Here is a 106132-nt window from a genome sequence, read left to right as displayed (position 1 = left end):
ATCCGGTCGCCAGCAATCTATCCATGATGCCGAGATCCTGGGGCCGCTGCGCGGCCCTTTCGCGACGCAAGGCCGCTCCCACATTGACCGCGTACAACCTTGAGCCTGTACCAACCATTCATCCCCCCCGGTTGAAATCCTTCCCCCCACCCCCATATGAGTCTGCATCAGGCACTTTCGCCCCGCTGCGTGGAGACTCTCCCCTTGACCACCATCGTTTCTGTCCGCCGTAACGGCAAAGTCGTCATGGGCGGCGACGGCCAGGTATCTCTCGGCAACACCGTGATGAAAGGCAACGCCAAGAAAGTCCGCCGCCTGTACCACGGCCAGGTCATCGCAGGCTTTGCCGGTGCCACCGCCGACGCCTTCACCCTGTTCGAGCGCTTTGAAGGCCAGCTTGAGAAACACCAGGGCCACCTGGTCCGCGCCGCCGTCGAGCTGGCCAAGGAATGGCGTACCGACCGTTCCCTGAGCCGCCTGGAAGCCATGCTGGCTGTGGCCAACAAAGACGCATCGCTGATCATCACCGGCAACGGTGACGTGGTCGAACCTGAAGACGGCCTGATCGCCATGGGTTCCGGTGGCGCCTATGCCCAGGCCGCAGCCCGTGCCCTGCTGAACAAGACCGACCTCTCGGCCCGTGAAATCGCCGAAACCGCCCTGAACATCGCCGGCGACATCTGCGTGTTCACCAACCACAACCTGACCATCGAGGAGCAGGACCTGGCCGACTGATTCAGCTGTTCTGGCGCCCCATCCCGGTGACGGGGCTTTTCCACGCTGACTCACCTGCCCAAGGACCATTTTCATCATGTCCATGACCCCCCGCGAGATTGTCCACGAACTCAACCGCCACATCATCGGCCAGGACGACGCCAAGCGCGCCGTGGCCATTGCCCTGCGCAACCGCTGGCGGCGCATGCAGCTGCCTGCCGAGCTGCGTGCCGAAGTCACCCCGAAGAACATCCTGATGATCGGCCCTACCGGTGTCGGCAAGACTGAAATCGCCCGCCGCCTGGCCAAGCTGGCCAACGCGCCGTTCCTCAAGGTCGAAGCCACCAAGTTCACCGAAGTGGGCTACGTTGGCCGTGACGTCGAGTCGATCATCCGTGACCTGGCCGATGCCGCACTGAAGATGCTGCGCGAGCAGGAGATCATCCGCGTGCGCCACCGCGCCGAAGACGCTGCCGAAGACCGCATCCTCGACGCCTTGCTGCCGCAGGCCCGCGTCACCAGCTTCAGCGAAGAAGCCGCGCAGACCAGCAGCGACTCCAACACCCGCCAGCTGTTCCGCAAGCGCCTGCGCGAAGGCCAGCTGGACGACAAGGAAATCGAGATTGAAGTGGCCGATGCCGTAGGTGTGGAAATTGCCGCACCGCCAGGCATGGAAGAAATGACCAACCAGCTGCAAAGCCTGTTTGCCAACATGGGCAAAGGCAAGCGCAAGGCGCGCAAGCTGAAGGTGAAAGAAGCGCTGAAGATGGTTCGTGATGAAGAAGCAAGCCGCCTGGTCAACGAGGAAGAGCTCAAGGCCAAGGCCCTGGAAGCGGTCGAGCAGCACGGTATCGTGTTCATCGACGAGATCGACAAGGTTGCCAAACGCGGCAATGTTGGCGGCGCCGACGTCTCCCGTGAAGGCGTGCAGCGTGACCTGCTGCCGCTGATCGAAGGCTGCACCGTCAATACCAAACTGGGCATGGTCAAGACCGACCACATCCTGTTCATTGCTTCGGGTGCGTTCCACCTGAGCAAGCCAAGCGATCTGGTGCCCGAGCTGCAAGGCCGCCTGCCGATTCGCGTGGAGCTCAAGGCACTGACCCCGGAGGACTTCGAGCGCATCCTGCAAGAGCCGCATGCATCGCTGACCGAACAGTATCAGGCGTTGCTGAAGACCGAAGGCCTGAACATCGAGTTTGTCGCTGACGGCATCAAGCGTCTGGCCGAAATTGCCTACCAGGTCAACGAAAAAACCGAGAACATCGGCGCCCGCCGCCTGCACACCCTGCTCGAGCGCTTGCTGGAAGAGGTGTCGTTCAGTGCCGGTGACCTGGCCAGCACCCATGACGAAGCGCCGATCCAGATCGACGCGGCGTATGTGAACAGCCACCTGGGTGAGCTGGCGCAGAACGAAGACCTGTCGCGTTACATCTTGTAAGACCGGTTTCGCGGACAAGCCCGCGCCTGTACACGTCACCCCATCCCTTGGGCCTGCGGTGATCGGTGCAGGCGCGGGCTTGTCCGCGAAGAGGCCCCTTGAATCCCTCCACCATAAGCTGGAAGCTGTGCTTCATCAGCTCCCGAGAGATTCTGCCCATGGCCCGCCTGCCCACCGCCATCAACCTGCACAAAGCCTCGAAAACCCTCAGCCTTACGTACGCCCCCGGCGAGGTCTACACCCTGCCCGCCGAATTCCTGCGCGTGCACTCCCCCTCCGCCGAGGTCCAAGGCCACGGTAACCCGATCCTCCAGTTCGGCAAGATCAACGTCGGCCTCAGTGGCCTTGAACCCGCCGGCCAATATGCACTGAAACTGACCTTCGACGACGGCCATGACAGCGGTCTGTTCACCTGGGAATACCTCGAGCAGCTGTGTTTGCGCCAGCAACAGCTGTGGGCCGAATACCTCGACGAGCTGCACAAGGCCGGAAAATCGCGCGACCCGGCCGAATCCGTTGTCAAACTCATGCTCTAGCGCAAGCCCTGCGGGGTTTAGAGCGCATTTTCTAAATACATCTGTTTGAATGACTTACAGACAGCCCAGTGACGGGCTGTCTTGCGCATTACATGAAAGTCGGGTAACCAATGGGTATGGCAAGATCCCTGCATCAACTTGCAGGCAGTCAGAGCCCCAGCAGCACCGCTGTTCCTTATCACTGGTCACCCGAGTAGCAGTACCGGGCTCAGGGCTGTGCGCCCGCCACAGCAACCGGTACTCGTCTCAGGACAACGGAGCGTCGTAGATGAGTAACAAGAACAACGATGAGCTGCAGCGACAGGCCTCGGAAAACACCCTGGGGCTGAACCCGGTCATCGGCATTCGCCGCAAGGACCTGTTGAGCTCGGCACGTACCGTGCTGCGCCAGGCCGTGCGCCAACCGCTTCACAGCGCCAAGCATGTGGCCCACTTCGGCCTGGAGCTGAAGAACGTGTTGCTGGGCAAGTCCAGCCTGGCCCCGGAAAGCGACGACCGTCGCTTCAATGACCCAGCCTGGAGCAACAACCCCCTATACCGTCGCTACCTGCAAACCTACCTGGCCTGGCGCAAGGAGCTGCAGGACTGGATCGGCAGCAGCGACCTCTCTCCCCAGGACATCAGCCGCGGCCAGTTCGTCATCAACCTGATGACCGAGGCCATGGCACCGACCAACACCCTGTCCAACCCGGCAGCGGTCAAGCGCTTCTTCGAAACCGGCGGCAAGAGCCTGCTTGACGGCCTGTCGAACCTGGCCAAGGACATGGTCAACAACGGCGGCATGCCCAGCCAGGTCAACATGGACGCGTTCGAAGTGGGCAAGAACCTGGGCACCAGCGAAGGTGCAGTGGTGTACCGCAACGATGTACTGGAGCTGATCCAGTACAGCCCCATCACCGAACAGGTGCACGCCCGCCCGCTGCTGGTGGTGCCACCGCAGATCAACAAATTCTACGTGTTCGACCTGAGCCCAGAGAAAAGCCTCGCCCGCTATTGCCTGCGCTCGCAGCAGCAAACCTTCATCATCAGCTGGCGCAACCCGACCAAGGCCCAGCGCGAGTGGGGCCTGTCCACCTACATCGACGCGCTCAAGGAAGCGGTCGACGCGGTGCTGGCGATTACCGGCAGCAAGGACCTGAACATGCTCGGTGCCTGCTCCGGCGGCATCACCTGCACCGCGCTGGTGGGCCACTATGCCGCCATTGGCGAACACAAGGTCAACGCCCTGACCCTGCTGGTCAGCGTGCTGGACACCACGGTGGACACCCAAGTGGCACTGTTCGTCGACGAACAGACCCTGGAGGCGGCCAAGCGCCATTCTTACCAGGCGGGCGTGCTGGAAGGCAGCGAGATGGCCAAGGTGTTCGCCTGGATGCGCCCCAACGACCTGATCTGGAATTACTGGGTCAACAACTACCTGCTGGGCAACGAGCCGCCAGTGTTCGACATCCTGTTCTGGAACAACGACACCACACGCCTGCCGGCCGCCTTCCATGGCGACCTGATCGAAATGTTCAAGAGCAACCCGCTGACCCGCGCAGACGCCCTGGAAGTGTGCGGCACGCCCATCGACCTGAAGAAAGTTCAGTGTGACATCTTCAGCGTTGCCGGCACCGCCGACCACATCACCCCCTGGCAGTCGTGCTACCGCTCGGCGCACCTGTTCGGCGGCAAGATCGAATTCGTGTTGTCCAACAGCGGCCATATCCAGAGCATTCTGAACCCGCCGGGCAACCCCAAGGCGCGCTTCATGACCGGTGCCGATCGCCCGGGCGACCCAGTGGCCTGGCAGGAAAATGCCACCAAACACGCCGACTCCTGGTGGCTGCACTGGCAAAGCTGGCTGTCCGAGCGTGCCGGCGAGCTGAAAAAGGCGCCAACCCGGCTGGGTAACCGTGCCTATGCCGCTGGCGAAGCCGCACCGGGCACCTACGTTCACGAGCGTTGAGTTGCAGCGCCGTGGCGGCCTGCGGGCGCCACGGTGTTCATTTCACCCAAGAGTCACGCGCATGCCGCAACCCTATATCTTCAGGACCGTCGAGCTGGACGACCAGTCCATTCGTACCGCCGTCCGCCCGGGCAAGCCACACCTGACGCCGTTGCTGATCTTCAACGGCATCGGCGCCAACCTGGAGCTGGTGTTTCCGTTCATCGAAGCACTGGATCCGGACCTGGAAGTGATCGCCTTCGATGTACCCGGGGTCGGAGGCTCATCCACGCCCCGCCGCCCGTACCGCTTCCCCGGGCTGGCCAAGCTGACGGCACGCATGCTCGACTACCTCGACTACGGCCAGGTGAATGTCATCGGCGTGTCCTGGGGTGGCGCCCTGGCCCAGCAGTTCGCCCACGACTACCCCGAGCGCTGCAAGAAGCTGGTGCTGGCTGCCACTGCCGCTGGTGCGGTGATGGTGCCCGGCAAGCCCAAGGTGCTGTGGATGATGGCCAGCCCAAGGCGCTACGTGCAGCCGTCGCATGTCATCCGCATTGCACCGATGATCTATGGCGGCGGCTTCCGGCGTGACCCGGACCTGGCCATGCAGCATGCCGCCAAGGTGCGCTCTGGCGGCAAGCTGGGCTATTACTGGCAGCTGTTTGCCGGGCTGGGCTGGACCAGCATCCACTGGCTACACAAGATCCAGCAACCAACCCTGGTACTGGCCGGCGACGACGACCCGCTGATCCCGCTGATCAACATGCGCCTGCTGGCTTGGCGGATTCCCAATGCCCAGCTACATATTATCGACGACGGCCATTTGTTCTTGATTACCCGGGCCGAGGCCGTCGCCCCGATCATCATGAAGTTCCTCCAACAAGAACGTCAGCGCGCAGTCATGCACCCTCGCCCGGCATCGGGCGTATAGGAGCGGGCTTGCCCGCGAAGCGGCGCCATGGCCAGAACGAGGGAGTGTTGCCATGAAAGACAAACCGGCCAAAGGATCGACTACGCTCCCCGCCACCAGCATGAACGTGCAGAACGCCATGCTCGGCCTGCGCGGCCGCGACCTGCTTTCCACACTGCGCAATGTCGGCCGCCACGGCCTGCGCCACCCGCTGCACACGGCCCATCATCTGCTGGCCCTTGGCGGGCAACTGGGCCGGGTGATGCTGGGCGACACGCCCTACCAGCCGAACCCACGTGACGCGCGCTTCAGTGACCCGACCTGGAGCCAGAACCCTTTCTACCGCCGCGGCCTGCAGGCCTACCTGGCGTGGCAGAAGCAGACCCGCCAGTGGATCGACGAAAGCCACCTGCACGACGATGATCGCGCACGCGCGCATTTCCTGTTCAACCTGATCAACGATGCGCTGGCACCCAGCAACTCGCTGCTCAACCCACTGGCGGTCAAAGAGCTGTTCAACACCGGTGGTCAGAGCCTGGTGCGTGGCGTAGCGCACCTGCTCGACGACCTGCGCCACAACGATGGCCTTCCACGGCAGGTCGACGAGCGTGCCTTCGAAGTGGGCGGCAACCTGGCAGCGACCCCGGGCGCGGTGGTGTTTCGCAACGAACTGCTGGAGCTGATCCAGTACAAGCCGATGAGCGAAAAACAGCACGCTCGCCCGTTGCTGGTCGTGCCGCCGCAAATCAACAAGTTCTACATCTTCGACCTGAGCACGACCAACAGCTTCGTCCAGTACATGCTCAAGAACGGCCTGCAGGTGTTCATGGTCAGCTGGCGCAACCCTGATCCGCGCCACCGTGAATGGGGCCTGTCCAGCTATGTGCAGGCCCTGGAAGAAGCGCTGAATGCCTGCCGCAGCATCAGCGGCAACCGCGACCCCAATCTGATGGGCGCCTGCGCTGGCGGCCTGACCATGGCGGCCCTGCAAGGCCACCTGCAAGCCAGGAAACAGTTGCGTCGGGTGCGCAGTGCGACCTATCTGGTCAGCCTGCTGGACAGCAAGTTCGAAAGCCCCGCCAGCCTGTTCGCCGATGAGCAGACGATCGAAGCCGCCAAGCGCCGCTCGTATCAACGCGGCGTACTGGACGGCGCCGAGGTGGCGCGGATCTTTGCCTGGATGCGGCCCAACGACCTGATCTGGAACTATTGGGTCAACAACTACCTGCTCGGCAAGACACCCCCGGCCTTCGACATCCTTTACTGGAATGCCGACAGCACTCGCCTACCTGCCGCGCTGCATGGCGACCTGCTGGAGTTCTTCAAGCTGAACCCGTTGACCCACCCGGCCGGGCTTGAAGTGTGCGGCACGCCGATCGACCTGCAGCAGGTCAACCTGGACAGTTTTACCGTGGCCGGCAGCAACGACCACATCACCCCGTGGGACGCGGTGTACCGCTCGGCCTTGCTGCTGGGCGGCGAACGGCGTTTCGTGCTGGCCAACAGCGGGCATATCCAGAGCATCATCAACCCGCCCGGCAACCCCAAGGCCTACTACCTGGCCAACCCCAGGCTGAGCAGCGACCCGCGTGCGTGGTTTCATGACGCCAAGCGCAGCGAAGGCAGCTGGTGGCCGCTGTGGCTGGAGTGGATCACTCCGCGATCGGGCCCGCTCAAGGCACCACGGACGGAGCTGGGCAACGCCACCTACCCACCGCTAGGCCCCGCGCCAGGCACCTATGTCCTGACCCGATGAGCACGCTGACTGGATGAAGACCCGCGACCGTATCCTCGAATGCGCCCTGCAACTGTTCAACCAGCAGGGCGAGCCGAACGTTTCTACCCTGGAGATTGCCAACGAACTGGGCATCAGCCCAGGCAACCTGTACTACCACTTCCACGGCAAGGAGCCGTTGGTGCTGGGGCTGTTCGAGCGTTTCGAGGAGGCACTGATGCCTCTGCTCGATCCGCCTCTGGAGGTGCGCCTGGACGCTGAGGATTACTGGCTGTTCCTGCACCTGATCGTCGAGCGGATGGCGCAATACCGGTTTCTGTTCCAGGACCTGTCGAACCTGACCGGGCGTCTGCCCAAGCTGGCGCGGGGCATGCGCAGCCTGATCAATGCGCTCAAGCGTACGCTGGCGGCGTTGCTGGCCAGCCTCAAGAGCCAGGGGCTGGTGGAGAGTGACACCCCGGCGCTGGGGCAACTGGTGGAACAGATCACCCTGACCCTGATGTTCTCGCTGGATTACCAGCGGGTGCTGGGGCGCGAGGGGGATGTGGGGATTGTGGTGTACCAGGTGATGATGCTGGTGGCGCCGCATCTGCAGGCCCAGGCCCGGGCGGCGGCGGAGCAACTGGCTGTGCGGTATCTGGAGGGGTAGGCCGGTTGATTCGGCGCTGGGGCCTTCGCGGGCATGCCCGCTCCCACAGTGCTTGCGCTGACCTGCTGATCTGCGCTGTGACTGTGGGAGCGGGCAAGCCCGCGAAGAAGGCGACGCGGTATCAGATCAGGGTACCGGTGCCGTTTGGTGCCGACGGGGCGCTGCTGGCCGGGGCAGTGGCAGGTGTCGGTGCTGCGGTAGCGGCCGGTGCGGCGCTGGCCGCAGGGGCTGCGGGTTTTGCGGCTGCGGGTTTGGCCGGTGCTTTCTTCACCGCAGGTTTCTTCGCTGCCGCTGGCTTGGCCGCCGCAGGCTTGGCGGCGGCAGGTTTGGCGGCAGCAGGTTTGGCCGCCGGCTTGGCAGCAGGTTTGGCCGCTGCCGTTTTAGCTGCAGGCTTGGCCGCCGCGGTTTTGGCCGCTGGCTTGGCTGCCGCTGCCTTGGCCAGCGGTTTGGCCGCAGTCTTGCTGGCTGCAGGCTTGGCCGCAGCGGCGCGCGACGAGATCGGCGTAACCGAAGCACCGGTCAGTTTCTCGATCTGCTTGGTCAGGCTGTCGACCTGCTGGTGCAGAGCCTTGATCTCGTTGCGGCTCGGCACACCAAGCCGCGAGATGGCGCTGTTCAGGCGCTTGTCGAAGGCTTCCTCGAGCTCACTCCACTTGCCCAGTGCACGGTCCTTCACGCCAGACACACGCGAAGTGGTCGAGGACTTGGCAGTGTCAGCAACATCTTCGGCGGTCTTCTTCGCCTGCTTCTCGGCCTTCTCGCCATCCTTCACCAGCGAGTCGAACAGCTTCGGGCCGTCCTGGTCGATCTTCGAATAGATACCCAGCCCCGCCAGCCAGATCTTGCGGGAGTACTTCTCGATCCCGCCGACCCAGGAGCTGCCTTCTTTGTCGGTGTTCTTCTTGCCAGCCATCCTGCTCTCCTTATGGTTTGTGCGCGACGCGCTCAAGCAGCTCGTGCAGCTGTTCAAGCTTGATCGACAGCGCCTCAACGTCATGTTTAGACGGAATGCCGAGGCGATTCAAGGCGCGTCCTACCCGTGCGTCGAAAGCTTTTTCGATCTTGTCGAGTTGAATTTCGACCTTGCCGCGTACGCGGCTGACTTCCTCGGCGGCTTCATCGAGCTGGTTGTTGGCAGCATCGAGCTCTTTGTCGATGCGCTTCTTGCCCCGCTTCTCGACCCCCTCGCCGGCCTTGACCAGCTCCTGGAAGTAGTCGGAGCCTTCCTGGCCGACGCGGGCGTAGGCGCCGATACCGGCCAACCAGATTTTGCGCGCGTAGCCGCGCACCTCGCCAAGCGTGCCCAGGGCTTCGTCTTTTTTCTTCACATTCACTTTGGCCATGCTGTGTACCTCATGCTCATGAGTGGTGGGAAACCGCCCACGGAGGCTGGGCTTGAGCCTAAGGTAGGGAAGAAAATTAGAAACCTCACCCTAAGGTGTTGGTTGGAGCACTTATATACCGCAAACCATTTTGACCACAGCGCTAGCGTCGCAGGCCTCATTTCACGGACATCGACGCCATGACTGCTGTAGCAACCCCACCCAGGCTCACGTTCAAGCAAAGCGTGGCAGCCTGTTTCTCCAATCGCCCGCGCCTGCGGGACGTACTATCCAAGGAAGCATTCGAGGCTTTCGCCGACCGCTATCCATGGTTACAGCGCAACCATCCTCACCTGACGTCGCTCGACCCATTCGTCATCCTGCATGCGCCGGCCAGTACAGATGACCCAGCACGTCAGAGCGGGCTGCTGGACGAGCTGCTGCGGCATTTTCTAGCAAAGGAACCCGTGCAACTGGGCACCGCGGACACGCTAAGCATCAGCCCACCCCAGGTGTTTCAAATCCAGGAACAAGGCCAGGACAACATCGGCCACCCCGCGATCATGCCGGACCTGGCGAAGCTCAACGATGATTTCGATACGGTGCTCGGCGCATTGATACCCGCCTTCCAACAAGCCCAGATCGGCTTCTGGAACGGGCTTGACGAACACAGCCAAACCTCGCGCATGCTCTGGTTGGAGCACACCCTCCAGGCCGCATTGCTTCAAAGCCTCCCGCGCCAGGGCCTCAACGATGATGAAAAAGCTGCCATCTATGCACTGCTCGATGGGGTACCCGACGGCCTGGTCATCGAGGCGGTCCAAGCCACGCTAGGAACGGATGAGGGCACACACACCATCACCCTGCCGGATTTGTTGGTCAGCATCACGACTGGAGGCCGCAGTCTGTTGCTGCAGTGCAGGCCCTGCGGTTCGGTTCATCGCCATGTGGACCTGGCCAGATTCGCTACCGCGCTGCAGCGGCAGTTAGCGCAACGCTATCGCTTCCAGACGTTGTCCTGGGCCCATACACCTGTGCGTGGGCGCCCGTTCGCCTTCCAGGCCCGGCAACTGCTGAACGCTATCCTTGATGACATCGGCCGCCTGCGCATCGGTGGCGTGGCGACCATCGAAGAGCTGGAGCGGCAACTGCGTCAGGTGAGCGACCCGTCAGCCTACTTCGTCAACCTGCCTTCAGGGGATCAGGCTGCACCAGCCGTCAGTCCACCGCAATGGCTGGCCAATGCCAACGCCCAGGATCGTTACACCTACCACACCGCACTGCTCGACCTCGCTGCGAACCAAGGGCGGTCGAAGGGCCGCACATCGCTGGGCGATGTCGAAGATATCCGTGATTACGCCGCTCGCCGCTTGCGCGAGACCCTACAGAGCAGCTACCCAGACATGGCGTCGTACGAACCGAACGATGTGCACATCCGCATTTCCCAGGCCATCATTGGCGCCGGCGCACAAGGGCAGTCGCTGTTCTTGCACACGGTGCCCCTCACTGACCTGGCGATTTCACGCCTGCGGCTGCAGGCTGGCGAGGTGATGAGCGGCATCAGTTTCGCGGACGGCTCGCCTGTGACCGGCTGGCTGAGCATCGACCAGATCAGGGGCCTTATTCATCAGGTCGACATCGGCGGTCACTACCCCTCCTACCTCAAGGGCCAAGTCAACACCCAACCGCGCAGGGCCGAGCGAATCCGGCAGCATGCCCGGGAATGGCGTTACGCCCTTCGGTTCAGCACCCTTAAGGCCAAAATCGAGCGACAGCTTGGCGAAACCGCAAGCCAGGCACTCCTCGGGTTCTGCCAAGGCATGGACGTGGGCGCGGACCGACTGCGTATCGCCCCCCTGGCGTTCCTTTGCGCGCCCGGCGCTTCGGCAAGCGATGTAGCGCACGGGATGTTCATCATCGAAATACCGGCGAGCCGCAGCTGGGTTTTGTACCGCCCGTTCTATGCCGACAAGGCGTTGCAGGAATTTTCCAGCCTCGAATTGCTGATGGGCGCAATCCGCAGCAGGGGCGAACTGCAAGAGAGCGTACTGGCTTGGGTTGACGACGAAGCGCGCCCGATTTACCAGAACGACGGGTTCGAGCACCCGCACCTGCACCCGAACATTACCACGCTGACGCACCTGCTCAATGTGCCGGTCGAGCTGCTGGACGGCCTTTTGCAACGTCTCAGAGGCCCGGTCCAGGTCTCGTTCCAGGCGTGGACGGAAGATCTGGACACCCAGCTGTTCAACGCCCGCATCGAGACCATGTTATTGGCCTCAGCCAGCAACAGCGTCTCGAATGCTCAAGAAGTGCGGGCTTTGGTGAAGGAGGCCGCCTGGGCGATCTTCAATACCGTCACCCAACTTTGGCATGGCCCGATGACCACCCTGGTGTGGCTGGTGGTGGCGCTGTCGGCAGCCAAGGAAGACGTGGAGGCGCTGATCAAGCGCAGCGGTGACGACAAGATCGTCGCAGCCATAGACCTGATCACCAACCTGGCCTTGCTCCTTGCCCACCGCCCTGCAACGCCACCCACCAACAGCGAAGAGGCCGCTACGCTCCGTTTTTCAGGCCCTGCGCCGAAGGAAGATTCCCCGCCGCCAGCGGTCGAGCAGCCACAGGAGAAACCCTGGCAGGCCCCCGTCGAGCCGCCGCAGCCCAGGATCATGCGGGTAAATGCCTGGCGTGAGGAGCAGAGCCTGAGCAAGCTGTCGCCCCAGGTGCGTCAGTCAATGGCCCAACTGCAAGCTTCGCAGCCGCTGGAAGGGCACGTGCCACTGGCTAAGGGCCGTCTGCGGGGGCTGTACAGCATCGCCGGCCGGTACTACGTCAAGCTCGGCGATGACGCCTATGAGGTCATCGAGACCTGGAACGGCATGCAGATCATCGGGCCCGAGCCGAGCAGCAGCGAATGGGTGTCGCAATGGAATGGCGACCCGGACGGTTACCACATCGTTGGTCGTGAACGGCAAAAAGGGCCATGGCTTACGCGCTGGCATGAACAATGGTCTTTGAACGTAGGCGTCTTTGGCGGCATGCCAAAGGACAGGCACACCATCAACGCTGAAAACCGCCAACGGTTCGACATGTTGAGCGCAACCGCCACGGCGAATCAACAAGCGCTGAATCGGGTGGGGCTACTCATGGAGCGCAGCGGAGTGCAACTGCAGGCTTATGACGAGCTCGCTCTGCAGTACAGCCGGGCTATAGATGCATTACCGGAGCAGGAGCGCACTTCACTGCCGCCAGCATTGCAGCTTCAGAAGCAGGCACTGAAGGCCCAACGCTTACGCCAATTGCCTGAAATCAGGGCATCCGCGCTCTACCTGGAGCGACAAAGCACGCTGTTGCATGGGAACATCGAAGTGTTCAAGGAAATGGCCGAACCGCGGTTCAGCAAATACGACGATCGTCCCCAGAACCGACGTCAATACGGTAATTGGTACGGTGCTGCCATAGAAAACGACATGCTGCTGTGCCGCCGTTTGCTAGAGCAGGTCGACCACCAGGCATTGAGCGCACAGGCCGCAGGGCTACGCCGCGTCCCCCAGACTGCCGAAGATATCCAGCATTACCTCGATTATCGCGAACGGGTGCACGATTCCTGCCAGGCCAGCCGCCGCCTGCTTGCCGCCAGCCAGCGTCTGGACCGGACGCTGGCGGAGGCGCTCGATGACCCCAAGATCGATTTTGCCAATAAAGCCACGAAGCTCGCCCAGACCAATCGGAGCAGGACTTATTCGACACTGGTCATTCGGGCACAGTTGCTCAGTGACCTGGCTTACCTCGTCGTCGACAAGACGCGGCTCTCTGCGGACATGGCCGAGCACCTGCTTACCATGCGCGCGCCGCTCAGCAACCTCGAGTTGAGCCGCATGGTATGGAGCCACGACGGGCTGGCAGCTACCGAAGAACCACCCCAGGTCAAGGCCGAACTGCTTGAAGATATCCTTCAGAAGTACCGTACCGTGCTGGACCGCGCCCATTACATGAAGACCCTGGACTCGCCGGCGCTGGTCACGGACGTGCTGGACGAATACATACGCGAATTGTCCACGATGACCCAGGTCACGGAGCAACAACTGAGCGCCACCTTGGCCAACGTCGACAGCGGCATCAGCCCACCTCCGCCTTCCCCCGGCCATCGCCCCACGACCGTCAGGCGGCGGGTCATCCGCATCGACCGAGGTCGACCGCTGCTGGTGGAAGTCGACCAAGTGGGCAACCGGGCAATTCAGCGTAATGCGTTCAACCATGAGCCAGCAGGCAGTTTCGCGCAACGCGACGGGGTGTGGCATGCCGTGGCTGAGCAAGCACGGCCTGCCCAACGTGACCGGGCACAGGTGCGCCAACGAGCGAACCGCCTGCTGGCAGAAGTGGATGGGAAAATCGCCTTCGCCGCTCACTATGCCGATGAGCCCAACAGCCTGAGCGACTTTCTGGAATGGCCGGCCGGTGACATGCGCGAAGTGCAACAGCAGCTGAGCGAGCTCAACAACCCGCTGGATAACGGCCTGGTTGACCTCCTGCGTGCAGCGGTAGACCGTGTCCACCACGAAAGGCTTCGGCTACTCACCGACGCCTACCTGAACACCCGCCATCCCGACGGCAAGGCGCTGCGCTTCCTGGCTGAGCAGGGTCGGATACGGATCAGGCAAACCGTGATTCGCCGCCAGCTACGTCACGCCCATGATTACCTCGACGTTTACGAGGTGCGTGATGTGCAAGCGCCTCGCCGGGTGCTGTGGGAGGCGCACTTTCATTATCCCAGCCTGGACGCGAGCGCCCACGACTTCGTCAAGGGCCACCTCAAGTTCTGGGATGCAGGTGTAAGAGGCCGCAAGGCCATGCTCGAGCAGGCCGCAGACGCGCGCGAGCGCATCGCGATCTACCGCGGCGACCTGCGCCTTGACCAGGTGATCGGCATCATTCCATTCCCGGAGACCCCGCCACGATAGCCAGCAGGTCAGCCCCAGGTCAGGCCAGGGCCTTGTCCAGCGCCCGCTCGATTTCGCCTTTGATGGTGCCGCTCATCATCGACAGCATCATGCCCAGCTTCAACTCGACGCGGATGCTGTCGTCGCCAATGTGCACGCTGCCATTGGCGCCACTGCGCGCCACATCGACCCGGTCACCGTTCCAGGTGGCCTTGAGGTCATATTCGCGGCTGAGCTTGTCGACCAACGCTTCGGCTTTGGCGCGGGCGGCATCGCGGCCTAGGGAGTGTTTGCGTTCGACGCTGATCTGGGTCATGCGGGCGTTCCTGGAAATGTAGACATAATGGGCATTATGCCCGCGCCTGCCCCCTGGCACACCCCGCCAAGACAAATCCGCCCGTTCGCCCTAGAATGGCAGTAATTTTTTCCGGTGAAGCGATATGAACGACCAGCGCAAAGGCGAACACGCCGAACCCACCACCCATTTCGGCTACCAGGACGTGCCTGAAAGCCAGAAGGCGAAGAAAGTCGCCGAAGTGTTCCACTCGGTGGCCGCCAAATACGACCTTATGAACGACGTGCTGTCAGGCGGCATGCACCGCCTGTGGAAGCGCTTTACCATCGAGCTGTCGGGCGTGCGCAGCGGCAACCGCGTGCTGGACATCGCCGGCGGTACCGGTGACCTGGCCGCCAAGTTCTCGCGCCTGGTAGGCCCGACCGGGCAGGTGGTGCTGGCCGACATCAACGATTCGATGCTCAAGGTTGGCCGTGACCGCCTGCTGGACCGCGGCGTGGCCGGCAACATCGAGTTCGTCCAGGCTGACGCCGAAAAGCTGCCCTTCCCAGACAACCACTTCGACTGCGTGACCATCGCTTTCGGCCTGCGCAACGTCACCCACAAGGACGCCGCCATCCGTTCGATGCTGCGCGTGCTCAAGCCCGGTGGCCGCCTGTTGATCCTGGAATTCTCCAAACCGACCAACAAGCTGATGTCCAAGGCCTACGACGCCTACTCGTTCGCCTTCATGCCGCTGGCCGGCAAGCTGATCACCAATGACGCCGAGAGCTACCGTTACCTGGCCGAGTCGATCCGCATGCACCCCGACCAGGAAACCCTGAAAAGCATGATGGTCGAGGCCGGTTTCGACCGCGTCACCTACCACAACATGACCAGCGGCATCGTTGCCGTGCACCGGGGGATCAAGCCCTGATGCTGCTGGCCGGGCTGCTCGCCAGCGTCGAACATGGCCTGAATCGCGTCCTGCGCCTAGACAGCACGGCCTTGCCGCGGCTGGCCGCGCTTGAGGGCAAGGTCATCGAGATCGACTGCCGCCAACCGGCCCTGCAGGTGTTCATTCTGCCCGATGAAGAGGGCCTGATGCTGGCCGCCCATTGGGAGGGCGAGGTCGACTGCAGCCTGCGCGCCCCCGCGGGTAGCCTGGCGCAACTGGCCCTGGTCAAGGACAAGACCGCTGTGCTGCACAGCCCGCAGGTCGAACTACACGGCGACAGCGCCGTACTGCTCGACCTGTTCGGTGTGCTACAGGACCTGGAGCTGGACTGGGAACACGAGCTGCAACGCTGGCTTGGCCCAGTCCCCACGGCGATGCTGGCCGGCCATATCCGCCTGCGCGCTCGCTGGACTCGCCAAGGCCTGGCACGTTTCAGCCAGAACCTGTCCGAATACCTGGCCGAAGAATCCCGTACCCTTGTCGGCAAGCGCGAAGCGGAAGCCGCCTTCAGCGAGCTCGATGCCTTGAAGCTTGATACAGAACGCCTCGAAGCGCGCCTCAAGCGCCTCTCCCGATCCCTAGATACCAGCGATAACGCATGAAGCTGCTCGCCGTCCGACGTCTTTTTCGCATCCAGCGTGTGGTGATCCGCTACCGCCTCGATGACCTGCTGTTCGAACAACCCTTGCTGCCTTGGTGGCTGGCCAGCGTACGCCTGCTGATGCCGTGGCGCTGGCTGCCACGCAAGCCCACCGACCTCAGCCGTGGCGCACGCCTGCGCCTGGCGCTGCAGGACTTGGGGCCGATCTTCATCAAGTTCGGCCAGCTGCTGTCCACCCGCCGCGACCTGCTGCCACCCGACATCGCCGACGAGCTGATGCTGTTGCAAGACCGCGTGCCACCGTTCGACCCGAAAAAAGCCGTGGCCTTGATCGAGGAACAGCTCGGTGCGAAGGTCGGCGAGGTGTTCAGCCGCTTCGACGTCGAACCGCTAGCCTCGGCCTCGGTGGCCCAGGTGCATGCCGCACGCCTGAAAACGGGCGAAGAGGTGGTGGTGAAGGTCGTGCGCCCGGGCCTGAAGCCGGTCATTGCCCAGGACCTGGCCTGGCTGTTCCTGATCGCCAAGGCTGCCGAACGCGCCTCGGCGGATGCCCGTCGCCTGCACCCGGTAGACATCGTCGGCGACTACGAAAAAACCATTTACGACGAGCTCGACCTGCTGCGCGAGGCTGCCAACGCCAGCCAGCTGCGGCGCAACTTCGAAGACTCCGAGCTGATGTACGTGCCCCAGGTGTACTGGGACCTGTGCCGCCCCAAGGTGCTGGTGATGGAGCGCATCTACGGCGTACCGGTGACCGACATGGCTACCTTGGCCGACCAGCGCACCGACATGAAGCTGCTGGCCGAGCGCGGCGTGGAAGTGTTCTTCACCCAGGTGTTCCGCGACAGCTTCTTCCATGCCGACATGCACCCCGGCAACATCTTCGTCAGCACGGTCAAGCCGTGGAGCCCGCAGTATATTGCCATCGACTGCGGCATCGTCGGCAGCCTCACCGCCGAGGACCAGGACTACCTGGCGCGCAACCTGTTTGCCTTCTTCAAGCGTGACTACCGCCGCGTCGCCCAGTTGCACATCGACTCGGGCTGGGTGCCGGCAAACACCAAGGTGAACGAGTTCGAAGCAGCGATTCGCACCGTGTGCGAGCCGATCTTTGAAAAACCGTTAAAGGATATTTCTTTCGGCCAGGTGCTGATGCGCCTGTTCCAGACCGCACGGCGCTTCAACATGGAAGTGCAGCCACAGTTGGTATTGCTGCAGAAAACCCTGCTCAACATCGAAGGCCTGGGTCGTCAGCTGTACCCCGACCTGGACCTGTGGAGCACCGCCAAGCCGTACCTCGAACGCTGGATGCGCGACCGCTACAGCCCCAAGGCCGTGTTCGGCAACCTGCACAGCCAGGTAGAACAACTGCCACACCTGGCCGGCATGACCCGCGACCTGCTCGAACGCCTGTCGCAGCCTCACCTGCACGATCCACAACTGCCGGAGCGCCGTCGTCAGGGCGACCGCTGGGCGCTGCGCCTGCTGGGCGCAGGCCTGCTGGGCGGTGGCGCAGTTCTAGCCGCAGGTGCTGCCGAAACCGCCAGCCTGGCCGCCCCGGTTGCCTGGCCAGCCTGGCTGATGCTGGCTGCGGGCCTTTACCTGATCGTGCGCCAATAGCCAGCCGCGCCTGTGGCTGGCACACTAGCGCAAATGGCCCGGTACAGGAGCGGGCCCGCTTTGGAGTCGACGATGAAAGACTGGCTGGACGAGATCAAGTGGAACAGCGATGGCCTGGTACCGGCGATCGCCCAGGACCACAAGACCGGACGCGTGCTGATGATGGCCTGGATGAACCGCGAATCCCTGGCCCTGACCGCCGCCGAGCAACGCGCCATCTATTGGTCGCGTTCGCGTGGCAAGCTGTGGCGCAAGGGCGAGGAATCCGGGCATGTGCAGAAACTGCATGAGCTGCGCCTGGACTGCGACGCCGACGTGATCATCCTGATGGTCGAGCAACTGGGTCATATCGCCTGCCATACCGGCCGTGAAAGCTGCTTTTATCGCGTCTTCGAAGACGGCCAGTGGAAAATCGTCGACCCGGTCCTGAAGGACCCGGATGCCATCTACAGCGCAGGACACTGACATGAGCGACACCCTCAACCGCCTGGCCGAAGTGCTTGAAGAACGCAAGCAAGCGGCACCTGACAGCTCTTACGTGGCCAGCCTGTACCACAAGGGCCTGAACAAGATTCTTGAAAAGCTTGGCGAGGAGTCGGTCGAAACGATCATTGCCGCCAAGGATGCCGCGGTCAGCAAGGATTACAGCGATGTCATCTACGAAACTGCCGACCTGTGGTTTCATAGCCTGGTGATGCTCAGCGCGCTGGGCCAGCATCCACAAGCCGTACTCGATGAGCTGGATCGCCGTTTCGGGCTGTCCGGGCACGATGAAAAGGCCGCTCGCCAGCCTTCGGCTTGAGCACAACGCATTCTAGGAGAGCACCATGGGTATTTTTGACTGGAAACACTGGATTGTCCTGCTGGTCGTCGTGGTCCTGGTGTTCGGCACCAAGAAACTGAAGAACTTCGGCAGCGACCTGGGCGAATCGATCAAGGGCTTCCGCAAGGCCATGAACGAAGAAGAGAGCAAGCCGGCCGAGCAGACTCCGCCGCCTGCCCAACCAGTGCCGCCGGTGCAGAACACCGCCCAGCCGCAGCAAGGCCACACCATCGAAGGCCAGGCCCAGCCGGTCCAAGAGCCGCAGCGGAAAGACTGACCCATGTTCGGCATCAGTTTCAGCGAGCTGCTGCTCGTCGGCCTGGTCGCCCTGCTGGTGCTCGGTCCCGAGCGCCTGCCGGGTGCCGCCCGCACGGCTGGCCTGTGGATCGGGCGGCTCAAGCGCAGCTTCAACAGCATCAAGATGGAGGTCGAGCGCGAAATCGGTGCCGACGACATCCGCCGCCAGCTGCATAATGAGCACATCCTGCAGATGGAAGAGGAAGCCAAGCGCATCCTCAACCCGCTAGCGCCACCCGCACAGCCGCCAGTGACCACGGCCAGTGTGCAGCCACCTGCCGGGCTCGAAACCAGGCCGGTTGTCGAGCCAGCTGCCACCCCGGCCGCTTCTTCTGAACCGCCTCAACCGCCGCGAGCCCCATGAGCGAGAACCCGGAACACGACCAGCCAATGCCGCTGGTTTCGCACCTGACCGAACTGCGCACCCGCCTGCTGCGCTGCGTTGCTGTCATTTTCCTGATCTTTGCCGGGCTGTTCTCTTTCGCCCAGCAGATCTACACCTTGGTCTCCGCCCCGCTGCGCGATCACTTGCCGGCCAATGCAACGATGATCGCCACCGACGTGGCCTCGCCGTTCCTCACGCCGTTCAAGCTGACCATGATCGTGGCGCTGTTCCTGGCCATCCCGTTCATCCTCCAGCAAATCTGGGGCTTTATCGCCCCCGGGCTGTACCGCCACGAGAAGCGCATTGCCATTCCGCTGCTCGTATCGAGCATCCTGCTGTTCTACGCCGGCATGGCCTTTGCCTACTTCCTGGTGTTCCCGCTGATGTTCAAGTTCTTCGCCGCTGCCACGCCGGCAGGCGTGGCGATGATGACCGACATCGCCAACTACCTCGACTTCGTGATGACGCTGTTCTTCGCCTTCGGCGTGGCTTTCGAAATCCCGGTAGCGGTCGTACTGCTGGTGTGGATCGGCGTGGTCGACGTGAAATATCTCAAAAAGATCCGCCCCTATGTGATCATCGGCTGCTTCGTGGTCGGCATGATCCTTACCCCGCCGGACATCTTCTCGCAGACGTTGCTGGCCGTGCCCATGTGGCTGCTGTTCGAGATCGGCGTACTGTGTGGCGGCCTGATCCGCAAGCGCAGCGCCCACGACGAAACCGCCGACGACCATAACGACCAGCCACCAGCGACCCAACCGTGAACCTGTTGCTTCTTGAAGAGGCCGACTTCGTCTCGGCCGACCGTGTCGTTCTTGCTGATCGACGCTTCACCCACATGCAGGAAATCCACCGCGTGGCAGTGGGCGACAACCTGCGCGTGGGCCGCATCAATGGCCTGATGGGCAAGGCCACGGTGCTGCGCCTGGAAAAGCACGAAGCCGAACTTGAAGTCGCCTTCGACCAGCAACCACCGGCCAAGCTGCCGCTGACCCTGGTGCTGGCGGTACCACGCCCGAAAATGCTGCGTCGACTGTTCCAGACCGTGGCTACCCTCGGCGTATCACGGCTGATCCTGGTAAACAGCTACAAGGTCGAGAAAAGCTTCTGGCAAACCCCTTTTCTGCAGCCCGAGAGCATTCGCGAAAACCTGATCCTCGGCCTGGAGCAGGCACGTGATACGGTGCTGCCCGAGGTAGTCATCGAGAAACGCTTCAAGCCGTTCGTCGAAGACCGCCTGCCTGCGATCGCCGCCGGCACCCTGGGGCTGGTTGGCCACCCCGGCCCCTACCCTGCCTGCCCGCGTGCGGTGGACCAACCCGTGACCTTGGCCATCGGCCCCGAGGGCGGCTGGATACCCTATGAAATCGAGCTGCTGGGCAAAGCTGGCCTGGCACCGGTACAACTGGGCGATCGCATCCTGCGGGTAGAGACCGCCGTCACCGCGTTGCTTTCGCGTATTTTCTGACGCAAACACCCCTTTTTCGCCCATCAAGTTTCCTTCTCCCGGGCCGATGGCCTTGGCAACACAACAACTATTTGTGCTGCCAAGCCGCCGGGGAGTCGTACATGTATCAATGGTTAGCCCAATCGATGGGCAATGTGAGCGTCAATCGCAAACTGGGGCTGGGCTTTGGCCTGGTGCTGCTGTTGACCCTGGCCATTACCCTTACGGGTTGGATGGGCATGGATAGCATCATTGATCGAGGTGACAAGCTGGGCAATATCTCGGTGATTCATCAGTACACCCAGGAATTGCGCATTGCCCGCCAACACTACGAACGCAACCGTGACAATGCAGCCGTAGCAGAGCTGGAAAAGGCGTTGAACAACCTTGAGCGCCAGGTCCAGTTGATGCTTGGCCAGATCGAAAAACCCGAGGACCAGCAGCGCCTTCGGCAGCAAATGACAGCGGTAAGCGGATATCGGCAGGCTTTCGCTGACCTCAAGCAATCTGCGGCTGATCCCGACGCCACTGAGCAAGCCCTGCGGCGCATGGCCGAACAAGGCACGGTACTGCTGCAGACCAGCCAGGCGATGACCGCCTCACAAACCGAGGTGCGCGATGCTGGCGCAGCCAACGCCAAGACCCTGCTGGCTGCGGCTACCGCGTTGGCACTGGTCCTCGGCTTGCTGGCAGCCTGGGCCATCACCCGGCAGATCATCATCCCCTTGCGCCATACCCTGCGCGCTGCTGAACGCGTGGCCAGTGGCGACCTTACCCTGAACTTGCAGGTGGACCGCCGCGACGAGCTAGGCCAGTTGCAAGCCAGCATGCAGCGCATGACCCAGGGCCTGCGCGAACTGATCGGCGGCATTGGCGACGGCGTCACACAGATCGCCAGCGCTGCCGAGCAGCTGTCGGCCGTTACCGAGCAGACCAGCGCCGGGGTCAATAACCAGAAGGTCGAGACCGACCAGGTGGCGACTGCCATGAACCAGATGACCGCTACCGTCCACGAGGTGGCCCGCAACGCCGAGCAGGCCTCGGAAGCCGCCTTGATGGCGGACCAGCAAGCCCGTGAAGGTGACCGTGTAGTGGGTGAGGCCGTTGCCCAGATCGAGCGCCTGGCCGGTGAAGTGGTCAATTCCAGCGAAGCGATGAACCAGCTCAAGGCCGAAAGCGACAAGATCGGCAGCGTGCTCGACGTGATCAAGTCGGTGGCCCAGCAGACCAACCTGCTGGCCCTCAACGCGGCGATCGAGGCCGCCCGCGCCGGCGAGGCCGGGCGTGGCTTTGCCGTGGTTGCCGATGAAGTGCGCAGTTTGGCTCAGCGCACCCAGCAATCGACCGAAGAGATCGAAGAACTCATTGCCGGCCTGCAAAGCGGTACCCAACGGGTGGCCAGCGTGATGGACAACAGCCGCCAGCTGACCGACAGCAGCGTCGAGCTGACCCGTCGTGCAGGCAGCTCGCTGGAAACCATCACCCGTACGGTGTCGTCGATCCAGGCGATGAACCAGCAGATTGCAACGGCGGCAGAGGAGCAGACGGCGGTGGCCGAGGAGATCAACCGCAGCGTGATGAATGTGCGGGATATTTCCGACCAGACCTCGGCGGCCAGTGAGGAGACAGCCAGCTCCAGCGTGGAACTGGCGCGGTTGGGCACCCATCTGCAAGGGCTGGTTGGGCGGTTCAGGCTGTGATCTGACCCAACGATCGCCCGGCCGGGCCTCTTCGAGGGTAACTCCACGAAGAGGCCAGTGCGCTTACAGCACCTGGCGCAGGAATGCCTGTGCGCGTGGGTCTTTCGGCGCAGCGAAGAACGCGGCCGGGGCTGAATCTTCCAGCAGTTTGCCGTGGTCGAAGAACAGCACCCGGTCCGCCACTTCGCGGGCAAAGCCCATTTCGTGGGTGACACAAACCATGGTCATGCCTTCCTGGGCCAGGGTCTTCATCACGTCCAGCACCTCACCGACCATTTCCGGGTCAAGCGCCGAGGTGGGCTCGTCGAACAGCATCACTTTCGGGTCCATGGCCAGGGCCCGGGCAATGGCTACCCGTTGCTGCTGGCCGCCAGAAAGCCGGGACGGGAATTCATTGGCCTTCTGCGCGATGCCGACCTTTTCCAGCAGCGCCCGGGCCTTGGCCTCGCGGTCAGCCTTGTTGCGCTTGCGCACCACCTTCTGTGCCAGGCACAGGTTTTCCAGCACGGTCATGTGCGGGAACAGGTTGAAGTGCTGGAACACCATGCCGACTTCGCGGCGGTAGGCATTGATGTCGGTCTTGGGGTCGGCCAGTTGCAAGCCATCGATGGCCACATGGCCTTGGTCGAAATGCTCCAGGCCGTTGAGGCAACGCAGAAAGGTCGACTTGCCCGACCCAGACGGGCCCAGCACCACCACCACTTCGCCCTTGGCGACCTGCGTGGTGACGTTATCCACAGCCCTGACCACCTGGCCACGGGTGTCGAAGACTTTCAGCAAATCACGGACTTCAATCACTTTGCGCAAGCCTCCGCTCAAGCCGGCTGGCAATGTGCGACAGCGGCAGGTTGATCAGCAAGTACAGGCCTGCCACGCAGAACCAGATCTCGAAGGTAGAGAACGACGTGGTGATGGCCTCACGGCCGCTCTTGGTGAGCTCGGTGATGGCGATCACCGACACCAGCGAGGTGTCCTTGACCAGGCTGATGAACTGGCCGGCCAGCGGCGGCAGCACGCGCTTGAACGCCTGCGGCAGGATCACGTGGCGCATCGACTGGCTAGCGTTCAGGCCCAGCGAACGAGCAGCCTCATTCTGGCCCTTGGCAATCGACTGCACGCCAGCCCGCACGATTTCGGCCACGTAGGCGCCGGTGAACAGCGCCAGCGCCGCCACCCCGGCGAACTCGCGGGACAGGTTGAGCACGGTACCGATGAAGAAGTAGAAGATGAAGATCTGCACCAGCAACGGTGTGCCGCGCACCAGTTCGACGTACACGGTCGAGAGGTCGCGCAGGGTCGGGTTGTTCGACAACCGGCACAGGCCCGCGAACAGGCCGATCACCAGGCCGAACGCCCCGGATACCACCGAGATCCACAACGTGGTCCACAGGCCCCAGGCTAGCGGACCTGCCGCCCAATGGCGGGTTACACCAATCTGGTCGCCTTCGGCGACATCGTCGCCACGGCTCAGTTGCAGGCTGTCCTTGTCCACATCGAGCACTTGCTCGGCACCGCTTTCGTCCTTCAGCGTGACGCGGGCGCTATCGCCGGAGATGACGATTTCCTGCACGGTACCGTAGCCAGAGGCGCGCTGGGTTTCCTCAGCCTTGTACGCGAAGTACTGGGGTACGCGGTTCCAGCGCCACTCGTAGGAAATCATCGAGGTGGCCATGTACAGGCTGAACGCCAGGCCCACCAGGACCAGGGCAGTCAACCCATGCCAGGGCCACTGGGCTTTCTTGTGTTTGATCACGTGGGGTACTTCCGTAAATGCGAACGCGCAGGGTTTGCCTGCGCGTCGGGGTCATAAAGCCGGGCTTGTGGCCTTGGCCTTATTCCATTTCCTTCAGCCAGTCCTTGTTCTTGAACCACTTGTCGTGAATACGATCGTAGGTCCCGTCGTGCTTGATCTGGTGCAGGAAGTTGTTGATGAAGTTGATGCTGTCGTAGTCGCCTTTTTTCAGGCCGAAGGCCAGCGGCTCGTAGGTGAAGGGTTCTTCGAGGAACAGCAGCTTGCCAGCACCGGCTTTGTCTACCGCCACCACGTTGTACGGCGCGTCATAGACAAAGGCGTCGGCCTTGCCATTGACCACATCCATCACGGCTTCCTGTTCGTTGTCGTAACCGTGGTACTTGGCTTTGCTGATCAGCTTCTTGGACACCATTTCGCCGGTGGTGCCAAGCTTGGAGGTCAGGCGGTACTTCTCGTTGTTCAGGTCCTTGTACGACTTGATCTCGCCAGCCAGCTCCTTGCGGATCAGCAGGGTCTGGCCAACCACGATGAAAGGCTCGCTGAAGTTCAGGCGCAGGTTGCGTTCCTGGGTAAGCGTCATGCCGCTGCCGATCATGTCGAACTTGTCGGTCAGCAGGGCCGGGATGATGCCGTCATAAGCAGTGGAAACTGCCTCGAACTTCACGCCCATGGACTTGGCCATGGCTTTGAGGATATCGACTTCGAAGCCGATGATCTCGCCACGTTTGTTGGTCATCTGGAACGGCATGTAGGTTGGGTCCATACCCACCCGCAAGGTGCCGCGCTTGACCGCGTCATCGATGGCGCCCGCTTGAGCCGCCGTCACGGCGACCAGTGCGGTGACACCGACCATTAGCCGCGAAAGGTATTTCTTGATCATCACCAAGTCCCCTAGCAAGAAAAGTAGCGAATCTTATTGTTGGCACGGCCGTACTGGCCGATGAGTCATATCGGAGAGGGATGCTAACGCATGGCGGCCCGTGGACCTAGAGCCGCGGGGGGACTTTGTTGGCCAAAATGAGGGGGCTAGGCCAAAAAGCTTCGCGGGTGAACCCGCTCCTACAAGGGAATGTGTATCCCTGGTAGGAGCGGGTTCACCCCCGAAAAGGCCCGATCAGGCGCCGACGAGGGTCGGCTGGCCTTCATTCTCCGGATGCAGGGGCAACAGCGGCGAATGAGGGTCGTTCTTGATCGACGCGCGCCACACATCGATCCACGCCGCATTGTGCCCGGCCCAGACCTGTTCATGCAGGCGGCTCAATGCCACCGGGTCGCTGAGCAGGGCCAGGCGGGTATTGAGGTCCAGCCCTTTCGGCCCGACTTCGATCGCCTTGGCAATGCGCTCGGCACGCAGTGCCTCGATCGGCGCAGCCTGGCCATGCCGGGCGGTGGCCATGGCACAGGCCAGGGCGTTCTGCCGTGGGTCGACCACCGCACGCACGAAGCCGTCATGCAGGGCATGCCAGCGGTTCTCGTGGGTGTACTGGTCGGTGGCCAGCAGCTCCTGCGGGGTGGCGTATTCCTCAGGGATGAGGAACAGCTTCTCGTCCTTCGCCGCCAGGCCCAGACGGGTACGGCTGGAAATCACCGACACCGGGATCGACAGCACCAGCGAGCCAACGATAGGCGCCAGCCACCACAGGAAACTCGGGTTCAGCCACGCCACCAGGCCTGCCCAGGCAAAGCCCAGCAAGGTCTGAGGGCCATGCCGACGCACGGCTTCGCCCCACGGGGTGGAGTCGTCGTCACGCTGTGGCGAGTTCCAGGTCGCGGCCCAGCCGAGAAATGCGGCCAGTACGAAGCGGGTGTGGAAGATCATGCGCACCGGGGCAAGCAGCATGGAGAACAGCATTTCCATGAGCATCGACAGGGTGACCTTGATCCGCCCACCGAACTCGATGGCACCCTTGGCCCAGATCAATATGACGCTGAGCAGCTTGGGCAGGAACAGCAGCACGATGGTGGTGGAGAACAGCGCCACGGCCTTCTCTGGGTGCCACTGCGGCCACAGCGGGTAAAGCTGGTACGGCTCGATGAAATACTGCGGTTCCATCAGCGTGTTGGTCGCCAGCAGCGCGGTCGACAGCACCAGGAACAGGAACCACAGCGGCGCCGACAGGTACGACATCACCCCGGTGAGGAACACCGCACGGTGTACCGGGTGCATGCCCTTGACCAGGAACAGGCGGAAGTTCATCAGGTTACCGTGGCACCAGCGGCGGTCGCGCTTGAGCTCGTCGAGCAGGTTCGGCGGCAGTTCTTCGTAGCTACCCGGCAGGTCGTAGGCGATCCACACGCCCCAGCCGGCACGGCGCATCAGCGCGGCTTCGACGAAGTCGTGGGACAGGATTGCCCCGGCGAACGCGCCCTTGCCCGGCAACGGCGCCAGGGCGCAGTGCTCGATGAACGGCTTCATGCGGATGATCGCGTTGTGGCCCCAGTAGTGCGACTCGCCCAACTGCCAGAAGTGCAGGCCGGCGGTGAACAGCGGGCCGTACACGCGGGTGGCGAACTGTTGCATGCGCGCGTACAGGGTATCCATACCCGAGGCTTTCGGCCCGGTCTGGATGATGCCGGCGTCCGGGTTGGCCTCCATCAGGCGCACCAGGCTGCTCAGGCACTCGCCACTCATGACGCTGTCGGCGTCGAGCACGACCATGTACTTGTACTCGCCACCCCAGCGACGGCAGAAGTCGTCGAGGTTACCGCTCTTGCGCTTCACCCGGCGCCGGCGGCGGCGGTAGAAGATGCGGCCAAAACCTTTGGTTTCGCGGCAAACGTCCAGCCAGGCCTGTTGCTCGGCCACGGCGATATCGGTGTCGTTGGTGTCGCTGAGCACGAAGAAGTCGAAACGGTCGAGGTTGCCGCTGGCAGCTACCGACTCGAACGTCGCCCGCAGGCCGGCGAACACCCGAGGCACGTCTTCGTTGCAGATCGGCATCACCAGCGCGGTACGCGCCTCGGGCGCAATCGGCTCATTGCCGGCGCTGCTGCCGGAAATCTTGTACTTGTCGCGCCCGGTGAGCAACTCGAGGAAGCCCATCAATGCGGTCCAGAAGCCCGCCGACACCCAGCAGAACAGGATACCGAAGAGGATCAGGATGGACGTCTGCAAGGCATACGGCCACACCTGCACCACGGTGTCCCACAGCGGCTGGCTGAGGACCTCGTCGAGGTCTACGAACGACCAGCCCTGGTACGGCAGGATGCCCTTCATGTACCAGCCGGCAACGATGGTCTGGCCGATCATAAGAGCCAACAGGATATAGCGGCGGATCGAACCGACCGTACGCCAGCGCGCCGGCGGCAGCTCGCGCTTGGGCGGCTGCGGCGGATTCGAGCGGCCGGTCATGCGCCGCCACATGCGGATCAGCACGTTGGTGCGCCACGGCTCGGGCACGACCTTGGTACGCTTGATCGGCGGAGCAATCTTCAGGCACAGGCGGCCGCTGCCATCGACGCCGAGCATTTCGGCGTCCTCCAGCTCGGCAGCGCTGCCTACGGTAAGGCGCGGGCCCACCGAAGCCTGCACGGCCTCGGCGGAGTTGGCGGCCGGGTTGGCCGCCAGGCGTTGGTGCAACTCACCGAACGACGTGCAACTGGCAAGCTCTGCCCGTTGCTCGTCACTCAGTGGTAGGTGAGCCAGGTACTCGCCAAGCGAGACTGGCCTTGCGCTTGAGTTACTCATCGGCAGGCAACTGATAGCTCCAGGTCTCGGTCAGCACCTGCTCGGTGGTGGCCGGGGTCCCGTTGGTGGATGCCGCATCGGCGGCGGGTTGTTCGGCCTTGGCAGGCTGCTCGGCCTTGGCGGTTTTCTCGGCCTTGGCGTGCTTGGCTGCGGCCTTGTCCTGCTTGGCGTCCTGGGCGGGCTTGGCAGGTTCGACCGGCACGTCACGTACCAGCGCGGCACGCATTTCGGTCGACTTGTTGGCTTCCTTCACCTTCAGCCGCAGGGTCAGGCGCCAGCCCTTGGTCTCTGGGTTATAGCGCAGATTGTTCTCGACCACCTCGGCGTTGCCGTCAACGCTGATCTGGCTGCGCAGGGCGGTATCTTCCGGCAGAGCGGCCAGGGCCGGGCCGGCGAAGTCGACCAGGAAGGCCACGCTGCCGTCTGGCTGGCGGATCAGGTTGGACTGTTTGACGTCACCGGTGGAGCGCAGGGTCTGCTTGACCCAGCCCAGCTCGGAGGCCTGGAACTTCGGCTCGTCGATGGTCCAGTGCAGGCGGTAGGCGTACTCGATCGGCTTGCCAGCCTCCGGCAGCTTTTCAGGGCTCCAGAAGGCCACGATGTTGTCGTTGGTCTCGTCGGCGGTCGGGATCTCGACCAGATCGACGGTACCCTTGCCCCAGTCACCCTTCGGCTCGATCCAGGCGCTCGGGCGCTTCTGGTAGTTGTCGTCGAGGTCTTCGTAGTCGCTGAAGGCGCGCTGACGCTGCATCAGGCCGAAACCACGCGGGTTCTCGACACTGAAGTTGCTCACGGCCAGGTGTTTCGGATTGTTCAGCGGGCGCCACAGCCACTCGCCGTTGCCGGCATGAATCGACAGGCCTTCGGAGTCATGCAGGGCCGGACGATAGTTGAGGACCTTGGATGGCTGGTTGGGGCCGAACAGATACATGCTGGTCAGCGGGGCGATGCCCAGGCGGCTGACGTGGTCACGCAGGAACACACGCGACTCCACGTCCACGACGGTGTCGTTGCCAGGGCGCAGGGTCAGCTTGTAGGCACCGGCGGAGCGCGGCGAGTCGAGCAGGGCGTAGATCACCAGGTGCTTGTCGGCCGGCTTGGGTTTTTCTACCCAGAACTCGGTGAAGCGCGGGAACTCCTCGCCCGATGGCAGCGCGGTGTCGATAGCCAGGCCACGAGCCGACAGGCCGTACACATGCCCCTTGCCGACCACGCGGAAATAGCTGGCGCCAAGCAGGGTCATGATCTCGTCCTGCTTGTCGGCCTTGTTGATCGGGTAAAGCACGCGGAAACCGGCGTAACCCAGGTTCTTGGTGGTTTCCGGGTCGTGTGGCACGTCACCGAACTCGAAGCGGCTCGGGTCGTACTTGATTTCTTCCACCTTGGTGGCGGTCACTTCGTTGATTTTCACCGGGGTGTCGAAATGCATGCCCTGGTGATAGAAGGAAAGCTTGAACGGGGTCTTGTCCTTGGCCCACTCCGCTTTGTCTTGCAGGAAGCGGATTTTCTGGTAGTCGGCGAATTTCATGTCACGGAAAACCGCCGGCAGATTGCTTTTCGGTGCTTCGTACTTCTGGCCGGCCAGATCCTTTGCCTTGGCTGCAACATCGTCAAGATTGAATGCCCACAGCTGGCCCGCGCTCATCAGGCCGACCAGTGCCACGCTGGCGATCAGGGCCTTGCGCAGCCGGACGCCGGGGATTCTTGATGCTTTATGGGGACTAACAATCACGAGCAACCCTCGCCGAAAACAGATCATGAAACCAACGGCCAGCGACAAATGCCGGGTTGGCGAGCACTGTTCGGACCCCGTGAGGGCGTAATGATTCCCCAAACGGATCCAGACAATGCTCGAGTCAGAGTGAAACGAACCTGCGAACGCAGGTCCATGCAGCGCGCGATTATCCAGCAGGTCGCGTGACAACGCATCAGGCTGGAACAACTATTTATCGTACAAAACCCCTTGTTTTCCCAGAAACGAGGGGTTTTTCGAGCTCAAATTTGTAACATAAAAGTCACAGGGCCATCATTGACCAGGTGCACTTGCATATCTGCACCGAATTGTCCGCTGGCCACGTCGGTGTGCCGAGCCTTCGCTTGCTGCAAAAGATAGTCGAACAAATCGGCGCCCAGGGCCGGTGGCGCAGCCGTCGAAAAGCTCGGGCGCATGCCGTTGCGGGTGTCCGCCGCCAAGGTGAACTGCGACACCAGCAACAAACCGCCCCCGACATCCTTGAGCGACAGGTTCATCTTGCCCTGCTCGTCGCTGAATACCCGGTAGTTCAGCAGCTTGTGCAACAGCTTGTCGGCCTTTTCGCGGGAATCTTCAGGCTCGACCGCCACCAGCACCAGCAAACCCTGGTCGATGGCGCCGACCACCTCTCCCCCCACTTCGACCCGCGCACCACGCACGCGCTGCAACAACCCCCTCATGCTTCTTCCAGCGGCAGGTCAAGCAGGCGGCGGGCCATCTGGTCGGCGGCGCGCACCAGGGCGTCGGTAATGCCAGGCTCGGAAGCCGCGTGCCCAGCGTCACGGATCACTTTCAGTTCGCTGTTCGGCCAGGCCTGGTGCAGCGCCCAAGCGTTGTCCAGGGGGCAGATCACGTCGTAGCGGCCGTGCACGATCACCGCCGGCAGGTGGGCGATCTTCGGCAGGTCGCGAATCAGCTGGTCCGGTTCGAGGAACGCGTTGTTCATGAAGTAGTGGCATTCGATACGCGCAATCGACAGCGCCCGCTGTGGCTCGGAGAAGCGGTCGACCACCAGCGGGTTGGGGCGCAGGGTGGCGGTACGGCCTTCCCAGGTGGACCAGGCCTTGGCTGCGTGCATCTGGGCGATCTGGTCATTGCCGGTAAGGCGCTTGTGGAAGGCCTTGACCAGGTCACCGCGCTCTTCCGGTGGAATCGGTGCAATGTAGTCCTGCCAGTAATCCGGGAACATGCGACTGGCGCCTTCCTGGTAGAACCACTCGATTTCCTGCGGCCGGCACAGGAAGATGCCACGCAGGATCAGGCCATGCACTCGCTCGGGGTAGGTCTGGGCGTAGGCCAGGGCCAGGGTCGAGCCCCACGAGCCGCCGAACAGCACCCACTTGTCGATCCCCAGGTGCTCGCGGATGCGTTCCAGGTCTTCGACCAGGTGCCAGGTGGTGTTGTTCTCCAGGCTGGCGTGCGGCGTGGAGCGGCCACAGCCGCGCTGGTCGAAGGTGATGATGCGATACAGCGTAGGGTCGAAGTAGCAACGGCTCTGGGCGTCGCAACCGGCGCCTGGCCCACCGTGGATGAACACCACTGGCAGACCTTCTGGCGAGCCGCTTTCGTCGACATACAGCACATGCGGCGCTTCCACGGCCAGATCGTGCCGGGCGTAGGGTTTGATCTGCGGGTACAGGGTCTGCATTGCGCACTCCGTGTGAGGTTTGGTTCGACCGTTGGCCATCATAAACCTGAATTGCCCTTAGAGCATGTGTCTAAGCAACATCATCTTATGAGCAGCTCACGGACAGGGCCCAATGACACCGGAGAACCCATCAACAGGTGATCCCCCGACGCCCGACCCGGCCAAACCTGCAACCTCCGAACCTGACCAGCACCTGCAGGCGCTGTACCCGCCTTGAGAGCGGCGCTTTATCGCCCGTAGCGCTCATGCCCCCACTGCAGGGTCGTTTCCAGCAGGCGGCGCAAAACCGACTGGGTAGGCTGCGCCAATGGTTCGCGATAGGTGAACGGCGCCACTTCATCCATGTAGGTGCTCTGCGCCAGCTCCAGTTGTACCGCGTGGATGTTGTGGTCCGGATCACCGTAGTACCGGGTGATATGCCCACCCTTGAATCGACCATTGAGCACATGGCTGTAGCCCTGTGCTTCGGCACATACGGCCTGCAAGCGCTCGGCCAGCGCCGGGTCACAACTGGCGCCGTTGAAGGTGCCGAGGTTGAAGTCAGGCAGCTTGCCGTCGAACAGGTGCGGGATCACCGAACGGATGGAGTGCGCATCCCACAGCAACGCATAGCCAAATTGCTCGCGCAGGCGATCCAGCTCGTTGCGGAGGGTGTCGTGGTAAGGGCGCCAGATCTGCTCCAGGTACTGCTTGCGCTGGTCGCTGCTCGGCGCCTGCCCGGCCTTGAACAACGGCTCGCCCTCGAACAACGTGGCCGGGTACAGGCCGGTGGTAGCCCCGGCATACAGTGGCTTGTCATCATCCGGGCGGTTCAGGTCGATGACGAAGCGCGAGTACTCCGCCGACAACACGCTAGCGCCCATGTCACGGGCAAAATCGTACAACCGGGGGATATGCCAGTCAGTGTCCGGCAGGCTGCGCGCTGGCTCGACCAGGCCGTCACGCACCGCGTCGCTCAGGCGCAGGCCGGCGTGCGGCATGCTGATCAGCAGCGGCAGGCGGCCTTGGTGAAAACTCAGTACCTTGTCCATCGTGCCTCGCTCATTTGGAAATTTCATGGCCCTTGCGCACTACGCGCTTGGGCAGGTCGCCGCCCAGCCAGTAGGCCAGGTCGGCGGGGCGTTCGATCTGCCAGGCGACGAAGTCGGCAACCTTGCCTACCTCCAGCGAGCCGTGGCTGTCGCCCAGGCCCAGCGCCGTGGCAGCGTGCACGGTAACGCCGGCAAGGGCCTCTTCCGGGGTCAGGCGGAAGCAGGTACAGCCCATGTTCAGCATCAAGCGCAGCGACAGCCCTGGCGAGGTGCCAGGATTGAGGTCGCTGGCGAGGGCAATCTTCACCCCATGACGGCGCAACGCATCCATCGGCGGCAACTGGGTTTCGCGCAAGAAGTAGAACGCGCCCGGCAGCAGCACAGCGACCGTGCCGGCTGCAGCCATGGCGATGGCGTCTTCTTCGGTCATGAACTCCAGATGGTCTGCGGACAACGCCTGGTAGCGCGCCGCCAGGCTGGAGCCGTGCAGCGACGACAGCTGTTCGGCGTGGAGCTTGACCGGCAGGCCCAGTTCGCGCGCCTTGATGAACAGCCGCTCGACCTGCGCGGGTGAAAACGCCAGGTGTTCGCAGAACGCATCCACCGCGTCCACAAGGCCTTCAGCGGCCAGCGCTGGCAGCATTTCATCGCAGATATGCGCGATGTAGTCGTCGGCGCGGCCGGCGTATTCCGGTGGCAGAGCGTGCGCGGCCAGGCAGGTTGCGTGCACCGCCAGCGGCAGCTCGTCGGCAAGCCGCCGGGCCACACGCAGCATTTTGCGCTCGTTGGCCAAGTCCAGGCCGTAGCCGGACTTGATCTCGAGCGTGGTCACGCCATCACGCATCAAGGCCTGGACCCGCTGGCGCGCACTGGCGAACAGCTCGTCCTCGCTGGCCGCACGGGTGGCCCGCACGGTACTGGCGATGCCGCCGCCGTTAGCCGCGATTTCGGCATAGCTGACGCCCTGCAGGCGCTGCTCGAACTCGCCGCTGCGGTTGCCACCGAACACCGCGTGGGTGTGGCAGTCGATCAGCCCCGGGGTGACCCAGGCGCCGCCCAGGTCCACCGTGCGCTCAGCGTTGACCGGCGCCAGCCCGGCGCGTGGGCCGATCCACTCGATCAGCCCGGCGTTGGTGACGATGGCCGCGTCTTCGATGGCCGAGTAACGGCCATCGGCCATGGTTGCCACATGGCAGTGCTGCCACAGGGTTCTCATGCACAGTCTCCTTTGCTAGCGGTGCAGCTCGGCCGGGGCTGCTGCCGGGGTGCCCTGCCCTGCACGCGGCTTGCACCACAGCAGGTAGGACGCCACCAGGAACACCACCCAGACCACACCGACGATCAATGCCGCCTGGGTGTCCGGGAAGTAGCCGAGTACGCCAAAGATGAACACCATGAACGCAATGGCCATGGCCGGGCCATATGGCCAGAACGGTACCGGGAACTTCAGCTGGGCCGCTTCGTCACGGCTCATGCTGCGCCGCATGGCCACCTGGGTCACCAGGATCATCAGCCAGACCCATACAGTGGCGAAGGTGGCGATCGAGGCAATCAGCAGGAATACGTTTTCCGGGATCAGGTAGTTCAGCAGCACGCCGATGAGCAGCGCGGCGCCCATCACCAGCACGGTCATCCACGGCACGCCATGCTTCGATAGCTGGCTGAAGCCGCGCGGGGCGTGGCCTTGCTGGGCCAGGCCATACATCATGCGGCCGGCGCCGAAGATGTCGCTGTTGATAGCGGAGATCGCCGCAGAAATCACCACGACGTTGAGCACGGCGGCGGCCGAGCCGATGCCCAGATTGCTGAAGATCTGCACGAACGGGCTGCCCTGGCTGCCGATCTGCGGCCATGGGTACAGGCACATCAGCACGAACAGGGTGAGCACGTAGAACAGCAGGATGCGCAGCGGCACCGCGTTGATCGCCTTGGGAATCACGCGCTGCGGGTCCTTGGCTTCACCGGCAGTGACGCCGATGATCTCGATGCCGCCGAAGGCGAACATCACCACGGCAAACGACGCGATCAGGCCGCCTACGCCATTGGGCATGAAGCCGCCATGGTCAAACAGGTTGCTCACCCCCACGGCATGCCCGGCACCCACCTGGCTGAAGCCGAAGGCCATGATGCCGAGGCCGGCCAGGATCATCGCCACGATGGCGCCGACCTTGAGCAGCGACAGCCAGAATTCCATTTCGCCGAACACCTTGACGTTGCACAGGTTGAGGCCGCCGATCAGGAAGACGATGCCCAGTACCCAGACCCAGCGGGCCACTTCCGGGAACCAGAAGCCCATGTAGATACCGAAGGCGGTGACGTCGGCGATGGCGACGATGACCATCTCGAAGGCGTAGGTCCAGCCGAGGATAAAGCCGGCCATGGGGCCGAGGTAGGTCGTGGCGTAGTGGCCGAACGAGCCGGCCACCGGGTTGTGCACGGCCATTTCGCCCAGGGCGCGCATAACCATGAACACCGCAGCGCCGCCGATCAGGTAGGCCAGCAACACGGCCGGGCCGGCCATCTGGATAGCCGAGGCGGAGCCGTAGAACAGCCCGGTACCGATGGCGGAACCGAGTGCCATGAAACGGATGTGGCGGGCACTTAGCCCGCGCTTGAGACCTTGAGCTTGTTGCATGTCACGTCCTTAAATTGTTTTTGTGGTCGTGAGATCGAGGGGCTGCCTTGCAGCCAGCTCGCAGGCAAACCCGCTTCTACACAGGCAACGCGTTGACGTGCAGGAGCGAGCTTTGCTCGCGAAGGGGCGCACAACGGCCCCGGGAGGCATTACAGGCTTGGCAGCACACCTGCCGGCAGCAAACCGGTCAAACTACCCTTGGCCAACAGTTCCACAGCCTTTTCGATGTCTGGGGCAAAGAAGCGGTCACGGTCGTAGTGCGGCACTTCACTGCGCAGCGCCTGGCGCGCTTTCTCCAGTTTGGTCGACGTTTTCAGGCCTTTGCGCAGGTCCAGGCCCTGGCAGGCGCCCAGCCATTCGATGGCCAGCACGCCGCGGGTGTTTTCGGCCATTTCCCACAGACGCTTGCCGGCGGCCGGGGCCATCGACACGTGGTCTTCCTGGTTGGCCGAGGTCGGCAGGCTGTCGACGCTGTGCGGGTGCGACAGGGCCTTGTTCTCGCTGGCCAGGGCCGCAGCGGTAACCTGGGCGATCATGAAGCCCGAGTTGACCCCACCGTTTTCCACCAGGAACGGCGGCAGTTGGGACATGTGCTTGTCCATCATCAGCGAGATGCGGCGCTCGCTGAGCGAACCGATTTCGGCAATGGCCAGGGCCAGGTTGTCGGCGGCCATGGCCACCGGTTCGGCGTGGAAGTTGCCGCCGGAGATCACATCACCTTCGGCAGCGAATACCAGCGGGTTGTCGGATACGGCATTGGCCTCGATGCCCAGTACCTCGGCGGCCTGGCGCAGTTGGGTCAGGCAGGCGCCCATGACTTGCGGCTGGCAGCGCAGCGAGTACGGGTCCTGGACCTTGTCGCAGTTTTTGTGCGACAGCGAGACTTCGCTGGCATCGCCCAGCAGGTCGCGGAAGCAGGCGGCGGTGTCGATCTGACCGCGTTGGCCACGTGCTTCGTGAATACGTGCATCGAACGGCGAACGCGAGCCCAATACGGCTTCGACGCTCAGGCCACCGCAGGCGATGGCCGCAGCGTACAAGTCTTCGGCATGGAACAGGCCACGCAGGGCATAGGCGGTGGACGCCTGGGTACCGTTGAGCAGGGCCAGGCCCTCTTTTGCAGCCAACGTAAGCGGTTCCAGCCCTGCAACCGCCAGCGCTTCGGTGGCCGATAGCCACTGACCCTTGTAGCGGGCCTTGCCTTCGCCCAACAGCACCAGCGACATGTGCGCCAGCGGCGCCAGGTCACCGGAAGCACCCACCGAGCCTTTGAGCGGGATGTGCGGGTAGACTTCGGCGTTGACCAGGGTGATCAGTGCGTCGATGACTTTGCGACGAATACCGGAGAAACCACGGCTGAGGCTGTTGATTTTCAGCACCATGATCAACCGCACCAGGTCGTCATCCAGCGGCGCGCCGATACCGGCGGCGTGGGACAGCACCAGCGAGCGCTGCAGGTTTTCCAGGTCGTGGCTGGCGATGCGGGTCGAGGCCAGCAGGCCAAAACCGGTGTTGATGCCGTAGGCGGTGCGGTCTTCGGCAATGATCTGCTCGACACAGGCAACGCTGGCGTCGATGGCCGGCGCGGCGCTGGCATCCAGTTGCAGGCGCACGGGCGCAGCATGGATCGCGCGCAGCTGGGCCAGGGTCAGGGTGCCGGGCTTGAGGGTGAGTTCGGTCACGTTACTACTCCAAATCGCGTGGAGCCGCAGACCCGCTCGTGGGTACCTGCGCGCTCCTTCTTGTTGTTCAGTATCACCCCTTGCAGGGTGCGATCCAAAGCGTGGTGATCAGCCAGTGATCATCGGCAGGTCCAGGCCCTGCTCCTTGGCGCAGTCGATGGCGATGTCATAACCGGCATCGGCGTGACGCATGACACCGGTCCCTGGGTCGTTGGTCAGTACCCGGGCGATACGCGCGGCGGCTTCATCGGTACCGTCGCAGACGATGACCATGCCCGAGTGCTGCGAGAAGCCCATGCCCACGCCACCGCCGTGGTGCAGCGAGACCCAGGTGGCGCCGCCTGCGGTGTTCAGCAGGGCGTTGAGCAGCGGCCAGTCGGAGACAGCGTCCGAACCATCACGCATGGCCTCGGTTTCGCGGTTCGGGCTGGATACCGAGCCGGAGTCGAGGTGGTCACGGCCGATCACCACCGGTGCCGACAGCTCGCCGCTGCGGACCATTTCGTTGAACGCCAGGCCCAGCTTGGCGCGCAGGCCCAGCCCTACCCAGCAGATACGTGCCGGCAGGCCCTGGAAGCTGATGCGCTCGCGGGCCATGTCCAGCCAGCGGTGCAGGTGGGCGTCGTCGGGGATCAGTTCCTTGACCTTGGCGTCGGTCTTGTAGATATCTTCGGCATCGCCGGACAGTGCCGCCCAGCGGAACGGGCCAATACCGCGGCAGAACAGGGGGCGGATGTAGGCCGGGACGAAGCCAGGGAAGTCGAAGGCATTGGCTACGCCCTCTTCCTTGGCCATCTGGCGGATGTTGTTGCCGTAGTCGAAGGTCGGGATACCCTGCTTCTGGAAGTCGAGCATGGCCTGCACGTGCACGGCCATCGACTGCTTGGCGGCCTTGACCACTGCCGCTGGTTCGGTCTGCGCGCGGTCGCGGTACTGTTCCCAGGTCCAGCCTGCTGGCAGGTAGCCGTTCAGCGGATCGTGGGCGCTGGTCTGGTCGGTGACCATGTCCGGGCGTACGCCCCGCTTGACCAGCTCGGGCAGGATTTCGGCGGCGTTACCGTGCAGGGCAATGGAAATGGCCTTGCCCTCGGCGGTGTACTTGGCGATGCGTGCCAGGGCGTCGTCGAGATCTGTGGCCTGCTCGTCGACGTAGCGGGTTTCCAGGCGGAAGTCGATACGGCTCTGCTGGCATTCGATGTTCAGCGAGCAAGCCCCGGCCAGGGTCGCGGCCAGTGGCTGGGCGCCGCCCATGCCACCCAGGCCAGCGGTGAGTACCCACTTGCCTTTCAGGCTGCCGCCGTAGTGCTGGCGACCGGCTTCGACGAAGGTTTCATAGGTGCCCTGGACGATGCCCTGGCTGCCGATGTAGATCCAGCTGCCGGCGGTCATCTGGCCGTACATGGCCAGGCCCTTGGCGTCGAGTTCGTTGAAGTGTTCCCAGTTGGCCCAGTGTGGCACCAGGTTGGAGTTGGCGATCAGCACGCGCGGTGCGTTGCTGTGGGTCTTGAACACACCGACCGGCTTGCCCGACTGCACCAACAGGGTTTCATCGTCTTCCAGGCGGGTCAGGGTTTCGACGATCTTGTCGTAGCAGGCCCAGTTGCGCGCGGCGCGGCCGATACCGCCGTATACCACCAGTTCCTTGGGGTTTTCCGCGACCTGCGGGTCGAGGTTGTTCATCAGCATGCGCAGTGGCGCTTCGGTCAGCCAGCTTTTGGCGGTCAGCTTGTTGCCACGTGGGGCACGGATTTCAACGTCACGGTATTTGTTGTTGTCAGTCACGGGAAAGGTCCTCTGCGGTCGTCCGCGGGCGGGTATGTCGTGGTCAATATACAAACACACCTTTACTTGTATGTACAAGCACGGACAACCAAAATTATCGGAACTGTGCGCTCCTGGCTTGGGTTTCCGGGTGGGGCCCATATCGAGCGCCGCCCGCGCGGCGCTCGATCTCACAGGCGCCAAAAACCTACCGCCGAACCTTCAGCGCCCAACAAGTTCGATGAGGCAGCACCGCCCCTGCACCACAAGTCCCAGCAATTCATCATTGCCTTCCAGCCGCAAGCAATCGAACAACCCCAACCGCTGCGTCTCGCGCCCGGCAATAGTGACTTCGACCAGGCTGCTGGCAGCAAACAACAAAACCGTCGACGCCGAGCTGTACACCCGGCTGGTGCCATCCAGCCACTGCAACCGCGCCCGATACCGCTGCGGTGCATAGATCAGGTTGAAATCGCGAATCGCCCCACCCAGCAACTTGCAACTGACCTGGCTCTCGCCGCTGAAGGCAAACGCATCGAACGCCAGCAATGGCCGACTGGCTTGGCCATCGACCAGCAGGCGCATGCCGTCGCCCTGCAGCACGGTGATGATCCGCTGGTAGCCGGCGAACGTGGAAAAGCCCCCCGACTCCTGGATATCGGCAATCGACAGGCGCCAGCCAAAACCGTCCAGGCCCTCGCCACTGTCGCGGGTAATCTCCTCGGTGAAACCGCCACCGTTCTTCCACGGCATGCGCGGGTAATCCTGCGCACGCAACAACTGCAGCCGACTCATTTGCTGAAACGTCCTTCCAGGCGATGACGGGAACCGGGGTGGATCAACCGTGCAGCGGTCACCGGCTGGCGACCGGACCAGGTACGACGGCGAATCAGCAGGCAAGGCTCGCCGCGCTCGATCTGCAGAAGCCGGCACTCGTCCGGCTCGGCGAGAATCGCTTCGACCACGTGCTCGCCCTCGGTCAGCGGCGCCACCTGGGACAGATAGGCATACGGCGTCTGCCGCGTGAAATCCTGCTTGAGATAGTCAGGGGCGATGGCTGCGTTGACGTAGCGGTCCTCGATCTGTACGGGCACGCCGTTCTCGAAATGCACGATCAGCGAGTGGAAGACCCGCTGGCCTTCACGCATGTCCAGAGCCAGAGCCCGTTCGGAGCCGGCCGCTTCCTCGGTGAGCGTGATCACCTGGCAGCTATGCTGATGCCCGCGCGCGGCGATTTCGTCGGCAATGTTGTTGACCTCGAACAACGCCGAACGGCCCTTGGGCTCGGCTACGAAGGTACCGACCCCTTGCATGCGCACCAACAGGCCTTCGGCGGTGAGTTCGCGCAGGGCGCGGTTGATGGTCATGCGGCTGAAGCCCAGTTCGTTGACCAGTTCGCTCTCCGAGGGCACCCGGTGATGCGGCGGCCAGCTGCCATTGTCGATCTGCTGGATGATCATCTGTTTGACCCGAGCGTACAGCGGCGCCGGGCCCTCGCCCATTTGGGCAACCAGCGCGGAGACAGGAGGTGTCGGCACGGCGGTGGATCCTTGTGCAAATGGAATGAGCGGTAGCTTGCCGCAGTTTACCCGGCAGGCAAACGGCTGTATATGTATATACAAGTTAACAATAACAGGATTTGTACCGATGCCCGCCTACTTCGCCGAACGCGCCCTGCTGCCCACGGGCTGGGCCAGCCACGTCCGCATCGAGGTCGCCAGTGATGGTCATGTGACGAGTATCCAGGCAGGCGCCTCGGCTGAAGGTGCCGAGCGCCTGGCCGGGCCACTGCTACCGGGTATGCCCAACCTGCACTCGCATGCCTTCCAGCGTGCCATGGCGGGGCTGGCGGAAGTCGCCGGCAACCCCAACGACAGCTTCTGGACCTGGCGCGACCTGATGTACCGCCTGGTCGGGCAGATCAGCCCGGAGCAGTTGCAAGTCATCGCCCGCCAGCTGTACATCGAGATGCTCAAGGCCGGCTACACCTCGGTCGCCGAATTCCATTATGTGCACCATGACCAGGCCGGCAAGCGCTACGCCGACCTGGCCGAGCTGTCGCGCCGCATCAGCGCCGCTGCAGCCGACAGCGGCATCGGCCTGACCTTGCTGCCGGTGCTGTACAGCCATGCCGGCTTTGGCGGCCTGCCACCGAATGACGGGCAGCGTCGCTTCATCAACTCCACCGAACACTACTTGCAGTTGCAGGCACAGCTCGCCCCCGTGCTGGCCGCGCAACCCGCGCAGCAACTGGGCCTGTGCTTCCACTCGCTGCGGGCAGTGACACCCGGGCAGATCACCGAGGTACTGGCGGCAAGCGACAAGCACTGCCCGGTGCATATCCACATCGCCGAACAGCAGAAGGAAGTGGACGACTGCCTGGCCTGGAGCGGCCTGCGCCCGCTGCAGTGGCTGTACGAGCATGTGGACGTGGACCGGCGCTGGTGCCTGGTGCACGCCACCCACGCCGAAAGCGATGAAGTAACGGCCATGGCTCGCAGCGGTGCGGTGGCTGGGCTGTGCCTGACTACCGAGGCCAATCTGGGCGACGGAATTTTTCCGGCCGTGGACTACTTGGCGCAGGGCGGGCGCATGGGCATTGGTTCGGACAGCCACGTGTCGTTGAGCGTGGTGGAGGAGCTGCGTTGGCTGGAATATGGCCAGCGCCTGCGTGACCAGCGGCGCAACCGCCTGCACCGCAGCGACCAGCCGATGGTCGGGCGCACGCTGTATGACGCGGCGCTGGCTGGTGGTGCGCAGGCGCTGGGGCAGGCGGTCGGCGAGTTGGCGGTGGGCAAGCGTGCCGACTGGCTGGTACTCGACGGGCAGGACCCATACATCGCCATGGCGGATGGCGATGCCATTCTCAACCGCTGGCTGTTTGCCGGCGGCGATCGCCAGGTGCGCGACGTGATGGTGAATGGCCGGTGGGTGGTGCGCCAAGGGCGGCATGGGCAGGAAGAAGAAAGCGGGCGGGCATTTGCCCAGGTGTTGCGCCAGCTTTTGGGCTGAGTGTACCGGGGCTGCGTTGCAGCCCTTCGCGGGCAAGCCCGCTCCCACAGATTGGACTGCCCCCAAAACTTTCGGGGCAGTCCACGGTTCAGCGCAGGATCTGCGGGGGCGGGCTTTTGCCCACGACGGGTTGCGACGCAACCCCAGAAAACTCAGTGCATTTTGACTATTTGCTGATCGGACGCCCGCCAGATCAAGCGGCTGGTGTCATAACCCTGCTGCCGCGCCCTGGACAGCAGGTTCTCGCGTTGCCAGGCCGGCAATGTCGGCGTGCGCGATAGAATCCAAAGGTATTTGCGGTCCGGGCTGCCAACGATGGCCGTACGGTAGTGGTCGTCCACATAAAGAATCCAGTACTCACCCCGGGCCACGCCTGGCACCAGCTTGGTAAACCAGTTATCGAACTCGACCCACAGCTTGTCGGTGTGCCCCGGCTCCTGGATATTCGCATGCCCTTCAGCGCGCAGCCATTCGTCACCCATGGTACGGCAGCGGTTAAGCACGCCGTAGCTGCCATCGGGCTTGAGGTTGTAATGGGCCTCGGACTGCTCGCAGCCTTCCTGGTAGCGCATGGGCAGGCGCGCCAATTCGTACCATTTGCCTTGGTAACGCTTGAGGTCGACATTGCCGGCGGTTTTCGGCGCCAGAGGGTCGTGCACGGAGCCTGCACAACCGCCCAGCAGCAACGCCAGGCATACCCCCATCAGCAGGTACGCACGCCTCATTTGAGACCCTGCCCTGAATACATCAGTACTTTGTCAGCTGCGTACTGCACGCTGATGAAGCTCTTCTCGTCCCCCCAGGTGCAGCTGCTCATGCCCAACGCGCCAGAACACTCGGTCGGCGTGCCGAGCAACTGCTCGACCTCGGCCTTGTTCATACCGGCCTTGATCTTGGAATAGTTTTCCTGGTTGATCTTGCTGCAGGCAGTCAGGAAGACGCACAGCGACAACAGGGCGAGGGAACGCAACGACATGAAGGACACTCCTGGAGAGATGAGACAGGCGAGTGGCCTGCAGTGACCTTCGACGTGAAAATCCCTCCCGGGTTCCCTTCCCCACCCTCTTTACCCCTACACCATTGGTCGGATGGCCACTACTGTGCGATTAATCACAAAGTATTAGTCAAACGCCCAATAAAAAGCCGCCCCATTTAGGGGCGGCCTTGTGTCACGACGGCCTGCGCACCAGGCCCCTGCAACCTCAGAACCGGGAGCCGGGCTCCAGCAGAAAATCCATCTCTTCGCTGGTACTCGGGCGCTCCAGCACCAGGTTGCGATGCGGAAAACGCCCGAACCGGGCAATCACCCGCTGGTGCTGCTCGGCATAGTCGAGAAAGCCTTCGAACAGCCGGCGGTTGGCCTCGGGCTGCTCGTCCAGCAGGGTCTGGTAACGCTCGACGCACAGGTTCTGCCAGTCCAGCACCTCGGCATGCTCCAGCACCAGCAATACGAAAACCCGCTGGATCGGCAGCAACTGGTAATCCCAGTTCTTCTGCAGGCCTTGCATGGCCACCACCTGGGCACGCCGGTCGCCCTCGAAGGCGCGCGGCGTGTCGCGGTAGATCATGCGTGGCAGCTGGTCCAGCAAGATGAGCAGGCCCAGCCAGCCCTGCGGGGTTTGCTGCCACTCATCGAGCCCGCCCGCCAGGGCTTGCTCGACCAGCTCACCAAACAACGCATGGGCATCGGCGTCGTGATGCTTGCCGAACCACAGCGTGCTCTTCTCGTCAGCCACGGCCTGGGCACTGGTGCCCCAACCGAACCACCATTCCAGCAACGGCTGCCAAGGTGCGAGCATGACTTACTCCTTGTGGTACGCGGTTGCGCGCTCTACCTCTTCCTTCGAACCAAGGAAGACTGCCACGCGCTGGTGCAGGCCCTCTGGCTTGATGTCGAGGATGCGATTGTAACCGTCGGTAGAGGCGCCACCGGCCTGTTCGATGATGAACGACATCGGGTTGGCTTCGTACATGAGGCGCAGCTTGCCCGGCTTGCTCGGCTCGCGCGCGTCACGTGGGTACATGAACAGGCCGCCACGGGTCAGGATGCGGTGGACGTCGGCCACCATCGAGGCGATCCAGCGCATGTTGTAGTTCTTCTTCAGCGGGCCGGTCTCGCCTGCCAGCAGCTCGCCCACGTAACGCTGTACCGGGGCTTCCCAGTGGCGCTGGTTGGACATGTTGATGGCGAACTCGGCGGTGGTTTCTGGCACGCGAATGTTTTCGTGAGTCAGCACGAAGCTGCCCAGCTCGCGGTCCAGGGTGAAGCCCTTGACGCCATTGCCCAGGGTCAGGATCAACATGGTCTGCGGGCCATAAATGGCATAGCCGGCGGCGACCTGCTGGGTGCCTGGCTGCAGGAAGGCGTTTTCGTTCAGGGTTTCGTTCTGGCTCAGGTACTCGTTAGGGCAACGCAGTACCGAGAAGATGGTGCCGACCGACACGTTCACGTCGATGTTCGACGAACCGTCCAGTGGGTCGAAGACCAGCAGGTAGGCGCCTTTCGGGTACTTGCCCGGGATCTGGTAGGCATTGTCCATTTCTTCGGACGCCATGCCGGCCAGGTGGCCGCCCCACTCGTTGGCTTCCAGCAGGATATCGTTGGAAATCACGTCCAGTTTCTTCTGGACCTCGCCCTGCACGTTTTCAGTGCCCATGCTGCCCAGCACACCGCCAAGGGCGCCCTTGGACACGTGATGGCTGATTTCCTTGCACGCACGCGCCACCACTTCGATCAGGAAGCGCAGATCGGCAGGGGTATTGTTGCTGCGGGTCTGCTCAATCAGATAGCGACTCAGGGTAACGCGGGACATGTATGGCTCCGAATGGATGGGGGAGATAAAAAACCCCCGCAGTTTACAGGGAGAGTTGCAGGCTAGCGAGTGATGAGACTCGCCACGGCTCTCAGACGGCACAATAGGTCGGTAGTTCAGCCTTGGCCAGGCCGGCTGTCGAGTGGGATGTTTTGCAGTCCATTCGCGCGGCGAGCTCGCTGCCACAGGTTTTTTGCGCTGCCTTCAAGGCAGCGGAGATACTGTGGGAGCGGGCTTGCCCCGCGAATGGGCCGCAACGCGGCCCCACATGCTCAATCCAAAGCCTTCCAGATATCGGTCGCATACTCGCGAATGGTCCGATCCGACGAGAACCAGCCCATCCGCGCGGTATTCAACACTGCCATGCGCCACCACTCCTGCGGTGTGTGCCACAGCTCCTCGACCCGGCGCTGGGCATCCCAGTAGGCATCGAAGTCGGCGCACACCAGGAAGCGGTCATACGCCACCAGTCCATCGATCAACCCGCTGTAGCGCGACGGGTCGTCCGGCGAAAACACCCCGCTGCGAATGGCCTGCAGCACATCGCCAAGACGGCTAGATGCCGCAATCGCTGCACTGGCACCGAAGTCCCCGGCCTTGCGCCGAGCCTCGACCTGCTGCGCGGTAAGGCCGAAAATGAACATGTTGTCAGCCCCCACCTGCTCGCACATCTCGACGTTGGCGCCATCCAGGGTGCCGATGGTCAGCGCGCCATTCAGGCCGAACTTCATGTTGCTGGTACCGGAGGCTTCGTAACCTGCAGTGGATATCTGCTCGGAAAGGTCTGCCGCCGGGATGATGCTCTCGGCCAGGCTGACGTTGTAGTTGGGCAGGAATACGACCTTCAGCAGGCCGCGCACAGTCGGGTCGTTGTTCACCACCCGGGCGATATCGTTGGCCAGCTTGATGATCAGCTTGGCCTGGTGGTAACTGGCAGCAGCCTTGCCGGCGAAGATCTTCACCCGCGGCACCCAGTCGGTGCCCGGGTCGTTGCGCATGGCCTGGTACAGCGCCACGGTATGCAGCAGGTTGAGCAGCTGGCGCTTGTACTCGTGGATGCGCTTTACCTGCACATCGAACAGCGCTTCGGGGTTTACCGTTACGCCAATGCGGTCCTGGATGATGCTGGCCAGGGCGCGTTTGCTGTGCAGGCGCTGGGCGGCGAACTGCTTGCGGAAACCGGCCTTGTCGGCGAACGGCACCAGGCCGGCCAGGCGCCCTTCCGGGTCGTCCTTCAGCTCGGGACCCAGCGCTTCGACCAGCATCTCGGTCAGTGGCGGGTTGGCCTGGTACAACCAGCGGCGGAAGGTAATGCCGTTGGTTTTGTTGTTGATTCGCTGCGGGTAAAGCTTGTGCAGTTCGGCGAACACCGTGCTTTTCATCAGCTTGCTGTGCAGCGCCGATACGCCGTTGACGCTGTGCGAGCCAAGAAACGCCAGGTTGCCCATGCGCACCCGGCGACCATTGTCTTCCTCGATCAGCGACACTGCCCGCAGCACGTCGAAGTCGTGCAGGCCTTTGGCGCGCAGGCTGTCAATGTGGTAGGCGTTGATCAGGTAGATGATTTGCATGTGCCGCGGCAGCATGCGTTCCATCAACGCCACCGGCCAGGTTTCCAGGGCCTCGGGCAGCAAGGTGTGGTTGGTATAGGCGAGCGTGCCGACGGTCAGCTCCCAGGCTTTGTCCCAGGGGATTTCATGCTGGTCGACGAGCAGGCGCATCAGCTCGGCGACGGCAATCGACGGGTGGGTATCGTTGAGCTGGATGGCCGCCGCATCGGGCAGGTTGAGCAGGCTATCGTGCATGTTGAGGTGGCGGCGCAGCAGGTCCTGCAACGATGCCGAGACAAAGAAGTATTCCTGGCGCAGACGCAGCTCCTGCCCCGCTTCGGTACTGTCAGCCGGGTACAGCACCCGCGAAATACTCTCGGCCCGCGCCACTTCAGCCACGGCGCCAAGGTGGTCACCTGCGTTGAAACGCTCCAGATGAAGCTCTTCCAGCGCCCGTGCTCGCCACAGGCGCAAGGTGTTGACGCTGGAGCCACGCCACCCGACCACGGGTGTGTCGTATGCCACCGCCCGCACCGTTTCGCCCGGCCACCACACCTGGCGCTGGTTGCCCTGGCTGTCGTGCACCGTTTCGACACTGCCACCAAAGCTGATCGGGTAGATCACCTCGGCACGTTCGAATTCCCAGGGGTTACCGAAGTCCAGCCAGTTCTCGGTCTGCTCCTGCTGCCAGCCATCGACCACCGCCTGGCGAAACAGCCCGTGCTCGTAGCGGATGCCATAGCCGTGGGCAGCAATGCCCAAGGTCGACATGCTCTCCATGAAGCACGCGGCCAGGCGCCCCAAGCCGCCGTTGCCCAGCGCGGCATCCGGCTCGAGCAAGCGGATGCGCTCCAGGTCCACATCCAGGCCTTCCAGTGCATCGCGGGCGATGTCCAGCAGGCCCAGGTTGCTCAGGCTGTCGTAGAGCAGACGGCCAATGAGAAATTCCAGGGAAAGGTAGTAAACCCGCTTCTGGCTACGTCGATAGGCTCGGCGGGTGTGGTCCATCCAATGGTCGACCATGTGATCGCGCGCGGCCAGGGCAATGGCTTCGAACCAGTCATGGTCGAAGGCGTGCTCCGGATCCTTGCCGACCGCGTAGGTCAGCTTGTTCAGTACAGCAGCGCGAAAATCCGCGACTTCGGCGTCACGTGCTTTGGGTTCCTGGGACATGCGGCATCCTCGGGCAAGTTGACGAAAGCGGAGGGAGAGTGTTGAGACTAGACCCTTCGACAGGGAGCGACAGTTACGGTTCGCAGTTTTCATGCCCACTCTGCGATTCCGGCAAAAGGTTGTTCATAAATTGAACAATTCCGGTATCATCGCGCGCCCCAAGACCGTGATCCACCCTATAAAGATGAAAACGACCCTGATCGCCGCGGCCGAAGTCGACCGCCTGGAGACCTGGCAGCGCTACACCAGCAACATGTGCCATGGCTGCCATTCGACCTGCTGCACCCTGCCGGTAGAGGTGAAGATCAAGGATCTGATCCGTATCGGCGTGGTCGACGAGTTCGAAAAAGACGAACCCCCCAAGAACGTGGCCAAGCGCCTGCAAAAAGAAGGCATCATCGAGCGCTTCAACCAGAAGTCCGGGATCTTCACCCTGACCCGGATGAGCAACGACGACTGCATGTATCTGGATCGTAAAAGCCGCCTGTGCACCATTTATGACAAGCGCCCGGATACCTGCCGCAACCACCCCAAGGTCGGGCCGCGACCGGGGTATTGTGCTTACAAGCCCAAGGTGGTTGGGCGCTGACCTATTGTCTGCAGCCTAAAGAGGCCGGTACCACCGGCACAAAAACCCAGACAAAAAAAACGCCCCCGGCCTTTCGACCGGGGGCGTTTTCATTCAGCCTGAGCTAACTCAGTTCTTGGCTTTCTTGGCTGCGCGGGTACGCTCGCCTTCGTCCAGGATCTTCTTGCGCAGACGGATCGACTTAGGCGTCACTTCGCACAGCTCGTCGTCCTGGATGAATTCCAGAGCCTGTTCCAGCGTGTGGCGAACTGGCGGTACCAGGGCGATGACTTCGTCCTTGCCCGAAGCACGCATGTTGTCGAGCTTCTTGCCTTTGGTCGGGTTCACGCCCAGGTCGTTGTCGCGGCTGTTCAGGCCGATGATCTGACCGTTGTAGATTTCCTGGCCGTGCTCGACGAACAGCTTGCCGCGAGCCTGCAGGGTTTCCAGCGAGTAGGTCAGGGCCTTGCCGGTCTCGACCGAAACCAGAACACCGTTCAGACGGCCGGACATCTGGCCCGACTTCATGGTGTCGTAACGATCGAAGATCGAGGTCAGGATGCCTGCACCGTTGGTCAGGGTCAGGAACTGGTTACGGAAACCGATCAGACCACGGGCTGGAATGTTGTATTCCAGGCGAACACGGCCCTTGCCATCCGGCACCATGTTGGTCAGGTCGCCTTTACGCAGACCCATCTCTTCCATGACCTTGCCCTGAGATTCTTCAGGGATGTCGATGGTGACGTTCTCGAACGGCTCCTGCTTGACGCCGTCGACTTCGCGGATGATCACTTCAGGACGGCCTACAGCCATCTCGAAGCCTTCACGACGCATGGTTTCGATCAGCACCGACAGGTGCAGCTCGCCGCGGCCCGATACCTTGAACTTGTCAGGGGAATCGGTTTCCTGAACGCGCAGGGCAACGTTGTACAGCAGCTCTTTGTCCAGACGGTCCTTGATGTTGCGGCTGGTGACGAACTTGCCTTCTTTACCGCAGAACGGCGAATCGTTGACCTGGAAGGTCATGGATACGGTTGGCTCGTCAACGGTCAGCGGCTTCATCGCTTCTACCGCGTCCGGGGCGCACAGGGTGTCGGAGATGAACAGCTCGTCGAAACCGCTGATGCAGACGATGTCGCCAGCCTGGGCTTCCTCGACGTCCACGCGGTGCAGACCGTGGTGGCCCATCAGCTTCAGGATACGGCCGTTACGCTTCTTGCCGTTGGTGTCGATGGCGACAACCGGGGTGTTCGGCTTGACGCGACCACGGGCGATACGGCCAACACCGATAACACCGAGGAAGCTGTTGTAGTCCAGAGCGGAGATCTGCATCTGGAACGAGCCGTCACGGTCAACGTCCGGCGCCGGTACGTTGTCGACGATCGACTGGTACAGCGCGGTCATGTCTTCGCCCATGGCGGTGTGGTCCAGACCGGCGATGCCGTTCAGGGCCGAGGCGTAGACGACTTTGAAGTCCAGCTGTTCGTCGGTGGCACCGAGGTTGTCGAACAGGTCGAAGATCTGGTCCAGAACCCAGTCAGGACGCGCGCCCGGGCGGTCAACCTTGTTGATCACGACGATTGGCTTCAGGCCGGCTTCGAACGCCTTCTTGGTTACGAAGCGGGTTTGCGGCATTGGGCCGTCCTGGGCGTCGACCAGCAGCAGCACGGAGTCGACCATCGACATTACACGCTCAACCTCGCCACCGAAGTCGGCGTGGCCGGGGGTGTCGACGATGTTGATGTGGTAGCCGTTCCAGTTGATGGCGGTGTTTTTCGCCAGAATGGTAATACCGCGCTCTTTTTCCTGGTCGTTGGAGTCCATGACGCGCTCGTCGTTGAGCTCGTTACGCTCCAGAGTGCCGGACTGACGCAGGAGTTTGTCGACCAGGGTGGTTTTACCATGGTCAACGTGGGCGATGATGGCGATGTTACGCAGATTTTCGATCACAAGTGTATCTCGATCAGAGGATTTGGTTGCCGCCCAGTGTAGGCGGCCAATATGTACTGTTTAAGGCTCAGCGGGCCCGGCGGTCGGGAGGGCGATGGCGGATACTGCCGCCATACAGCCCCGGCGTCTTATGTCGGACGATAAACACGCACATTGGCATGTCCCTCACTGAGCAGGTGGTGTGCGTGCAGACGGCTCATCACACCCTTGTCGCAATACAGCAAGTACTGGCGCGTGTGGTCCAGGTGCTTGAACTTGCTGTTGATGGCGTAGAACGGCATGGCCTGGACTTCGATACCGTCCAGCACCAGAGGTTCGTCTTCCTGGGCATCGGGGTGGCGAATGTCGATGACGATCTGGCCTGGCAGCGCCTCGGCCACTTCCTCGATTTCGATGTCCTTGCCCAGCTCATCGATCACATGGTCGATGGAAATGAACTTGGCGCGCTCGAGCGCGCGCTCCAGCACGGCCATGTCGAACTGCTTTTCTTCGTGCTCCATGCGGTGACGCTTGGCATGGGTGGTCGGGTTTACCGAGATCACGCCGCAGTATTCAGGCATGTGCTTGGCAAAGTCCGCGGTGCCGATTTCGGTGGCCTGGTCGATGATGTCCTGCTTGTGGCTGGCCAGCAGCGGGCGCAGTACCAGCTTGTCGGTGGCCGAGTCGATGATCGACAGGTTCGGCAGGGTCTGGCTGGACACCTGGGAAATCGCTTCGCCGGTCACCAGCGCGTCGATCTGCAGGCGGTCGGCCATATGGGCGGCGCCCCGCAGCATCATGCGCTTGAGGGTCACGCCCATGTAACTGTTGTCGACCTTGTTGAGGATTTCACCAACCACTTCTTCGAACGGTACGCTGATGAACAGTACCCGCTGGCTGCTGCCGTACTTTTTCCACAGGTAGTGGGCCACTTCCATCACGCCCAGCTCGTGGGCACGGCCGCCGAGGTTGAAGAAGCAGAAGTGGGTCATGAGGCCACGGCGCATCATCTGGTAGGCCGCGACGGTAGAGTCGAAGCCGCCGGACATCAGCACCAGGGTCTGCTCAAGGGCACCCAGCGGGTATCCGCCGATGCCGTTGTGCTGGTTGTGAATCACGTACAGGCGCTGGTCGCGGATCTCGATGCGCACCATCACTTCGGGGTTTTTCAGCTCGATGCCGGCGGCACCGCACTGCTGGCGCAGCTGGCTGCCGACGTAACGGTCGACGTCCATCGAGGTGAAATCGTGGTGGCCACCGCGCTTGCAGCGCACGGCGAAGTGCTTGCCGGCCAGCAGGTGGCCGAAGTGGTGCTTGCACTTGGCGACGATGTCGTCGAAGTCACCCAGCGGGTATTCCTCTACCTGCAGGAAATGGGTGATACCCGGGGTGCAGGTAAGGCGTTCGATCATCTCGCGCTGCACTTTCTCGTCTTCGACGCGGGTGACCACTTCGAGATTGTCCCAGACACCATCGACCGCGAGCTCAGGGTCGAGATCCTTGAGCACGTTGCGGATGTTCTTGCCGAGCTGACGGATGAAGCGCTTGCGCACCGGCCGGCTCTTGATGGTGATTTCTGGGAAGACTTTGACGATAAGTTTCATTGGTTAACAGCGCGCGCCTGGCCTGCCGAAAAATGAGGGGCGCGAATTATAGCGGAAATTGCTCAGGATTTGACCAACTTTTGATCAGAAGCTTTCAGATAAATGCACAGCCGGATTTTGTGGTGCCCGTGAGATCGCGCGCCGTCCGCGCGGCGCGCGATCTCACGGGCACCACAAAAAACCAAGGCGCGCACCCTATTGGTGCATCACCGCCAAATACCGCATCTTAAAGGTGCACTTTCCCAGCCTGCCCCACCGCCAAATGCCCGCAAACGCCTTCTTTTATCCCGCCCTCGCCATTTTCGGGCACTGGCATGCAATTTGCTCCCTTGTGAGGCAGGTAAGCTTGGCCGACTATCCGCGCCCGGCAACACCCTTTTTCCAGGGCAGCGGCCCACCGCGCTCTAGACCATCCGGAGGACAACATGTCGAAGTCGGTTCAACTCATCAAAGATCATGACGTCAAGTGGATTGATCTGCGTTTCACGGACACCAAAGGCATTCAGCACCACGTGACCATGCCGTCGCGTGATGCGCTGGACGAAGACTTCTTCGAAGTCGGCAAAATGTTCGACGGTTCCTCCATCTCTGGCTGGAAAGGCATCGAAGCTTCCGACATGATCCTGATGCCGGTCGACGAGACCGCCGTTCTGGACCCGTTCACCGAAGAACCAACCCTGATCATCACCTGCGACATCGTCGACCCGTCGAGCATGCAGGGCTACGATCGCGACCCACGCGCCATCGCCAAGCGCGCTGAAGAGTATCTGAAGAGCACCGGCATCGGTGACACCGTATTCGCCGGCCCAGAGCCAGAGTTCTTCATCTTCGACGAAGTGAAGTTCCACTCGGATATCTCCGGCTCGATGTTCAAGATCTTCTCCGAGCAAGGCTCGTGGATGACTGGCGCTGACGTGGAAGGCGGCAACAAAGGCCACCGTCCAGGCGTGAAAGGCGGCTACTTCCCAGTTCCACCGTTCGACCACGACCACGAAATCCGTACTGCCATGTGCAACGCTCTGGAAGAAATGGGCCAGACCGTTGAAGTTCACCACCACGAAGTGGCGACTGCCGGCCAGAACGAAATCGGCGTCAAGTTCAACACCCTGGTGAAGAAGGCAGACGAAGTACAGGCCCTGAAGTACGTCGTGCACAACGTTGCCGACGCTTACGGCCGTACCGCTACCTTCATGCCGAAGCCACTGTACGGTGACAACGGCTCGGGCATGCACGTACACATGTCGATCTGGAAAGACGGCAAGAACACCTTCTCGGGTGAAGGCTATGCCGGCCTGTCCGACACCGCCCTGTACTTCATCGGCGGTATCATCAAGCACGGTAAGGCCCTGAACGGCTTCACCAACCCGTCGACCAACTCGTACAAGCGTCTGGTACCAGGCTTCGAAGCCCCGGTAATGCTGGCCTACTCGGCCCGCAACCGTTCCGCCTCGATCCGTATTCCATACGTCGGCAGCCCTAAAGCCCGCCGTATCGAAGCACGCTTCCCAGACCCATCGGCCAACCCGTACCTGGCCTTCGCGGCCCTGCTGATGGCTGGCCTGGACGGCATCCAGAACAAGATCCACCCAGGCGACGCGGCCGACAAGAACCTGTACGACCTGCCGCCAGAAGAAGCCAAGAACATCCCGCAAGTGTGCGGCAGCCTGAAAGAAGCTCTGGAAGAGCTGGATAAAGGCCGTGCGTTCCTGACCAAGGGCGGCGTGTTCTCCGATGACTTCATCGACGCCTTCATCGAACTGAAGAGCGAAGAAGAAATCAAGGTCCGTACCTTCGTACACCCGCTGGAATACGAGCTGTACTACAGCTGCTGATCTGACCGGCACCCCGCGCCGGTAACATGATCGAACGGCCTCCCTCGGGAGGCCGTTTTCGTTTGTGCGCCCCATGCCCATGCACTGCAACCCGCCCGCCGCGCTATGCTCTAACTTGGTGCACAATTTAGCGCCATGCCCTGAATTGCTCCCCAATCTGGTTCAAGTTAAACGTTTCACCAAGGGTTTCTGATCCGAATTTGCGCAGATACAGGCCTTTCTGGGCAAATCCCGCTTCTTTTCGGAGCTTTGGTTTGTTTCTTGCATTTTCTTCTGCAGAGTCTCGCATCAGCGGACCCAACCCGTGTCCGGCCCTGGCCAAAGCAGTGCCAGGCAAGCGCCAAAAGAGGTCAACGCCGCCCTATGACCATCAGCGATGCACAGCACCGTCTGCTTCTGGACAACCTGACCACCGCCACTTTGCTGCTCAATGCCGAGCTGCGCCTGGAGTACATGAACCCGGCCGCAGAAATGCTGCTGGCGGTCAGTGGCCAGCGCAGCCATGGGCAGTTCATCAGCGAACTGTTCACCGAGTCGACCGAAGCGCTCAGCTCGCTGCGCCAGGCGGTAGAGCAGGCGCACCCGTTCACCAAGCGTGAAGCGCAGCTCACTTCGCTGACCGGGCAGACCATCACTGTCGACTACGCGGTAACGCCGATCCTGCATCAGGGCCAGACCCTGCTGCTGCTGGAGGTACACCCGCGTGATCGGCTACTGCGCATCACCAAGGAAGAGGCCCAGCTGAGCAAGCAGGAAACCACCAAGATGCTGGTGCGCGGCCTGGCCCACGAAATCAAGAACCCCCTCGGTGGCATCCGTGGCGCGGCCCAGCTGCTGGCCCGCGAGCTGCCCGAGGACGGCCTGCGCGACTACACCAACGTGATCATCGAAGAGGCCGACCGCCTGCGTAACCTGGTCGACCGCATGCTCGGTTCGAACAAACTGCCGTCGCTGGCCATGACCAACATCCACGAGGTGCTGGAGCGGGTCTGCAGCTTGGTCGAAGCCGAGAGCCAGGGCTGCATCACTTTGGTGCGCGACTACGACCCAAGCCTGCCGGACGTGCTGATCGACCGCGAGCAGATGATCCAGGCGGTACTGAACATCGTGCGCAATGCCATGCAGGCAATCAGTTCTCAAAACGAACTGCGCCTGGGCCGCATCACACTGCGCAGCCGTGCCTTGCGCCAGTTCACCATCGGCCACGTGCGCCATCGCCTGGTCGCCCGCGTTGAAATCATCGACAACGGCCCGGGCATCCCGCCGGAACTGCAGGACACCCTCTTCTATCCCATGGTCAGCGGTCGCCCGGACGGTACCGGGCTGGGCCTGGCCATTACCCAGAACATCATCAGCCAGCACCAGGGCCTGATCGAGTGTGAAAGCCACGCCGGGCACACTGCCTTCTCGATCTACCTGCCCCTGGAACAAGGAGCCACCGCCTCATGAGCCGAAGTGAAACCGTATGGATCGTCGACGATGATCGCTCCATCCGCTGGGTCCTGGAAAAAGCCCTGCAACAGGAAGGCATGACCACCCAGAGCTTCGACAGCGCAGACGGTGTAATGGGCCGCCTGGCGCGCCAGCAGCCGGACGTGATCATTTCCGACATTCGCATGCCGGGCGCCAGCGGCCTCGACCTGCTGGCGCAGATTCGCGAACAGCACCCGCGCCTGCCGGTGATCATCATGACCGCGCATTCCGACTTGGACAGTGCGGTGGCCTCGTACCAGGGCGGCGCCTTCGAGTATCTGCCCAAGCCGTTCGATGTCGACGAGGCAGTGTCGCTGGTCAAGCGCGCCAACCAGCACGCCCAGGAGCAACAAGGCCTGGATGTACCGCAGAGCCTGGCCCGCACCCCGGAAATCATCGGTGAAGCCCCTGCAATGCAGGAGGTGTTCCGCGCCATCGGTCGCCTCAGCCACTCCAATATCACTGTATTGATCAACGGCGAGTCCGGTACCGGTAAAGAGCTGGTGGCCCACGCACTGCACCGCCATAGCCCGCGTGCGGCATCGCCGTTCATTGCGCTGAACATGGCCGCCATCCCCAAGGACTTGATGGAGTCCGAGTTGTTCGGCCATGAGAAAGGGGCCTTCACCGGGGCTGCCAACCTGCGCCGCGGCCGTTTCGAGCAGGCGGACGGCGGTACGCTGTTCCTCGACGAAATCGGTGACATGCCTGCCGACACCCAGACCCGTCTTCTGCGGGTGCTGGCCGATGGCGAGTTCTACCGCGTGGGCGGCCACGTGCCGGTCAAAGTCGATGTGCGCATCATCGCCGCCACCCACCAGAACCTGGAATCGCTGGTGCAGGCCGGCAAGTTCCGCGAGGACTTGTTCCACCGCCTGAACGTCATCCGCATTCATATCCCGCGCCTGGCCGACCGCCGCGAAGACATCCCCGCCCTGGCCCGTCACTTCCTCGCCCGTGCCGCCCAGGAATTGTCAGTCGAACCGAAGATTCTCAAGCCGGAGACCGAGGAGTTCATCCGCAACCTGCCATGGCCGGGCAACGTGCGGCAGATGGAGAACACCTGCCGCTGGATCACGGTGATGGCTTCCAGCCGCGAAGTACTGATCGGTGACTTGCCGCCCGAACTGCTGAACCTGCCGCAGGACGCTGCGCCCGTGACCAACTGGGAGCAGGCCCTGCGCCAGTGGGCCGACCAGGCGTTGGCGCGCGGCCAGACCAACCTGCTGGACAGCGCAGTGCCGAGCTTTGAGCGGATCATGATCGAGACGGCACTCAAGCACACCGCCGGTCGCCGTCGCGATGCGGCACTGTTGCTGGGTTGGGGGCGCAATACCCTGACGCGCAAGATCAAGGAGCTGGGGATGAATGTGGCCGGGGGGGATGATGAGGAAGGTGATGACCACTGAGCTCTGAATTAGACTTTTAGATTGCTGGGGCTGCTTTGCAGCCCATCGCGACACAAGGCCGCTCCCACTGGATCACCTCTGCCCCCTGGCTGATGCGATCCAGTGGGAGCGGCCTTGTGTCGCGATGGGGCGCAAAGCGGCCCCAGTCATTTCAGCCTTCTGAATGCACCGTTCCTGTGCCGGCTGCACCTCTCGAAGGCACAAATCCCCTCAAAACCCGGCCAAATCACCCGCAAAGCCCAGTATTCATGGGTTTTGCAAAACTGGCACGCCCCCTGCAATACCTAATACATACCCAGTTTCGGGGGCCCTGGTACAGGCAGGCCGGGTGAACCCCTCTTTTATTTGCAGCACCGCCGCTTTTGGGGACCTCGGTACAGGCAGGCCGGGCCATCCCCCCTTTACACGCAATACGCCGTAGCCCTTTTGGGGACCCTGGTACAGGCAGGCCGGGAAATCCCCTCTTTTATTCGTGCAGTGTCACCTGCACCCGCCAGCGCCCCGCGTCCTCTGCACCCGACCACTCGCCGTGCAGGGGGCGCGCCGCCACCACCGTCAGCAACAACCCTTCCTTGCTGTTCTGCACCCGCCAGCTCACCGGCTTGCCCTGGAGGCTCAATTGCCCCTGCTGGGGCTTGCCCTGGGCCTGGAACAGCAGCGCCACCGTACCTTCTACGTTCTCGCCGTGCAGCTTGGGCTCTTCGTTGAACCACAGCTCAAGGCCTTCCTGCACCACCTGCACCTGCTGCAACTCGCGCTCGTCTGGCGTGGTCAGGCGGCCGATCATCAGCCCCACCATCACACCGACGATTGCCAGCGAAAGCATCATTCGCGGCATCGCCTTCGAACGCACGTCCGGTTCGGGGGTAGAATGCCCGTCATCTTCACGCTTGGAGCCGTGCATGTTTCACGTCATCCTTTTTCAACCAGAGATTCCGCCGAATACCGGCAATATTATTCGCCTGTGCGCCAACAGCGGCTGCCACCTGCACCTGATCGAACCCATCAGCTTCGAACTGGATGACAAGCGCCTGCGCCGTGCGGGGCTGGATTACCACGAGTATGCCACGCTCAAGCGCCACGAGAGCCTGGCCGGATGCCTGGAAAGCCTGGGCAACCCACGGCTGTTCGCCTTCACCACCAAGGGCTCGCACCCGTTCCATGAGGTGGCCTATCAGCCTGGCGATGCGTTCCTGTTCGGGCCGGAGAGCCGCGGTTTACCGGCCGAGGTGCTGGACAGCCTGCCGGCCGAGCAACGCCTGCGCCTGCCGATGCGGCCCGGGTGCCGCAGCCTGAACCTGTCCAACACTGTAGCGGTGACGGTATACGAGGCGTGGCGGCAGAACGGGTTTGCCGGGAGTTGATGCACTGGCAGGAACGGCCTCTTCGCGGGGCAAGCCCGCTCCCACATTGAACGTGGGCTTGCCCCGCGAAGAGGCCGGAACAGGCAATAAAAAAGCGCCCCGAGAGGCGCTTTTCTGATACCGGTCGCGATTACTGAACGGTCGGCGCTTCGCCGGCTTCCTGCATGCGCTGCATTTCTTGCGCGTACAGGGCGTCGAAGTTGACCGGGGACAGCATCAGCGCCGGGAACGAACCGCGGGTCACCAGGCTGTCCAGGGTCTCACGGGCGTACGGGAAGAGGATGTTCGGGCAGAACGCACCCAGGGTGTGGCTCATCGAAGCCGCATCGAGGTTGGCGATCAGGAAGATACCAGCCTGCTGCACTTCAGCGATGAATGCCACTTCGTCGCCGTTCTTGACGGTAACCGACAGGGTCAGCACCACCTCGTGGAAGTTACCTTCCAGGGCTTTTTGCTTGGTGTTCAGGTCCAGGGCAACGCTCGGCTCCCACGTCTGACGGAAGATCTGCGGGCTTTTCGGGGCTTCGAACGACAGGTCGCGCACATAGATACGCTGCAGGGAGAACTGAGGGCTGTTGTCTTCTGCAGCAGCGCCGTTGGTCTGTTGGTCAGTCATGGCAGATCCTTATCCTAATGTTTTTGAATGCAGTGCAAATCAGGCCGCCAGCAGCGCGTCGAGCTTGCCGGCACGCTCCAGGGCATAGAGGTCATCGCATCCACCGACATGGGTGCTGCCGATCCAGATCTGCGGCACCGATGTACGGCCGGCCTTCTGACTCATCTCGGCGCGAACCTGCGGTTTGCCGTCGACCTTGATTTCCTCGAAGGCCACGCCCTTGCTCTCGAGCAGGTACTTGGCGCGCATGCAGTAGGGGCAATAGTCGCTGGAATAGACGATGACGGGCTTCATATCACTTCACCAGGGGCAGGTTATCGGCTTTCCAGCTGGAAACGCCACCGCTCAGTTTGGCGGCGTTGTAACCAGCCTTGAGCAGCTCGCGGCAAATGGTGCCGGACTGCTGGCCCATGGCGTCGACGACGATCAGGGTCTTCTCTTTGTGCTTGTCCAGCTCGTTCATGCGGTTGGCCAGCTTGTCCTGCGGGATGTTCACCGCACCGACGATGTGACCGGCGGAGTACTCCTTGGCCGGGCGGATGTCGATCACCAGCGCCTTCTCGGCATTGACCAAGGCAGTCAGCTGGCCATTGCTCAGGCTCTGGCCGCCACGGCGGATTTCATTGATGAGCAGCAAGACCAGCAGAATGAAGAAGATCGCAACCAGGATGTAGTGATCTGTCGCGAATTGAATCAGGTGAGCAACCATCAGCGGTGTTCCAGGCGATTGAAAATGCCGGCCAGTATACACAGCCCCTTGGTGCCACCAAAGCCCGGCTGGCCGGCCACAAAGCCAGCTTCATGTTGATGCCGCAGGCACGCCGGTCGGGGGAATGGGACGATTATTCGCCGCAGGTGGCGTATTTGCCCTAAAATGCGTGTCTTTATCATCTTTGAACAACCGTGAGTTTGATTGATGACGAGCACGCCCAAACCCCTGGTCCTGGTTATCCTGGATGGCTTCGGCCACAGCGAAATCCCCGAACACAACGCCATCTTTGCCGCCAAGACACCGGTCTACGATCGCCTGCGCGCTACCCAGCCGCACGGCCTCATTTCCGGTTCAGGCATGGATGTCGGCCTGCCGGACGGGCAGATGGGCAACTCTGAAGTCGGTCACATGAACCTCGGTGCAGGCCGCGTCGTCTACCAGGACTTCACCCGGGTGACCAAGGCCATCCGCGACGGCGAGTTCTTCCAGAACCCGGTGCTGACCGGCGCTGTGGACAAGGCCGTAGGTGCAGGCAAGGCTGTGCACATCCTTGGCCTGCTGTCCGACGGCGGCGTACACAGCCACCAGGATCACCTGGTGGCCATGGCCGAACTGGCCGCCCAGCGCGGTGCCGAGAAAATCTACCTGCATGCCTTCCTCGATGGCCGCGATACCCCGCCACGCAGCGCGCAATCGTCCATCGAACTGCTCGACGCCACCTTCGCCAGGCTGGGCAAGGGCCGCATTGCCAGCTTGATCGGCCGCTACTACGCCATGGACCGCGACAACCGCTGGGACCGCGTCAGCGCCGCCTATAACCTGATTGTCGACAGTGCTGCCGAATACACCGCCGACACCGCCCTGGCCGGGCTGGAAGCAGCCTACGCCCGTGACGAGAGCGACGAATTCGTCAAAGCCACACGCATTGGCGAAGCGGCCAAGGTGGAGGACGGCGACGCCGTGGTGTTCATGAACTTCCGCGCCGACCGCGCCCGCGAGCTTTCGCGTGCATTCGTCGAGCCGGACTTCAGCGAGTTCAGCCGCGCGCGCCTGCCCAAAATGGCGGCCTACATCGGCCTGACCCAGTACTCGGCTAAAATTGCAGCGCCGGCAGCCTTTGCCCCGTCCAGCCTGAACAACGTGCTGGGCGAGTATCTGGCAAAGCACGGCAAGACCCAGCTGCGCATCGCCGAAACCGAGAAGTACGCCCACGTCACTTTCTTCTTCTCTGGCGGCCGCGAAGAACCCTTCGAAGGCGAAGAGCGCATCCTGATCCCGTCGCCAAAGGTCGCCACCTACGACCTGCAGCCGGAAATGAACGCCCCGCAAGTGACCGACCGCATCGTTGAAGCCATCGAGCAACAGCGTTTCGACGTGATTGTGGTCAATTATGCCAACGGCGACATGGTCGGCCACACTGGCGTGTTCGAAGCCGCGGTCAAAGCAGTGGAAGCCCTGGACACCTGCGTCGGCCGCATTGTCGAGGCGCTGGGCAAGGTCGGCGGCGAAGCGCTGATCACCGCTGACCACGGCAACGTCGAGCAGATGGAAGACGAGTGCACCGGCCAGGCGCACACCGCGCATACCACCGAGCCGGTACCGTTCATCTATGTGGGCAAGCGCAATCTCAAAGTGCGTGATGGCGGCGTGCTGGCTGACGTGGCGCCGACCATGCTGAAGCTGCTGGGGCTGGAAAAGCCGGTTGAAATGACCGGTACGTCGATTCTTGTCGACGCCTGACTGGCGACAAAGGGGCTGCATTGCAGCCCATTCGCGGGACAAGCCCGCTCCCACAAGCTGCACTGCCCGCCAAGGGGTGCCCAACTTCTTGGGGGCAGGCCAAGGCCTGCATGAATACCTGAGGGAGCGGGCGCGCCCCGCGAAGCGGCCCCAATTGCACATGAATTCCAGACAAACGCCCCCCTGCACCTGCAGCGAGGCGTTTTTTTTGCCTGCCCACGCGGGCATACTAAGCCGGTCTCCATCCTTGGTACGCCAAACCCCATGCTTCGCGCCCTGATCCTCCTAGCCCTGTCTTGCCTGCTCAGCCCGGCCTTTGCCGATGAGCGCGCACAGACCCAGCAGCAACTGGACGCCACCCGCCAGGACATTGCCGAGCTCAAAAAGACGCTGGGCAAGCTCCAGGAAGAAAAGGCCGGTGTGCAAAAGGACCTCAAAGCCACCGAGACCGACATCGGCAACCTCGAAAAGCAGGTAGAGGGGCTGCAGCAAGAACTAAAAAAGACCGAGGGCGAGCTGGAGCGCCTTGATACCGAGAAAAAAAAACTCCAGAGCGCCCGCGTTGAACAACAGCGACTGATCGCCATCCAGGCCCGTTCGGCCTACCAGAACAACGGCCGCGAGGAATACCTCAAGCTGCTGCTCAACCAGCAGAACCCTGAAAAATTCGCCCGCACCCTCACCTACTACGACTACCTGAGCAAGGCGCGCCTGGAACAACTGCGCACCTTTAACGAGACCTTGCGCCAACTGGCCAACGTCGAGCAGGAGATTTCCAGCCAGCAACAACAGCTGCTCGCCCAACGCGCCGATCTCGACAGCCGCCGCCAGGAGCTGGAAACCGAACGCGGCAAGCGCCAGCAGGTCCTGGCCAAGCTCAACAGCGATGTGAAGGACCGCGACCAGAAGCTGCAGGCCCGCGAGCAGGACCAGGCCGACCTGGCCAAAGTGCTCAAGACCATCGAGGAAACCCTGGCGCGCCAGGCACGCGAGGCTGAAGAAGCGCGCAAGAAGGCCTTGCTGGCCCGGCAAGAGGCAGAAAAACGCCGTCAGCAGGAAGCCCTGGCCGCTGCCGCTGCCCGCGAGCAGGCCCGTGAGCCCGCCGAGCCTGTGGAACCGCCGAAAAAGGCCCGCACTACCCTCGGGCCGATGGTTTCCAGCGACGGCGCCAACTACGGCGGCGCTTTTTCTGCTGCACGGGGCAAACTTCCATGGCCGGTCAATGGTCGATTGTTGGCACGCTTCGGCGATGCGCGCGGCAGCGATGCCCGGGCCAAGTGGGACGGGGTGATGATCAGCGCCAACCCTGGTACACAGGTTCGCGCAGTACACGGCGGGCGCGTGGTGTTCGCCGACTGGTTGCGCGGTGCCGGGCTTCTCGTCATTCTCGACCATGGCAACGGTTACCTGAGCCTGTACGGCCACAACCAGAGCCTGCTCAAGAGCGCCGGTGATATCGTCAAGGCCGGTGATGCCATTTCCACCGTTGGCGACAGCGGTGGCCAGGACGCGGCAGGCTTGTACTTCGCCATTCGCCAGCAGGGCCGGCCGACCGACCCTTCACAGTGGTGCCGAGGCTAATCAAATTTCTACGGCGTAGCCTGAATGCTGCGCCGCTGCTCCCCAGGGAGCTATTACAGGATCAGGAGTTCGTTCGACATGCTGCACTCGCCTCGTCTCACCCAGCTGGCCCTGTCCATCGCCCTGGCGGTCGGCGCGCCCCTGGCCGCCGCCGCAGAGCCGGCCAAGCCAGCCGCAGTACCCGCCACCGAGGTGACCGCCAAGGCGCCGCTGCCGCTGGAAGAACTGCGCACCTTCGCCGAGGTCATGGACCGCATCAAGGCCGCTTACGTCGAGCCGGTGGACGACAAGACCCTGCTGGAAAACGCCATCAAGGGCATGCTCAGCAACCTCGACCCCCACTCCGCCTACCTCGGCCCTGAGGACTTCCAGGAGCTGCAGGAAAGCACCAGCGGCGAATTTGGTGGCCTGGGCATCGAAGTGGGCCAGGAAGACGGCTTCATCAAGGTGGTGTCGCCAATCGACGACACCCCGGCTTCGCGTGCCGGCGTGCAGGCCGGCGACCTGATCGTCAAGATCAACGGCGCGCCGACCCGTGGCCAGACCATGACCGAAGCGGTCGACAAGATGCGTGGCAAGGTCGGGGAGAAAATCACCCTGACCCTGGTGCGTGACGGCGGCAACCCGTTTGACGTGACCCTGGCCCGTGCGGTCATTCAGGTCAAGAGCGTGAAGAGCCAGCTGCTGGAAAACGACTACGGCTATATCCGTATCACCCAATTCCAGGTCAAGACCGGTGACGAGGTGGGCAAGGCGCTGGCCAAGCTGCGCAAGGACAACGGCAAGAAGCTGCGCGGCGTGGTGCTGGACCTGCGCAACAACCCCGGTGGCGTGCTGCAATCGGCAGTGGAAGTGGCCGACCACTTCCTGACCAAGGGCCTGATCGTCTACACCAAGGGCCGTATCGCCAACTCCGAACTGCGCTTCTCGGCCGACCCGGCCGACGCCAGCGAAGGCGTGCCACTGGTCGTGCTGATCAACGGCGGCAGCGCATCGGCCTCGGAAATCGTCGCCGGCGCCCTTCAGGACCAGAAGCGTGCCGTGCTGATGGGCACCGACAGCTTCGGCAAGGGCTCGGTGCAGACCGTGCTGCCATTGGCCAACGACCGAGCGCTGAAGCTGACCACCGCGCTGTACTTCACCCCCAACGGCCGCTCGATCCAGGCCCAGGGCATTGTCCCCGACATCGAAGTGCGCCCGGCCAAGCTGACCGCCGAAGTCGATACCGACAACTTCAAGGAAGCCGACCTGCAAGGCCACCTGGGCAACGGCAACGGCGGTGCAGACCGCCCGACCGGTAGCAGCAAGCGCAAGGAGCGCCCGCAGGATGACGACTTCCAGCTGAGCCAGGCACTGAGCTTGCTCAAGGGCCTGAACATCACCAAGGGCGACTGATACCCCCAATGCGTTATCTGTTGTGTCTGCTGTTCTGCCTGATGGCCGGGGTCGCGCAAGCGGGAACGGCCGCCAAGGCCTACATGAGCATCATCATCGACGACCTGGGCCAAAGCCCGGAGCGCGACAGCCGGACCCTGGCCTTGCCCGGGCCGGTGACCATGGCAATCATGCCCGACACCCCGCATGCCAGCGACTTCGCCCGCCAGGCGCACAAGGCCGGCAGGACGGTGATCCTGCATATGCCCATGGACCCGGCCACAGGGCCTTATGCCTGGCACCCAGGCATTGCCATCGAAGAGCTGGCCAGGCGCCTCGACGCCGCCCTGCTCAAGGTGCCCTACGCCGCCGGCATCAACAACCACATGGGCAGCCGCATGACTGCCCAACGTGAGCCGATGACCTGGTTGATGGGTGAGTTGCAGCGCCGCCACCTGTTCTTTGTCGACAGCCGCACCAGTGCCGCTACGGTCGCGGCAGCCGAAGCGCAAGCACAGGATGTCGCGCATGTGTCGCGGGATGTATTTCTGGATGACGTGCGCACGCCGGAAGCCATCGACGCTCAGCTGCAACAGGGCATCGAGCTGGCCCGAAAGCAAGGCTCGGCCGTGTTGATCGGCCACCCCTACCCGCAAACGCTAGCGGTACTGGAAAGGCAAATTCCACGGCTCAAGCAGTTGGGTGTCGAACTGATCACGCTGCAACAGATGATCGCCATACGTGGCAACCAGGCCATGCCTCCTCACGGTAAGCATGGCCGTTACAGCAATCGCTAGCGTTTGCCGATCGCGGCCTGCCGCGAGGCGGACAATGCGACTGTTCAGAGGTTGAACGGGATTACATCCTTGGACTGTGCGTAGGTCAGATTACCCCGGTAAATACTCAGGACCTGCCCCTCGCTCGCCGCTTTCATTTGCTCGCGATAGCCCATCTTGCGCTGGCTCCACAGTTTCAGATGGCCTTTGCCAAACGCCGTCGGCGCAGCCTGGGAGTCGGCAAAGTGGAAATGCGCGGCCCACAAGGGTTTGCCGAGGGCCTCGCCGGGAGCACGCAACAGGCTGATCCGGTATTCGTCCAGATACCCATCGGAGACCACCTGCCGAGGCCCGACATATTCCACGGCGAGCAAGCCCTGCTGATGGAGAAAGTTCAACCCTCTGTAACCTGGGTAGCGCGTCTTGCTGTAAAGCTCTACCAAACAGTCGCGGCGGGCCTGCCGCAACAGAATCAACGCATCGTCCATACCCGCCAGCAGCGCTTGCTCTGCGTCGGCATCGCTGAGCTGTTCACGCAGCTCGGCTACTTCGTTGATCTGGCTGTCCAGCATCGACATCAGGCCCATGTCGTCTGCATCCTTGGCAACGAGGTCTCGGGCTTGCGCGATGACGTTTTCGTTCTGGGCCAGTATGGCCCCGGCCAGTTCCCGGTTGTTCCGTTCAGAGTCCGGCGTCGAAGTGCGGGACTGCGGTTCCGGTTCGCCGGCCGCTACCTGTTCCACCCAGGCGTTTCCCTGCTTCTGGAAGCGATACACTACGTTCTTGTTGAAAGCCCCTGCGACTTGCAGCACCGGCTGCCCATCGACCACCGCTTCGCTGCCAATCACTACCTGGCCCGCCCGGGTATGGGCCACCTGCAGGCTCCTTTGTGGATAAACCGCACGACGCGTGCCACGGGCCTGACCGTCCGCCTGTTCGCGCATGGCCTCCACCAATGCCTCACCAGCGATGGATTTCAGCTCAACCATCTGTTGCTTGTAGGCTTCGAGGCGCTGGACATCGATGAGCTTGCTACCGAGTGTCTTGATCCGTTCGGCGTTGAGAATTGCCGCGAGGTATTCGTTCCACGCACTTTGCAGCACCTCGATTCGTTCGGCGACAGGCAGGTCACAGAACATCAGCAGATGATGCGTTTGTGCGGCCACCCGCAGGCGCTGGCTGGCGAGCGCCTGGCGGAAAATCATGTAGTGCTGGGTAGGCGTGCCTTTGTGCCACTGCAGGGCCAGCTCGACCAGGCCCATGGCCTGGAAAAACCGGATGTTGATCGTGGTCGTCTTGCGAGTTCCGATAATGCCCGAGACACTCAGGGTGGCATCGGTGTAAGGCACTTGCATGTCGATATCGGTTACCGCCAACAGGCGATCCAGCTGGCTGGAGGCCTTGATGATCCTGGGCTGCTCTTCGAGCATCTTCTCCAGCATCGTCCGGTATCTGGCATACAACTCGGACTTTTGCTCTGGCGGCGCAACGTTGAGTGCGTTGGTGAGGCGGTCATATTCCCTGAAGCCACCCAAGGCCAGCAGCTCATCCATGAAGAACATGCCATAGCTGATAAGGCTCTTGCGGACTTGGGCCAAGAGCATACGCTGGTCTCTCACGCTGCCGTCCTGCGGCGAAAAACTTGACTTGTCGAGCACGAAGACAATGTTGCGTTCGGCCTCGAGATATCCCGCGAACAGCCTGTCGTTCAACGCCAGGCGCTGGGTGCGAAGTTCATTGGTCTGCTGGAGCAATTGCTGGTACTTGCGGTTGAACAACTCGGTAGCCTGCTCGAATTGCGCACGTTCGCCCGGGTCGGCTGGCGGGTCTTTTTTCAGCCGTTCCTCGACTTTTTTCACCGGATCACGCAAACCCACAATTTGCTCGCTCAACGCGTTGAAATCCTTGGTCATTGCCTCCGCTTCCAAGATTTGCCGCTCGATCTCCGTCTGAGCCTTGGCGACCGGCTCGCTAAGCTTCTTGCGCAGCCGCTCCCGGGCCAGCTGGCCCGAGCGACCACTGCCACCATGCAGGTGTGAATTGTTGAGGAACCAGATGTCGCCATCGCGCATCAGGTAGGGCCCAAGCGTGCCGTCCGGGCCCATGATCCGAGGGCCGGCATTCTCAAGGCTGACTCGATAAACGTGACCGTCCAGCGACACATAGAAATCGCCCTCGACGCGTACCAGCCCAGCAGCCATGCCCTGCGTCTGCGGTTCGCGCCCTTCCAGCGAAACACTGGCCGCCAAGGTCTGCAGGTGCTCGCGCTGGGCCTTCGACAAGCCGTTAAGCCCCCCCGCCCCACGCCAGGAAAAATCGAGGTGGGTATTGGCCATGGCCTGCAGCGTGTCGACCGAGGCAGTGGGCTCCCGCGTTGCTGTGGACAGATTCGCCAGCTCGATGCCATTGCCTGCCGGCGGCCCCTCAAACAGCAATGGCGGCAGGTCGCCAGAAACCGCCGGCGCAGCCAGTTTCGGGGTCTGCAGGTGGACCAAAGCCAGCAAGGTATTGTTCAGCACATCGACCATCGCCTGGATACGCTCGTCAAGGTCCGTGCTGGCCAGGCCGTGCACATCGCTGATCAAGCTGCGCATGCCGATATAGAGCCAGGCAACCGAGGTGAGGGGGCCCGGCAACACAGGGAGCACGACATTCAGCAGCTCCCAGGAAAACGCCGTGACCAGCCGCCAGCGCACCTCGCTGTTGCTCATGGCGCTGCGATCCGCCAGTTCCAGCAGCATCCGGCCCTTCGCTTCGAACATCTGCCGATCCACGTCCTGCGCCCAGAATTGCAGTGCCAACCGAACAGGCTGCGGTTTCTCCGGGAGCGTGTAAGGGTCGAGCTGCCACTGGGGCAAGTGCGGTTCCCGGAAGCCGCCATTGTCGTAAACCGCACGCTGCGCTTGTTCGATCCAGAGCAGCACGCTGTCCTGCAACGCCCCCGGGCTGCTGATCGCATCCAACAGTGCCTGAGCGCTGTCGAACTGAATGAGTGCCTTGTCGGTGTACAGCGGGCAGTACAACAGATGAGCACCCAACTCGATGAGTTCGATCACGTAGAAACCATGCGCCACGTCGACCCTCTCTGATGTCGGCGCGCGTTTGAACGCAAGCGGTGCAATCCGCACAGCCGCTGCACCTTCCTGGCCGCTACGGCAGAATTCTGCCAGGGCGCCGTAGGCGAACTTGTCGAGCCGTTTGACTGCCCGCGCCCGCGCAGCATCGAACATCAGGGTGATACGCCAGCGTATGGCGAATGCCGAGATGTGTTCGGCGCGACTCGCCGAGCGATCAAGAATCGACTGCACATGCCGTGGATAACTGCCGCCGATATCGACTCGCCGCACCAACTCACGGATGTAGTCAATGGTCATCCATTTCATGATCAGTTGGTTTTCACGGTGCGCGATGTGAGTCACCACCCCTCCAGCGGTGGCATCCAGGCGGCCGATCGCCAACTGCGTCAAGGTCAACGTCTTGTCGCCGGTCTTCTGGCCGAAGCCTAGCCCGTGACCGTCACTGACAAAGGTTTCGACGGTGAGGATAAGGTCATCAGGGAAGTAATTGGCATCTACCGGGTGGTCATGCAGCATTTCCTCGCGCAGGCGCGTCGCTGCGTAGGTGTGCAAGTCCGGCAGGCCGGCCGAACCACCCAGGGCCGCGCTGTGCTGTTGCAGTAGCGACAAGTCGAGCATGGCTTGCAGGTAGGCGGTCTGGCTATCCGTATCGGCTCGCGACAGGCCCTTGGGCAGCGCCAGGCCCAGCCCACCAGTGCCATAGTCACTGAACTCGGCAAAAAAAGACGCAGGGTCGCAGGCCAAATGGCAGTACCGCTCCAGCTGGTCGACGCTGTCGATCGCGCTCCAGCGCAGGCGGGCCAAGCGCTCGAGCAAGATTTCCAGCAACAGGGCGCTGTACGCGGCAAAAGCGTCGCCCTCGACCGCCAGGCCTTGCCAGCTCAACTCATCAAACCGGTATCGATCAGCCATCCGCATGTGCAACGCAGCCCCGAATGCTGCCTGGGAATCGAAACTGCGCACCAGGCCGTCGGGAGAACACCAGAGCGTCAGCTCACGAACCTCGCTGGAGGCGGTAATCAGCAAGCCGGGCAACAACTCATGGAATGTGGCGCCGCCCTCACGTAACGCCACCCGCACCAGCAGCACATCCAGCCCGGTGCGATTGCCCATCATCAGGTCACGCAGAAGCTTGCTTTGTTCGTCGTCCAGCGCCTCGTCTTTCAGGCCATCGAGCAGAGTGGCACGCAACACCTGCTGCAACCAGAGGTCCCGGTCGATCGTGGCATCGCCGTTCCAATAGTCGATCTGTGCTTGCTGGAAGTGCCAACGCAGCATAGGCACCAACGCATTCAGGGCATCGGTCAAACGCGAGGGCTCGATCAAATCGCCCTCGGCAGTTTCAAAGCTCGACTCGATGGCGAAAAAGCGCCTGGGCGGGTTCAGGCTAAGGCGGTAGTCACCTGCTGGGGCGAAGTCCAGCGGTTTAGCCTCAAGCATGGCTTGCAGCACAACATCCACGAGCGGCTGAGGGTGCCAGACACCATCCGGCTGCAGGGACAGAAGGTACAGCGGTGCAGCGGAGGTCATTTCAGGGCGATGCACGCCGACCAGAGGATAGTGCTCCAGGATCACGTTCATGATCCGTTCGCCCGCGACCTGGCGAAACGTGGGACGGCTGGCGAACTGGGCGGCGACTGCGTGATTGAGGTTGTGCGCGTGAGTGGCGGACATGACCAGGACTCGTGATGGAATGAACCACACAGCGTCCTTGAGAGGCTACCAAGACCGGTGCTACATATTGCTGCTGGCAGGCCGCTGCACCTTGCGGTGCAGCAACCTGCCGGCCAGTCAGCTATAGACCCGGCCAAGCACCTGGCGGTGGCTTTCGAACTGGTCCAGCACATCACGCACGATCTGCTCTGGCGCGAAGCCCATCAGGTCGTACTCCTGGCTGCCATCGTGCAGGTAAACCTCGGCGCGATAGAAACGCTGGCGCACTTCCGGCTCGCCTTGCACGGGTGCTTCGCTCGGCGCGGCCATGTAACCGTCCAGGCTCACTTCGTAAACGAACGGGTTACCCTCGTCCATCATCACCCGCAGGCCCATCATGTTACGCGACTGGCCAACACGGGTTTCCACCTCGAAGCCCAGGTTCTGCAACTGCGCGGCAGCGTCTTTCAACGCCGGGCTGACCTGCTTGTCCATGAAGCGCTGCACCACGGCCTGGGTTGGCTGCAGTTCCAGCTGGGTCAGGCGCTCGCTGAAGCCACGCCGGCCACGGGCGGCCAGCTCGGCGCGCTCCTGCTCTACCGCCACGTCCTGCTTCATGGCCTTGTACAGGCCGAACATGAACAGCACGAGCACTACCGAGAACGGCAGGCCTGCCAGCACGACCATGGTCTGCATGGCTTCGAAGTTACCGGCAAACAGCAGGCCGATGGTGACCAGGGTAATGACCACGGACCAGAACACCACCATCCAGTGCGGGGCGTCTTCGTCGACCTTGCCGCCTTTGCACGAAAGGTTGGCCATCATCACCGCGCCGGAGTCGGCCGGGGTGAGGAACAGCACGAAACCGACGAACACCGCCACGCCGATCACGATCTTGGCCGCCGGGAAGTATTCCAGCAGTTGGTAGATCGACATCGATGGCTGTTCCAGCGCAGTCTTGCCCAGTTCCACGGCGCCCTGGTTGATCACCAGGTCCAGCGCGGTGTTGCCGAAGATCGACAGCCAGGCCAAGGTGAAGCCCAGCGGGATCAGCAGCACACCCATCACCAGCTGGCGCACGGTGCGGCCCTTGGAGATACGGGCAATGAACATGCCGACGAACGGGCCCCAGGAAATCCACCAAGCCCAGTAGAACACGGTCCACAGGCCCAGCCAGCGCTCGGACTTGCCGGCTTCGCCTTCATACACATAGAGGTCGAAGGTTTTCAGCACGATGCCGTTCAGGTAGTCGCCGACGTTCTGCACGAAGCCGTTGAGCAGGTGCAGGGTTTCGCCGCCCAGCAGGACGAAGATCAACAGGCCGCTGAACAACATGATGTTCAGGTTGGACAGGCGGCGGATGCCGTTTTCCACGCCCGATACCGCTGCCACGGTGGCCACGCCGGCCATGACCAGGATCACCATCAGCAGATTGGTCTTGCTGTGGTCCATGCCGAACAGGTACTCCAGACCGGACGACACCTGCATCGCGCCAATGCCCAGGTTGGTCACCAGGCCCAGCAGGGTGACGAACATGCCGAAGATGTCCACGGCATTGCCTGCTGCCCCTTTTACCCAACGCTCACCGACCAATGGGTACAGCGCCGAGCGCAGTGCCAGTGGCTGGTTGTGGCGGTAGGCAAAGTAACCCACCGCGAGGCCCACCAGGGCATAGATCGCCCAGCCGTGCAGGCCCCAGTGCAGGAAGGTCAGCTGCAGGCCCTGGCGCGCGGCCTCGAGGCTGGCAGGGGTGCCCTCCGGGGGGTTGAAGTAGTGGTCCAGCGGCTCGGATGCGCCGAAGTACAGCAGCGAGATACCGATACCCGAGGAGAACAGCATGCCCGCCCATGCGCCGTAGCTGAAGTCTGGCTGGTCGTCCTTGCCACCCAGCTTCAGGCTGCCGTAGTCGGAGAAGGCCAGGTAGACGACGAACAGCAGATAACCGCAGATCACCAGCATGTAGTACCAGCCAAAGGTGCGCGTCAGCCACTTCTGGGCCACGCCCAGCACTTGGCCGGCGGTTTCGGGTACAGCGATAAGCAAGGCAGTCAGAACAAGGATCATCAGCGCCGAGGTGAAGAACACCACGCGGTTGACCCGTACCCTCTCGGCGGGGGGCTTGGTTAGTGAGGCAGAACTCATTGCACGAATGCTCCGGGCAGTGCGGCTGTGGAGGCTAATCAGTCTTTCCCGAGCAATTGGTGGAATATCCCCACTGCGTCAGGTGTTATAAAAGCACCCTGGAAACCGTGATCCCGAATCGATACGTTGCAAAAAAACAGACAGGTGGCCTGTTGAAAATGCCATACCTCAGCTGAGGTGCGCGCATTCGTCACAGATCACCCCGCCCGCTCCAAGGGCCTGTCGCAGGGCCAGAAGCCGCACGGCAGAATCTGCATTTCGCATCGCTCATGCCCGTCAACGCCTTGTATTACGGGGGTTACGCGATTTCCTGGGGTGTCAATCCGTGCATCGATCAACGCTTGAAAGAGTGTCAATGGCACAAATTGTCGCAGAGCTTATTCTTTATTGATTGAACGTTCAATCAAAACAAAATAGACTGGTCTTCGCCGAGTCAGCCGCTTGTCGTCTGCTCGCAGGCCTGAGGAGATAGCAAGATGCCCAAGGTCGGTATGCAACCCATCCGCCGCCAGCAGTTGATCGAAGCCACGTTGCAGGCGGTCGATCAGGTCGGTCTGGGGGACGCCAGCATTGCGCTGATTGCCCGTTTGGCCGGTGTGTCGAACGGCATCATCAGTCATTACTTTCGGGACAAGAACGGCCTGATCGCGGCGACGATGGGTTACATCATGAACATGCTCAACGAAGGTGTTCGAGCACGTCGCCAGGCCCTGACGGACGACAGCCCGCGCGCCCACCTGAAAGTGATCATCGAGGGCAACTTCGATGCCAGCCAGGTGAACGGCCCGGCAATGAAAACCTGGTTGGCCTTCTGGGCTTCCAGCATGCACCAGCCCGATTTGCACAGGTTGCAGCGGATCAACGACCACCGCTTGTACTCCAACCTGTGCTGCCAGTTCCGCCGCGCCCTGCCGCTCTACCATGCGCGCAAGGCAGCCCGCGGCCTGGCAGCCCTGATCGACGGTCTGTGGCTGCGTGGCGCCCTGTCGGGTGATGCATTCGACACCGACCAGGCAATACGGATTGCTTACGAATACATGGATCTACAACTGGCTAAGCAGCACACCCTGGGCACCAACGACCAGGCCGCTGAACAAGCGCGCACGGCACTTGCCAACCCGGCAGGAGCGTGACGCGCAAGCCAAACCACACACTGCACTTGCGAGGACACTATGGCCCGTTTCGGAACGCAAAAACTCTACATTGATGGCGCTTACGTCGACGCTGGCAGCGATGCCACTTTCGAAGCCATCAACCCGGCTACCGGCGAAGTCCTCGCCCACGTGCAACGTGCTACCGAGGCTGACGTCGAGAAAGCCGTCGAAAGCGCCGAGCGTGGCCAGAAAGTCTGGGCGGCGATGACTGCCATGCAGCGTTCGCGCATCCTGCGCCGCGCCGTCGACATCCTGCGCGAGCGCAACGACGAGCTGGCCATGCTGGAAACCCTGGACACTGGCAAGTCGTACTCGGAAACCCGTTACGTCGACATCGTCACCGGCGCCGACGTACTGGAGTACTACGCTGGCCTGGTACCGGCCATCGAGGGTGAACAGATCCCACTGCGCGAATCGTCCTTCGTCTACACCCGCCGCGAGCCGCTGGGCGTGACCGTGGGTATCGGTGCCTGGAACTACCCGATCCAGATCGCCCTGTGGAAGTCCGCCCCGGCCCTGGCCGCTGGCAACGCGATGATCTTCAAGCCATCGGAGGTCACCTCGCTGACCACCCTGAAACTGGCCGAGATCTACACCGAAGCCGGCCTGCCGAATGGCGTGTTCAACGTCCTGACCGGCAGCGGCCGCGAAGTCGGCACCTGGCTGACCGAGCACCCACGCATCGAAAAGGTTTCGTTCACCGGCGGCACCACCACCGGCAAGAAGGTCATGGCCAGCGCCTCGAGCTCGTCGCTCAAGGAAGTCACCATGGAACTGGGCGGCAAGTCGCCACTGATCATCTGCGCCGACGCCGACCTGGACAAGGCCGCCGACATCGCCATGATGGCCAACTTCTACAGCTCGGGCCAGGTCTGCACCAACGGCACCCGCGTGTTCATCCCGGCTGACATGAAGGCTGCCTTCGAAGCCAAGATCGCCGAGCGCGTTGCCCGCATCCGCGTTGGCAACCCGGAAGACGAGAACACCAACTTCGGTCCACTGGTCAGCTTCCAGCACATGGAAAGCGTGCTGGGCTACATCGCCAAGGGCAAGGAAGAAGGTGCCCGCGTGCTGTGCGGTGGCGAGCGCCTGACCGCCGGTGACTTCGCCAATGGTGCCTTCGTTGCGCCGACCGTGTTCACCGACTGCACCGACGACATGACCATCGTCAAGGAAGAGATCTTCGGCCCGGTGATGAGCATCCTCACCTACGAAACCGAGGAAGAAGTGATCCGCCGTGCCAACGACACCGACTACGGCCTGGCTGCCGGTGTCTGCACCAACGATATCACCCGGGCCCACCGGATCATCCACAAGCTCGAAGCCGGCATCTGCTGGATCAACGCCTGGGGTGAGTCGCCGGCCGAAATGCCGGTAGGTGGCTACAAGCAGTCGGGCGTCGGCCGCGAAAACGGCGTCAGCTCGCTGGCTCAATACACTCGCATCAAGTCGGTCCAGGTCGAGCTGGGCGGCTACAACTCGGTTTTCTAAAACCGGTCTAGCCACGCCCGTGCTGCCTTGCACGGGCGTTTCCGCTCCCTGATCACCGCCAACACGAGGGTACTTTCATGTCCCAAGAATTCGATTACATCATCGTCGGTGCCGGTTCGGCCGGTAACACCCTGGCTACCCGCCTGACCGAAGACGCCGGCGTCACCGTACTGCTGCTGGAGGCCGGTGGCCCCGACTACCGCTTCGACTTCCGTACCCAGATGCCAGCCGCTCTGGCCTTCCCGCTGCAGGGCCGCCGCTACAACTGGGCCTACGAGACCGACCCAGAGCCGCACATGGACGGCCGTCGCATGGAATGTGGCCGCGGCAAGGGCCTGGGTGGCTCGTCGCTGATCAACGGCATGTGCTACATCCGCGGCAACGCCATGGACTTCGACGGCTGGGCAGAACTGCCAGGCCTGGAAGACTGGACCTACCTCGACTGCCTGCCGTACTTCCGTAAAGCCGAAACCCGTGACATCGGCCCTAACGACTACCATGGCGGCGAAGGCCCGGTCAGCGTTGCCACGCCGAAGGCTGGCAACAACCCGCTGTTCCACGCCATGGTCGAGGCCGGCGTTCAAGCCGGTTACCCGCGTACCGAAGACCTCAACGGCTACCAGCAGGAAGGTTTCGGCCCGATGGACCGCTCGGTGACCAAGAACGGTCGCCGCTCCAGCACCGCCCGCGGCTACCTGGACCAGGCCAAGAAGCGCCCGAACCTGACCATCGTCACCCATGCCCTGAGCGACCGCGTGCTGTTCGACGGCAAGCGCGCCGTCGGCGTGACCTACCTGGTCGGCGACAGCGAAGAGCGCGTCGAAGCCCGTGCACGCAAGGAAGTGATCGTCAGCTCCGGCGCCATCGCTTCGCCACAGCTGCTGCAGCGCTCCGGCGTGGGCCCGCGCGCCCTGCTGGAAAGCCTCGACATCCCGGTTGTGCACGACCTGCCGGGCGTGGGTGAAAACCTTCAGGACCACCTGGAACTGTACCTGCAGTACGCCTGCACCCAGCCGGTATCGCTGTACCCATCCCTGCTGTGGTGGAACCAGCCGGCCATCGGTGCGGAGTGGTTGTTCAACGGCACCGGCATCGGGGCCAGCAACCAGTTCGAGGCTGGCGGCTTCATCCGTACCCGCCCTGAATTCAAGTGGCCGAACATTCAGTATCACTTCCTGCCGGTGGCCATTAACTACAACGGCTCCAACGGCGTGAAGGAACATGGCTTCCAGGCGCACATGGGTTCCATGCGCTCGCCTGCCCGTGGGCGTATCCAGGCCAAGTCGAAAGACCCGCGCCAGCACCCGAGCATCCTGTTCAACTACATGTCCACCGAGCAGGACTGGCAGGAATTCCGTGACGGCATCCGCCTGACCCGCGAAATCATGGCCCAGCCGGCGCTGGACCCGTACCGTGGCCGCGAAATCAGCCCGGGCGCCGACGTGCAAACCGACGAGCAGCTGGACAAGTTCATCCGCGAGCACGCCGAAACTGCCTTCCACCCGTCCTGCTCGTGCAAGATGGGCACCGACGACATGGCAGTGGTCGACGGCGAAGGCCGCGTGCACGGCATGAAGGGCCTGCGTGTGGTCGATGCCTCGATCATGCCGCTGATCATCACCGGTAACCTCAATGCCACCACGATCATGATTGCCGAAAAGATTTCGGACAAGATCCGTGGTCGCAAGCCACTGCCGCGCAGCACTGCCAAGTACTACGTGGCGGGCGATGCGCCAGTGAAAGGCAAGCCGATGCGTGAAGTGAAGCAGGGCTGAGGCCTTGATCAGGGGCCGCTCAGCGGCCCCTTTCACGTGTGCTCAGGCAGGCAGCGCAAAGAATGTGCGCATCAACGAATCATCCTCCTTGCCCAGCCGCATCGCCAGCGCCTGGCGATCGAACAGCTTGCCTGTGCGCATGTCATGCACGGCCGTCCCGCCGGGCGCCTGCGCCAGTGCCTTCAGGCACACCTCGGTAAAGCGATAATCATGCCCTTGAACCGCCGTCACCTTCTGCACTTGCAGGTAGCGCCCGGGCATCATCAAAGACTCAGCCTCATCAGGTCGCCTTGAAAAGGGCCCGATGGGCGTCGCCTGCATGTCCTCGCCCGGCTCCAGCACATAAACCAGCGCGTTCTCATCAAAGGCACTCCGGCCACTGACCTGAGCCTGAGGGTCGTTGAAAACCTCCCAGAGGGCATAGGGGTTTTCCGTGAATGACGTGAAGTCGGTGGTCACCAGCACGTCCCCCACTTCGATGGCACCCTCACCCAATGCCTGAAAACCCGTCCCCCGCAAGCCGGAGGCAGCCCGGTACAGCCTCACTTGATTAGTCACACCGATTTGCCCAAGTGCGTGGGCAAGCGCATGGCTGCGCTGGATATGCGCGGCGCGCGTGCCCTCTAGCGGCATACCCCGCCACAGGTTGTTGTAACGCTCCGGCGAGCTGGTGTACTCGGCAATGGCGGGCGAGCCAAAGCCGTGCTCATCGCGATAGACGGGGTAGGGTTCACTGAAGGCATCCAGGTACTCGCCATTGGGCCCCAAGGCATCGAGATCAGCCCACGGTACCGCACCCAACAGAGCTTCCTGGCGGGCCAGCGCCTGATCCGACACAGCCAGCAATTCATCCGCCGCCGGGGCCATGTAAAGCCCCCAGTCGACCTTGGCGGCAGAGGCTTGCGCCTGACCCGCCACCCGCGGTGGGACGTGGCCATCGGTAAACAGCTCGCTGGCTCGCAGCATGGCTATATCAAGCAGGATGAACAGGATATCCGTCAGTACTGACCACCATGCGGCTGTGCGCCAGCCCTGCTTGCCATTGATTGCCCGGTCCAGATGCAGCACCAGGCTGGCGGTGCCCAGACCGAGCGATGCCAATATCACCGGCCAGCCAAACGGCGCCATCGGTGCTATCACGAAGCTCGCAGCCTGCACGCCCGCCAGCCAATCGGCCTTTCGCAGCTGGGCGTTGGTGGTCAGCCGTTCGTGAGCGTCGCTGGTCAGATCATCCATCACCGCATCGCGTAGACGAACGAACAGGTCCCCTTCAATGGGCTGCCCCAAGATGGCGGTGTCACCTCGCGATTGTGCGAGCAACTTGAAGTAATTGCGTAGTCGCGGGCGTAGCGCCTGCGCCAGTACCCCGTCCCCGACGAACAGCCTGACCAGCCGCTCTCGCCCCACCGTCGTGGCGGCCTGGTCAGCCATCCACTCCTGAAACGCATGGCGATCGTCGAACACCTGCACCACAGCCTGAACATCGGCAAGATAGAGGCACAACCTGCCAGTCTTCAGCTTGCGCAAGAACATCAGCTTGGCGCTGATACCGCCGATGACAAGAGCGTTCCACCCCGATTGAGCACTCGCTTCCCGGGCCAGTCGCAAAGCGCGTACGGTAGTCGGCAGTGCGGGTGCAGCGAGCGTCACCGCCATTAGCTCGTGGCGCTCAGGTTCGCTCAACCCAGCTTGGCCCACGGCAGCGATGAAGCGGGCGCGGGCCAGCACACAGTAGTCTTCGCCATGCCGTGCCCGAAACGTGCCCAGCACCTCGGTATAGCGCCCCGCAAAGTCCAAGCGCCAGAACGCCTTCAGTACATGCTGTGGGTCGAGGCGCACTTCATTGCGCTGGTCATACACTGCGTGGCTGGCATCTACCCGGTAGAAGCCACCGTAGATACTCAACTCGTCAGCACTGGCCTGCTGCTGCGGGCTGTATCGCTGGATGACCAGTTCGGTAAGGGTCAGGGACCGCCGTGGTGGCCCGCTGTGGCGCCAGCCGGTGAAGCTCAACGAACTGCTGGTCGCCGACTGGAACTCGTGCCAATAAAGCCCGTCCGGATCCAGCCAGTACCCCAGTTGGCGGCGAAGCACATGGCCCGCTGCCTGGCGTGCCAATCCATGCAAGTCGGGAAACTGCCCCAGCAGGCGCTGGGCCACCTGGGCGAGGGAAAGCGTTTCATGATCGTTCATCGTACCGGGCTGCCTGAAAGTGGGCGCATCACTACAACGGCAAGCCGCGGCAGCGATGCGGTATCGCTTTACAGCCCGCATCGGCCTCAGGTTAGAATCGATTGGCACGCGACCTGCTAGCAACATGCTATCGAGTCCTTTTTCCCCCGCGCTGTCCCGGAGTACCTGCCTTTGGATGCAAGCACCATCAACAGCCTGTTCTTGATCGGCGCATTGCTGGTGGGCGCAAGTATCCTGGTCAGTTCGCTGTCGTCGCGGCTGGGCATCCCTATTCTGGTCATCATCCTCGCCGTCGGCATGGTCGCCGGTGTCGATGGTGGCGGCATCATCTTCAACAACTACCCGACCGCCTACCTGGTGGGCAACCTGGCATTGGCCGTGATCCTGCTCGACGGTGGCCTGCGCACGCGAGTGGCAAGCTTCCGCGTGGCGTTGTGGCCGGCGCTGTCGCTGGCCACGGTCGGGGTGATGATCACCACTGCCCTCACCGGCCTGGTTGCCGCCTGGCTGTTCAACCTGAGCCTGATCCAGGGCCTGCTGATCGGTGCCATCGTTGGCTCCACCGATGCCGCTGCGGTGTTCTCGCTGCTGGGCGGCAAAGGCCTGAACGAGCGGGTTACCGCCACCCTGGAGATCGAGTCGGGCAGCAACGACCCGATGGCCGTGTTCCTCACAGTCACCCTGATCGACATGATCGCCAGCGGCCAGACCGGCCTGCACTGGAGCCTGCTGGGTCACTTGCTGCGCGAATTCGGCATCGGCGGGCTGATCGGCCTGGGTGGCGGCTGGCTGATGCTACAACTGGTCAACCGCATCAACCTGGCCGGTGGCCTGTATCCGATTCTGGTGGTGGCCGGCGGCCTGGTGGTGTTCTCGCTGACCAACGCCCTGCACGGCAGTGGCTTCCTCGCCGTGTACCTGTGCGGCCTGGTGCTCGGCAACAAGCCTATCCGCAGCCGCCACGGCATCCTGCACATGCTCGACGGCATGGCCTGGCTGGCGCAGATCGGCATGTTCCTGGTGCTCGGGCTGCTGGTCACACCGCACGATTTGCTGCCCATCGCCCTGCCTGCGCTGGGCCTGGCGCTGTGGATGATTCTGGTGGCGCGGCCGCTGTCGGTGGTTGCCGCCCTCCTGCCGTTCAAGGCCTTCCACGGTCGCGAGAAAGGCTTCATTTCCTGGGTCGGGCTGCGTGGCGCGGTACCGATCATTCTGGCAGTGTTCCCGCTGATGGCCGGCCTGCCAGACGCCCAGCTGTTCTTCAACCTGGCGTTCTTCATCGTGCTGGTGTCACTGCTGGTGCAAGGCACCAGCCTGCCGTGGATGGCCAAGCTGCTGAAAGTGACCGTACCGCCAGACCCGGCGCCAATTTCCCGCTCTGCCCTGGAGGTGCATATCACCAGCGAGTGGGAAATGTTCGTCTACCGCCTGGGCGCCGAAAAGTGGTGCATCGGCGCCGCCCTGCGCGAGCTGAAAATGCCCGAAGGCACGCGGATTGCCGCCCTGTTCCGTGGCGAGCAACTGCTTCACCCGTCTGGCAGCACCGTGCTGGAAGTGGGCGACATGCTCTGCGTGATCGGCCACGAGCACAACCTGCCGGCCCTCGGCAAGTTATTCAGCCAGGCGCCACAACGTGGCCTGGACCTGCGTTTCTTCGGCGACTTCGTGCTCGAAGGCGATGCCGAACTGGGTGCTGTGGCAGCGTTGTATGGCCTGAAACTGGATGGTCTGGACGCGAAAATGCCGCTGGCACAGTTCATCCGACAGAAGGTCGGAGGCGCTCCAGTAGTAGGTGACCAGGTCGACTGGCATGGCACGATCTGGACCGTGGCGACCATGGACGGGAACAAGATCCAGAAAGTAGGCGTCAGATTCCCCGAAGGAACGCGACCCGGACCAGGATTGTTCCTCTAAACTTCGTTTCTGCCGGATCCACAAGTAGTCTGCCTATGTCCCTGCGCGTGTACCTTCGCACAGCCCTGCTCGGGCTGTGTCTGTCCCTTCCTTTTGCCGCCAACGCGGCAGAAGCCCCGAGCACCGCCAGCATCCAGAACAGCCTCGACAAGATCGCCGAGCGCAAGCTGCCCGAAGCTGACCAGAAGGCCTTGCAGCAAGTGCTCGAACAAACGTTGAGCCTGCTGGCCAGCAAGGAAGACAACGAGAAGAAGCTTGCCGCGCTGAAGCAGCAACTGGCCGGCGCCCCCAAGGAAACCAGCGACAGCCAGAAAGAACTCACCAGGCTCAAGGAAAGCAAGGCGCAGCCCGTGCCGCAGCGCTACGCCAACCTCAGCGTGCCGCAGCTGGAACAGATGCTCAGCGAGCGCAACACCCAGCAGGGTGAGCTACAGAAAGCGCTGTCCGAAGCCAACAGCCTGATCATCAACTCGCAAACCCGCCCCGAGCGCGCCCAGGCCGAGATCAGCAGCAGCCAGACCCGCACCCAGCAGATCAACAACATCCTCAAGACCGGCAAGGACGGCGGTAAATCGATCAACGCCGACCAGCGCAACCAGCTGAACGCCGAACTGGCCTCGCTCAACGCGCTTACCCTGCTGCGCCGCCAGGAGCTGGCCGGCAACAGCCTGCTGCAAGACCTGGGCAATGCCCGTCACGACCTGCTGATCGAGCGTGCCGCGCGCCTGGAGCAGGAAATCCAGGACCTGCAGACGCTGATCAACGACAAACGCCTGGCCCAGTCGCAAGAGGCGGTCACCCAGCAATCGATCGAGGCCCAGAAAGCCGGAGGCAGCAGCCTGCTGGCCAGCGAGAGCGCGGCCAACCTCAAGCTCTCCGACTACCTGCTCAAAAGCACCGACCGCCTTAACGAGCTGACCCAACAGAACTTGCGCACCAAGCAGCAACTCGACAGCCTGACCCAGGCCGATCAGGCGCTGGACGAGCAGATCAGCGTCCTCAAGGGCAGCCTGCTGCTGTCGAAGATCCTCTACAAACAGAAGCAGGCGTTGCCGCACCTCAAGCTCGACCGTGACCTGGCCGATCAGATCGCCGATATCCGCCTGTATCAGTTCGAGATCAACCAGCAACGCGAACAGATGAGCAGCCCGGTCACCTACGTCGACAAACTGCTGGCCAGCCAGCCGCAGGCAGACGTCACCCCAGCCTTGCGCAAAGCCCTGCTGGAGGTGGCGATCACCCGCAGCGATCTGCTCGAGCGCCTGAACCGCGAACTGTCGGCACTGCTCAACGAGTCGATCACCCTGCAACTCAACCAGAAGCAACTGCTTGGCACCGCACAGGGTTTGCGCACCACCCTCGACGAGCAGATGTTCTGGATACCAAGCAACAAGCCGCTGGACTGGGACTGGTTGACCTATGTTCCAGAGCGCTTGGCCAAACAGGTTGCCGACCTGCCATGGGGCTCCGGCCTGAAAGAGCTGGCCGACGGCCTGAGCCAGCGTCCTTTGCTGTTTCTGCCCCTGCTGCTGGTTATCGGCGCGCTGCTGTGGCGCCGCAAATACCTGTATGAGCGGCTAAGCAAGGTACATCAGGATATCGGCCACTTCCGCCGTGACAGCCAGTGGCACACGCCGCAGGCGATCCTCATCAACATCCTGCTGGCCATGCCAGTCAGCCTGGGCCTGGCCTTGTGCAGCTACGCGTTGCAGATCGACGCGCGCGGGCAGAACGCCAACCTGGGCGCCGCGCTCTGGCAACTGGCCCAAGCCTGGCTGGTGTTCTATACCGCCTACCGCATCCTCGCCCCCGGCGGTGTCGCAGAAATCCATTTCCGCTGGCACAAGCCGCAAGTCGAGTTCCTGCGCGGCTGGGTGCGTCGCCTGGGCACCGTGGTGCTGGCATTGGTCGGTGTGGTGGCGGTTGCCGAGCACCAGCCTTCAGCACTGGCCGATGACGTGCTGGGGATCGGCGTGGTGCTGACCTGTTACGCGTTGATGGCCTGGCTGCTCAGCCGCCTGCTGCTGAGCAGCCCGGCGCACCGCGACACCTCGCTGTTCCGCAAGGCGGTAGGCGTGGCCTTCACCGCATTGCCAATCGCCTTGTTCGTGGCGGTGTGCTTCGGCTATTACTACACCGCACTGAAACTCACCGACCGGCTGATCTACACCCTGTATCTGCTGCTGTTCTGGCTGGTAATCGAAGCTGCGTTCGTGCGCGGCCTGTCGGTAGCGGCGCGGCGGCTGGCCTACCAGCGCGCGCTGAGCAAGCGGGCGGCGGCCAAGGAAGGGCTGGACGGCGAGGTCATCACCGAAGAGCCGACCCTGGACATCGAACAGGTCAACCAGCAGTCGCTGCGCCTGATCCGCCTGGCCCTGCTCGGCGGTTTCATTGCCGGCCTGTACTGGGTGTGGTCCGACCTGATATCGGTGTTCGCCTACCTCAACAATTTCGTCCTCTACGAATACACCAGCGGCACCGGCGCCGCCGCCAGCATGGTGCCGATCAGCCTTGGCGACCTGCTGGGCGCGCTGGTGATCGTCGGCATCACCTTCGCCCTCGCCGGCAACTTGCCGGGCCTGCTGGAAGTGCTGGTGCTGTCGCGCCTGAACCTGGCCCAGGGCAGCGCGTACGCCACCACCACGCTGCTTTCGTACACCATCGTCGGCATCGGCATCGTCAGCACCCTGTCGACCCTCGGGGTGAGCTGGGACAAGCTGCAATGGCTGGTGGCCGCACTGTCGGTGGGCCTGGGCTTCGGCATGCAGGAGATCTTCGCCAACTTCATCTCCGGCATCATGATCCTGTTCGAGCGCCCGGTGCGCATCGGCGACACCATCACCATCGGCAACCTGTCGGGCACGGTAAGCAAGATCCGCATCCGCGCCACCACCATCACCGACTTCGACCGCAAGGACATCATCGTCCCCAACAAGACCTTCATCACCGGCCAGCTGATCAACTGGTCGCTGACCGACACGGTCACGCGGGTGACGCTGAAGCTGGGCATCGACTACGGCTCCGACCTTGACCTGGTGCGTGACCTGCTGCTCAAAGGCGCGCATGAAAACCCACGGGTGCTCAAGGACCCGGAGCCAATCGTGTACTTCCTCAACTTCGGCGAAAGCTCGCTGGACCATGAGCTGCGCATGCATGTACGCGACCTGGGCGACCGCAACCCGACGCTGGACGAGCTCAACCGCTACATCAGCCGTGAATTCAAGGCGCATGACATCAAGATCTCGGTGCGCCAGGTCGAGGTGTTCTTGATAGACCCCAAAGGCGGCAAGCAGCAGTTGATTCCCGTGGAGCAGCCGAAGCCCGATGGCACTGCTTCGGCCTGAGTGGGTTCGAATACTTTATTCTGTGCAGAACCCCTGCGAGGGCTTCGCCCTCGTTCGCGTCGGGACGCCGAACCGCCGCGAAGGGCCACCAAGCGGCCCCAGCCAATCAATCTCAGGAGCCGGCTCGTGAAAACCCTCGACCAACTCACCTTCGACAACCGCTTCGCCCGCCTGGGCGATGTGTTCTCCACCCAGGTGCTGCCCGAACCCATCGCAGACCCGCGCCTGGTGGTAGCGAGCGAATCGGCCATGGCCCTGCTTGACCTCGACCCGGCCCAGGCCGAGCAGCCGGTATTCGCCGAGCTTTTCAGCGGCCACAAGCTGTGGGAAGAAGCCGACCCACGGGCAATGGTGTATTCCGGCCACCAGTTCGGCTCGTACAACCCACGGCTGGGTGATGGCCGCGGCCTGCTACTGGCCGAAGTGCTGAACGACGCTGGCGAACACTGGGACCTGCACCTCAAAGGCGCCGGCCAGACCCCGTACTCGCGCATGGGCGACGGCCGCGCCGTGCTCCGCTCGTCGATCCGTGAATTCCTCGCGTCCGAAACCCTGCATGCCCTGGGCATCCCTACCAGCCGGGCACTGTGCGTCATCGGCTCAAGCACTCCGGTGTGGCGCGAAACCCGCGAGAGCGCCGCCATGCTCACGCGCCTGGCGCAGAGCCACGTGCGCTTCGGCCATTTCGAGTATTTCTACTACACCAAGCAGCCAGAACAGCAACGTGTTCTGATCGACCACGTGCTACAGCAGCACTACCCCGAATGCCGCGATGCCGAACAACCCTACCTGGCCATGTTCCGCACCATCGTCGAGCGCAATGCCGAGCTGATCGCCCGCTGGCAAGCTTATGGCTTCTGCCACGGAGTGATGAACACTGACAACATGTCGATCCTCGGCATCACTTTCGATTTCGGTCCGTACGCCTTCCTCGACGACTTCGACGCCAACTTCATCTGCAACCACTCCGACGACCGTGGCCGTTACAGCTACGCCAACCAGGTGCCCATCGCCCACTGGAACCTCAGCGCGCTGGCCCAGGCACTGACCACGGTGATCGAGGTTGAGCCGCTCAAGGAGGCGCTGGGGCTGTTCCTGCCGCTGTACCAGGCCCACTACCTGGACCTGATGCGCCGGCGTCTGGGCCTGACCACTGCCGAGGATGACGACATGGCGCTGGTCGAGCGCCTGCTGCAGTGCATGCAGCGTGGTGGCGTGGACTACAGCCTGTTCTTCCGCAAGCTGGGTGAGCAGCCGGTGACCGAGGCCCTGAAGGTGGTGCGCGACGACTTCATCGACCTGGCCGGGTTCGATGCCTGGGGCGCGGATTACCTGGCCCGCTGTGAGCGCGAACCCGGCAATGCCGAAGGCCGCCGTGAACGGATGCAGGCGGTGAACCCGCTGTATGTGCTGCGCAACTACCTGGCGCAGAAAGCCATCGAAGCGGCCGAGGCAGGGGATTACAGTGAAGTACGCCGATTGCATCAGGTACTGACCAGCCCCTTCGAGGAACAGCCCGGCATGCAGGCCTACGCCGAGCGACCGCCGGAGTGGGGCAAGCACTTGGAAATCAGTTGCTCTTCCTGAGTAACGCCGCGTCTACAAGAAATTTAGGGGGTACGCGTGACCGGGTTGGGGCGACCAAGCGTACGCCTTGAGGGGGGTGCGCCTGTGAGACCGAGCGCCGCCCGCGCGGCGCTCGATCTCATAAGCGAAGAAAATCCCCCGCCAACCGCCCGGGGCTATTCAACCGTTCTCTTCGAGCAACGAATGCAACTCGACGAACTGCTGGGTCAGCTTGTGCTTGGGCTCCAGGTGAATCAGCGGCAGGCTGGCGTGGTGCGATTCGCGCATTTTCACCGAGCTGCCCAAGTACACCGGTAGCACCGGGAGCCCTTCTGCCAGCAGTTCGTCGAGCATCTGCTGCGGCAGGCTGGCACGTGACTGGAACTGGTTGACCACGATGCCCTCGACCAGCAGGTCTTCGTTATGGTCTTCCTTGAGGTCTTCGATCTCGGCCAGCAGGCCATACAGGGCCTGGCGCGAGAAGCTGTCGCAGTCGAAAGGAATCAGCACGCGATCGGCAGCAATCAGCGCCGAAACCGCATAGAAGTTGAGCGCTGGCGGGGTATCAATGTAAATCCGCTCGTAATCCTCATCCAGCTCATCGAGCAACTTACGCAGCTTGTTGATCTTATGCTTGGCCTCGAGCTTGGGTTGCAGGTCGGCCAGCTCTGGGGTGGCGGTAACCACGTGCAGGTTGTCGAACGGGGTTTCGTAGATGTCGACCTTGTTCTTCTTGCTGAATGGCCCGCTGGACAGGCTTTGCTTGAAGAAGTCAGCAATGCCCATGGGGATGTCTTCACCCGTGAGTCCGGTGAGGTACTGGGTTGAGTTGGCCTGGGCATCCAGGTCGATCAACAGGGTCCGATAGCCTTCATTGGCACTGACCGCCGCCAGGTTGCAGGCGATGCTCGACTTGCCTACGCCACCTTTCTGATTGAACACCACGCGCCGCATGATTGACCTCCGTGTTTCAACGAATGCCCGAGTATGTGGCGCTGCCGCAGCAATGGCCAGTGCCATTTGCCGGGTATGGATGGACCTGCTCCTCAGCCATAGGCCTGGCCGATGACCAGCTCGGCAAACGCCTTGGCCATGGCCGAGCCGCCACGCTCGCGTTGCACCAACCATACCGCTGACATCGCCCCCTCATCGAGCAGGGTGCGATACACCACTCCTTCAATGCGCATGCGCTGGAACGAGGCCGGGAGCACCGATACCCCGAGCCCCGCCGATACCAGGCCGATAATGGTCATCGCCTCCCCTGCCTCCTGGGCAAAATGCGGGCTGAAGCCCGCCTGCCGCGCCAGGCTCAGCAACTGCGCATGCAACCCGCTGCCGTAACTGCGCGGGAAGAACACGAACGGCTCATGGGCCAGCGCCGCCATATGCACCCCCTCCTCCGTGCCTTCAGCCAGTGGATGCGAAGCGTTGATTACCGCCACCAGTGGCTCACGGAACAGTTCGGTGGCCAGCAGCCCCTCAGGCAACGGCATCGGCCGCATCAGGCCCACTTCGATGGTTTCGTCAAACACCCCCTCGGCGACATCCCGGCTGCTCATTTCCTGGAGGTTCAGATGCACCGCCGGAAAGCGCTGGCGGAAGGCGTGGATGGCCTTGGGTATCTTCGAGGTGAAAGGTGCCGAAGAAGTAAAACCAATCTTCATTTCGCCCAGCTCGCCCAGCTGTGCACGCCGAGCGACATCCGCGGCCTTCTCGACCTGCGCCAGCACCTGGCGTGCCTCTTCAAGGAACAGCCTGCCCGCCTCGCTCAGTTCGACCCGACGATTGGTACGCTCGAACAGACGTGCGCCCAGTTCCTGCTCCAGCGCCTGGATCTGCTGGCTCAGGGGTGGCTGCGAAATGCCCAGCTGCTGGGCGGCGCGGCCAAAGTGCAATTCTTCGGCAACAGCGATGAAATAACGCAGATGGCGCAGTTCCATGATCGGCTCCAAACAAGTCGCAGTACGTCTTAAATAGGTCGAACAATATATTGGATCTAATCATTAGCTAGCTATATGCTTTTTTCATTGCGCCAGAGGTACCCACCGTGAAAACTGCTGTAGCCCCCCTTCCTGTCGAGCCAGAGCCTGCTCCCCTGAACGAAATGTGGATCGAAAAAGGCACCCCCGCCTTCATGAAGACCGTGCTGGCCCTGTTCAGCGGCGGTTTTGCCACCTTCGCCCTGCTGTATTGCGTGCAGCCGATGATGCCGCTGCTGTCGAAGGAGTTTTCCATCAACGCGGCGCAGAGCAGCCTGGTGTTGTCGGTAGCAACTGCCATGCTGGCGTTCGGCCTGTTGATAACCGGGCCCGTCTCTGACCGCATCGGGCGCAAGCCGGTGATGGTGTTCGCCCTGGTCTGCGCCGCACTGTCCACACTGGCCAGCGCAGTGATGCCGAGCTGGGAGCTGGTGCTGGCCACACGTGCGCTGGTGGGCCTGTCGCTGAGCGGCCTGGCGGCAGTGGCAATGACCTATTTGAGCGAGGAAATCCACCCACAGCACATCGGCCTGGCCATGGGCCTGTACATTGGTGGCAACGCGATTGGCGGCATGAGCGGGCGGCTGATAACCGGCGTATTGATCGACTTCGTGAGCTGGCATACCGCGATGCTGACCATTGGCGGCCTCGCCCTGGTGGCTGCGCTGGTGTTCTGGAAGGTGCTGCCGGAATCACGTAACTTCCGCCCACAGACGATGAACCCGCGCAACCTGCTGAATGGTTTTGTCATGCACTTCAAGGATGCCGGCCTGCCTTGGCTTTTCCTGGAAGCCTTCCTGCTGATGGGCGCTTTCGTCACCCTGTTCAACTACATCGGCTACCGCCTGCTGGCCGAGCCCTACCACATGAACCAGGCGCTCGTCGGTTTGCTGTCGGTAGTGTACCTGTCCGGTATCTACAGCTCGGCGCAAGTCGGTGCCCTGGCGGACAAGCTGGGCCGGCGCAAGGTGTTCTGGGCCAGTATCGTGGTGATGGCGGGTGGCTTGCTGATGACCCTGGCCAGCCCGCTGGCGATCGTGATCGTGGGCATGCTGGTGTTCACCTTTGGCTTCTTTGGCGCGCACTCGGTGGCCAGCAGCTGGATCGGCCGCCGGGCGCTGAAAGCCAAAGGGCAGGCATCGTCGCTGTACCTGTTCAGCTATTACGCAGGGTCCAGCGTGGCCGGTACGGCGGGCGGGGTGTTCTGGCACCAGTGGGGCTGGAACGGCACAGGGCTGTTCATTGGCAGCTTGCTGGCCGTGGCGTTGCTGGTGGCGTTGCACTTGAGCAAGTTACCACCCAAATCGATGTGAGGCGTTCGCGGGCATGCCCGCGAACGGGCCCTTGGATCAGTTGATGATCTCAACCATATCCACATCGACCTCCCGGCTCATCAGATGTTTCTCCACCTCACCGGTCAGCTTGACCTTGGTCTTTTCGTTGAACGGAGTCGGCGGCAAGTCTTCATCATCAATTTCTACGCTGAGGGTGCCGGTGTTGTCCTTGAATTCGTACTTGTCGTCGTTGTTGATCTTCTTGGTCACGAAGCCCTGCAGCACCACCGGGGTGTCATCAGCGGCATCGTTGGCCGCGGCAACGGTGGTAACCGGCTGGGCACCGGGGCCGGTGTAGCCCGCAGCCAAGGCGGCAGTGCTGAACAGCGGGGCAAGGATCAGGGCGAGGTAGCGAGCTTTCATGGTGGCAGGTCCTGTTTCGTTTTCGATGGGAACAGCCTACCCAAGCTGGCTGAAGCGAATCTTAATTGGCTCAGGCTCCGTCCAGCTCCAGTACCAGCTGCGCTTGTAACTGTTCGCCGGTCACCTGCAACTGCAAACTGCGGAACTGCACGCCATCACCTTCCAGCGCGTGCAGCCAAACCAGCAGTTTCGCAGGTTCGCCCTCCAGGCTGACGTCCACCTGAGCGACACGCGTCTGCAGCCCGGTGATTCGCAGTCCAGCAGCCAGCGCTCGCGCGTTCAGCCCGGCGGGCGTCAGTGCCTGCACAGCTTCCAGGGCCATGGCCGGGCCTGCCGCAACCCTCTGCAGGTGCCCGGCCAGCTCCAGGGCTCGCGCATGGTCACGCTCGGCCTGCTGCAAGCGCTGCTTGCCGGGGCTCCAGGCAACTTGCCAGAGAACGACCAAGGCCAGGCTCCAGAGAGTGGCCACTATCACTCCCCGCCGCGCGCCGGGTATCGATTGCCATTGGCGCAGCCAGGCCTGCCCAAACCACCGCATCATAGAGCACCCTGCCACGTCAGGGTCGCCCGCACGCCTTGCCCGGCCTGGCGCGCCTGGTCCATCAGCACCGCAGGCGCCCGCTGACGCAAGCGCTCAAGGTCAGCGAACCCCTGCGCTACCACTTCCATGCGCCACCCTTCGGTGGGGCTGGACACAGCCCGTTCAACGGTGATGTTCCCGGCTTCAACCAACCGCTCGCTGAATGCTGCCAGTTCCTCGACAGTGGTCATTGCCCGGGGGCGGAACTCCAGCGCCCTGACCTGCGCAACCAGGTCGCCAGTGACAGGCTGCCCTGGCGCCCAGCGCTGAAATGCCTGAACGTTCTCGGCATCCAGCTGTGTCGTGCGGTGCGTCAACCACGCGATACGCAGATGATCCGCCAGGCACACCATTGCCAATGCCAGCAGCACCCCTCCCGCCAAGGCGGACCAAGGCAAGGCCGATCCGCGTCGCCGGAATGCCCCCTGGCGCAGGTCCAGGGCCGTGGCTCGCCCTTGCACCAGGGTGTGGACGGCGCTATCGACTGTTTGGTTGCAGAGCGCCTCCCCTGCATGAGCAGGTTCGGCCTGCCATGCCATCGGCGGCAACTGCTGCGCCAGGACCTCGGCGGCCTGCGGACTGGCGACCAGGCATAGACCATTCGTACCCCCCAGCAGCCAGCGGCCCTCGAACCACAATGCGCAGGGCTGCCCGGCCCCCAGCAGGTCGGCATCGGCGTAGATGCCAAGCGGGTCGATACCCTGGGCTTGCAGCAGGGCCATCAGGTTGGCCATGACCTGAAGCTCTATCACCAACGCGCGGCGATGCCCTTGCGCACAGGGCGGACCAAACACCAAATGCAACGTTTCCAGCGGCGCTGCCAACTGATCCTCGGCGGCGTACGCCAATGTTTCCGGTTTCGGCCGTTTACCCGGTACAGAGCCGATCTCACAGCTGCCCAGCATTTCCATGGGCACCACCACGATCACTGGGCCGGACAGGGTCGAGGCAAGCTCACCCAGGCGCGCCGTGCTCAGGTTGCCGTCCGCCGTACGCAACCACACCGGCCACTGCCCATCAGCGGCCGCAATGCCTTCGGGCAACAGGTACAACCAGTTCTCACTCATCTGCACTTCGCTCCCGCCTTGCCGAAAACACACGCCGCACCACACGAACCTGATGCGTGTTCAAATCGATCTCCAGATCGCTGTACAAGTACATGCGCCGGCCTGCCAGCTCCGCCTGTACCTCCAGGCGAAACCAGCGGCTGCTCACTGCCAGCCCACGCCTGTCCAGGCCCTGGCCCTCCAGCTGGGGCTGGGCAAGAAAGCGCTCCACGGTGGGGTATCCCGCTTCGGGGCGCGCCCTTGCCAGCTCCGCGGCCACCGTCGGTGACAGCTCGGCGAACGCCGCCAGCAAGCGCGGCGGGGCCGTATTGATGTTGAGCCGCGCCTCCTTGGGCAGTACCACCACCCACGGTCGCAACCGCGTCATCACCTCGGCGGTGACCCCAGGCAATGCGCGCAACTGGGTTGGGTCGAGCATTGGCTGGCCAACGAGCCCGTCCAATGCCGGTGGCTCCAGCTGCAATGAATGGCACAGACGTTCCCAGCGCTCGAGCAGCAACGGGTCGGGCGCCTTTCCGGTAATCAGGGCTCCCAGGTTCAGCCGACCCGAAAGGTCTTCCAACTGCAGGGTTACCTGCCCTTGATCGAGGTTCAACGCCCGGGGCCGGGCCCAGGCTTGCCGATCATGGGTGACCTGCAAGACCTCGCTCAGCTCGCGGCGCAGGCTCACCAGACCCTGCTGCTCGCCTGCATGGGCCAGGCGCAATAAACGCGTACCCTCGATCTGCCGGGTAACCCCGCCAACCAATAGTTGATGGCTGTGCAACATGCCGGCTACCAGCATCGTGAGCAGCGCCATGACCAGCAGCACGGTAACCAACGCGAGCCCCCTTTGCCGTTGCCCCCTCACTGGCTGGCGCCCCCCAGTGGCAGTACCCGCCGAACCTGCTCAAAGCGCTTGGTCGACAGCGTTACCTCCAGCGCCTGTGGGGGCACCGGCCGCCGCTGGGCCATGGGCCAGCTCGCCTGCCAGCCGCTTCCGGGCACATGTACACGCCAATGCAGCTCGCGTACACCTTCGAGCAAGCGCTGCGGCCGAGGCTGGTCTTGCCCCTGCGTGCGCCGTTGACGCCACAGCACGCCTTCCTCGAGCCAATACTCGACAACCCTCAACTCGCTGCGTTTAAGCGCCTGGTTGTCTTGCTCCCTGGCCAACCAATGCGCCCGTGCGCCGTGCAGCAGTACACCGTAACCGCCCTTGCCGAGACTCGCAGGCTGGTAACCCAGCAGGGCATCGCGTTGCATCAGGCTCATGGCCCTGGCCAACGCTCGCAGCTCATTGGCCTGCATCTGCCGTGCGCTTTCGGCACGCATGAACACATCGAGCACGCGCGCGCTGCCCACCGCCAGCGAGGCAAAGATGGCGATCGCCAGCAGCAGCTCGATCAAGGTGAAGCCCCGCTGCCCGGGCAACCTGCCTGGCCTAGCGTGGCGCATCGAACAGCCCCAACCACCCCGTGGCCTGGTGCAGTACTTGGCGGTCCGAAGCAAGGCCTACCCGTACGTGTACTTCCAGCAGGGCACTCTCACCCAGACGGCGGCGGGTTTCCTCCAAGGTCCAGCGACGCTGGCCGAACATGACATCCAGGGTGCGCTCGCCAGGACCCGGTGCAGGTTGCAGGCGCATCTCCATCAAGTGGTTGTCAGCGACCCAGCTGGCGAGCAAGCGTTTCTCAAGCCCCTGCGATTGCACCAGCACATGCTGGCTGGCCGAGGTAACCGCCACGGCCAGTACCGCGAAGATCACCAACGCCACCAACACTTCCAACAAGGTGAAGCCGCGTTCAGCGCAGGAAACTGGGGTCATTGATGCCATCGCTCGACACAGAAACAAGGCGTACATCGTTCACCCCGAAATGAAGGGCAAACGGCGTGTGCTCGTCGTTGCCGTACATCACCAGTTGCGGTGCCCTCCCAGGCACACCGGGAGGCACCGGAACCCCATCGATCTCCACGTGCAGGTCCAGGTCGATATCTCGATGCTTGCCCGCAATCTCCCAGCTGTGCCCAGCGGCTCTAAGCAGTTGATAGCCCCGGGCATCAATGCGAATACCCACCGCCAATCCTTCCAGCACCGCCTGTTGCCGCGCGTGCTGCACCAACTGGAAGAAAAGGCTGGCTTCCTGGTTGGCCATACGTTGCGGGTCGCGCCCGAACATGAACCCTGCCATGCTCATCACGATGCCCAGCAGCAGCATGACCAGCAGCAGCTCCAGCAGCGTAAAGCCTTGAGAACAGCGCTGTTTCATTCGGGCCAGTTACCGATATCGGCATCCATCTCCTCACCACCCGGCTGACCATCGGCCCCCAGGGAGTAAAGGTCATAGCCTTGGGCCGAACGGGTGCCCGGGCTTGCGAACTGGTAAGGCGAGCCCCAGGGGTCGATGGGTGTACTCTTGAGATAGCCTTGGGCACTCCATTGACGCGGCAGGGGCGCTACAGTTGGTCGCGTCACCAAGGCTTCCAGGCCTTGCGAGGTGGTCGGGTAGCGGCCGTTATCCAGGCGGTAGATTTCCAACGCGGTGGAGATCGACTGGATATCGGTACGGGCTGCGGTCAGCTTGGCATGGTCAGGACGGCTCATCACGTTGGGCAGCACCAGCGCGCCAAGCACCCCCAGGATGATGACCACCACCATGATTTCGATGAGGGTGAAGCCGCGTTGCGCGCGGCGTGCTGAACGTATGGACATATCAGTTGACCAGTTGGTTGAGGTTGAGAATCGGCAGCAAGATGGCAAGCACGATGAACAGCACGATGCCGCCCATCACCAGCAACATCAGTGGCTCGCACAGGCTCACCAGCAACGAGATGCGCCCCGCCAGTTGCCTGGCCTGAAGGTCTGCGGCACGTTCAAGCATGGTGTCCAGCTCACCGGCGCGTTCGCCACTGGCGATCATGTGCAGCATCAGTGGCGGTAAGGTGTCGCTGCGTGCCAGGCAATTGGCCAGCGAGCTGCCCTCGCCTAGTTCGCGAGCGGCCTGCAACAAACGCTCGCGCAGGATCAGGTTGCCGATCACCGCTGCGCCGATGTTCATTGCCTCGACCAGGGCTACCCCGCTGCGCCCCAGGATGGCCAAGGTACCGATGAAGCGTGCCGCTTCACTGGCGCGGACAAACTCGCCATAGCCCGGCAGGCGCAGTGAAAAGCCATGCCATTGCCTGCGCAGTGCCGGTTGGCGAAGTGCCCAGGCAACCAGCGCAGCAGCTACCACCAACAGCGCCAGCGCTGCCAAGCCGTAATGTTGGGTGGCATCGCTCAGGGCGATCAGCACTTGCGTTGCCAGCGGCAGCTGCGCCTGGTCGCGCGAAAAGGCCTGCACCACATCGGGCACCACATAACCGAGCAGAAACCCCACCACCAGTAACGAAACAACCAGCAGGATCACCGGGTAAACCATGGCCAGTTGTACTTTCTGGCGCAGGGCCTGCTGGTTCTCGCCATGCTCGGCCAAGCGCTCGAGTACGCCCGCCAGGTGGCCGGAGCGTTCGGCGGCGGCCACGGTCGCCCGGTAAACCATGGGGAACGCCTGAGGGTAGTGCGCCAGGGCCTGGGCCAGCGCGAGGCCTTCGGCAACCCGCTCAACCACGCCCCCCAGCACCAGCCTTACCTGGCGCTGGGTGCTCTGGCCGGCAACTGCCTGCAAGGCCTCGGTCAACGGCACCCCGGCATGCAGCAGCGTCGCCAGCTGGCGGGTGAGCAACGAGCGTTGGGCCAGGCTCATGCCTTTACCTGTGCGCCAGGCGGCCATTGGCGATGCCCCTACCGGGGCCAGCTTCAGCACCAGCAAGCCTTGCTCGCGCAAGGTTTGCCGGGCCTGGCGTGCCCCCGGTGCTTCCAGCGTTCCTCGCTGGCGCGCCCCCTGCGCATCCTGGGCCTGGTAGCGGAACACCGGCATGTCAGCCCTGCCCCGTCACACGCAGCAGCTCTGCCACGCTGGTCTGCCCCAGGCAGACTCGCTGGACGCCATGCTGGAACAGGCTCAGTGTGGCCCCGCGGATCACTGCGGACATGTCAGCCAGGGACGCCCGGGCGTGGATCGCCTGGGCCAAGGCAGGCGTCACCACCACCATCTCGTGCAAGGCCAGGCGCCCGCTGTAACCCTGCAGGCATTCGCTACAGCCCTGCGCTTCGTAGAGCTGCGACGGCAACCCGGCGGGGTGGCCCAAAGCGCTGGCGGTGGCCTCGTCCACCTCATAGACGACCTTGCAGTGGTCGCAAAGCCGCCGCACCAGCCGCTGGGCCATCACCCCGGCCAGCGATGAGGCTAGCAAACACGTATCGATGCCCATGTCGGAAAGGCGCGTGATGGCCCCCAGCGCACTGTTCGTATGCAGGGTGGACAGCACCAGGTGGCCGGTCAGCGAGGCCTGCACCGCGATGTCTGCAGTCTCCCGGTCACGGATTTCGCCCACCATGACCACGTCCGGGTCCTGGCGCAGGATGGCGCGCAGGCCACGGGCGAAGGTCATGTCGACCTTGGTGTTCACCTGGGTCTGGCCGATGCCGGGCAGGTGATATTCGATCGGGTCCTCGACGGTGAGGATATTGCGGGATACCTGGTTTAGGTATGACAGCGCGGTGTACAGCGTCGTGGTCTTGCCGGACCCGGTGGGCCCGGTGACCAGAAAAATGCCGTGCGGTTTTTCCAGCATGTGCATGAAGCCAGCTCGCACCGAGCTGTGCATCTGCATGTGGTCGATGTCCAGGCGTACTGCCTGCTTGTCCAGCAAGCGCAGCACCACCCGCTCACCATGGGCGGCAGGCAAGGTCGACACCCGCACATCCACTTCATGGCCAGCAAGACGCAGGCTGATCCGGCCATCCTGGGGCACGCGCTTTTCGGCGATGTCCAGGCGCGCCATGACCTTGATGCGCGAAACCAGCAGGGCAGACAGTTCCCGGGGCGGCGTCAGTACTTCGCGCATGACGCCGTCGATGCGCATGCGCACGCGCAGCTGCTGCTCGAAGGTTTCCAGGTGGATATCCGAGGCCCGCGATCTCACCGCCTCGCTGAACAAGGCGTTGAGCAGGCGAATGATCGGCGCGTCGTCTTGTTGCTCAAGCAGGTCGCAGGTCTGCGGCAAGGCTTCGGCCAACCGCGACAGGTCGATTTCCTGGTCGAGGCCCTGAACCACCGCCTGCGCGGCATCCTGGCCTGGGCCGTAGCATTGGGCCAGGCGCTCGGCAAAGTGGGCGTCGCTCACGCGACGCAGAGGCCAGGTACTGCCCACTAGCCTGCAGGCCTCGGCCATGGCGGCCAGTGAAGCGCCTTCACGCATCAGCAAAGCAGGCTTGGCTGCCTGGCGGTCGAGCAGGATGCCGTGACGTCGGGCAAAGCTGAACGGCAGGGCGATGCTCATGGGCGCGGCCGGAGCGCGTCGGGCAGACGCCGCGTATCGAACATCCGCCGGGCATCTTCCGGCAAGGTCGAATCATCCGCATGGCGCAACCCTTCGTAGGCACGCCCCCCCGCCTCGACCCGGTCGGCCTGGCTGCGCAAGATGGTCGGGCGCAGGAACACCATAAGGTTGGTTTTTTCCTGGGTGTCGCTGCGCCACCGGAACAAGCCACCCACCCAAGGAATACGGCTGAGCAGAGGCACGCCGCGCTCTACCTGGCGCACGCTGTCCTTGATCAGGCCACCAATCACGATGATCTCGCCATCGGAGGCCAGGATGGTGCTCTTGAGCGTGCGCTTGTTGGTGATCAGGTCATTCTCGGCCGCGCTGGGCGCAATTTCCGAGCTTTCCTGCTCGACCTCGAGGCGCAGGCTGTTGCCTTCGTTGATGTGCGGGCGCACCTTCAGGCTGATACCGATGTCCTTGCGCTCAACCGTGGTGAAGGGGTTTTCCGAACCACTGCCGGGGGTCACGTAAGAGCCTGTCTTGAACGGCACGTTCTGCCCAACCAGGATCTGCGCCTCCTGGTTATCCAGCGTCAGCAGGCTAGGCGTGGACAACAGATTGCTGCGGCTGTTGCTGGCCAAAGCCGATACCAAGGCGGCAAAACGATCAGAGCCGATGGCCAGGGCGGCGCCCCCCGGCAGTTTGGCCTCTTTGCCCAGCAGGTCGGCCAATGTCGCGCCGCTTTCGCTGTAGGTTATGCCACCTTTGAGGCCACCCTTGTCCATGCCCCATTGCACGCCCAGCGCCTCCTCGATGCTGCCGCTGACTTCAACGATTGCCGCATGAATAAGCACCTGCGCCCGCGGCTGGTCCAGTTGCAGGATGATCTGTTCCACACTGGCCAACGTCTGCGGCTCGCCCAGCAGCACCAGCGCGTTCTGGCTGGCATCGGCCGTGACGATGGCTTCGCCGGCGATGCCGACGCCCGGAGTGTTTGTGCCCGGCGTGCCATCCAGGCGTTTGCCCACCTCGCCCAGCACTTCGGCAAGCTGCTCGGCGTTGCTGTGTTGCAGGCGCACCACCCGCCAGTTCTGTGAGGTAGCTGGTGCTGGTACATCCAGCGTGCGTGTCAGTTGCGCCAAACGTTGCCTGGACTTGGCCGGGCCAAGGATCAGCAGGCGGTTACCGCCCGCATCGACCAGCACCCGCACGCCGCTGTCGGGCCCTCCGGCGGCTGCTTCAATCACTGGGAACACCACATCGGCGCGGGCTTGGCGCAAGCTCACCAGCTCATGGTCATGCCGCTGGCCGCTGTCGAGTTGCAAAACCAGGTGCTCCAGGCGGTCAAGGTTGGCTGCGGACTCGGTCACCACCAAGGCATTTGCCGAACTGGACGGCCCAATGTAGCCACTGCTGGAAACCAATGGCCGTAACAACCCGGCCAGGTCGGCAGCCACACTGCCCGACAGGTTGAAAACCCGCGTCGTGAACGCTGCCGGTATCGCCTCCACCTGCTGGTTGGCCCAAGCCTTGGCCTCACTGGCCGGCAGCACCAGCAAACGGTCACCGTCGCTCACGGCGGCAAAGCCCTGGGCATTGAGCACCGAGTAGAACAGCCGACGGATCCCTTCGCGGTCCAGTGCTTCGTTGGAAAGGACTGTGATACGGCCCTGCACGCGCGGGTCGAGGATGATCGTCTGGTCGAGGATCGCGCCCACTTCGCGTACCACCTCGCGTACATCGGCATCGCTCATCGCCAGCTGCCAGGTGGGCGCCTCAGCCAGCGCCAGGGAACAGTTCAGGGTAAGACAGGCGCCGAACGAGGCGGCGCGCAGATATCGCTTGAGAGTCATTGCACCTCCCGCAACAGGCGGGATGAAGGGTCGGGAGTGTGGTGCGGGCGAACGGCCGCACCTGCAGGCAGGAACACGGAGGGAGCGGGCGCGGACATCGACACGACTTCCTCGCGGCCTTCGGACCACAACACGATGGAACGCACATCGATGCGGCGCAGCACGCCGCGGCCCGGTATGCGGTCACCGACGCGGTAGATAGCCTCACCGTCATGGCTTTTCACCAAGGCGCGAGCCTCGCCCTGGCTGGAAACGAAACTGGCCTTGAGGGCGACATCCGCTTGGCCCGACTGCTGCGGGCGCGTTGCCTGGAAGCCGAACGCCAACGCCACGGTGGCCGCCGGCAACGGTTTTGCCGGCAGCTGGGGTGTCTCCACCGGCACTGCCGGAACCGCCGGCGGGGCAGCGACGGGATAAGTCCTTTCCCGCCATGCCAGCCAGGCAAGCGTTGCCACCACGCACGCCAGCCAGATCCAATGCGAAGTGCGCTTCATCCGGGTCAGGGCAGCATCCGCCGCAGCACGCGTCGCCCGCTCAGCTCATGCAACACCACGGCAGCGATATGCAGCGCTACCCCCGTGGCCAGCAGCAGGCAGGCGGCAATGTGAATGTAGAACCAGACGCGGTGCCAGAACGGCTCGCTCAGCAGTGGCGCGATGGAGAACCAGCCGAACACGTCTATAACCCTGTCCATCATCAACAGGCCGGACGCCAATACGATCGCCGTGCTCCAGTACAAGCCCTCGTGCACGACATGCGCAATGCGCTGGCCCTTGGGATCATCGTGCAGGCTACGTGGCTTGAGACGGGTCAGGCGCAACAGCCAGCGCAGCAGGAATACAGGAATGAACAACGTAGTCATGGCGACGTTGATAAAGGCGACCAGGTGAAGCGTGGCGGGGGTGACATCCATGTGCGCCACGTAAAAACCGCTGATCAACGCCCAAAGGATGACCATTGCAGAGACCCAGTGCAGGAGGATCTGCTGCCAGCAATACTTTTGTACTTGCATTTGGAGTACTCGAAGAGCCTGGCCCCCTCAAGGGGCCAGGTTTGATGCCTTATTTCTCGGTCCAGGCCATGTTCCAGTGGGAGCCAGTACCTGGCTCGAACTGGCCAGCGGCTGCGGAGTACTGCACGCAGTAACCCGAGGCAGGGAATGGCTGGCACTCGTAGACCTTGCCATTCTTGGGCTGCAGTACCTTGGTACCCGCTTTGTAGTTGGAGAGCGATTCAGGGAAGACAAAGTCGTAAGAGGCATCGCCTGCCGCTTTGAGCTGCAGCGTCTTCTGGTCCTGCAGCAGCACCCGATCGAGCTTGTCCACGCCCACGACCTTGAGGGTGTGCATACCCTCGCCACTCACGACATTCAGCGCGAACGGTTCCGTACCGTTAACGTTCTGGCGCGAGTAAGAGACCTGCTTGTTATTGCTGTCGAACAGCCGCGCCGTCACGGTCAAGGCCTTGTTGGTCATGACGGTGAAGTCCACGCCACCTTTGCCATCCACGATCGTGTACTCGGGTTTGACATCATGCAGGTGCATCGTGGTCGGATCGCCAGCGGCGGTTTCAAAGTCCAGAATGTAGTTGGTCAGGCCGCTTTCGGCTTTGGCGAAGATGCTGTTGGAGCCCTGCACGGGCTCGATGTTGCCGTCCGTGTCCATCTGTCCGGCACGTACCAGCGTCTGGGTTTCATTGATCTGCCTGGCCAGCTTGTAGGCCCAGTTGGCAGCGATGCCCTCTTCGGCGCTATCGACCGTGATGCTCACATGGTGCGAGGTACGCTCGCCATTGGCATCGAATGCGCGTGCAGTCACTTTATCGCCAACTTCAAGGTCACGATTGGCACTGATTTCAGCCAGGCGCGGCCATTCCGGGGCGGGGCCGCCATCGAGCTGGATATCGACGTCAGCAACGCTATGGAACGCCTTGTCGGTATCGCCAACTTTCCAGACGCCAAGAATCACATGTTGGCCCGTGCGGTCAGTCGGCAATGTGCAGCTGTGCTTCGGGTTGGTACCTGTACCAGCAGCGGGTATCTGATGCTTGCCATCTACCACGCAGAACGGGGTGGCATCGAAAGCGGCACGCGTCAACGCTGCGTTGGGGTTCCAATCCGCCTTGGTAATGAAGTACTCCCACGAGGTAACCGGATGCGGGGCCTCATAATGCCAGTCGAACTGCATGTTACGGTCAGTGACCGGGGTCAGGTGCCAACGGTTGGCCGATTGCTCATCCAGGGCGCCGAAGTCGCCACGCGCACCGCCACTGGCAATTTTTCCGTCAACAGGACCAGCACTTGGAAAACGCCCAATCGCCTCACCGACCGACCACGGTTCGTACTGAGCGCCACCACAGTTGGTGTTGAGGTTTTTCTGGTTCGCATGGCAGAGCGCCGCGCGAGAAGGTGGATCTGCCAGGTTGCCATGCGCATTGGCAAGTTGAGCTTGTAAAGCTGTGCCTGCAATCGCCATCCACACACCTGTGGCGACAACGCTTTTTCGCAGGGTCTTTGTTGTATTCATCACGAACTCCGAACGCATTGCTGGTGAAATGCGCAAGGGCGCATTTACTGGAAGCGAATGCGCCTTCTGCGCAAGGGGAGTCCGGACTTTAGAGAAAAGCAGCTTGCCTATATGTAGGAATAAACCTGTCTAGCTCCCCGATTCGCAACCTTTGCGCTCGGGGAGCTTGGAATCAGCCGTGGTACTGCGCAGACAGCTCGTGAACGGCATTGATGAATACGCCGGCATGCTCCGGGTCGACTTCCGGGGTAATGCCGTGGCCCAGGTTGAACACATGGCCGGTGCCGTGGCCGTAGCTGGCCAGGATGCGCGCCACTTCCTGGCGGATGGCTTGCGGCTTTGCGTAAAGCACAGTCGGGTCCATGTTGCCTTGCAAGGCTACTTTGTCACCCACGCGGCGGCGGGCATCGCCGATTTCGCAGGTCCAGTCCAGGCCCAGTGCGTCGGCACCTGCGTCGGCGATGCTTTCCAGCCACAAACCACCATTCTTGGTGAACAGGATCACCGGCACCTTGCGCCCTTCGTGCTCGCGGATCAGGCCGCTGACGATCTTGCGCATGTAGGCCAGGGAGAATTCCTGATAGGCCGCCGCAGACAGGTTGCCGCCCCAGGTGTCGAAGATCTGCACGGCCTGGGCGCCGGCAAGGATCTGGCCGTTGAGGTAGCTGGTGACCGACTGGGCCAGTTTGTCCAGCAGCAGGTGCAGGGCTTGCGGGTTGTCGTAGGCCATGGCTTTGGTCTTGCGGAAGTCCTTCGACGAGCCGCCTTCGACCATATAGGTGGCCAAGGTCCACGGGCTGCCCGAGAAGCCGATCAGCGGCACGCGGCCGTTCAGTTCGCGGCGGATGGTGCTGACTGCATCCATGACATAGCCAAGGTCTTTCTGCGGATCGGGGATCGGCAACGCTTCGATGTCGGCAGGGGTGCTGATGACCTTCTTGAAACGCGGGCCCTCGCCGGTTTCGAAGTACAGGCCCAGGCCCATGGCGTCGGGGATGGTGAGGATGTCCGAGAACAGGATCGCCGCGTCCAGCGGGTAACGGTCCAGCGGCTGCAGGGTAACTTCGCAGGCGAACTGCGGGTTCATGCACAGGCTCATGAAATCACCCGCCTTGGCCCGGCTGGCGCGGTACTCCGGCAGGTAGCGGCCGGCCTGGCGCATCATCCACACCGGGGTGACGTCTACGGGTTGCTTGAGCAGTGCACGCAGGAAACGATCGTTCTTCAGGGCAGTCATGTCGGCATCCGGAAAAATAGTGCGGGCATTTTCTCAGACGCCAGCGCAAAAGGCACGGCCGTGGCCATGCGTTTTGTCTATTGGGTGCCACAGATCAAACGATTTTGTATACAAAAGCTTCGCGGGCGTGCCTGCCCCCACAGGTTCTGCGTTGAACCCTGTGGAAGCGGGCACGCCCGCGCGCAGGTCGAAGATCAGACTTCGAGGTAGTCCAGGATACCTTCGGCAGCCGTACGCCCTTCGAAGATCGCCGTCACCACCAGGTCCGAACCACGCACCATGTCGCCACCGGCAAACACTTTCGGGTTGCTGGTCTGGTGCTTGAACTTGCCCTTCTCCGGCGCTACCACGCGGCCCTGGCTGTCCAGCTGGATGCCATGCTGCTCGAACCATGGTGCCGGGCTTGGGCGGAAGCCAAAGGCGATGACCACGGCATCGGCCGGCAGGATCTCTTCGGAGCCTGGAATCGGCTCAGGGCTGCGGCGGCCACGGGCGTCCGGCTCACCCAGACGGGTCTCGACCACCTTCACGCCTTCGACCTTGTCCTCGCCAACAATGGCGATAGGCTGGCGGTTGTAAAGGAACTTCACGCCTTCTTCCTTGGCGTTCTTCACCTCTTTGCGCGAACCCGGCATGTTGGCTTCGTCACGGCGATAGGCACAGGTCACTGCCTTGGCGCCCTGGCGGATCGAGGTGCGGTTGCAGTCCATCGCAGTGTCACCACCGCCCAGTACCACCACCTTCTTGCCCTGCATGTCGACGAAGTCTTCCGGCGACTTCTCGAAGCCCAGGTTGCGGTTGACGTTGGCGATCAGGAAGTCCAGTGCGTCATGCACGCCCGGCAGGTCTTCGCCTGGGAAGCCGCCCTTCATGTAGGTGTAGGTACCCATGCCCATGAACACGGCGTCGTACTCGGCGAGCAGCTGTTCCATGGTCACGTCCTTGCCCACCTCGGTGTTCAGGCGGAACTCGATACCCATACCGGTGAACACTTCACGGCGGTTGCTGAGGACGGTCTTTTCCAGCTTGAACTCGGGGATACCGAAGGTCAGCAGGCCACCGATCTCAGGGTTTTTATCGAACACCACCGGGGTTACCCCGGCGCGCACCAGCACGTCGGCGCAGCCCAGGCCAGCCGGGCCTGCGCCGATGATGGCGACGCGCTTGCCGGTGGGCTTGACCTTGGACATGTCCGGGCGCCAGCCCATGGCGAAGGCGGTATCGGTGATGTATTTCTCCACCGAGCCGATGGTCACCGCACCGAAGCCGTCATTCAGGGTGCACGCGCCCTCGCACAGGCGGTCCTGTGGGCATACGCGGCCGCACACTTCCGGCAGGGTGTTGGTCTGGTGCGACAGCTCCGCCGCCGCCAGGATGTTGCCTTCGGAAACCAGCTTCAACCAGTTGGGGATGAAGTTGTGCACCGGGCACTTCCACTCGCAATACGGGTTACCGCAGCCCAGGCAGCGGTGCGCCTGCTCCACGGACTGCTGCGGCTTGAACGGTTCGTAGATTTCCACGAACTCCTTCTTGCGCTGGCGCAGCAGCTTTTTCTTCGGGTCCTTGCGACCCACTTCGATGAACTGGAAGTCGTTGTTCAGACGTTCAGCCATTTTTCAAAACCTCTTTACCGCAGTTGCCAGCCTCAGGCTGCAAGCTGCAAGACGATCACTTGAGCACGACAGGCCCCGCGCACGGGGCCGTCACTTGCAGCTGTTGTTACTGCGGGTTGGCACGTGTACTGGACAGCAGTTGCTTCAGGTTGGCCGCCTTTGGCTTGACCAGCCAGAAGCGCCGCACGTAGTCGTCCAGGTTCTCCGAGAGCTCACGCCCCCATTCGCTGCCGGTTTCTTCAACGTACTCGCCCAGGACCCGCGCCAGGTGGCTACGGTAGGCTTCCATCGCTTCACCACTGATACGCTGGATTTCCACCAGCTCGTGGTTCAGCTTGTCGACGAAGCTGTTGTCCATGTCGAGCACGTAGGCGAAGCCGCCAGTCATGCCAGAACCGAAGTTGTAACCGGTCTTGCCCAGAACGCAGACAAAGCCGCCGGTCATGTATTCACAGCAGTGATCGCCAGTGCCCTCGACAACAGCGTGGGCGCCGGAGTTACGCACAGCGAAGCGCTCACCCGCAGTACCCGCGGCAAACAGCTTGCCGCCAGTGGCACCGTACAGGCAGGTGTTGCCGACGATGGCGCTGTTCTGGGTTGCGAACGGGCTGCCGGCAGGCGGCACGATGGTGACCTTGCCACCGGTCATGCCCTTGCCGACGTAGTCATTGGCGTCGCCTTCCAGGTGCAGGTTCAGGCCACCGGCGTTCCACACGCCGAAGCTCTGGCCCGCAGTGCCCTTGAAGCGGAAGGTGATCGGCGCCGCGGCCATGCCCTGGTTGCCGTGCAGGCGGGCGATTTCGCCCGACACACGCGCACCGATGGAACGGTCGCAGTTGCAGATGTCCAGGCTGAACTCGCCACCCGCCTGGTCGCGAATGGCCGGCAGGGCCATGTCCACCATCTTCTCGGCCAGATGGCCTTCGTCGAACGGCGGGTTCTTGTCGACTTCGCAGAACTGCGGCTTGTCCGCCGGAATGTGCGAGCTGCCCAGCAGCGGCGACAGGTCCAGGTACTGCTGGCGCTCGGTGTCGCCTGGCAGCACGTCGAGCAGGTCGGTACGGCCAATCAGCTCGCCGAGGCTGCGTACGCCCAGTTTGGCCAGCCACTCACGGGTTTCTTCGGCGACGAAGGTGAAGAAGTTGATCACCATGTCGACGGTACCGATGTAGTGGTCCTTGCGCAGCTTGTCATTCTGAGTGGCCACGCCAGTGGCGCAGTTGTTCAGGTGGCAGATGCGCAGGTACTTGCAGCCCAGGGCAATCATGGGTGCGGTGCCGAAGCCGAAGCTTTCGGCGCCGAGGATGGCTGCCTTGATCACGTCCAGGCCGGTTTTCAGGCCGCCGTCGGTTTGTACCCGGACCTTGCCGCGCAGGTCGTTGCCGCGCAGGGTCTGGTGGGTTTCGGCAAGGCCCAGCTCCCACGGGGCGCCGGCATACTTGATCGAGGTCAGCGGCGATGCGCCGGTGCCACCGTCGTAGCCGGAGATGGTGATCAGGTCGGCATAGGCTTTGGCCACGCCAGCAGCAATGGTGCCAACGCCGGCCTCTGCCACCAGCTTGACCGATACCAGCGCTTGCGGGTTGACCTGTTTGAGATCGTAGATCAGCTGGGCCAGGTCTTCGATCGAATAGATATCGTGGTGCGGCGGCGGCGAGATCAGAGTCACACCCGGTACCGCATAGCGCAGCTTGGCGATCAGGCCGTTGACCTTGCCACCTGGCAGCTGGCCGCCCTCTCCCGGCTTGGCGCCCTGGGCAACCTTGATCTGCAGCACTTCGGCGTTGACCAGGTATTCCGGCGTCACGCCAAAGCGGCCAGTGGCCACCTGCTTGATTTTCGAGCTGCGGATGGTGCCGTAGCGCGACGGGTCTTCCCCGCCCTCACCGGAGTTGGAACGCGCGCCCAGGCGGTTCATGGCCTCGGCCAGCGCTTCATGGGCTTCCGGCGACAGTGCGCCCAGCGAGATACCGGCAGAGTCGAAGCGCTTGAGGATGGCCTCCAGCGGCTCGATCTGCTCCAGCGCCAGCGGCTGTTCGGCCACTTTCACCTTCAGCAGGTCGCGGATCATCGACACCGGGCGCTGGTCGACCAGCGTGGTGTATTCCTTGAACTTGGCGTAGTCGCCCTGCTGCACTGCAGCCTGCAGGGTGTTGACCACATCCGGGTTGTAGGCGTGGTATTCGCCACCGTGGACGAACTTCAGCAGGCCACCTTGCTGGATCGGCTTGCGCGCGCTCCAGGCTTCGGCTGCCAGCAGCTTCTGGTCGCTTTCCAAGTCTTCGAAGCGTGCACCCTTGATGCGGCTGGACACGCCCTTGAAGCTCAGGCCGACCACTTCTTCGGACAGGCCGATGGCTTCGAACAGCTGGGCACCACGATACGAAGTGATGGTGGAGATACCCATCTTCGACAGGATCTTCAGCAGGCCCTTGGAAATGCCTTTGCGGTAATACTTGAAGACCTCGTCCAGATCGCCCAGCACTTCGCCGGTACGGATCAGGTCAGCCAGGACTTCATAAGCCAGGTACGGATAGACGGCCGACGCACCGAAGCCCAGCAGCACGGCGAAGTGGTGCGGGTCACGGGCAGTGGCGGTTTCCACCAGGATGTTGCTGTCGCAACGCAGGCCCTGCTCGGTCAGGCGGTGGTGCACTGCACCAACGGCCAGCGAAGCGTGCACCGGCAGCTTGCCCGGGGCGATGTAACGGTCGCTCAGCACCAGCTGGGTTTTGCCCGCACGCACGGCCTCTTCAGCTTGGTCGGCGATGTTGCGGATGGCCGCTTCCAGGCCGACACCCTGCTCATAGTTGAGGTCGATCAGCTGGCGGTCGAAGCCTTCACGCTCCAGGTTCATCAGCGAACGCCATTTGGCGGGCGAGATGACCGGCGAGCTGAGGATGACCCGCGAAGCGTGCTCCGGGGACTCCTGGAAGATGTTGCGCTCGGCACCCAGGCAGATTTCCAGCGACATCACGATCGCTTCGCGCAACGGGTCGATTGGCGGGTTGGTGACCTGGGCGAACTGCTGGCGGAAGAAGTCGTACGGCGAACGCACGCGCTGCGACAGCACGGCCATCGGCGTGTCGTCACCCATCGAACCAACGGCTTCCTGGCCCTGCTCACCCAGCGGGCGCAGCACCTGGTCACGTTCTTCGAAGGTGACCTGGAACATTTTCATGTATTGCTTGAGCTGGTCAGCGTCATAGCTGGCCACGCCCTGGTCGTCAGTCAGCGTCGCCTGGATGCGGGTGGCATGCTGACGCAGCCAGCGCTTGTACGGGTGGCGCGACTTCAGACGGTTGTCGATGGCATCGGTGTCGAGAATCTGGCCGGTTTCGGTGTCCACGGCAAGGATCTGACCCGGGCCGACACGGCCCTTGGCCAATACTTCCTCAGGCTGGTAACCCCATACACCGATTTCCGAGGCGATGGTGATGTAGCCATTGGTGGTGGTCACCCAACGCGCCGGGCGCAGGCCGTTGCGGTCGAGCAGGCACACCGCGTGGCGGCCTTCGGTCATGACGATACCGGCCGGGCCATCCCACGGCTCCATGTGCATGGAGTTGTATTCGTAGAAGGCACGCAGGTCGGCGTCCATGGTCTCGACGTTCTGCCAGGCTGGCGGGACCAGCATGCGCACGCCGCGGAACAGGTCGATACCACCTGTGACCATCAGCTCCAGCATGTTGTCCATGCTCGACGAGTCGGAGCCGACGCGGTTGACCAGCGGGCCGAGCTCTTCCAGATCCGGGATCAGGTCGTTGGCGAACTTGGTGCGACGGGCCATGGCCCAGTTGCGGTTGCCGGTGATGGTGTTGATCTCGCCGTTGTGGGCGAGGAAGCGGAACGGCTGCGCCAGCGGCCATTTCGGCAGGGTGTTGGTGGAGAAGCGCTGGTGGAACACGCAGATCGCGGTTTGCAGGCGCTCGTCGCCCAGGTCTGGGTAAAACGCCGCGAGATCGCGCGGCATCATCAGGCCTTTGTAGATGATGGTCTTGTGCGAGAAGCTGCAGATGTAGTGGTCGGCGTCGTGGGCGTTGGCTACCGACGAACGGCGACGGGCACTGAACAGCTTGATGGCGAATTCCTGGTCGCTCAGGCCTTCACCGCCGATGAACACCTGCTCGATCTGCGGCAGGCGCTCCAAGGCCAGGCGGCCAA

85 protein-coding genes and 1 pseudogene (1 of these 86 running past the window's edge) are annotated in these 106132 nt (G+C 62.6%); 35 read left to right on the top strand and 51 right to left on the bottom strand.

Translation table 11 applies throughout. The features are described 5' to 3' along the window. Positions 1 to 204 precede the first annotated feature (204 nt). The 7 genes from hslV to OO258_RS05425 all read left to right on the top strand — a co-directional run bounded on the left by hslV (position 205) and on the right by OO258_RS05425 (position 7915). Positions 205 to 735 carry an ATP-dependent protease subunit HslV gene (gene hslV / locus OO258_RS05455; RefSeq protein WP_003249309.1) on the top strand — a complete coding sequence of 177 codons (531 nt, stop codon included), beginning with the start codon at positions 205 to 207 and terminating at the stop codon, positions 733 to 735. 76 nt (positions 736 to 811) lie between these two features. After that, positions 812 to 2155, top strand: coding sequence for an ATP-dependent protease ATPase subunit HslU (hslU, locus tag OO258_RS05450; protein WP_110745087.1), 1344 nt, complete (start codon positions 812 to 814; stop codon positions 2153 to 2155). Positions 2156 to 2313: 158 nt separating this feature from the next. Next, a complete protein-coding gene (locus tag OO258_RS05445; protein ID WP_266029122.1) occupies positions 2314 to 2691 on the top strand; it encodes a DUF971 domain-containing protein in 378 nt (125 codons plus the stop codon). Between the two features lie 268 nt (positions 2692 to 2959). Beyond that, positions 2960 to 4639, top strand: coding sequence for a class II poly(R)-hydroxyalkanoic acid synthase (phaC, locus tag OO258_RS05440; RefSeq protein WP_110745089.1), 1680 nt, complete (start codon positions 2960 to 2962; stop codon positions 4637 to 4639). Positions 4640 to 4700: 61 nt separating this feature from the next. Next, positions 4701 to 5552: a poly(3-hydroxyalkanoate) depolymerase gene (gene phaZ, locus OO258_RS05435; protein WP_266029108.1), complete on the top strand. Its 852-nt coding sequence runs from the start codon at positions 4701 to 4703 to the stop codon at positions 5550 to 5552. A 52-nt stretch (positions 5553 to 5604) separates the two neighbouring features. Then, positions 5605 to 7287: a class II poly(R)-hydroxyalkanoic acid synthase gene (gene phaC / locus OO258_RS05430; RefSeq protein WP_266029107.1), complete on the top strand. Its 1683-nt coding sequence runs from the start codon at positions 5605 to 5607 to the stop codon at positions 7285 to 7287. A 13-nt stretch (positions 7288 to 7300) separates the two neighbouring features. After that, complete coding sequence (locus tag OO258_RS05425; protein WP_110745092.1) at positions 7301 to 7915, top strand: TetR/AcrR family transcriptional regulator; 615 nt, start codon at positions 7301 to 7303, stop codon at positions 7913 to 7915. 121 nt (positions 7916 to 8036) lie between these two features. Here OO258_RS05425 and OO258_RS05420 read toward each other — a convergent pair whose 3' ends face one another. Together OO258_RS05420 and OO258_RS05415 are read right to left on the bottom strand one after the other, a co-directional pair. Beyond that, positions 8037 to 8828 (bottom strand): phasin family protein, encoded by a 792-nt coding sequence (locus OO258_RS05420; RefSeq protein ID WP_266029106.1) that lies wholly within the window; start codon positions 8826 to 8828, stop codon positions 8037 to 8039. A gap of 10 nt (positions 8829 to 8838) precedes the next feature. Next, on the bottom strand, positions 8839 to 9258 hold the full coding sequence (locus OO258_RS05415) for a phasin family protein (protein WP_110745094.1): 420 nt from the start codon (positions 9256 to 9258) through the stop codon (positions 8839 to 8841). Positions 9259 to 9437: 179 nt separating this feature from the next. Between OO258_RS05415 and OO258_RS05410 the strand changes: the two genes are divergently transcribed. Further along, positions 9438 to 14198: a DUF6543 domain-containing protein gene (locus tag OO258_RS05410; RefSeq protein WP_266029105.1), complete on the top strand. Its 4761-nt coding sequence runs from the start codon at positions 9438 to 9440 to the stop codon at positions 14196 to 14198. A 19-nt stretch (positions 14199 to 14217) separates the two neighbouring features. On the opposite strand, the gene OO258_RS05405 is transcribed toward OO258_RS05410, so the two are convergent. Then, positions 14218 to 14493: a polyhydroxyalkanoic acid system family protein gene (locus OO258_RS05405; RefSeq protein ID WP_003249289.1), complete on the bottom strand. Its 276-nt coding sequence runs from the start codon at positions 14491 to 14493 to the stop codon at positions 14218 to 14220. 124 nt (positions 14494 to 14617) lie between these two features. On the opposite strand from OO258_RS05405, the gene ubiE reads away from it, so the two are divergent. The 10 genes from ubiE to OO258_RS05355 all read left to right on the top strand — a co-directional run bounded on the left by ubiE (position 14618) and on the right by OO258_RS05355 (position 22282). Beyond that, positions 14618 to 15388 carry a bifunctional demethylmenaquinone methyltransferase/2-methoxy-6-polyprenyl-1,4-benzoquinol methylase UbiE gene (gene ubiE, locus OO258_RS05400; protein WP_110745096.1) on the top strand — a complete coding sequence of 257 codons (771 nt, stop codon included), beginning with the start codon at positions 14618 to 14620 and terminating at the stop codon, positions 15386 to 15388. Further along, positions 15388 to 16011, top strand: coding sequence for a ubiquinone biosynthesis accessory factor UbiJ (locus tag OO258_RS05395; protein ID WP_266029104.1), 624 nt, complete (start codon positions 15388 to 15390; stop codon positions 16009 to 16011). Before ubiE ends, OO258_RS05395 begins: the two co-directional genes overlap by 1 nt. Next, positions 16008 to 17630, top strand: coding sequence for a ubiquinone biosynthesis regulatory protein kinase UbiB (gene ubiB, locus OO258_RS05390; protein WP_266029103.1), 1623 nt, complete (start codon positions 16008 to 16010; stop codon positions 17628 to 17630). The genes OO258_RS05395 and ubiB overlap by 4 nt, the downstream gene beginning before the upstream one ends. A gap of 72 nt (positions 17631 to 17702) precedes the next feature. Further along, complete coding sequence (gene hisI, locus OO258_RS05385; protein ID WP_064490835.1) at positions 17703 to 18095, top strand: phosphoribosyl-AMP cyclohydrolase; 393 nt, start codon at positions 17703 to 17705, stop codon at positions 18093 to 18095. A gap of 1 nt (position 18096) precedes the next feature. After that, positions 18097 to 18432, top strand: coding sequence for a phosphoribosyl-ATP diphosphatase (locus OO258_RS05380; protein WP_016489563.1), 336 nt, complete (start codon positions 18097 to 18099; stop codon positions 18430 to 18432). Positions 18433 to 18457: 25 nt separating this feature from the next. Continuing rightward, the gene (locus OO258_RS05375; RefSeq protein ID WP_209969551.1) at positions 18458 to 18730 is read left to right on the top strand and encodes a twin-arginine translocase TatA/TatE family subunit; all 273 of its coding nucleotides are present in this window, start codon (positions 18458 to 18460) and stop codon (positions 18728 to 18730) included. Positions 18731 to 18733: 3 nt separating this feature from the next. Continuing rightward, complete coding sequence (tatB, locus tag OO258_RS05370) at positions 18734 to 19114, top strand: Sec-independent protein translocase protein TatB (RefSeq protein WP_110745100.1); 381 nt, start codon at positions 18734 to 18736, stop codon at positions 19112 to 19114. Continuing rightward, complete coding sequence (gene tatC / locus OO258_RS05365) at positions 19111 to 19899, top strand: twin-arginine translocase subunit TatC (RefSeq protein ID WP_266029102.1); 789 nt, start codon at positions 19111 to 19113, stop codon at positions 19897 to 19899. Before tatB ends, tatC begins: the two co-directional genes overlap by 4 nt. Then, on the top strand, positions 19896 to 20603 hold the full coding sequence (locus OO258_RS05360; RefSeq protein WP_266029101.1) for a 16S rRNA (uracil(1498)-N(3))-methyltransferase: 708 nt from the start codon (positions 19896 to 19898) through the stop codon (positions 20601 to 20603). The genes tatC and OO258_RS05360 overlap by 4 nt, the downstream gene beginning before the upstream one ends. Positions 20604 to 20704: 101 nt before the next feature. Beyond that, positions 20705 to 22282, top strand: a complete 1578-nt coding sequence (locus OO258_RS05355; protein ID WP_266029100.1) for a methyl-accepting chemotaxis protein — start codon at positions 20705 to 20707, stop codon at positions 22280 to 22282. Positions 22283 to 22345: 63 nt separating this feature from the next. Here OO258_RS05355 and OO258_RS05350 read toward each other — a convergent pair whose 3' ends face one another. The 14 genes from OO258_RS05350 to hutC form a co-directional block, all read right to left on the bottom strand. Beyond that, on the bottom strand, positions 22346 to 23080 hold the full coding sequence (locus OO258_RS05350; RefSeq protein ID WP_003249271.1) for an amino acid ABC transporter ATP-binding protein: 735 nt from the start codon (positions 23078 to 23080) through the stop codon (positions 22346 to 22348). Then, complete coding sequence (locus tag OO258_RS05345; RefSeq protein WP_266029099.1) at positions 23073 to 24035, bottom strand: amino acid ABC transporter permease; 963 nt, start codon at positions 24033 to 24035, stop codon at positions 23073 to 23075. The genes OO258_RS05350 and OO258_RS05345 overlap by 8 nt, the downstream gene beginning before the upstream one ends. 79 nt (positions 24036 to 24114) lie before the next feature. After that, positions 24115 to 24912: a transporter substrate-binding domain-containing protein gene (locus OO258_RS05340; RefSeq protein ID WP_110745191.1), complete on the bottom strand. Its 798-nt coding sequence runs from the start codon at positions 24910 to 24912 to the stop codon at positions 24115 to 24117. A gap of 237 nt (positions 24913 to 25149) precedes the next feature. Then, positions 25150 to 27723, bottom strand: coding sequence for a glucans biosynthesis glucosyltransferase MdoH (gene mdoH, locus OO258_RS05335; protein WP_266029098.1), 2574 nt, complete (start codon positions 27721 to 27723; stop codon positions 25150 to 25152). Continuing rightward, positions 27716 to 29455, bottom strand: coding sequence for a glucan biosynthesis protein G (locus tag OO258_RS05330; RefSeq protein WP_323054372.1), 1740 nt, complete (start codon positions 29453 to 29455; stop codon positions 27716 to 27718). Before OO258_RS05330 ends, mdoH begins: the two co-directional genes overlap by 8 nt. A gap of 263 nt (positions 29456 to 29718) precedes the next feature. After that, on the bottom strand, positions 29719 to 30156 hold the full coding sequence (dtd, locus tag OO258_RS05325; RefSeq protein ID WP_110745107.1) for a D-aminoacyl-tRNA deacylase: 438 nt from the start codon (positions 30154 to 30156) through the stop codon (positions 29719 to 29721). Then, positions 30153 to 31124, bottom strand: a complete 972-nt coding sequence (gene pip / locus OO258_RS05320; RefSeq protein ID WP_110745108.1) for a prolyl aminopeptidase — start codon at positions 31122 to 31124, stop codon at positions 30153 to 30155. Before pip ends, dtd begins: the two co-directional genes overlap by 4 nt. A 227-nt stretch (positions 31125 to 31351) precedes the next feature. Next, positions 31352 to 32155 carry an N-formylglutamate deformylase gene (gene hutG / locus OO258_RS05315; protein WP_266029097.1) on the bottom strand — a complete coding sequence of 268 codons (804 nt, stop codon included), beginning with the start codon at positions 32153 to 32155 and terminating at the stop codon, positions 31352 to 31354. Between the two features lie 10 nt (positions 32156 to 32165). Continuing rightward, positions 32166 to 33371, bottom strand: coding sequence for an imidazolonepropionase (hutI, locus tag OO258_RS05310; protein ID WP_266029096.1), 1206 nt, complete (start codon positions 33369 to 33371; stop codon positions 32166 to 32168). A 15-nt stretch (positions 33372 to 33386) separates the two neighbouring features. Next, on the bottom strand, positions 33387 to 34790 hold the full coding sequence (locus tag OO258_RS05305; protein ID WP_266029095.1) for an amino acid permease: 1404 nt from the start codon (positions 34788 to 34790) through the stop codon (positions 33387 to 33389). A 149-nt stretch (positions 34791 to 34939) separates the two neighbouring features. After that, positions 34940 to 36472, bottom strand: a complete 1533-nt coding sequence (gene hutH, locus OO258_RS05300; protein WP_266029094.1) for a histidine ammonia-lyase — start codon at positions 36470 to 36472, stop codon at positions 34940 to 34942. Between the two features lie 108 nt (positions 36473 to 36580). After that, positions 36581 to 38254: a urocanate hydratase gene (gene hutU, locus OO258_RS05295; RefSeq protein ID WP_110745113.1), complete on the bottom strand. Its 1674-nt coding sequence runs from the start codon at positions 38252 to 38254 to the stop codon at positions 36581 to 36583. A 201-nt stretch (positions 38255 to 38455) separates the two neighbouring features. Next, positions 38456 to 39028: a HutD family protein gene (locus OO258_RS05290; protein WP_266029093.1), complete on the bottom strand. Its 573-nt coding sequence runs from the start codon at positions 39026 to 39028 to the stop codon at positions 38456 to 38458. Beyond that, a complete protein-coding gene (gene hutC / locus OO258_RS05285; RefSeq protein ID WP_266029121.1) occupies positions 39025 to 39735 on the bottom strand; it encodes a histidine utilization repressor in 711 nt (236 codons plus the stop codon). The genes OO258_RS05290 and hutC overlap by 4 nt, the downstream gene beginning before the upstream one ends. A 145-nt stretch (positions 39736 to 39880) precedes the next feature. On the opposite strand from hutC, the gene OO258_RS05280 reads away from it, so the two are divergent. Beyond that, on the top strand, positions 39881 to 41245 hold the full coding sequence (locus OO258_RS05280) for a formimidoylglutamate deiminase (protein WP_266029092.1): 1365 nt from the start codon (positions 39881 to 39883) through the stop codon (positions 41243 to 41245). A 152-nt stretch (positions 41246 to 41397) separates the two neighbouring features. Here the strand turns inward: OO258_RS05280 and OO258_RS05275 are convergent, their stop codons facing one another. The 5 genes from OO258_RS05275 to OO258_RS05255 all read right to left on the bottom strand — a co-directional run bounded on the left by OO258_RS05275 (position 41398) and on the right by OO258_RS05255 (position 46781). Then, entirely contained in the window at positions 41398 to 41970 is a 573-nt protein-coding gene (locus OO258_RS05275) for a lipocalin family protein (RefSeq protein WP_266029091.1), read from the bottom strand. Beyond that, positions 41967 to 42221, bottom strand: coding sequence for an outer membrane protein assembly factor BamE domain-containing protein (gene bamE, locus OO258_RS05270; RefSeq protein ID WP_266029090.1), 255 nt, complete (start codon positions 42219 to 42221; stop codon positions 41967 to 41969). Before bamE ends, OO258_RS05275 begins: the two co-directional genes overlap by 4 nt. A 226-nt stretch (positions 42222 to 42447) precedes the next feature. Then, positions 42448 to 43044 (bottom strand): DUF924 family protein, encoded by a 597-nt coding sequence (locus OO258_RS05265; RefSeq protein WP_266029089.1) that lies wholly within the window; start codon positions 43042 to 43044, stop codon positions 42448 to 42450. A 3-nt stretch (positions 43045 to 43047) separates the two neighbouring features. Beyond that, entirely contained in the window at positions 43048 to 44058 is a 1011-nt protein-coding gene (locus OO258_RS05260; RefSeq protein ID WP_110745120.1) for a class 1 fructose-bisphosphatase, read from the bottom strand. 272 nt (positions 44059 to 44330) lie between these two features. Next, positions 44331 to 46781 (bottom strand): glycogen/starch/alpha-glucan phosphorylase, encoded by a 2451-nt coding sequence (locus OO258_RS05255; protein ID WP_110745121.1) that lies wholly within the window; start codon positions 46779 to 46781, stop codon positions 44331 to 44333. 184 nt (positions 46782 to 46965) lie between these two features. On the opposite strand from OO258_RS05255, the gene OO258_RS05250 reads away from it, so the two are divergent. Then, the gene (locus OO258_RS05250) at positions 46966 to 47370 is read left to right on the top strand and encodes a YkgJ family cysteine cluster protein (RefSeq protein WP_003249225.1); all 405 of its coding nucleotides are present in this window, start codon (positions 46966 to 46968) and stop codon (positions 47368 to 47370) included. A gap of 108 nt (positions 47371 to 47478) precedes the next feature. Here OO258_RS05250 and typA read toward each other — a convergent pair whose 3' ends face one another. Together typA and thiI are read right to left on the bottom strand one after the other, a co-directional pair. Further along, complete coding sequence (typA, locus tag OO258_RS05245) at positions 47479 to 49299, bottom strand: translational GTPase TypA (RefSeq protein ID WP_027921032.1); 1821 nt, start codon at positions 49297 to 49299, stop codon at positions 47479 to 47481. A gap of 128 nt (positions 49300 to 49427) precedes the next feature. Then, positions 49428 to 50882 (bottom strand): tRNA uracil 4-sulfurtransferase ThiI, encoded by a 1455-nt coding sequence (thiI, locus tag OO258_RS05240; protein ID WP_110745122.1) that lies wholly within the window; start codon positions 50880 to 50882, stop codon positions 49428 to 49430. A gap of 425 nt (positions 50883 to 51307) precedes the next feature. Here thiI and glnA point away from each other — a divergent pair, with 425 nt between their 5' ends. The 3 genes from glnA (at position 51308) to ntrC (ending at position 55596) form a co-directional block, all read left to right on the top strand. Further along, the gene (glnA, locus tag OO258_RS05235) at positions 51308 to 52714 is read left to right on the top strand and encodes a type I glutamate--ammonia ligase (protein WP_110745123.1); all 1407 of its coding nucleotides are present in this window, start codon (positions 51308 to 51310) and stop codon (positions 52712 to 52714) included. Between the two features lie 363 nt (positions 52715 to 53077). Continuing rightward, on the top strand, positions 53078 to 54163 hold the full coding sequence (glnL, locus tag OO258_RS05230; RefSeq protein ID WP_110745124.1) for a nitrogen regulation protein NR(II): 1086 nt from the start codon (positions 53078 to 53080) through the stop codon (positions 54161 to 54163). Next, on the top strand, positions 54160 to 55596 hold the full coding sequence (gene ntrC / locus OO258_RS05225) for a nitrogen regulation protein NR(I) (RefSeq protein ID WP_266029088.1): 1437 nt from the start codon (positions 54160 to 54162) through the stop codon (positions 55594 to 55596). Before glnL ends, ntrC begins: the two co-directional genes overlap by 4 nt. 466 nt (positions 55597 to 56062) lie before the next feature. Here ntrC and OO258_RS05220 read toward each other — a convergent pair whose 3' ends face one another. Beyond that, positions 56063 to 56500 carry a hypothetical protein gene (locus tag OO258_RS05220; RefSeq protein ID WP_266029087.1) on the bottom strand — a complete coding sequence of 146 codons (438 nt, stop codon included), beginning with the start codon at positions 56498 to 56500 and terminating at the stop codon, positions 56063 to 56065. Between OO258_RS05220 and trmL the strand changes: the two genes are divergently transcribed. Then, positions 56499 to 56960 (top strand): tRNA (uridine(34)/cytosine(34)/5-carboxymethylaminomethyluridine(34)-2'-O)-methyltransferase TrmL, encoded by a 462-nt coding sequence (trmL, locus tag OO258_RS05215; protein WP_012274606.1) that lies wholly within the window; start codon positions 56499 to 56501, stop codon positions 56958 to 56960. The genes OO258_RS05220 and trmL overlap by 2 nt on opposite strands. A gap of 130 nt (positions 56961 to 57090) precedes the next feature. Here the strand turns inward: trmL and secB are convergent, their stop codons facing one another. Genes secB through OO258_RS05200 form a run of 3 tightly spaced genes read right to left on the bottom strand, consistent with a single transcriptional unit; the run spans position 57091 to position 58285 of the window. Continuing rightward, on the bottom strand, positions 57091 to 57576 hold the full coding sequence (gene secB / locus OO258_RS05210; protein ID WP_110745128.1) for a protein-export chaperone SecB: 486 nt from the start codon (positions 57574 to 57576) through the stop codon (positions 57091 to 57093). A 39-nt stretch (positions 57577 to 57615) separates the two neighbouring features. Further along, a complete protein-coding gene (gene grxC / locus OO258_RS05205; protein WP_003249204.1) occupies positions 57616 to 57870 on the bottom strand; it encodes a glutaredoxin 3 in 255 nt (84 codons plus the stop codon). A 1-nt stretch (position 57871) separates the two neighbouring features. Then, positions 57872 to 58285 carry a rhodanese-like domain-containing protein gene (locus OO258_RS05200; RefSeq protein WP_266029086.1) on the bottom strand — a complete coding sequence of 138 codons (414 nt, stop codon included), beginning with the start codon at positions 58283 to 58285 and terminating at the stop codon, positions 57872 to 57874. A gap of 207 nt (positions 58286 to 58492) precedes the next feature. On the opposite strand from OO258_RS05200, the gene gpmI reads away from it, so the two are divergent. The 4 genes from gpmI (at position 58493) to OO258_RS05180 (ending at position 63780) form a co-directional block, all read left to right on the top strand. Continuing rightward, the gene (gene gpmI, locus OO258_RS05195; protein WP_266029085.1) at positions 58493 to 60028 is read left to right on the top strand and encodes a 2,3-bisphosphoglycerate-independent phosphoglycerate mutase; all 1536 of its coding nucleotides are present in this window, start codon (positions 58493 to 58495) and stop codon (positions 60026 to 60028) included. Between the two features lie 264 nt (positions 60029 to 60292). Beyond that, positions 60293 to 61609 (top strand): murein hydrolase activator EnvC family protein, encoded by a 1317-nt coding sequence (locus OO258_RS05190; RefSeq protein ID WP_266029084.1) that lies wholly within the window; start codon positions 60293 to 60295, stop codon positions 61607 to 61609. 78 nt (positions 61610 to 61687) lie between these two features. Continuing rightward, positions 61688 to 63004 carry a S41 family peptidase gene (locus OO258_RS05185; RefSeq protein WP_266029083.1) on the top strand — a complete coding sequence of 439 codons (1317 nt, stop codon included), beginning with the start codon at positions 61688 to 61690 and terminating at the stop codon, positions 63002 to 63004. Positions 63005 to 63012: 8 nt separating this feature from the next. Continuing rightward, positions 63013 to 63780, top strand: coding sequence for a divergent polysaccharide deacetylase family protein (locus OO258_RS05180; protein ID WP_266029082.1), 768 nt, complete (start codon positions 63013 to 63015; stop codon positions 63778 to 63780). Between the two features lie 44 nt (positions 63781 to 63824). On the opposite strand, the gene OO258_RS05175 is transcribed toward OO258_RS05180, so the two are convergent. The 3 genes and pseudogenes from OO258_RS05175 to OO258_RS05170 all read right to left on the bottom strand — a co-directional run. Next, a complete protein-coding gene (locus OO258_RS05175; protein ID WP_266029081.1) occupies positions 63825 to 68510 on the bottom strand; it encodes a dermonecrotic toxin domain-containing protein in 4686 nt (1561 codons plus the stop codon). A 117-nt stretch (positions 68511 to 68627) separates the two neighbouring features. Next, positions 68628 to 68984 (bottom strand): hypothetical protein, encoded by a 357-nt coding sequence (locus OO258_RS27580; RefSeq protein WP_416309187.1) that lies wholly within the window; start codon positions 68982 to 68984, stop codon positions 68628 to 68630. Between the two features lie 46 nt (positions 68985 to 69030). Then, positions 69031 to 70574, bottom strand: a pseudogene (locus OO258_RS05170) (BCCT family transporter); the annotation flags it as partial. Between the two features lie 533 nt (positions 70575 to 71107). On the opposite strand from OO258_RS05170, the gene betI reads away from it, so the two are divergent. The 3 genes from betI (at position 71108) to betA (ending at position 75051) form a co-directional block, all read left to right on the top strand. Beyond that, positions 71108 to 71764 (top strand): transcriptional regulator BetI, encoded by a 657-nt coding sequence (betI, locus tag OO258_RS05165; RefSeq protein ID WP_266029080.1) that lies wholly within the window; start codon positions 71108 to 71110, stop codon positions 71762 to 71764. Positions 71765 to 71803: 39 nt separating this feature from the next. Further along, positions 71804 to 73276 (top strand): betaine-aldehyde dehydrogenase, encoded by a 1473-nt coding sequence (betB, locus tag OO258_RS05160; protein WP_110745137.1) that lies wholly within the window; start codon positions 71804 to 71806, stop codon positions 73274 to 73276. 77 nt (positions 73277 to 73353) lie between these two features. Then, a complete protein-coding gene (betA, locus tag OO258_RS05155; RefSeq protein ID WP_016489606.1) occupies positions 73354 to 75051 on the top strand; it encodes a choline dehydrogenase in 1698 nt (565 codons plus the stop codon). Positions 75052 to 75093: 42 nt separating this feature from the next. On the opposite strand, the gene OO258_RS05150 is transcribed toward betA, so the two are convergent. Next, positions 75094 to 77244: a dermonecrotic toxin domain-containing protein gene (locus OO258_RS05150; RefSeq protein ID WP_266029079.1), complete on the bottom strand. Its 2151-nt coding sequence runs from the start codon at positions 77242 to 77244 to the stop codon at positions 75094 to 75096. A 171-nt stretch (positions 77245 to 77415) separates the two neighbouring features. On the opposite strand from OO258_RS05150, the gene OO258_RS05145 reads away from it, so the two are divergent. From OO258_RS05145 to selO, 3 genes are all read left to right on the top strand, one after another. Further along, entirely contained in the window at positions 77416 to 79158 is a 1743-nt protein-coding gene (locus tag OO258_RS05145) for a potassium/proton antiporter (protein WP_266029078.1), read from the top strand. Between the two features lie 35 nt (positions 79159 to 79193). Beyond that, positions 79194 to 82502 carry a mechanosensitive channel MscK gene (gene mscK / locus OO258_RS05140; RefSeq protein WP_266029077.1) on the top strand — a complete coding sequence of 1103 codons (3309 nt, stop codon included), beginning with the start codon at positions 79194 to 79196 and terminating at the stop codon, positions 82500 to 82502. 126 nt (positions 82503 to 82628) lie between these two features. Further along, positions 82629 to 84089: a protein adenylyltransferase SelO gene (gene selO / locus OO258_RS05135; protein WP_266029076.1), complete on the top strand. Its 1461-nt coding sequence runs from the start codon at positions 82629 to 82631 to the stop codon at positions 84087 to 84089. Between the two features lie 159 nt (positions 84090 to 84248). Here selO and OO258_RS05130 read toward each other — a convergent pair whose 3' ends face one another. Together OO258_RS05130 and OO258_RS05125 are read right to left on the bottom strand one after the other, a co-directional pair. Further along, entirely contained in the window at positions 84249 to 85022 is a 774-nt protein-coding gene (locus OO258_RS05130; protein WP_110745143.1) for a ParA family protein, read from the bottom strand. Between the two features lie 92 nt (positions 85023 to 85114). After that, entirely contained in the window at positions 85115 to 86008 is an 894-nt protein-coding gene (locus OO258_RS05125; RefSeq protein WP_266029075.1) for a LysR family transcriptional regulator, read from the bottom strand. A gap of 164 nt (positions 86009 to 86172) precedes the next feature. Here OO258_RS05125 and OO258_RS05120 point away from each other — a divergent pair, with 164 nt between their 5' ends. Continuing rightward, positions 86173 to 87360: an MFS transporter gene (locus OO258_RS05120; protein WP_266029119.1), complete on the top strand. Its 1188-nt coding sequence runs from the start codon at positions 86173 to 86175 to the stop codon at positions 87358 to 87360. Positions 87361 to 87396: 36 nt separating this feature from the next. On the opposite strand, the gene OO258_RS05115 is transcribed toward OO258_RS05120, so the two are convergent. From OO258_RS05115 to gltB, 17 genes are all read right to left on the bottom strand, one after another. After that, positions 87397 to 87744 carry a YgiW/YdeI family stress tolerance OB fold protein gene (locus tag OO258_RS05115; protein ID WP_110745146.1) on the bottom strand — a complete coding sequence of 116 codons (348 nt, stop codon included), beginning with the start codon at positions 87742 to 87744 and terminating at the stop codon, positions 87397 to 87399. Between the two features lie 70 nt (positions 87745 to 87814). Continuing rightward, positions 87815 to 88282 (bottom strand): type II secretion system protein GspM, encoded by a 468-nt coding sequence (gspM, locus tag OO258_RS05110; RefSeq protein WP_266029118.1) that lies wholly within the window; start codon positions 88280 to 88282, stop codon positions 87815 to 87817. Continuing rightward, complete coding sequence (gspL, locus tag OO258_RS05105) at positions 88282 to 89391, bottom strand: type II secretion system protein GspL (RefSeq protein WP_266029074.1); 1110 nt, start codon at positions 89389 to 89391, stop codon at positions 88282 to 88284. Before gspL ends, gspM begins: the two co-directional genes overlap by 1 nt. Then, positions 89384 to 90202, bottom strand: coding sequence for a general secretion pathway protein GspK (locus OO258_RS05100; RefSeq protein ID WP_266029117.1), 819 nt, complete (start codon positions 90200 to 90202; stop codon positions 89384 to 89386). Before OO258_RS05100 ends, gspL begins: the two co-directional genes overlap by 8 nt. A 35-nt stretch (positions 90203 to 90237) precedes the next feature. Beyond that, positions 90238 to 90828, bottom strand: coding sequence for a type II secretion system protein GspJ (locus OO258_RS05095; protein WP_266029073.1), 591 nt, complete (start codon positions 90826 to 90828; stop codon positions 90238 to 90240). After that, entirely contained in the window at positions 90815 to 91198 is a 384-nt protein-coding gene (gene gspI, locus OO258_RS05090; RefSeq protein WP_266029072.1) for a type II secretion system minor pseudopilin GspI, read from the bottom strand. Before gspI ends, OO258_RS05095 begins: the two co-directional genes overlap by 14 nt. Further along, positions 91176 to 91640, bottom strand: a complete 465-nt coding sequence (locus OO258_RS05085) for a prepilin-type N-terminal cleavage/methylation domain-containing protein (RefSeq protein WP_266029071.1) — start codon at positions 91638 to 91640, stop codon at positions 91176 to 91178. Before OO258_RS05085 ends, gspI begins: the two co-directional genes overlap by 23 nt. Then, positions 91637 to 92083: a type II secretion system major pseudopilin GspG gene (gspG, locus tag OO258_RS05080; protein ID WP_266029070.1), complete on the bottom strand. Its 447-nt coding sequence runs from the start codon at positions 92081 to 92083 to the stop codon at positions 91637 to 91639. The genes OO258_RS05085 and gspG overlap by 4 nt, the downstream gene beginning before the upstream one ends. Position 92084: 1 nt before the next feature. Next, on the bottom strand, positions 92085 to 93290 hold the full coding sequence (gene gspF / locus OO258_RS05075) for a type II secretion system inner membrane protein GspF (protein ID WP_266029069.1): 1206 nt from the start codon (positions 93288 to 93290) through the stop codon (positions 92085 to 92087). Position 93291: 1 nt separating this feature from the next. Beyond that, the gene (gspE, locus tag OO258_RS05070) at positions 93292 to 94755 is read right to left on the bottom strand and encodes a type II secretion system ATPase GspE (protein ID WP_266029068.1); all 1464 of its coding nucleotides are present in this window, start codon (positions 94753 to 94755) and stop codon (positions 93292 to 93294) included. After that, complete coding sequence (gene gspD / locus OO258_RS05065; RefSeq protein ID WP_266029067.1) at positions 94752 to 96593, bottom strand: type II secretion system secretin GspD; 1842 nt, start codon at positions 96591 to 96593, stop codon at positions 94752 to 94754. Before gspD ends, gspE begins: the two co-directional genes overlap by 4 nt. Beyond that, positions 96590 to 96970, bottom strand: coding sequence for a type II secretion system protein N (locus tag OO258_RS05060; protein WP_266029066.1), 381 nt, complete (start codon positions 96968 to 96970; stop codon positions 96590 to 96592). The genes gspD and OO258_RS05060 overlap by 4 nt, the downstream gene beginning before the upstream one ends. 122 nt (positions 96971 to 97092) lie before the next feature. Continuing rightward, positions 97093 to 97605: a cytochrome b gene (locus OO258_RS05055; RefSeq protein WP_266029065.1), complete on the bottom strand. Its 513-nt coding sequence runs from the start codon at positions 97603 to 97605 to the stop codon at positions 97093 to 97095. A gap of 49 nt (positions 97606 to 97654) precedes the next feature. Continuing rightward, positions 97655 to 99118, bottom strand: coding sequence for an N-acetylglucosamine-binding protein GbpA (gene gbpA, locus OO258_RS05050; protein WP_266029064.1), 1464 nt, complete (start codon positions 99116 to 99118; stop codon positions 97655 to 97657). 172 nt (positions 99119 to 99290) lie between these two features. After that, a complete protein-coding gene (gene hemE / locus OO258_RS05045; protein WP_110745159.1) occupies positions 99291 to 100355 on the bottom strand; it encodes a uroporphyrinogen decarboxylase in 1065 nt (354 codons plus the stop codon). 194 nt (positions 100356 to 100549) lie between these two features. Continuing rightward, a complete protein-coding gene (locus OO258_RS05040; protein WP_003249156.1) occupies positions 100550 to 101968 on the bottom strand; it encodes an FAD-dependent oxidoreductase in 1419 nt (472 codons plus the stop codon). A gap of 106 nt (positions 101969 to 102074) precedes the next feature. Next, positions 102075 to 106132, bottom strand: the 3' portion of a protein-coding gene (gene gltB, locus OO258_RS05035; RefSeq protein ID WP_266029063.1) for a glutamate synthase large subunit. The gene runs 388 nt beyond the window's last position; the window shows 4058 of its 4446 coding nt (coding positions 389-4446); its start codon lies beyond the right edge, outside the window — the gene reads right to left on this strand; its stop codon occupies positions 102075 to 102077.

The organism is Pseudomonas sp. DCB_BI (genome assembly GCF_026240995.1).
Classification (GTDB): domain Bacteria; phylum Pseudomonadota; class Gammaproteobacteria; order Pseudomonadales; family Pseudomonadaceae; genus Aquipseudomonas.
Note: the sequence above shows the minus strand (reverse complement) of the source record. Positions and strands in the feature narration are given on the sequence as shown.

Excerpts from the sequence above, each read along its gene's own strand:
- pip (WP_110745108.1), bottom strand. The coding sequence starts at position 31,124 with ATGCAGACCCTGTACCCGCAGATCAAACCCTACGCCCGGCACGATCTG.
- hisI (WP_064490835.1), top strand. The coding sequence starts at position 17,703 with ATGAAAGACTGGCTGGACGAGATCAAGTGGAACAGCGATGGCCTGGTA.
- OO258_RS05055 (WP_266029065.1), bottom strand. The coding sequence starts at position 97,605 with ATGCAAGTACAAAAGTATTGCTGGCAGCAGATCCTCCTGCACTGGGTC.
- OO258_RS05380 (WP_016489563.1), top strand. The coding sequence starts at position 18,097 with ATGAGCGACACCCTCAACCGCCTGGCCGAAGTGCTTGAAGAACGCAAG.
- gspF (WP_266029069.1), bottom strand. The coding sequence starts at position 93,290 with ATGCCGGTGTTCCGCTACCAGGCCCAGGATGCGCAGGGGGCGCGCCAG.
- hemE (WP_110745159.1), bottom strand. The coding sequence starts at position 100,355 with ATGACTGCCCTGAAGAACGATCGTTTCCTGCGTGCACTGCTCAAGCAA.
- hutC (WP_266029121.1), bottom strand. The coding sequence starts at position 39,735 with ATGGGCGAGGGCCCGGCGCCGCTGTACGCTCGGGTCAAACAGATGATC.
- thiI (WP_110745122.1), bottom strand. The coding sequence starts at position 50,882 with ATGAAACTTATCGTCAAAGTCTTCCCAGAAATCACCATCAAGAGCCGG.
- OO258_RS05255 (WP_110745121.1), bottom strand. The coding sequence starts at position 46,781 with ATGTCCCAGGAACCCAAAGCACGTGACGCCGAAGTCGCGGATTTTCGC.
- tatB (WP_110745100.1), top strand. The coding sequence starts at position 18,734 with ATGTTCGGCATCAGTTTCAGCGAGCTGCTGCTCGTCGGCCTGGTCGCC.
- OO258_RS05395 (WP_266029104.1), top strand. The coding sequence starts at position 15,388 with ATGCTGCTGGCCGGGCTGCTCGCCAGCGTCGAACATGGCCTGAATCGC.
- gspD (WP_266029067.1), bottom strand. The coding sequence starts at position 96,593 with ATGACTCTCAAGCGATATCTGCGCGCCGCCTCGTTCGGCGCCTGTCTT.
- tatC (WP_266029102.1), top strand. The coding sequence starts at position 19,111 with ATGAGCGAGAACCCGGAACACGACCAGCCAATGCCGCTGGTTTCGCAC.
- OO258_RS05375 (WP_209969551.1), top strand. The coding sequence starts at position 18,458 with ATGGGTATTTTTGACTGGAAACACTGGATTGTCCTGCTGGTCGTCGTG.
- gspL (WP_266029074.1), bottom strand. The coding sequence starts at position 89,391 with ATGAGTGAGAACTGGTTGTACCTGTTGCCCGAAGGCATTGCGGCCGCT.
- OO258_RS05425 (WP_110745092.1), top strand. The coding sequence starts at position 7,301 with ATGAAGACCCGCGACCGTATCCTCGAATGCGCCCTGCAACTGTTCAAC.
- OO258_RS05220 (WP_266029087.1), bottom strand. The coding sequence starts at position 56,500 with ATGCACGGCTCCAAGCGTGAAGATGACGGGCATTCTACCCCCGAACCG.
- OO258_RS05355 (WP_266029100.1), top strand. The coding sequence starts at position 20,705 with ATGTATCAATGGTTAGCCCAATCGATGGGCAATGTGAGCGTCAATCGC.
- phaC (WP_110745089.1), top strand. The coding sequence starts at position 2,960 with ATGAGTAACAAGAACAACGATGAGCTGCAGCGACAGGCCTCGGAAAAC.
- OO258_RS05190 (WP_266029084.1), top strand. The coding sequence starts at position 60,293 with ATGCTTCGCGCCCTGATCCTCCTAGCCCTGTCTTGCCTGCTCAGCCCG.
- ubiE (WP_110745096.1), top strand. The coding sequence starts at position 14,618 with ATGAACGACCAGCGCAAAGGCGAACACGCCGAACCCACCACCCATTTC.
- OO258_RS05180 (WP_266029082.1), top strand. The coding sequence starts at position 63,013 with ATGCGTTATCTGTTGTGTCTGCTGTTCTGCCTGATGGCCGGGGTCGCG.
- glnA (WP_110745123.1), top strand. The coding sequence starts at position 51,308 with ATGTCGAAGTCGGTTCAACTCATCAAAGATCATGACGTCAAGTGGATT.
- OO258_RS05040 (WP_003249156.1), bottom strand. The coding sequence starts at position 101,968 with ATGGCTGAACGTCTGAACAACGACTTCCAGTTCATCGAAGTGGGTCGC.
- betA (WP_016489606.1), top strand. The coding sequence starts at position 73,354 with ATGTCCCAAGAATTCGATTACATCATCGTCGGTGCCGGTTCGGCCGGT.
- gspM (WP_266029118.1), bottom strand. The coding sequence starts at position 88,282 with ATGCGGTGGTTTGGGCAGGCCTGGCTGCGCCAATGGCAATCGATACCC.
- OO258_RS05085 (WP_266029071.1), bottom strand. The coding sequence starts at position 91,640 with ATGAAACAGCGCTGTTCTCAAGGCTTTACGCTGCTGGAGCTGCTGCTG.
- OO258_RS05405 (WP_003249289.1), bottom strand. The coding sequence starts at position 14,493 with ATGACCCAGATCAGCGTCGAACGCAAACACTCCCTAGGCCGCGATGCC.
- OO258_RS05305 (WP_266029095.1), bottom strand. The coding sequence starts at position 34,790 with ATGCAACAAGCTCAAGGTCTCAAGCGCGGGCTAAGTGCCCGCCACATC.
- OO258_RS05175 (WP_266029081.1), bottom strand. The coding sequence starts at position 68,510 with ATGTCCGCCACTCACGCGCACAACCTCAATCACGCAGTCGCCGCCCAG.
- OO258_RS05130 (WP_110745143.1), bottom strand. The coding sequence starts at position 85,022 with ATGCGGCGCGTGGTGTTCAATCAGAAAGGTGGCGTAGGCAAGTCGAGC.
- glnL (WP_110745124.1), top strand. The coding sequence starts at position 53,078 with ATGACCATCAGCGATGCACAGCACCGTCTGCTTCTGGACAACCTGACC.
- OO258_RS05260 (WP_110745120.1), bottom strand. The coding sequence starts at position 44,058 with ATGTCCCGCGTTACCCTGAGTCGCTATCTGATTGAGCAGACCCGCAGC.
- OO258_RS05200 (WP_266029086.1), bottom strand. The coding sequence starts at position 58,285 with ATGGTTGCTCACCTGATTCAATTCGCGACAGATCACTACATCCTGGTT.
- OO258_RS05120 (WP_266029119.1), top strand. The coding sequence starts at position 86,173 with ATGTGGATCGAAAAAGGCACCCCCGCCTTCATGAAGACCGTGCTGGCC.
- OO258_RS05275 (WP_266029091.1), bottom strand. The coding sequence starts at position 41,970 with ATGAGGCGTGCGTACCTGCTGATGGGGGTATGCCTGGCGTTGCTGCTG.
- gspE (WP_266029068.1), bottom strand. The coding sequence starts at position 94,755 with ATGAGCATCGCCCTGCCGTTCAGCTTTGCCCGACGTCACGGCATCCTG.
- ntrC (WP_266029088.1), top strand. The coding sequence starts at position 54,160 with ATGAGCCGAAGTGAAACCGTATGGATCGTCGACGATGATCGCTCCATC.
- OO258_RS05125 (WP_266029075.1), bottom strand. The coding sequence starts at position 86,008 with ATGGAACTGCGCCATCTGCGTTATTTCATCGCTGTTGCCGAAGAATTG.
- OO258_RS05290 (WP_266029093.1), bottom strand. The coding sequence starts at position 39,028 with ATGAGTCGGCTGCAGTTGTTGCGTGCGCAGGATTACCCGCGCATGCCG.
- gspI (WP_266029072.1), bottom strand. The coding sequence starts at position 91,198 with ATGACCCCAGTTTCCTGCGCTGAACGCGGCTTCACCTTGTTGGAAGTG.
- hslU (WP_110745087.1), top strand. The coding sequence starts at position 812 with ATGTCCATGACCCCCCGCGAGATTGTCCACGAACTCAACCGCCACATC.
- OO258_RS05150 (WP_266029079.1), bottom strand. The coding sequence starts at position 77,244 with ATGAACGATCATGAAACGCTTTCCCTCGCCCAGGTGGCCCAGCGCCTG.
- mscK (WP_266029077.1), top strand. The coding sequence starts at position 79,194 with ATGTCCCTGCGCGTGTACCTTCGCACAGCCCTGCTCGGGCTGTGTCTG.
- hutI (WP_266029096.1), bottom strand. The coding sequence starts at position 33,371 with ATGAGAACCCTGTGGCAGCACTGCCATGTGGCAACCATGGCCGATGGC.
- phaZ (WP_266029108.1), top strand. The coding sequence starts at position 4,701 with ATGCCGCAACCCTATATCTTCAGGACCGTCGAGCTGGACGACCAGTCC.
- phaC (WP_266029107.1), top strand. The coding sequence starts at position 5,605 with ATGAAAGACAAACCGGCCAAAGGATCGACTACGCTCCCCGCCACCAGC.
- betB (WP_110745137.1), top strand. The coding sequence starts at position 71,804 with ATGGCCCGTTTCGGAACGCAAAAACTCTACATTGATGGCGCTTACGTC.
- OO258_RS05445 (WP_266029122.1), top strand. The coding sequence starts at position 2,314 with ATGGCCCGCCTGCCCACCGCCATCAACCTGCACAAAGCCTCGAAAACC.
- secB (WP_110745128.1), bottom strand. The coding sequence starts at position 57,576 with ATGACTGACCAACAGACCAACGGCGCTGCTGCAGAAGACAACAGCCCT.
- OO258_RS05185 (WP_266029083.1), top strand. The coding sequence starts at position 61,688 with ATGCTGCACTCGCCTCGTCTCACCCAGCTGGCCCTGTCCATCGCCCTG.
- trmL (WP_012274606.1), top strand. The coding sequence starts at position 56,499 with ATGTTTCACGTCATCCTTTTTCAACCAGAGATTCCGCCGAATACCGGC.
- mdoH (WP_266029098.1), bottom strand. The coding sequence starts at position 27,723 with ATGAGTAACTCAAGCGCAAGGCCAGTCTCGCTTGGCGAGTACCTGGCT.
- gspG (WP_266029070.1), bottom strand. The coding sequence starts at position 92,083 with ATGTCCATACGTTCAGCACGCCGCGCGCAACGCGGCTTCACCCTCATC.
- betI (WP_266029080.1), top strand. The coding sequence starts at position 71,108 with ATGCCCAAGGTCGGTATGCAACCCATCCGCCGCCAGCAGTTGATCGAA.
- gbpA (WP_266029064.1), bottom strand. The coding sequence starts at position 99,118 with ATGAATACAACAAAGACCCTGCGAAAAAGCGTTGTCGCCACAGGTGTG.
- ubiB (WP_266029103.1), top strand. The coding sequence starts at position 16,008 with ATGAAGCTGCTCGCCGTCCGACGTCTTTTTCGCATCCAGCGTGTGGTG.
- OO258_RS05250 (WP_003249225.1), top strand. The coding sequence starts at position 46,966 with ATGAAAACGACCCTGATCGCCGCGGCCGAAGTCGACCGCCTGGAGACC.
- gpmI (WP_266029085.1), top strand. The coding sequence starts at position 58,493 with ATGACGAGCACGCCCAAACCCCTGGTCCTGGTTATCCTGGATGGCTTC.
- OO258_RS05410 (WP_266029105.1), top strand. The coding sequence starts at position 9,438 with ATGACTGCTGTAGCAACCCCACCCAGGCTCACGTTCAAGCAAAGCGTG.
- bamE (WP_266029090.1), bottom strand. The coding sequence starts at position 42,221 with ATGTCGTTGCGTTCCCTCGCCCTGTTGTCGCTGTGCGTCTTCCTGACT.
- OO258_RS05095 (WP_266029073.1), bottom strand. The coding sequence starts at position 90,828 with ATGCGCCACGCTAGGCCAGGCAGGTTGCCCGGGCAGCGGGGCTTCACC.
- grxC (WP_003249204.1), bottom strand. The coding sequence starts at position 57,870 with ATGAAGCCCGTCATCGTCTATTCCAGCGACTATTGCCCCTACTGCATG.
- OO258_RS05420 (WP_266029106.1), bottom strand. The coding sequence starts at position 8,828 with ATGGCTGGCAAGAAGAACACCGACAAAGAAGGCAGCTCCTGGGTCGGC.
- OO258_RS05280 (WP_266029092.1), top strand. The coding sequence starts at position 39,881 with ATGCCCGCCTACTTCGCCGAACGCGCCCTGCTGCCCACGGGCTGGGCC.
- OO258_RS05415 (WP_110745094.1), bottom strand. The coding sequence starts at position 9,258 with ATGGCCAAAGTGAATGTGAAGAAAAAAGACGAAGCCCTGGGCACGCTT.
- OO258_RS05115 (WP_110745146.1), bottom strand. The coding sequence starts at position 87,744 with ATGAAAGCTCGCTACCTCGCCCTGATCCTTGCCCCGCTGTTCAGCACT.
- OO258_RS27580 (WP_416309187.1), bottom strand. The coding sequence starts at position 68,984 with ATGGACAAGCAGGTCAGCCCGGCGTTGAAAGACGCTGCCGCGCAGTTG.
- OO258_RS05265 (WP_266029089.1), bottom strand. The coding sequence starts at position 43,044 with ATGCTCGCACCTTGGCAGCCGTTGCTGGAATGGTGGTTCGGTTGGGGC.
- dtd (WP_110745107.1), bottom strand. The coding sequence starts at position 30,156 with ATGAGGGGGTTGTTGCAGCGCGTGCGTGGTGCGCGGGTCGAAGTGGGG.
- hutG (WP_266029097.1), bottom strand. The coding sequence starts at position 32,155 with ATGGACAAGGTACTGAGTTTTCACCAAGGCCGCCTGCCGCTGCTGATC.